The sequence below is a fragment of the Bacillus sp. CH140a_4T genome (genome assembly GCF_008923725.1).
Lineage (GTDB): Bacteria > Bacillota > Bacilli > Bacillales > Bacillaceae_G > Bacillus_A.
In genome coordinates this window covers 141,155-248,183 of record NZ_WBPF01000006.1, presented here as the reverse complement: position 1 = coordinate 248,183, position 107,029 = coordinate 141,155, and the positions used below count along the sequence as shown (strand labels likewise).

The window sequence follows — 107,029 nt, the reverse complement described above, 5'->3', positions numbered from 1 at the left end:
TAGTTTGTCTAGCATCTAAAAATAAAAATTGACGTTTCACGTTGTTTGTTTCGTTTAGTTTTCAAAGTTCAACATCGCGTTTCAGCGACTTTTATAATATATCATAGTATATTATTTTCGTCAACAAGTTTTTTAGGATAATTTGTATCTCTCATTTGCTGACTCTGCCTATTATATAGAGTTTCCCATTGCTATGCAAGTATTATTATAAAAAAATAAGAGGAGGAAAAATCCCCCCTCTTATTCTTCAGAAGAAGCCTCTTCATTAGATTCCTCTTCTTCATCTTTCTGTGCTTTTGCTACCGTTGCTACCTCTTGCTCATCCTCTAATCGAATTAGACGAACACCTTGTGTATTACGTCCCATTTGAGAGATTTGATCAACTGGCATACGAATAATAACACCTGCTGCCGTAATTAACATGATATCTTCTTCACCTGTTACAGACTTAACAGCTACTAATTTACCGTTTTTATCTGTAATATTACATGTCTTCAGACCTTTACCACCACGACTTTGTAGACGGTATTCATCAATAGGTGTACGTTTTCCATAACCATTTTTCGTTACGATTAGAACATTTACATCCTCTTCGACAATTTCCATGCCTACAACTTGATCTTCTTCACCTAATGTAATTGCTTTTACACCAGCCGCATTACGTCCCATAGAACGCACATCTTGCTCGTTAAAGCGAATTAACATACCATTGCTTGTTCCTACAATAATATCCTTATCACCAGATGTTAAACGTACAGATATTACTTCATCCTCTTCACGAAGAGAGATGGCAATTAAACCATTCGTACGTATATTTGCAAATGATGAAAGTGGCGTTCTCTTAGAAATACCTTGTTTTGTTGTGAAGAATAAGAATTCATCGTCACCAAATTCACGAATTGGAATAATGGCGTTAATCCATTCACCCTTATCTACACCTAATAAGTTAATAATAGGTATACCTTTTGCTGTACGACTATACTCTGGGATTTCATATCCTTTCGTACGGTATACTTTCCCTTTATTAGTAAAGAATAAAATGTGATCATGCGTAGAAGTAGTTAATAAATGCTCTACGAAATCATCATCATTTGTTCCCATTCCTTGCACACCACGTCCACCACGGTTCTGTGTTTTGTACGTAGAAGCTGGTAACCTCTTAATATAACCATTATGAGTTAACGTAATAGCGATGTTTTGCTCTGGAATCAAATCTTCATCTTCAATAAATTCCATGCCACCAATTGTGATTTCCGTTCGTCTCTTATCATTGAAGCGTTCTTTTACTTCCGTTAACTCTTCACGAATAATCTCAAGAACTTTCTCTTCATCTGCTAAGATTGCTTTTAATTCAGCGATTAACTTCATTAAGTCTTGATATTCTTGCTCAATTTTTTCACGTTCTAATCCTGTTAAACGTTGCAGACGCATATCTAAAATTGCTTGTGCTTGTTTCTCACTTAAACCGAAACGTTCCATTAAGCCTTGTTTTGCAATATCTGCTGTTTTCGAACTACGAATTAATGTAATAACTTCATCTAGATGATCTAGAGCAATTCGTAATCCTTCTAAAATATGAGCACGCGCCTCTGCTTTTTCTAATTCATAAGCAGTACGTCGACGAATTACTACCTTCTGATGCTCCAAGTAATGATATAAATTCTGTTTTAAATTTAGTACTTGTGGTTCTCCATTTACAAGAGACAACATATTAATACCGAAACTTGTTTGAAGTGCTGTATGTTTATATAGATTATTTAATAGTACATTGGCATTGGCATCACGGCGTACTTCCATAACAATACGCATACCGTTTCGATCTGACTCATCACGTAAATCCGTAATACCTTCAATTTTCTTATCACGAACTAATTCTGCAATTTTTTCAATTAATCGTGCCTTATTAACTTGATAAGGTAGTTCGGTTACGAGAATAGATTGTTTACCATTTGACTTCTCTTCAATTTCAACTTTAGCTCGAAGCATAATAGAGCCTCTACCTGTTTCATACGCTCTTCGAATCCCACTTCGTCCCAAAATTAAACCCGCTGTTGGAAAATCTGGTCCTGGAATAAACTCCATTAATTCCGCAATCGTAATGTCGGGATTATGGCTTAGTGCCAATACACCATCAATTACTTCACCGAGTTGATGTGGTGGAATATTCGTTGCCATACCAACTGCAATACCCGTCGTACCATTCACTAATAAATTAGGGAAACGCGCTGGCAATACAATTGGCTCTCTTTCAGAACCATCATAGTTATCTTGATAATCAATCGTATTTTTTGAAATATCACGTATTAATTCCATAGAAATCTTAGACATTCTTGCTTCTGTATAACGCATTGCTGCCGCTGAATCACCATCAACAGAACCAAAGTTACCATGCCCATCAACAAGCATATAACGTTGACTAAAATCTTGCGCCATACGTACCATCGTCTCGTAAACAGCTGAATCACCGTGAGGGTGATACTTACCGATTACTTCACCAACAATACGCGCTGATTTCTTATACGCTTTATCAGCTGTAATTCCTAAATCATTCATCGCATATAAAACCCTACGATGCACAGGTTTTAATCCATCACGAACATCTGGTAATGCACGAGATACGATAACACTCATTGCGTAATCTAAAAACGAGGTACGCATTTCATGACTAATATTAATTTCTCGAATTCGTGCTTGTTGTTGATTGTCTGACATCAACGAGCACCTCCTCTTACGTTTCCGTTACACATACATTGATTTATATGTAGAAGACAGGAATACTTAGATTCCTGTCATTACCCATTTAAATATCAAGGTTTTTCACGTATTTTGCATTTTCTTGGATAAAGTTACGACGTGGCTCTACTTTATCTCCCATTAAAATTTCAAATGTTTCATCCGCTTCAATTGCATCTTGAAGAGAAACTTGAAGTAATGAACGTACTTCTGGATCCATTGTCGTCTCCCATAATTGAGTTGGATTCATTTCCCCTAGACCTTTATAACGCTGAATCCCTGGCTTAGGTTGGGCTGGTAATTCCGCTAAGATTTTTTCAAGTTCCTTATCGTTATAAGCATATTGAATTTTCTTACCTTGTTGTACTTTAAACAAAGGTGGCTGTGCGATATATATATAACCACACTCAATTATTTGACGCATATAACGATAGAAGAACGTTAATAATAGGGTACGAATATGCGCACCATCAACATCGGCATCCGTCATAATAATGACTTTATGATAGCGTGCTTTTTCAATATCGAAGTCTCCGCCGATATTTGTACCAATCGCCGTAATAATTGTACGAACTTCATCATTTGATAAAATCTTATCTAAGCGTGCCTTTTCAACATTAATAATTTTACCCTTCAGCGGTAAAATTGCTTGGAAATGACGATCGCGCCCTTGTTTTGCAGAACCACCCGCAGAGTCACCCTCTACAATATAAATTTCACTAATTGCTGGATCTTTAGAAGAACAGTCTGCCAATTTTCCTGGTAAACTTGAAACTTCTAAAGCACTCTTTCGGCGAGTTAACTCACGAGCCTTTTTAGCTGCTACACGCGCACGCGCTGCCATCGTCCCTTTATCTATAATTTTACGTGCAACATTGGGATTTTCCAGTAAGAACTTTTCAAATGCCTCTGAGAATACTGACTCTGTAATTGTTCTTGCTTCACTATTTCCAAGTTTCGTCTTCGTTTGTCCTTCGAATTGTGGATTTGGATGTTTAATTGACACAATTGCTGTTAAACCTTCACGAACATCTTCACCAGTTAAATTACTATCCGCATCTTTTAAAATATTATTTTTACGACCATAATCGTTGATCACACGAGTTAAGGCTGTTTTAAATCCTACCTCATGTGTACCACCTTCATACGTATGAATATTATTTGTAAATGAGTAAATATGATTTGTGTATCCTTCGTTATATTGAAGCGCAACTTCAACCTGAATACCATCTTTTGAACCTTCTACATATACAGGTTCTTCATGAATTGGCTGTTTTGAACGATTTAAATGTTCAACATATGATTTAATTCCACCTTCATAATGGAATTCTTTCTTCTGTTTATGTTCACGTTTATCTTCAATTGTTAATTTAATATTACGATTTAAAAATGCTAATTCTCGCATACGAGTTGCTAACGTATCAAATTCGTATACTATTGTTTCCTGAAAAATTTCTGGATCTGGTTTAAATCGAGTTATCGTTCCTGTTTGATCTGTGTCACCAATGACTTTTAAATCCGCAACCGGAATACCTCTTTCGTATTTTTGATAATGGATTTTGCCTTCACGATGTACAAATACCTCTAGTTCTGTTGATAGAGCATTTACTACAGATGCCCCAACACCATGCAAACCACCAGAAACTTTATAACCGCCACCGCCAAACTTACCACCAGCATGAAGAACGGTCATTATAACTTCTACAGCAGGACGCCCCATTTTTTCTTGTATACCAACTGGAATACCACGTCCATTATCCGTTACAAGAATACTATTATCTTCTTCGATACTAACGTTAATTTCATCACAATACCCTGCAAGTGCTTCATCAATACTATTATCGACGATTTCCCACACAAGATGGTGAAGTCCTTTTCCACTTGTAGATCCAATATACATCCCAGGGCGTTTTCGAACCGCTTCTAATCCTTCAAGTACCTGTATCTGACTTTCGTCATATGAATTTTCTTCCATTTGCTTTTGTTCCATTGACACAAAGATCACCTACTTTTCCATTTAAATAGGGATTACGCCCTATCTATTTCACAATCTACCGTGCCGTTCGTTACATGAATTGTTTTCGCTTCTTTTAATGTTTCGTGTTCAATTCCGTCGACACTCGTCGTTGTCACAAATGTTTGCACTTTTCCTTGAATTGTATTTAACAGATGCGATTGACGATAATCATCTAATTCTGATAATACATCATCCAATAAAAGAATCGGATATTCCTTAACTTCTGAGTAAATCAATTCAATTTCAGCTAATTTTAGGGACAGTGCGGTTGTTCGTTGTTGTCCTTGCGAACCAAAGACTTGAACATTTTTACTATTAACGAAGAATTGTAAATCATCACGATGAGGACCAATTAAAGTCGTACCACGGAAAATCTCACGTTGTTTCACAGATTGAAAATTTTCATAGTATACTTCTTTTATTTTCGACAAATCCATTGATTCTGATACATCTACACTTGGTTTATAGACAATTTCTAATTCTTCTAATCCACGGCTTATACCGCGATGAATTGGAGCTGCCCATTCTTGTAGTAAATGCAAAAATTCAAACCGTTTTTGCAATATTTTTGCACCATGCTCAATAAGTTGAAGTGTAAATACATCCAACATCGTTTCCTCATTTTTACTATTCCCTTGCATCTTTTTCAGCAAGTGATTTCGTTGCGTGAGCACCTTTTGATATTGACTCAATTCATACAAATAGACTGGAGCTATTTGACCTAATTCCATATCTAAAAAGCGTCTTCTTACTTGAGGGCTTCCTTTTACAAGATTTAAATCTTCTGGGGCAAACATGACAACATTCATCATGCCAATATATTGACTCAATTTTTGTTGTTCAAGTTGATTTAATTTTGCCTTTTTACCTTTTTTCGAAATATTTAATTCCAAAGACAAAGAACTATTTCTCTTTTGTAATTTCCCTTTAATTTGACCGAAATCTTCATCCCAACGGATAAGCTCGCGATCATTAGAGGTTCTATGAGATTTCGCCATCGCTAAAACATAAATAGCTTCCATCAAATTCGTTTTCCCTTGCGCGTTTTCACCGATAATCACATTCACTTTATCTTCAAAGGAAAGCTCTAACTTTTCATAATTGCGATAGTTTTTTAATTGTATTTCCGAAATAAACAAAGGGCTCCCCCTTTATGCCTGAACTTGGAAACTTCCGCTTCCTGGAATTTCAATAATATCGTTCGCATATAATTTGCGACCTCTTCTATTTTCAAGTTCTTGATTCACGTACACTTCATATTCTTGTAAAAACCATTTTACAGCGCCACCTGTATCAATTACATCGGCTAACTTTAAAAATTGTCCTAGTGTAATATACTCTGTTGAAATTTTAATACGTTTCATAAAATCGCTCACTTTCTGAAAGTGTTCATTCTTTCATTGTACTAAATAAACTAACATTAGGAAAGTAATACCCAAAAATCAAATAAGGGCTACTAGTATCTGAAAACTAGCAACCCTTACTACTTACTTAGTAAGTACGAACCGGTAAAATTAATTGAATAATGGACTCATCATTTACTGTACGAATTAAGAATGGTCTCATTGCGCCAGTAAAGCTAATTTTAATTTCAGTACTATCTAAAGCTTTTAGTGCATCCATCATATATTTTGCACTAAAAGATATTTTTAACTCTTCCCCATCTACTTTTTCACATTGAACTTCTTCCACTACTTTCCCGATTTCTGGTGAATTCGAAGAAATTTCTAGCATTTCCTGTTCTAAAGTTGATAATTTCACAACATTATTACGACCATCTCTTGCTAATAGAGAGGCACGATCAATTGCTTGTAAAAATTCTTTTGTATTTACAAATATATCTGTTTTGCTTTCGGCTGGAATTAAACGAGTTGTATCAGGATAATTCCCTTCTAACAATCTTGAGAAGAATAATAAATGCTTTGTACGGAATAATACTTGATACTCCGTAATAACGATATCTACCATTTCTTCAGACTCATCTAGAATTTTGCTTAATTCATTTAAGCTTTTACCCGGAATAACAACATTCGCTTGAAATTCATCTGCGATTCCTTCGATTTTTGCTTTTCGAAGAGCTAACCTGTGGCTATCTGTAGCAATGCAAGTTAATTCGCTGTTATATACTTTCCAGTTTACACCTGTCAATATTGGTCTTGTTTCAGAAGTGGAAACTGCAAATACAGTTTGTCGGATCATATGTTTTAGTAAATCTGTTGGGATCTTAAAAACATGATGTTCTTCAATTTGTGGTAACAATGGATATTCAGCAGAATCTAAACCATTTAAATTAAACTCTGATTTTCCAGAAATTATTTTTGTCATAAAATGATTTTCTACAGAAATTTCGACAGTCTCTTTAGGTAATTTTTTTACAATCTCACTAAAATATTTTGCTTGTAAAATAATACTTCCTGATTGTGTTACTTCTACGATTTCTTTTCCATTGTCTTCAACTGGGATAAAAGATTCAATAGAAATATCGGCATCGCTTCCTGTTAACGTAACTCCTTCTTCCGTAGCGACAACTTTAATTCCTGTAAGGATGGGAATTGTTGTACGAGAAGAAACAGCCTTCATTACATCTTGTACACTTCTTACAAGATAGTCTTTTTGTATTGTAAAACGCATAAAGAAAAACCTCCGGTAAGTATAATATTTTATTTAATTAATAAAGATAAAAAATAGTAGTAATAGTAATAGGGCCTGTGGATATGTGGATAACCCCATTGAAGGATGTAAAAACAGTCTATCTACATGTGGATAGACTGTGCGTAAAACAAGGGAAGTTATTCACACTATTCAGCTACTACTTTAAAATATCGTTAATTTCTTCAACTTGCTTTTGTAATTGCGTATCCGTTTTAAGCAGCTTAGAAATTTTTTCATGAGCATGGATAACTGTTGTATGATCACGTCCACCAAATTCTTCACCTATTTTAGGTAAGGAGTAATCTGTAAGTTCGCGTGATAAATACATTGCAATTTGGCGAGGGAAGGCAACTGATTTTGTTCGCTTTTTCGCCTTGAAATCTTCCAGTTTTATTTGATAAACATCCCCGACAGCCTTTTGAATATCATAAATGGAGATAATTTTTGGTTTAGAATTTGGAATAATATTTTTAAGTGCTTCAGCTGCTAAATCAGCATTAATATCTTTGTTAATTAAAGATGAATAAGCTACAACTCGGATGAGTGCACCTTCTAGTTCACGAATGTTTGAATCAATTTGATTTGCAATATAAAGCATAACCTCATTTGGTATATCAAGTCCTTCAGCCTTTGCTTTTTTACGTAAAATTGCAATTCGTGTTTCTAAATCTGGTGGCGTAATATCCGTAATGAGTCCCCATTCAAAGCGAGAACGAAGACGATCTTCTAAAGTTGGAATTTCTTTTGGTGGCCGATCACTTGAAATTACAATTTGTTTACTTTCTTCGTGTAATGCATTGAATGTATGGAAAAACTCTTCTTGAGTTTGTTCTTTTCCTGCTAGAAATTGAATATCATCTATCAATAAAACATCTACATTACGGTATTTATTACGAAAATCGACCGCTTTATTATCACGAATAGAATTAATGAATTCATTTGTAAATTTTTCTGATGATAAATATACAACCTTCGCGTTTGGGTTATGTTCAATTACATAATGACCAATTGCATGCATTAAATGGGTTTTTCCAAGTCCAACGCCCCCGTAAATAAAGAGGGGATTATATGCTTTAGCTGGCGCTTCGGCTACGGCCAATGAAGCAGCGTGAGCAAAACGGTTACCAGAGCCAATAACAAATGTATCAAACGTATATTTTGGATTTAGCATACTCTGTGGTAAATGATTAGAATCATCTTGTGCTGAATTTGGTTTAGAAGGAGGAAGATCAATCTCCTCTTCAGCTTGACTTTGGGGAATAATAAAGCGAATAGCTAATTTTGCCCCCGTTAAATCATAAAGTGTTTCCGAAATTAGCTCTGAATAATGAGATTCTAACCAATCACGAGCGAATTCATTGGGAGCCGTAATTGTTAATACGTCCTTCTTTAAATTATGTGCGGTTGTTGATTTTAACCATGTTTCATAACTTGGTTTACTGACCTTTTTTTCTAGTTCTTTTAAGGCGCTGTTCCATAAATCAGAGATGTTTTCCAAAGGTGTCCCTCCTTTACTAAGATGGTAAAAGAATAAGGTTGCGCAACAAATGTACAACCTAAATAAGTATAAAATGTATATTTATACGAAACGTATTTTAAAACCTAAAAACGTCGTTTGTATATGAGATAGGGTTTTCGACAAAAAAGGCGAATGTGGATAATCATTTACCCACATGTGATTAAAACTGTCCACATGTTATACACAAATTGTGGATAAGATAAAGATGTGGAAAACTTATTCAAAGTGAAAACACAACTATAATATCAAAAAAAAGTAGCTATAGCAATGAATTTAAGAAAGTTATCCACAAAATCAATACCTTGTGGAATAAACTTGTCCACAACACGATATACTGTGTAAAAGTACGAAAAGGATTTGTGGATATAAAAAACCAGAAAAAACATTTATCCACAAGGAAATATAGGCTCTGTGAAAAAGTATGTGAATAGGTTCAAAATGAATATTTGATGAAAATTTCGAGAACCATTGACATTTTCCTAGTTGATTAACTATAATTTATAGGACTGTCTTTAACAGATATTCCTCAGGGAGGTGTCATATAATGAAAAGAACTTACCAACCAAATAAACGTAAGCGCAGCAAAGTACATGGTTTCCGCAGCCGTATGAGCACAGCGAACGGACGTAAAGTGCTAGCAGCTCGTCGTCGTAAAGGAAGAAAAGTATTATCTGCGTAGACCACTGATCGTTCAGTGGTCTTTTTTTCTAATAATAGTGAATTTCCACTGATGAACTACAGGAGTGTCAATTGATATGAAGAAAAAATATCGTATAAAAAAGAATGATGAATTCCAGACGGTTTTTCAAAAAGGAAAATCGAATGCTAACCGTCAGCTTGTTGTCTATCAACTAGATAAGGAAGAGCAGCAAAACTTTCGTATTGGCCTTTCTGTCAGCAAGAAAATAGGAAATGCAGTAGTGCGTAACCGAATTAAACGTATGATTCGCCAGTCGATCACAGAATTAAAAGATGAGATAGATTCTGGAAAAGATTTTGTTATAATAGCAAGGAAGCCTTGTGCAGAGATGACATATGAAGAATTAAAGAAAAGCTTAATTCATGTCTTTAAACGCTCTGGTATGAAAAGAATAAAAAAGTAGCGTAAGGAAATGAATTACACTATATACATACCGAAACAAGGAGGAGCAGGCTTTGAAAAAGAAAATAGGTTTACTAGCCATGGTTATTGCATTAATGGCAATTGCTACTGGCTGTAGTGAAGTGAATCAGCCGATTACACCGAAAAGTACTGGAATTTGGAATGAATATTTCGTATATCCGCTTTCTCAGTTAATTACGTATTTTGCCAACTTATTTGGTAGTAATTATGGTTTAGCAATCGTTGTTACCACTCTTATCATTCGTTTTGCATTATTACCATTAATGATTAAACAAACGAAGAGTACGAAAGCAATGCAGGCGTTACAACCAGAAATGGTGAAGTTAAAAGAGAAATATAGTTCTAAAGATCAAGCAACACAGCAAAAACTACAACAAGAAATGATGCAGTTATATCAAAAAAATGGTGTAAATCCATTAGCAGGATGTTTACCGATATTTATTCAGATGCCTATTTTATTCGCGTTTTACCATGCGATTATGAGAACATCAGAAATTAGTAAGCATACATTCTTATGGTTCGACTTAGGGCAGGCAGATCCATTCTATATCTTACCGGTTGTTGCGGCAATTACGACATTTATTCAGCAAAAGCTTGCAATGGCAGGAACAGCTAGTCAAAATCCGCAAATGGCAATGATGCTTTGGTTAATGCCAATCATGATCTTAGTCTTTGCAATTAACTTCCCAGCTGCATTATCACTTTACTGGGTTGTTGGTAATATCTTTGGTATCGCTCAAATGTACTTGATCAAGGGGCCAGAAATTAAGGCTAGTAAGGCAGAAGGATCAAGTAAGTGAGTGTAATTACTGCTAAAGGACAAACAGTCGAGCTGGCAGTACAACATGCTTTAACGCAACTAAATGTTCCAAAAGACCGAGTAGATATAAATATTATCGATGAGGGTAAAAGAGGGTTCCTAGGTTTATTTGGGAATCGACCTGCAGTAGTAGAAGTTGTATTGAAGAAGGATCCAATTCAAGAATGTGAAGAATATTTAAAAAGTGTTATTCACGATATGGGTGTGGAAGCTGAGATTAGTAAAATTGTAAAAGGACGCGAAGTTGAATTTACAATTTCTGGCGAAAATATAGGTGTTTTGATTGGAAAAAGAGGGAATACCTTGAATTCTTTACAGTATTTAACAAAACTTGTGGCGAATCGTAGTACGAAGCAATATATTGGCATCACACTAGATGCTGAAAATTATCGTAGTAAAAGAAAAGGTACATTAGAAGCACTTTCTTATCGATTAGCAAAACAAGTAGTAAGTACGAAAAAAAGAGTTGTGTTGGAGCCTATGCCATCTTTTGAACGAAAGATTATCCACCAAGCATTATCTAATCATCAAAATATCATTACAACTTCTGAAGGAAAAGAACCACATCGACATGTTGTAATATCTTCCAAGTGACCGGTTACTCAATTGAGTGCCGGTTTTTTTGAGGGGAAAATAGGTGTGGATAACTAAAAAACACTAAACTTATCCACTGTGAATAAGTTTAGTGTTTTTTACATGAGGACATAATAAAATGAGTTATTGTTCTTTTGTAGATAGGTTCGTTATGGTATTCTAATAATTTAGTGAAGAAAATAATCATGTTGAAATAGAGATAAATAAGCAAGTGAGGTGAAAGGACATGGAATTTGATACAATTGCCGCGATTTCCACAGCGCTTGGAGAGGGTGCAATTGCCATTGTTCGAGTAAGTGGAGATGATGCGGTTGAAAAAGTTAATCGTATTTTTAAAGGGAAGGATTTAACAGAGGTTTCTTCTCACACAATTCATTATGGTCATATTGTTGATTTAGATACAAATCAGGTTATTGAAGAAGTGATGGTATCTATTATGCGTGCACCAAGGACGTTTACACGTGAAAATATAGTAGAAATTAACTGCCACGGCGGACTTGTTTCGGTAAATAAAGTATTGCAGCTTATTTTAGCGCAAGGAGTACGATTAGCGGAGCCTGGTGAATTTACAAAACGTGCTTTTTTAAATGGCCGTATTGATTTATCACAAGCAGAAGCCGTTATGGATTTAATCCGTGCAAAAACAGATCGTGCAATGAACGTAGCGATTAATCAAATGGAAGGACGATTATCTAAATTAATTGGCCGTCTGCGTCAGGACATATTAGAAACGTTAGCTCATGTTGAGGTAAACATAGATTACCCGGAATATGATGACGTGGAAGAAATGACACATAATATTTTAATTGAGAAAGCTACACATGTTCGTGCGGAAATTGCAAAAATATTAGAAACATCGAAGCAAGGAAAGATTTTACGTGAAGGTATTGCTACTGCAATTATCGGTAGACCTAACGTTGGGAAGTCATCGCTATTAAATAGTCTCGTTCAGGAGAAAAAGGCGATTGTAACTGATATTGCAGGAACAACTCGTGATGTTATTGAAGAGTACGTTAATGTGCGTGGTGTACCACTTAAACTTATAGATACAGCCGGGATTCGTGAAACAGAAGATGTTGTTGAACGAATTGGTGTAGAACGTTCAAGAGAAATGATGAGCCAAGCTGATTTAGTGTTAGTTGTCGTTAATTATAGCGAGGCTTTAACGCATGAGGATGAAGATCTATTCCATGCCGTACAAGGAAAAGATTTCATTGTTATTGTAAATAAGACAGATTTATCACAAGCAATCGATATGGAACGTGTTACAGAATTGGCAGCGGGAAATCGTGTTATTACAACATCGTTAATTGAGGAACAAGGAATAGATGAGCTTGAAAAGGCAATAGCTGATTTATTCTTTGAAGGAACAATCGATTCTGCAGATGTGACATATGTTTCTAACGCGAGACATATTGGATTATTAACACAAGCAGGACAAACAATGGGAGATGCAATTGAGGCGATAGAAAATGGTGTTCCAATTGATATGGTGCAAATTGATTTAACAAGAACGTGGGAAATACTTGGTGAAATTACTGGTGATACCGTCCATGAAAGCCTAATTGACCAGTTGTTCTCTCAATTTTGTTTAGGAAAATAATATAGCGATGTTTTAGAAAGATAGAGATTATTAGGAGGAATAAACAATGGGATACAATGCCGGTTCATACGATGTCATAGTAATCGGTGCAGGTCATGCAGGATGTGAAGCTGGTCTTGCGGCAGCACGAATGGGCTCCAAAACATTAATGTTAACAATTAATTTAGATATGGTAGCGTTTATGCCATGTAACCCTTCTGTTGGTGGACCAGCAAAAGGGATTGTTGTTCGTGAAATTGATGCATTAGGCGGAGAAATGGGACGCAACATTGATAAAACGCATATTCAAATGCGTATGTTAAATACAGGAAAAGGACCAGCTGTACGCGCACTTCGAGCACAAGCAGATAAGTTCTCTTACCAGCATGAATTAAAGAAAACAATTGAAGAAACACCAAACTTAACGTTGTTCCAAGGAATGGTTGAGCGTTTAATCGTTGAAGATGGCGAATGTAAAGGGGTAGTTACGCAAGCTGGTGCTGAATATACAGCAAAAACAGTTGTAATTACGACTGGAACATTTTTACGCGGTGAGATTATTATGGGAGATTTAAAATATTCGAGCGGTCCGAATAATCAACAACCATCTATTACTTTATCCGAACATTTAGAGGAACTTGGATTTGATCTTGTTAGATTTAAAACAGGTACACCTCCGCGTGTAAATAGTAATACGATTGATTACAGTAAAACAGAAATCCAGCCAGGTGATGATAAACCACGAGCTTTCTCTTTTGAAACGACAAAATTTATTATGGATCAAATTCCATGTTGGTTGACGTATACAAGTACGGAAACACATCGTTTAATAGATGAAAACCTACATCGCTCAGCTATGTATTCTGGTATGATTAAGGGAACAGGACCTAGATATTGTCCTTCAATTGAAGACAAAGTAGTAAGGTTTAATGATAAACCACGTCATCAAATTTTCTTAGAGCCAGAAGGACGTAATACACAAGAAGTGTATGTACAAGGTTTATCCACAAGCTTACCAGAAGATGTGCAACGTGATATGCTTAGAACAATACCTGGCCTAGAAAACGTTGAAATGATGCGTACAGGTTATGCAATTGAATATGATGCTATTGTGCCAACACAACTATGGCCAACACTTGAAACGAAAAAAATTAAAAATTTATATACAGCAGGACAAATTAACGGAACTTCTGGTTACGAAGAGGCGGCAGGACAAGGGCTTATGGCTGGGATTAATGCAGCATGTCGTTCTTTAGGTAAAAAAGAAGTTATTTTAGGTCGTGCGGATGCTTATATTGGTGTCTTAATTGATGATCTTGTAACGAAAGGTACAAATGAACCATATCGTTTATTGACGTCTCGTGCAGAATATCGCCTATTATTACGCCACGATAATGCCGATCTTCGTTTAACAGAAGTTGGTCGTGAAATTGGATTAATTAAAGAAGAGCGCTATGAGCGATTTACAAATAAAAAATTAAAAATTGAACAGGAAAAGGAACGTTTAGCTAGCATTATTATTAAACCACGTCCTGAAGTTCAAGAACTAATTCGTAGTATTGGCGGAAGTGAATTGAAAGATGGAATACGTGCAAGTGATCTATTACGTCGTCCAGAGATGTCATATGAGCATATTCATCTTTTAGTACCAAGTGAAGTAGAATTAAGTGATGAAATTACAGAACAAGTTGAAATTCAGATTAAGTACGAAGGATATATCGAAAAATCTTTACAGCAAGTAGAGCGTATGAAGAAAATGGAAAATAAAAAAATCCCTGTGGATATTGATTATGATGCGATTTCTAGCCTTGCCTCAGAAGCGAGACAGAAATTGAAAGACGTTCGTCCACTTTCAATGGGGCAGGCTTCACGTATTTCTGGTGTGAATCCAGCGGATGTTTCCATTTTACTTGTGTATATTGAACAAGGAAAAATTGCGCGAGTATCGAACCAATAAATAGTAAGGAGATATTGTTAGATGAACATAGAACAATTTCAATCTATGCTAGAAGAGAAGGGTATCACCCTCTCTTCTAGACAGTTAGAGCAGTTCGAAATCTACTTCGAAACATTAGTAGAGTGGAATGAAAAAATGAACTTAACGGCTATTACGGAGAAAGAGGAAGTATATTTAAAACACTTTTTTGATTCCATTACGGCTGCTTTTTATTACGATTTTTCAAAACCATTCTCAATTTGTGATGTTGGCGCAGGAGCTGGATTCCCAAGTATTCCTTTGAAGATCTGTTTCCCGCACTTAAAAGTAACAATTGTAGACTCATTGCAAAAACGTATTAACTTCTTAAATCATTTGGCACAAAAATTGGAATTAGGTGACGTTGCGTTTTGTCATGATCGTGCTGAAACATTTGGAAAAAAAGAAGGTGTACGTGAATCGTACGATATTGTAATGGCACGTGCAGTTGCGCGTCTTTCGGTATTGAGTGAGCTATGTTTACCACTTGTAAAAGTTGGGGGAACATTCATTGCAATGAAAGGTGCCGCAGCAAACGAAGAAATTGAAAATGGCAAGTATGCTTTAGAGGTGCTAGGCGGGAATTTAAAAGAAATGTCTACGTTCCAATTACCGTTTGAAGAAAGCGAACGTAATATTTTATTAATCGAGAAAAAGCGCAAGACACCAAAGAAATATCCACGCAAACCGGGAACACCCAATAAATTACCTATTGAAAAATAAATCTTATTAGACGTAAGATTAAATTATATAAATGAAAACGTAAATGTTTCATAGGAAACATTTTATGGAGAATAGTCAATAGGCCTAAAAGGTGGTGGAATATGTATGAAAAATACGTTTTCTCGTTTATTTGGCTTTGGAGATAAAGAGAGCGAATTCGAATTACAAGACGAAAGCCATGAAGAAATAGATAAAAAGGTATATGAAGAAATACAAGAAATTCCGATAGTAAATATTACCCCTAACCGTTATCAACCACGAACAGTTTTTGATGATGCGCGTATAGAGGAGCTAGCATTAACGATTCGTACACACGGACTGATTCAGCCAATTGTTGTGAGGCAATATGAGGATGATAAGTACGAGATTATCGCTGGAGAAAGGCGTTTCCGTGCGGCGACAAAGTTAGGGTGGGAAAAGGTTCCTGCAATTATAAAGAACTTAAATGATACAGAGACAGCTTCTGTAGCTTTAATTGAAAACTTGCAACGTGAGGAACTAACAGCAATCGAGGAAGCTGTGGCATATCAAAAGTTAATTGAGTTACATAATTTAACGCAAGAAGCATTGGCACAACGACTTGGAAAAGGACAATCCACAATCGCAAATAAGTTGCGATTGTTAAAGTTGCCTGAAGAAATAAAACGTGCGTTATTAGAAAAAAGCATTACAGAACGTCATGCCCGCGCGCTCATTCCTTTAAAGAATGAGGAATTACAACTGAAGGTTTTACAGGAAATTGTGGAGAAACAGCTGAATGTAAAGCAAACAGAGGAACGAATTGCGAAATTACTAGAGGAAGCAAAACCGAAGCGTAAGGCAAAGCAAAAAGCAGTAAGTAGAGATACAAGAATTGCCATGAATACAATTAGGCAGTCATTACAAATGGTTGCTGATAGTGGTTTAAATGTTAATTCTGAGGAAGAAGAATTTGATGAGTACTATCAAATTACAATTAAAATTCCGAAGAAAAAATAATAATGGCGTGTTAGAGACCTTATCCTATTGGATAGGTCTCTTTTACTATATTTTCTTGTTAGAAGAAGGAGTTTAGAAATAAATTTTGAAGTTTAATAAGGACGTAAAAGAAAAACTTTTATTTCATGTTACAATAAACGTAATTGTTACTAGAATAAGATAGAAAGGTTGAAAGTAGGTGACATCATGGGAAAAATCATTGCTATTGCCAATCAAAAAGGTGGCGTTGGAAAAACAACAACATCTGTTAATTTAGGGGCTGGATTGGCACAAGTAGGTAAAAAGGTCCTTCTTGTAGATATTGACGCCCAAGGAAATGCAACGACTGGTGTGGGAATTGAAAAATCCGAATTAGATCAATGTATTTACAACGTTCTTGTGGAAGATGCAGATGTTCAAGGGGTTATACGTAAAACCGCAACTGAAAACTTAGATGTTCTACCCGCTACAATTCAATTGGCAGGTGCTGAAATTGAATTGGTACCGACTATTTCCCGGGAAGTACGTTTACAAAGGGCATTACAGCCAGTTCGTGATGAATATGACTATATTATTATCGACTGTCCCCCGTCCTTAGGGTTATTAACGATTAATGCATTAACCGCAGCAGATTCTGTTATTATTCCTGTTCAATGCGAATATTACGCACTAGAAGGATTAAGTCAGCTATTAAATACAGTTCGACTTGTGCAAAAGCACTTAAATAAAAATCTAGCAATTCAAGGTGTATTGCTAACGATGTTGGATGCCCGTACGAATTTAGGGATTCAGGTTATAGATGAAGTGAAAAAATACTTTAGAGATAAAGTATACCGTTCGATTATTCCTCGTAATGTTCGTTTAAGTGAAGCACCAAGTCATGGGAAACCAATTATGCAGTATGACGCTAAATCAAGAGGGGCAGAAGTATATATAGATTTAGCAGAGGAAGTGATTGCAGGTGGCTAAAGGATTAGGAAGAGGAATTAACGTATTTTTTCCTGATTTAGATGTGAAAGAAGAAGAGGCAATTCAGGAGATTGTGATAACTGAATTAAGGCCGAATCCATATCAACCACGTAAACACTTTAATAAAGAGGCAATTCAAGAATTGTCGGCTTCTATTAAAGAGCACGGCATATTGCAACCGTTAATTGCTAGGAAGAGTATTAAAGGATATGAAATTGTTGCAGGTGAAAGAAGATATCGTGCTGCCAAAGAGGCGGGGCTCGAAAAGGTACCCGCTGTTGTAAGACAATTAAATGAGCAGCAAATGATGGAGTTTGCATTGCTTGAAAACTTACAACGAGAAGATTTAAATCCAATGGAAGAAGCAATGGCATATCAAATGTTAATGAATGAGCTAAATGTAACGCAAGAACAATTAGCAAAACGTCTTGGTAAGAGCAGACCTTACATTGCAAACTATACGCGGTTATTAAGCCTCCCTTCTTTTGTGCAAGATATGATTGCAAACGGTCAACTTTCAATGGCCCATGGGAGAACCTTGCTTACGATAAAAGATGAAGAACAATTGAAATCTTTATTAAAACGAATCGAAAAAGAAGGATTAAATGTTCGTCAATTAGAGAAAATTGTTCAGGAGATTAATCAACGCGTTTCACGTGAAACAAAACAAGTAAAAAAAGAGAGAAACATATTTTTCGTAGAACGCGAAACGTTCTTAAGAGAAAAGTTTGGCACAGATGTGAAAATTAAAGAAACGAAAAAAGAAAAAGGTAAAATCGAAATTGAATTTTTTAATAAAGAAGATTTAAATCGTATTTTAGAATTATTAGCGCAGAAAAACTAAAAAGCAAACCATCTTATTATTTATAGATGGTTTGCTTTTTTTAATACGGATAATTTTTGGTCTGTTTCTTTTATGCTTTGTGCAATTACATCAGCCATTTTCATGACTAAACTTAACCTTGTATTTTGCAGGACGAAAAACTCCATAAAACCATTTAAATTTACGATGCCATGAATATGTAAATCACCAACTGCGGGTAATTTCTTGTTCATCGCAGCTCCAGGTTTACTAGGACCCATTCCGGTAGTGATGGAACCGATACTTTGAGACTTTCCTAAACAGGCATCAACCGCAATTATAAATGAAGTAGGATTATCTCTCTGTATATTCCGAATTCTTTCCTCTAAATTTAGCGCATGCACTGGCTCATCTAGTGTGCCGAACACTTGGAAGTTTTTAATTCCTACTTGTTCTAGTTTCGTGCCGACTAACGGGCCGAGTGCATCGCCTGTAGAACGATCTGTTCCGATACAAACGAGAATAATCGGTATATTTGTTTTAATAGGGATATGGGAAAGTAAGAAGTTACTAATTGTCTCGGAGGCTTCTACGTCTTGATGCATAACATTTTGAGTTTCTTTTTCGAAAAAGGGTAAGCGAAAACTTCCAATATTCATGAAGCATCCATCCTTTTAATAAATTTTCAAAATATGTTATATGTTGAGTAAAATGGAAAACTATAAGTGCGTACTTCCTGTAAAACTTGAGTGAAAACGGAAATAATAGTACTAGTATATATATATTCGTTCCATTTTATACCTGCAAGGAAGTTAACAAATGCAATTAAAGTCATAAAAATTTTTTCAGAAATCAGGGTGACTTCTGATACAATGAGAAGGATAATTAAAAAGAAATTTTAGTTGGAGAGGTAGAGGTACATGGATTTAGCGTTGAAATGGTTTGAGTCCATTGATTGGACGAATATAGGTGTGAAATCACTAAAAATAGTCGTTATTTTAATACTTGGTGCAATTATTGTGCGAGTTGCGCGTGCAATTGTACGAAATGCGTTTCGTATGGGAAGCCGTTCGCCAATTCAAATTTCAGAACGTCGTACAGTTACGGTAGCGAAGTTACTTGAAAATATTGTGGCATACGTTGTTATGTTCATTATGTTAATTGCGATTTTGGGTGTGTTTAATATTAATGCATCTGGTTTATTAGCGGGTGCCGGGGTAATTGGTTTAGCAGTCGGATTTGGTGCTCAAAGTTTAGTGAAAGATGTTATTACGGGATTATTTATTTTGCTAGAAGATCAATTTTCAGTAGGTGACTATGTAAAAATTGGTCAGTTTGAAGGTGTCGTTCTAGAAATTGGACTTCGTACAACAAAAGTAAAGAGTTGGACAGGCGAAATTCATACTTTACCAAATGGAAGTATCATTCAAGTTACGAACTATTCCGTTAGTAATAGTGTAGCATTTGTTGATGTATCCATTTCGTATGAGGCTGACATAGCAAAAGCAGAGCAAGTCATTGAAGATTTATTAGTAGAATTACCTGCACAGTATGCGCAAATGGTAACAACGCCTCAGTTATTAGGTGTGCAAACATTGGCTGCATCAGAAGTTATATTACGTGTGATTGCGGAAGTAGAGCCGATGCAACATGCGGTTGTTGCAAGAGCACTTCGTAAAGAGATTAAAAATCGTCTAGATTTACATGGAATTGAAATTCCATATCCACGTATGGTTTTATATAATCGTGAAGAATTGGTTAGTGGAAAAGCAATTTAGTATGGAGAGGGGTTTGGAGAATGGAGCAAAAGCAATATAACTTGTACGATGTTGTGGAAATGAAGAAAGCCCACCCATGTGGTGAGAATCGATGGAAGATTATTCGTATGGGAATGGATATCCGCATTAAGTGCGAGGGATGTGACCATTCAGTAATGATTCCTCGAAGAGAATTTGATCGTAAGGTGAAAAAAATACTTGTGAAGCACGAAGAATAGAGAGAAAGTAACAGTTGCAATGGGTAGCTGTTACTTTTTTCGTTTGGAGGAAACTTGTCATTTTTTTCGTTACTATCTATAATGATGAAAGATTGAGACATAGGAGTGAAAAATATGGGATTAACGGCTGGGATTGTTGGATTACCTAACGTAGGGAAGTCAACTTTATTTAATGCAATTACACAAGCAGGAGCAGAATCTGCAAACTATCCATTCTGTACAATTGATCCAAACGTAGGGATTGTAGAAGTACCAGATGAGCGTTTAAATAAATTAACGGAATTAGTAGAACCGAAAAAAACTGTTCCGACTGTATTTGAGTTTACTGATATTGCAGGTATCGTAAAAGGTGCTAGTAAAGGTGAAGGGTTAGGAAATAAATTCTTATCTCACATTCGCCAAGTAGATGCGATTTGCCAAGTTGTTCGTTGTTTTGAAGACGAAAACATTACACACGTTTCAGGGAAAGTAGATCCAATCGATGATATTGAAACAATCAACTTAGAGCTAATCTTAGCGGATTTAGAGTCTGTTGATAAACGTATCGAACGTGTTGCGAAATTAGCAAGACAAAAAGATAAAGAAGCGGTATATGAGCATGAAATTTTAGTTCGCTTAAAAGAAGCTTTTGAAGAGGGAAAACCAGCTCGTACTGTTGAATTTACAGAAGAGCAAATGAAGATTGTTAAAGGCCTTCATTTACTTACAACGAAAGAAATGTTATACGTAGCAAACGTAAGTGAGGACGATATTATCGATCCTTCTGAAAACAAATACGTACAAATGGTAAAAGAATTTGCTGCAAATGAAAATTCTCAAGTAATCGTTGTATGTGCAAAAATTGAAGAAGAAATCGCTGAGCTAGACGAGGAAGAGAAAAAAGTATTCCTTGAAGAGCTAGGTATTGAAGAATCTGGTTTAGATCAATTAATTCGTGCTGCATATGATTTATTAGGACTTGCTACTTACTTCACAGCAGGTGTGCAAGAAGTACGTGCATGGACGTTTAAACAAGGTATGAAAGCACCACAATGTGCTGGCGTAATTCATACAGACTTTGAGCGTGGATTTATTCGTGCGGAAACAGTTTCTTACGAAGACTTAATGACAAACGGTTCTATGACGGCTGCAAAAGAAGCTGGTAAAGTTCGTTTAGAAGGAAAAGAGTATATCGTAAAAGACGGAGACGTTATGCACTTCCGCTTCAACGTTTAATTTAATATTTCCTAGGAAAAATAAAGATATGAGCTTGGCGAATATATTATGTGTTTGCCAAGTTTTTTATGCATGGGTGAGTTGATTCATCTAACTTACTATGATATAATCTAAACTCGTGAGTAATTACTATAAATTAATTGCTCCTTGCCCATTATGGGCCGTTTAGACCAAAAGGAGGTGAAAGTGTAATGAGAAAGTACGAAATTATGTACATCATTCGTCCTGGCGTTGAAGAAGAAGCTCAAAAAGCTTTAGTTGAACGTTTTGCAGGTGTTTTAACAAACAATGGTGCAGAAATCATTAACACGAAAGAGTGGGGTAAGCGTCGTTTAGCTTACGAAATCAACGACTTACGTGAAGGTTTCTACATGATCTTAAACGTGAACTCTAACGCAGAAGCGATTAATGAATTCGACCGTTTAGCTAAGATCAACGAAGACATCCTTCGTCATATCGTTGTTAAAGAAGAAGAAAAATAATTGATATATAAGGGAGAGTGGTTCGATTGATGAATCGTGTTATCCTCGTTGGTCGTTTAACTAAGGACCCTGACTTACGTTACACGCCCAATGGTGTTGCAGTAGCTACTTTTACGTTAGCTGTGAATCGCGCATTTGCGAATCAACAAGGTGAGCGTGAAGCTGACTTTATTAATTGTGTAATATGGCGTAAACAAGCAGAAAACGTAGCAAATTATTTGAAAAAAGGTAGCTTAGCAGGCGTAGATGGACGTCTTCAAACTCGTAATTACGATGGACAAGATGGTAAACGTGTATATGTAACAGAAGTTCTTGCGGAAAGCGTACAATTTTTAGAGCCGCGTAATGGCGGTGGGGAGCAACGTGGTTCATTTAATCAGCAACCATCAGGAGCTGGTTTCGGTAACCAAAGCTCTAACCCATTTGGTCAATCTAGTAATCCAGGTAACCAAGGGAACTCTGGATTTACGAAGAATGACGATCCATTTTCGAATGTTGGTCAACCAATCGACATTTCGGATGACGATTTACCATTTTAATGGTATAAATCGGCTATTTTTAACAAAGAATGGAGGGAATAGACATGGCAGGACGCAAAGGTGGACGTGCGAAACGTCGTAAGGTGTGTTTCTTTACATCTAACGGCATCACTCGCATTGACTATAAAGATGTTGATTTATTAAAACGTTTCGTTTCTGAGCGTGGTAAAATTTTACCTCGTCGTGTAACAGGAACAAGCGCAAAATACCAACGCAAACTTACAGTTGCAATTAAACGTGCTCGTCAAATGGCACTTTTACCATATGTTGGTGAATAATAGCGTATGAAATGCACAGTAGAGTCGGACTCTACTGTGCATTTTGCTATGCTTTTCTTTTTTTGAAAGAGAGGTTAGATGATGAAAAATACGAAATTTATTACTGAAGGTGCAGCACTGTTAGCGATATATGCAATGTTATTGCTTATATCTATGTACGTTCCAATTTTAGGTGCAGTTGTAACGTTTGCATTGCCATTGCCGTTTATATTGCTAACGATAAGATATAGATTATCTAACGCCTTTGTAATTTTTACGGCGGCGCTTTTTATTACTGTTATTGTCAGTCAACCGATGAACCTAGTAAAGACAACTATGTTTGGATTGATAGGTATCATTTTAGGATATATGTATAAAAAACGAAAAAAGCCGGTAGAAATTTTGATGGCGGGGACGCTTGCGTACTTAATTGGTATTATGCTCATTTATGTTGCAAGTATAAAGTTTTTTAACATAGATTTAATGAAGCAAATGCAAAATATGTTTAATGAAAGTATGGCGCAAAGTGAAAAGATAGTCACTGCTGCTGGTATGCCGATTAGTAAAGAGCAAAAAGAATTATTTGCACAATTTAATGATGTGTTACAAACGTTATTCCCAAGTTTACTTGTAATGGTCTCGGTATGTTTTTCTTGGATTACAGTTATGATATCAGGTAGTGTTTTGAGAAAACTAAAGCATGACGTTATACCTTGGCCTAAATTTAAAGATATACAATTACCAAAGAGTATTGTTTGGTATTACGTTATATTTATTTTGCTATCAACTTTTATAAAAGTAGAACCGACATCATATTTACATATGGTATTTTCTAACCTATATGTCATATTTGCTTTACTACTAGTGCTGCAAGGTCTGACATTTATCGCTTTTATAGCGCATAGCAAAGGTTTTACGAAAGGGGTTCCTATTATTAGTTTTATTGTCTGCATGTTTATTCCGATGCTGTTTCCTCTTGTGACAATCTTAGGTATAATTGATTTAGGGATTTCATTGCGTTCTAAAATAGGAGGATAAAGTAATATTCCTTATACTATTTTAATCTGTTTAACTAACTGGAAGGTGAGTTAGTTTTACTTTATAGGAGTTGTATACATGCCTGAATTTTATAAGAAACAGTGGTTTTTATATCCTGTTTACGTATTGGCATTTTTCGTGTTTGTGCTCATTTCGATCCTCTGTTATTTTCATTTGATGATGGGGATAGCCGCCTTTTTTATCTTTTGTATTGTACTTTTTGTTGTTGTAAGATTTGAACTTACCTTTCAAAAGAACTTTGAAAAACATACGACAGAGATGATTACAAGGGTAAAGAAAGTGAGTAATGAGGCATTTAACCAAATGCCGATTGGTATTTTGTTATACAATAAGGATTATGGGATTGATTGGGCGAATCCTTATTTATCTTCATGCCTAGGACAGCATGCATTAGCTGGATGGCACCTTTATGATGTATCAGAAACGTTACTTCTTTTTATTAAGGGAGAAACTTCCGATGATATAGTCTCTTTAAATAATCGAAAGTTTCGTGTCTTTGTAAGGAAAGAAGAAAAGTTAATTTATTTCTTTGATGTAACGGAACAAACAGAGATTGAAAAGATGTACGAGGATCAACGTACTGTTTTGGCTGTCATTTATTTAGATAATTATGATGAAGTTACACAAGGATTAGATGATCAATTACGTACGAATATAACAAGTCTTGTAACATCAAGACTAAATGAATGGGCCGTTAAGTACGGGGCATATTTAAAACGTGCATCTTCAGAAAGATTCTTCGTTGTGCTAAATGAAAGTATTTTAGCACAGATGGAGAAAGGGAAATTTAGCATTTTAGATCAAGTGCGTGAAGAAACATCTAAAAGGAATATACCACTCACCTTAAGTGTAGGTGTTGGATCAGGTGATTTACCTTTATCAGAGCTTGGGGCGATGGCTCAGTCCGGCTTAGACCTTGCACTTGGACGTGGTGGAGATCAAGTAGCTATTAAGCAAGCAACAGGTAAAGTTAAGTTTTATGGTGGTAAGACAAATCCGGTGGAAAAACGTACTCGTGTACGTGCCAGAGTTATTTCGCACGCATTAAAGGATTTAGTATTAGAAAGTAGTAATGTCATTATAATGGGGCATAGGGCTCCTGATATGGATGCAATTGGTGCTGCGATTGGTATTTTAAAGGTAGCGCAATTAAATGAGCGTAAAGGATATATTGTGCTAGATGAAAATGACTCTGATAAGGGAATTAAGCGTTTAATGGATAAAGTGAAACAAAATGAGGAGTTATGGTCTCACTTTATTACACCAGAACAAGCGATGGAATTTGCCAATGATGATTCATTACTTGTTGTTGTTGATACGCATAAACCTTCAATGGTTATGGAAGAAAAGCTGTTACGTAAAATTGAAAATGTAGTTGTTATTGACCATCATCGCCGAGGAGAAGATTTTATTGAAGATCCATTGCTTGTTTACATGGAGCCATATGCTTCTTCCACGGCAGAACTTGTTACAGAATTACTTGAATACCAACCGAAAAATTTAAAAATGACAATGTTAGAAGCGACAGCGTTGTTAGCAGGTATTATTGTTGATACGAAAAGCTTTACATTCCGGACAGGTGCTCGTACGTTTGATGCCGCTTCTTATTTACGCTCACATGGTGCAGATACTGTACTTGTACAAGAGCTGTTAAAAGAAGATATGGCTCAGTATTTACGGGTTGCAAAAGCTATTAAAAATGCGTACATTTATACAAATGGAATTGCGATTGCGAAAGTTGATAGTGATGATTACTACGATCAAGTGCTTATTGCACAATCAGCGGACACATTATTAACAATGACAGGAATTATTGCGTCATTTGTTATCGCAAAACGTGGCGAGAATTTCATTGGAATTAGCGGCAGGTCTTTAGGTGAAGTGAATGTGCAGCTAATTATGGAAAATTTAGGCGGTGGCGGGCATTTAACGAATGCAGCCACACAAATGAAAAATGTTACAGTAGATGAAGCTGAGGAGAAGCTTCGATTTGTTATTGATGACTATTTACAGGGAGGCACACAATCATGAAAGTAATTTTTCTAAAAGACGTAAAAGGTAAAGGGAAAAAAGGAGAAGTAAAAAACGTACCAGATGGCTATGCAAATAACTTCTTATTAAAACAAGGATTAGCTGCTGAAGCGACAAATAGCAGTATGAAAACTTTAGAAGCTCAAAAGCGTAAAGAAGAAAAAGATGCAGCAGCAGAGGTTGAAAATGCAAAAGAGTTGAAAGAAACGTTAGAGAAACTAACTGTAGAAGTAAAGGCGAAATCTGGAGAAGGTGGCCGTCTATTCGGTTCAATCACAAGTAAACAAATCGTAGATGCAATGCAAAAATCACATAAAATTAAACTTGATAAACGTAAATTTGAAATGGATGATGCAATTCGTGCATTAGGCTATACAAACGTTACTGTGAAGTTGCATCCGCAAGTAACAGCAACAGTAAAAGTTCATGTTAGTGAACAATAAAAATAAGTTGAGCAAGGAGGATTGCGTATGAGTGATGTAATGGCTGATCGTACCCCTCCGCATAATATAGAAGCTGAGCAGGCGGTTTTAGGGGCCATATTAATTGATCAAGATGCATTAACATCAGCATCGGAACTATTGGTACCTGACTCATTTTATCGAACGAAACATCAAAAGATTTTTGAGGTCATGCTTGGGTTATCTGATAAAGGAGAACCGATTGACTTAGTAATAATGACATCAGCAATGGCTGATCAAGGATTATTAGAAGAAGTTGGTGGGGTTTCTTACTTAGCAGAATTAGCAGAAGTTGTTCCAACTGCTGCTAACGTAGAATATTATGCACGAATCATCGCTGAAAAGGCACTATTACGTCGTTTGATTCGAACGGCGACTCATATCGTGTCTGATGGATATGAGAGAGAAGATGATGTGGATGGCCTTTTAAATGAGGCTGAGAAAAAAATATTAGAAGTATCTCACCAAACGAATGCAAAAGCATTCCAAAACATTAAAGATGTTCTGGTAGATGCTTACGATAAAATTGAACTTTTGCATAATCAAAAAGGTGAAGTTACGGGGATACCAACTGGATTTACTGAATTAGATAAGATGACCGCAGGTTTCCAGCGAAATGATTTAATCATCGTAGCGGCACGTCCATCAGTAGGGAAAACCGCATTTTCATTAAATATCGCACAAAATGTAGCGACGAAAACGGATGAAAATGTAGCGATTTTTAGTCTGGAGATGGGCTCTGATCAGCTTGTTATGCGTATGCTTTGTGCAGAAGGAAATATTGATGCACAAAGACTTCGTACTGGTTCATTAACTTCTGATGATTGGGCGAAATTAACAATGGCGATGGGTAGCCTTTCTAATGCTGGTATTTATATTGATGATACACCAGGGATTAAAGTGAATGAGATTCGAGCGAAATGTCGTAGATTAAAGCAAGAACAAGGTCTTGGGATGGTTTTGATTGACTATTTACAGCTTATTCAAGGAAGCGGGAAATCAGGAGAAAACCGTCAACAAGAAGTATCTGAGATTTCTCGTACATTAAAAGGGATTGCGCGTGAATTGCAAGTGCCTGTTATTGCCTTGTCACAGTTATCTCGTGGTGTAGAATCTCGTCAAGATAAACGTCCGATGATGTCTGATATTCGTGAATCGGGAAGTATCGAGCAGGATGCTGATATTGTAGCCTTCTTATATCGTGAAGATTACTATGACCGAGAAACGGAAAATAAAAATACGATTGAAATTATTATTGCAAAGCAGCGTAACGGTCCAGTAGGCTCAGTAGAGCTGGCATTCGTTAAAGAGTTCAATAAGTTCGTTAACTTAGAACGTCGCTTCGAGGATGGACATGCGCCGCCTGCATAAAGATAGTATAAAAAAGAAATGCATTTCTTATAATAAGATGTGTTTCTTTTTTTTTATAGGGAAGATAAGGCTTTCATAATGTGAAAATATAATTCTTACGAACGAAAATGTTTTTTAATAAAAAAATGTTCGCTTTTTGGTTGACTTCTTTTTCGGTTTTGGTACAATTATATTGTTTGAATAGATCGTTTGAAAATCGCGGAGGTGCTTTAATAATGTCTTCAGTAGTAGTTGTAGGAACACAATGGGGCGACGAAGGAAAAGGTAAAATCACTGATTTTCTTTCTGAGCATGCGGAAGTAGTTGCAAGATATCAAGGTGGAAATAACGCGGGACATACAATTGTTTTCGGCGGAGTTAAATATAAATTACACTTAATTCCATCTGGTATTTTCTATAAAGAGAAAATTTGTGTAATCGGAAATGGCTTAGTAGTAGATCCGAAAGCATTACTTGAAGAGTTAAAATACTTACACGATCGTGGTGTAAGTACTGATAATTTACGTGTAAGTAACCGTGCGCACGTTATTTTACCTTATCACTTAAAACAAGATGAGTTAGAAGAAGCAAGTAAAGGTGATAACAAAATCGGTACAACGAAAAAGGGTATCGGTCCTGCATATATGGATAAAGCTGCTCGTATTGGTATTCGTATGGCTGATCTTTTAGATCGTGAAGCATTTAAAGAAAAGCTTGAGCGCAATTTAGTAGAAAAAAATCGTTTATTTGAAAAAATGTACGATACAGAAGGTTTCAGTGTAGAAGAAATCTTCGAAGAGTACTTCGAGTACGGACAACAAATCGCACAATATGTATGTGATACGTCTGTTGTATTAAATGATGCACTAGATAACAATCACCGTGTATTATTTGAAGGTGCACAAGGTGTTATGCTTGATATCGACCACGGTACGTACCCGTTCGTTACATCTTCTAACCCGATTGCTGGTGGTGTAACAGTTGGAACTGGAGTTGGTCCTGCAAAAGTTACTCGCGTTGTAGGTGTGTGTAAAGCATATACAAGCCGCGTAGGTGATGGTCCATTCCCTACTGAGCTTAATGACGAAATTGGTCATCAAATTCGTGAAGTTGGTCGTGAGTATGGAACGACAACTGGTCGTCCACGCCGCGTAGGTTGGTTCGATAGCGTTGTTGTAAGACATGCACGTCGTGTTAGTGGTTTAACAGATTTATCATTAAATTCTATTGACGTTCTAACAGGTATTCCGACTCTTAAAATTTGTGTTGCTTACAAATACAATGGCGAAGTTATCGATGAAGTTCCAGCAAACTTAAACATTTTAGCGAAATGTGAGCCTGTATACGAAGAACTTTCAGGTTGGACAGAAGATATTACTGGTGTAAAATCATTAGACGAGCTTCCTGAAAATGCACGAAAATACGTAGAACGTGTTTCTGAGTTAACAGGAATTCAATTATCTATGTTCTCAGTTGGACCAGATCGTAACCAAACAAATATTGTTCGTAACGTATACGAAGCTTAATTGATATTTTTGAGAAAAACTCATGTCCGCATGAGTTTTTTTTATCTTTTATAAAAAAATAAAAAAAGGTATTGCAAAAAATAAAGAAAACATGTTATGATACATCTTGTCGTCACGAAAATATGACGTTGGTGAGAATGAGCCATTAGCTCAGTTGGTAGAGCATCTGACTTTTAATCAGAGGGTCGAAGGTTCGAATCCTTCATGGCTCACCATTTTATTTTTCGTGGCCCGTTGGTCAAGTGGTTAAGACACCGCCCTTTCACGGCGGTAACACGGGTTCGAATCCCGTACGGGTCATGTTTTTTTTATGTTCATTTTTGGTCCCGTGGTGTAGTGGTTAACATGCCTGCCTGTCACGCAGGAGATCGCCGGTTCGACCCCGGTCGGGACCGCCACTTTTGTTTATACCACCATTAGTGGTTTTATATATAGTTTTGGCTCGGTAGCTCAGTCGGTAGAGCAGAGGACTGAAAATCCTCGTGTCGGCGGTTCGATTCCGTCCCGAGCCACTCTCAGGATATTAAGTGGGCCCACTTAATATCCTTTTTATTTGTGTAATTTTACAAAATTGAGTAGTTATTTTAAAATAGAATGAGGAGCCTCTAGCAGTTGAAGCTAGAGGTTTTTCTATAGATCGTATAGGATTCCGTGTAAAAGTGGATCATACATGAGTCTGTGAGAATAGAGGAGAAAGTACTTAAGCAAAAGATGCGGTCATATAGGGACATACTATGTAGACATCAATGTGTTTAGGGATATTGACCATATTTTTACCCCGCTATTTACCGGGCAGTAAGACCACGCACAAAAATTCAGCAAAGGTAAAGAAGTTAGGTGCGGGAGCGAGCTGCCCGTAAATGCCCAATTGGTGAGGGCTAATAATCGGTGGGTGATGAAGAAAACCCCCACTGATTAAAGTTTCACTTTATAAGGAGGAAATAGACGATGATGGGAAAGAAAATTTTAGTAGTTGATGATGAAAAGCCGATTGCGGATATTTTGAAGTTTAACCTAGAAAAAGAAGGTTTTGAAATTGTAATGGCGCATGATGGTGATGAAGCGATTGAAAAAGCGAATGAAGAGCAGCCGGATATGGTTTTATTAGATATTATGCTACCAGGTAAGGATGGCTTAGAGGTTTGTCGTGAAATACGTAAAAGCTCAGAAATGCCGATTATTATGCTTACAGCAAAGGACTCTGAAATTGATAAAGTATTAGGGCTTGAGCTTGGAGCAGATGATTATGTAACGAAGCCATTTAGTACGAGGGAATTACTTGCTCGTGTGAAGGCGAATTTACGTCGTCATCAACAAGGTGGTGCTTCAGAAAAAGAAGAAAATACGGAAATGGTTATTGGACCAATTGTTATTAATCCAAATGCGTATAGTGTAACGAAACGTGAGGAAAATATTGAACTTACACATCGTGAATTTGAGCTACTACATTATTTAGCGAAGCATTTAGGACAAGTTATGACACGCGAACATTTATTGCAAACAGTTTGGGGTTATGACTATTTTGGAGATGTACGTACAGTGGATGTAACAGTGCGTCGTTTACGTGAAAAAATTGAAGATAATCCAAGTCATCCTACATTAATTGTCACTAGACGTGGAGTAGGGTATTACTTGCGTGACCCAGAGCAGGAATAGTATATGAAGAAAGTTGGTTTTTTTCAATCTATTCATTTAAAATTTGTACTCATATATATGCTATTAATATTAATAGCAATGCAAGTTATTGGAGTATATTTCGTAAGGGAGTTAGAAAAGAGTCTTGTACAAGGCTTTAGAGATTCTTTAACGCAGCAAACGAACTTATTAGCATATAACTTGAAACAAGAGTTTAAAAAAAGTCATACAAAAGCAGAAACAGAATCAACAGATGAAACGATTAAAACTTCAATTCGAAAATTTGCCTCTGATCGTAAGAAAGATATCCAAGAGGTAAGTGTATTTGATTCGAATAGAAAGTTACTTGCTATTTCAGATGAGTCAAAGCAAAACAAGGTAAATAGAACATCAACTGATATAGCTGTTCAGCGGGTATTGGTACAAAAAAAACCAGAAGTAAAAATTGAGAAGGATGGTCGCACAGGCCATCGTGTACAAGTTATGCTTACTCCTATTATAGATGATAACGGCAAGGATCCACTTGGTGTTATTTACATTGTTGCATCTATGGAAGATGTCTATAAACAGATGAAGGATATTAATCAAATTTTTGCGACTGGAACCGTTATTGCATTACTCGTAACAGCTGTACTTGGAATTTTGTTAGCTCAAACGATTACGAGACCAATATCAGATATGCGAAGACAAGCGATTGAAATGGCAAAAGGAAACTATTCAAGAAAAGTAAAAGTGCATAGCCATGATGAAATTGGACAATTAGCATTATCTTTCAATAATTTATCAAAAAAATTACAACAAGCTCGTTCTTCAACGGAAAGTGAAAGACGTAAATTATCATCCGTTTTATCACATATGACAGATGGAGTAATTGCTACCGACCGAAAAGGGGACATTATTTTATTAAATGATCCTGCGGAAAAGATGCTAAATGTTTCGCGTGAAACGGCACTCGATCAATCTGTTTTAGAAGTATTAGGGATACAGGAAGAATTTACGCTCGATCATTTATACGAAGAGCCTGATTCTGTTTTATTAGATTTTAGTACGAGAAATGAGCCATATATTTTACGAGCTAGTTTCTCTGTTATTCAAAAAGAGACAGGGAAAGCAAATGGTTTAATAGCCGTATTATATGACGTAACTGAGCAGGAGCGTATAGAGAGGGAACGCCGCGAGTTCGTGGCAAACGTTTCCCATGAATTAAGAACGCCATTAACAACGATGCGCAGTTACTTAGAGGCACTTACGGACGGCGCGTGGCAAGATCCGAATATTGCACCGCAATTTTTAACAGTTACACAAGAAGAAACAGAAAGAATGATTAGACTTGTAAATGCGTTATTGCAACTTTCTAAGCTCGATAGTACAGAACATCGTTTAATGAAAGAATGGATCGACTTTACTGACTTCTTTAATAACATTATTGATCGTTTTGAAATGTCTAAAGAGCAAAACGTAAGTTTCAAACGATCTTTCTCTAAAAAATCCCGATTTATTGATATGGATACGGATAAAATTACGCAAGTTTTGTATAACATTATTTCGAATGCATTAAAGTATTCACCAGAAGGTGGAACAGTAACATATCGCTTACGTGATCGCGGGGAATTATTAGAGATTAGTGTAAGTGACCAAGGAATGGGTATTCCAAAAGAAAACGTCGATAAAATCTTTGAACGTTTTTATCGCGTAGATAAAGCACGTTCAAGACAAATGGGTGGTACAGGACTTGGATTAGCAATTGCGAAAGAAATGATTGAGGCACATGGTGGCTCGATTTGGGCGAAGAGTGAGGAAGGAAAAGGGACAACTATTTACTTCACATTGCCAATGGCAGCGGATGAAGAGGACGATTGGGAATGAGTATGGAAAATGTTAAAACGATAGTTTTAATTAATTTAGTTGTAATTAGCCTATTTCTTACTTTTAACTTATGGACGTATGTGCCAGATTCTACGTCTATGCAAAACGCAAAATTTGTGCAGGGGAATGAAGGAACTACTCAAACTAAAATCGCTGATGTTGTCCGCCCTACTTCTATCATCGTGCATAAAGATAAAAATCATTACGGGAGCAAAAGAGAGGGAGATGTAGAATCAATCTATAAACCTTTGGAAGCAGGGGAATTATATGATTTCAAAGAGATATCGATTGCTAAAGCTGATTTCCTTTCTTATGTGCATGGTGAAGGGAAAATTGAACTTGTTTTTCCTACTAACATCCCATTTGATGCAGTTAAATCTATGTTTAATATGAAAGAAAAAAGTATAAATAAGCCTAAATATTTTAATCGAATTATTCTTGACCCTTCTAGAAGTAGGGATCAAGAAATTAAAATTAATTTTGTTTCTGATGGCGATAACTCTAGAATATATGAAGCGAAATTAAGTGGTGTGTATTTAAAAGATATTGTAAATGCACAAAATCAATTTATAGTATCGGCAAAGCCTTATTTTGACTATCAAATTAATGATATGAAAAAGCTATTTTTACCAGATGGAACGACAGAATTAAGTAATATAACATATATTTCATCTAATTTAGCGGTTGATACATTTAAGAATGCTCTTTTTAGTGACCCACGTTATTTAAGCCCTATTACTGAGAAATCGAAAGAAACATTTACAGATGGTATTAGATCCATGGAGATTGAAAACGATCAGCATATGCTAAAGTATAAAAATTCTTCTGTTTCAAGTGAGAAAACGACAGATAATTTAATGCTTTTACAAAAAAGCTTTGATTTTGTAAATGGTCACAGTGGGAGTTTGGATTCATATCGTTTGGACTATATGAATAAAGGACAGACAGTATTCCGTTTACACGAAGATGGATATTCCGTATTCAATACAGATGGATTAGCTGAATTGAGACAAGTATGGGGATCAGAAGAAGTAATGGAATATGAAAGACCGCTGTTGTCTTTAAATACGAAAGGTATAGAACAAAAGGTTACTCTTCCATCAGGTCATGTTGTAATAGCATCCTTAGAAAATAATACCGCGGTAGATAAACGATTCATTAAAGACATTGGTATTGGATACAAATTATCACTAGATGGGCAAGTAGCTCGACTACAGCCAATTTGGTATGTAAAGTTTGTTGAAGATGAAGCTGGCAAACAAAAAATATATGAGTGGAGTGAGGGAGGACTAAATGGATTGGGATCGGATTAAAACCATATTTATTGTGACCTTTTTTGTTTTGGACCTCTTTCTCATTTTTCAATTCATTCAAAAGCAAGATAGTAATCAATTGGAGCTTATTGCAGAAACAAAGATAGATCAAGAATTAAAAGCAAACAAAATTACTATGGGTAATTTCCCTAAAGAACCGAAAAAAGAGTCATTTATTAGGGCGGAAAACAAGGCATTTAAAGAAGAAGATGTACAGTCTTTAAAGGGTCAAACGGCGCATATACAAAATATGTACAAGATAGAAAGTAAGCTAAAAGAGCCCTTTTTAAATACAAAATCATTATCCAAAGATAAGTATAGTGATTTTTTGAAGAACTATGTATTGGATGGACAAAAGTATGAATTTGGGGCGATGAAAGACTCTAAAATTTACTTCTTCCAAAAATATAAAGATAAGCCTATTTTCTATAACGATCAGGCAATGATTGTTGTGGAATTAAATGAAAAAAATGAACTTGTGTCGTACACGCAGACGATGCTAACTGATTTAAAAGAAATGGGCGAAAGTGAAAAAACGAAACAGCAAGAAATTATTACTGCTCAAACGGCTTTAGAAAATCTATATTTAAAAAATAAAGTTCATGGGAATACACATGTAAAAGAAGCGCAAATTGGTTATGCCACCCTTACCGCATCTACTTCTAATAACCAAGTACTCGCTCCAACATGGAATTTAAAAACGGAGCAGAAGCAGGACTTCTTTGTAAATGCAATTGAAGGACAAGTTATGGAATTAGGGGAAAGGGAAAATCAAGTGGTTGATGAACATACTGGAGTGAGAAAGAATGGGTTTGCATTTTAGCGTACTTGCAAGTGGAAGTACAGGGAATATGCTATATGTAGGAACAGATGAAAAAAAATTACTCGTCGATGCAGGTTTAAGTGGTAAAGCAACAGAGGCTTTATTTAAACAGGCAGAACTAAATATAAATGATGTATCGGGTATTCTTGTAACACATGAACATAGTGACCATATTAAAGGGTTAGGTGTATTGGCACGTAAATATGATTTGCCTGTTTATGCAAATGAGAAAACATGGAATGCAATGGAACATTTAATAGGAAATATCCCAACTGAGCAAAAGTTTATTTTCTCAGTTGGGGATGTGAAAACATTCGGTGATATTGAGGTCGAGTCATTTGGGGTTTCTCATGATGCGGCAGAGCCGATGTTCTATGCTTTTCATAACGATAATAGAAAGTTAGCCCTTATTACAGATACGGGATACGTGAGTGACCGTATGAAAGGTGTTATTAAGGGAGCTAATGCTTTCGTGTTTGAAAGTAATCATGACGTGGAAATGCTTCGTATGGGACGTTATCCATGGAGCATTAAGCGACGTATTTTAAGTGATGTAGGGCACGTTTGTAATGAAGACGCTGCATTAGCGATGGCGGATGTAATTACAGATGAGACAAAACATATTTATTTGGCCCATCTAAGTTTAGATAATAACATGAAAGAACTAGCACGTATGTCAGTATCGCAAGTATTAGAGGAAAAAGGATTTGGCGTGGGAGAAGCCTTTGAAATTCATGATACAGATCCGAAAATGCCTACAAAAATTCAATACGTATAATTCTTCATTTTAGTAAACAATAAAGGTGAATATAGTTGTTTTCAGGAAGATGGGTGAACAAATATGTCCTTTATTGATGAAGAAAATTATCGTATGAAACGTGCAAGAAAAAAGAAGCATAAAGGTATTGTTATTTCTAGCATAGCAGGAACAATTGTAGGAGCTTCGTTATTTGCATTTGGAGCTCCTTTATTTGCGAATGATGGGGGGGCACTTCCGCAAGCTGAAGCAAGTGGAAGTAATATGGCTGAAGCTCAAGGAATTAAACAGATTAGCTTCGTTGATGCTGTTGATCGTGCGTCTGAAGCTGTTGTGGGCGTTATTAATATTCAACGAGATAATTTTTCAGAGGCAGATTCAGAAGCTGGTACAGGATCGGGTGTAATTTATAAAAAGACAGATGGCCAAGCTTATATTGTAACGAATAATCATGTTGTTGCTGGAGCAAATCGTATTGAAGTAAGTTTAAGTGACGGTAAGAAGGTTCCTGGGAAAGTATTAGGAACCGATGTAGTCACAGATTTAGCTGTACTAGAAATAGATGCAAAGCATGTGAAAAAAATAATTGAAATTGGCGATTCTAATACGGTTCGTAGAGGGGAACCGGTCATTGCGATTGGAAACCCACTTGGGCTGCAATTTTCTGGAACTGTCACACAAGGCATTATTTCGGCTAATGAACGTATTGTCCCTGTAGATTTAGATCAAGATGGACATTATGATTGGCAAGTAGAAGTATTGCAAACAGACGCAGCAATTAATCCAGGTAATAGTGGTGGTGCGCTTGTAAATGCGGCAGGTCAATTAATTGGCATTAACTCAATGAAAATTGCAGCAAAAGAAGTAGAAGGAATTGGACTAGCTATTCCTGTTACTAGAGCTGTTCCTATTATGAATGAATTAGAGAAGTACGGAAAAGTAAGAAGACCGTATGTTGGAATTGAACTTAGATCGTTAAATGAGATTCCAAATTACCATTGGTCAAAAACATTACATTTACCAGCTAATGTAACAGAAGGAGTTTGCATTTTAGATGTGAAAAGTCCTTCGCCAGGTGTAGATGCTGGTTTACGAGAACACGATGTGATTGTAGCAGTAGATGGAAAACCGGTTCGCGATATTATCGGATTCCGTACGTCCTTATATGATAAAAAAATTAATGATAAAATGACCCTTACGTTTTATCGTGGTACAAAACGAGCAACAACAACGGTTAAACTAGGCATTCAAAAGTATTAAAAACAGGAGGGCCTACCTCCTGTTTTCTATTGTAGAAAAGTGAGGTGAAGAATATGAATTTACCTTGTTGTTTAGAGCATGTTGAATTAGCTTTAGATATTATTGTGGATGAGTGTGAAGTTGCGCCAGTTATTAACAATGTGGATAACTCAGAAAAAGAGAAAAAAACATGTGAATTTTGTCAAAACGAGGCGACATATGTTGTATCGAACACAGATTCTCACACAATATGTGGGTAACATTTGTGGATATGTGGATAAGTTATGTGGATAACATGTTTGTAAGGTGGGGAATACGTGTGAATATCTCGATTATTTCAATTGGGAAATTAAAAGAAAAATATTTAAAACAAGGTATAGCAGAATACTTAAAACGATTATCTGCATACGCAAAAGTAGAAGTAATTGAATTGCCAGATGAAAAGGCACCAGAAAATTTAAGTGAAGCAGAAATGTTAATTGTAAAAGAAAAAGAAGGTATACGTATACTGGATAAAATTTCTGACGATACGCATGTCATTGCGTTAGCGATAGAAGGAAAGCAAAAATCATCAGAAGAATTTGCAGTAAGCTTAGATCGTCTTGCTACATATGGAAAGAGTAAAGTTGCATTTGTAATTGGTGGATCACTTGGACTGAGTTCAGAAGTAATGAAGCGTTCAAACGAATCTCTTTCTTTTTCAAAGATGACATTACCACACCAATTAATGCGATTAGTATTGCTTGAGCAAGTGTATAGAGCGTTTCGTATTAATCGTGGAGAACCGTATCATAAATAACGGTAAACTGTCCATAAATGTTTGAAGCTTGGTTTGAAGGTTAAATAAAAAGTATGGGGATAAGGACTAAAGAAGAGATCTTAGTCCTTATTTTTTTATGATAGAGATGTTTTGTAGTAGAGGGAGAGATATATTAATCCTTCATTGTGTCTTTTAAAGCTGTAAGGAATTTTAAAAAACTTATTGATGAAAAAAATAAATTAATACTTTAAAAATATAAGATATTAATAGTATTATATGCAATCAGTAATAATCATTTTAGTGTTATAGATAGTGTAATAAAATAAGTAATATAAGTGAAAAACGTGGAGAACCATATCAGAAGTAAATGAGGTTAACTGCTAAAAATAAAAACCTATGCAAGATTGCTAATTTCTTGCATAGGCCATTTATTTCATTAATAAATTTTTGATGATAAAAAATTTATTGTTAATTAAATTTCTTCAACTTTACAACCTAATAACTTTTAGATGGAAACTCCTTTTAATAAAAGTAATTTCTGAGCTGAACTCAAAATTGAATTATTTACTATTTCAGGGAATTCCTTTAAATACTGATTTGCAGTTACTCGAATTGTATCTTTTCTATCTAGCTCCAAAAATTTTAGTGAATCAAAATCAACTTCTCCTTGGGAGTAATTTAATGCAAAAAAACGTCTGTTATTGATACCTGTTCGAAAGATATTATCTACTAACAACATACCATCTGAATTAGATAATGTTCCTTCATTTACTAAATCTCTAATTGAACCCAAAGGATTTTCTGAAAATAAAGGGATTACCAAATCTGTATATACATTTGAATCTGATAATGTGTAAATACGTATATTGTTCACCCTTTTCCCTCCTAAAAAATTAAATAATATTCATTGAATTTATTTAAATGTTCTTTAATAGTTTTTCTAGCGTCTTCAATAGTATCTATAGTCTCAGTAAACCCAGTTTTATCCCAATGGCTATAGATATTTCTGTAGTTATGATATAAATTATAGAGTTTATTTAAATATGTCAACTGTTCTGGATTAGAATTAAATTTAGGTTCATGGCCTGTTTGTAAAAAATATACACTCTTATCCGCTGTGTCAAAGCAGTTAAAACCATGTTTTCCATCATATTTGTCTATTATACCTTTATTAATTAAAATTTCATAAAGGTAAAATTCTAAAGCTCTAAATACGGGTGTTATAAGGTCCGTATAATCAGGTCTTTCACCATCTACTAAAGAATTGTAAATTGCCTGCTTTAAGGTATTAACCAATGTTTGATTATTTGTTTTTGCTAAATCAAAATCTGGTAATAATTCGACAAAGGCTGTATCCAAATCCCCTTTATGAATCGAAACTAAATGATAATTATAAGTATTTAAAAGTTCTATTACTTCTTTATCATTTGGGAGCAATTCAACTATTAAAGTTGTAAACATCTCCAGTAATGAGCTTTGTTTACCTTGAATTAAGCTACTACCATTTTCGTATAAAGTAACTACAATCCTATCTTTGTTTAAGCAAATAACATATACGTTACGATTCTCTATTTCTGTTTTCTCGGTAACTTCAACTTTTGGATTTAAATCTTTTAAAATCTCAAAAATACCACTGAATTCGTCTTTATCTATACCTGAAACTGATAATGTTCCTTCAGCTTTAGTTTTAATACCCCTCTGGACTAGTGATTTCTTTGCTAATTGATCAGCTGCTTCATTATATTCTATACCTGTATGAGCTGATACCTTTTTAAACTCAATGTTCAAGCTATATTTCATTTCTTCAATGAATTTTACATAATCTTTGGAAATTGCCTTGTTTGCTTGCCAGTGATTAGTGGCCCATTTCTCAATTCCTTCGTAATCATAATATATAATTATCTTTTTATAGCCTTGAACCAATGCGTGAGTTATAGCTACTTTCACACCTTCAATTTCTCCAGCAACGTTACCTGATTCTATATAGGACTCATTATCATCACTTCCATATAGAGTTTCTTTTTCACCGATACTGTTAATAAAAACAATGCCATATCCATATAATGAACTTTCTTTAGAATATGTACCATCAACAAATGCAATTAATGTTTCCTCATCAAGTGCTTCTATTGCCTTATCTATTGTTTCATTTGTCTCAGTGTTTTGTACCTGAGTCTCTTTTTCCTGTATGTAATCTAAAGCGTCTGCCTCTGTTACAAATTTTTTATATACAGCACCTGAAAAGCCATTAATTTGCTTTTGACATTCCGCCCAAGTTTTATAAATACCTGGTTTAAGACCTATTCTTACAGCATAAAAATTGTTTTTTGCCATGATAAATCTCCTTTCTATATAAACAAGTGGGAAAACTTAACGTTTGCTTCAACCCTATTACTTATATATTAAGCCAATTATTTAAGCATTGAAATAGTAAATCACTTACGAGTAAAATAGAATGCAGAAATATTTTTTCTACTTTATGGAATCTAATGATTTACAAGAAGCGATTTATGTAGATAGGGAAGATGAAAAAAATTTAAGATATGGATAAAAAGTGAAAAATGAATGAAAAAGATTAAGATAAAATGCAGGGGACCGTGGGTCTATTAGTTAATTTGAAACAAAATTAAATAAAATTGCCCACCTGTCCACATATTTATTATCTTACATAATGAATTTGATAATGAGGAAAAATAATGAGACAGGCAGATTTAGTAAAAATAATTAATAGAGAATATGGATCGAAAATCAGTCAAAAAGTAGTCAAGGAGAGAATTGATAAGTTATATAATTTCATTAAAAGTCAGATTATTTCTAATGAAATAGAGTTTAGTACCAACGAAAAAGTTCTTTTTAATACATGTATTAAAAGCATAGAAGAAAAAAATTTTCATGAATATACAGGTGCTATATTTTTATCGCTGCTAATACTTTATGAAAATAATTTAGTAGTTCGTAAAGTTATAAGGGGGAAAATAGTAAATGATGATTATTTGGAAGGGTTTATTGGATGCTTTGAAACATATGTAGAAGAATATAAAGGTAAAGTTTTTGCCAATAATGGGAACGAGGAAAAAAGGGTTTACTTAACAGAAAGTGAAAAGAAGATTTGGAGAATATACGAAGAAGATTTCCCCTATTTTATGTTTATTCTCAAAGGAATGGTAACTAATATATTCAGCAATACAAATATTCTTAATAAAAAGAAGAGCGTTGAAATTAGATACACCGCAAGCCTAGTAGAACACGCTGATCAACTTCCTCCATATAGACATTACTTATTCGCGAAGAGATTAAATAGAAAATTGGAGTTGCTTTTAAAAAGTGAAAAATCTATTTTAAAGAAAGAATTGCGAACTGCAATTATTAAGCGAGATTTTGATGCTATGGATTGTATTATAGCGGATTTAAATTTTGAACCCGATTATATAGGAGATAATAAAAAAGAGATAGAAATCCTTAATGCATTAAAAGAGGTTTTACAGTCTAGGTATAAATTGAATCTAAAAACAATGTCACACTTTGAGTTTTTCCAAAAGAATGTTTTAAGATATAGAGCTGAAGAAAGAATGAAGATTATTCAAGAATTACAGGAAATAGTAAATTCAAAAGAGAAAAGGGAAGTGCTCTCATTTTTAGAGAGGATAAATCAGGAAGGTGATAAGAAAGTAGAGAGAGAGAAGAAAAAAATACAAGAAGAGTATAAGATGACTAAAAAACTATTTTTACGTGCTGGACGACTAAAAAGTAAAACTGAGATGCATAGAATTTTGAATGAAAGGACAGAGTATAGGTATTTAGAACGTAATGATAAACAGCTGTACAATGCAATAGAGAAATTAATGGTACATGCTTTAAAAGAAGAGAATCTAGAGGTACTTTTGAAAATAGATAGCATTTTAAAATATTATAAAAAATTCTTTATGTAAAGAGCAATGAGGGATAAAAATAAGTCCCTTATTGTTCTTTTTTATATAATATTATAAAAAATTTACCTATTTTTCGCATATAAAAACATTAAAATAGAAAATTTTTTAGGCGGAATTATAGGGTAAGATCAACTTGTAAAACAATTAGGAGGTTAAAGAATATGAAGGGTGACGGTATTAGAACAGTTAGAGTTAAACGTATAGGTCAAGAGAAAAAGGAAAGTACAAATTTTTTACAAGATGTTAATCTAAAAAAAATTAGTAAGGAGTTATTTGGAAAAAATAATAATAAACAAATGGGGATAGAACAGATTAGGCAGTGGTATGAATCTAATGAATATTTTGTCACTGAGGAAGGGATGCTTTGTTATAAGAAAGATAAGAAAATAATCAAATTATGTAATATGATAATAATCCCTGTTATGCAACTTAGTATTACTGATGGGATTAATGAAGAGAAATATATAGAATTAACGGGGATTTTAAATGGTGATAAGAAATTGCCTAGTATTAGGGTTAAATTGAATGATTTGAAGAATTCAAATTGGATAGAAAATCGATGGGGAATACAATGCATACTATTCCCTACAAGTAGATGTTATGAAAAAATCCTATGTGCAATAAAGCTTGCATGTAAAGATATAGAAACTAAAAAGATATATCAAAGTATTGGATGGTATAAGATTGGGGGAAACTACCACTACTTGAACGGTAAAGGTGCTGTAGGGAAAGAAAAATCTGTATTAGTACATAATAGTTTAGAGAAATTTAACATTGTTATAGATGAGGGACTTGGAAAAAATAAAGCATATAAAAAGTCATTGGAGCTATTAGAGATAGCACCTATAGATGTAACATTACCTTTGTTTTTCAATTCTTTCAACTATTAATACATTATTGAAATTTAGTAATGTGGAACCTAAATTTACTTTATGGATATATGGAGAAACAGGAAGTAGAAAAACAACTTTAGCTAATCTGTTTTTTAATGTATTTAATCAACAATTACCTCCAGAAATCCCAGCCAATTTTAAGGATACTAAGACAGCTTTAGAAATAAAGATGTTTGAATACAAAGATTGTGTGCTGTTAGTAGATGATTATCATCCTACAGATAAATTATCTGAGAAAAAAGATATGGAAGATAAGGCTGAGTTTATTTTAAGGATGTACGGGGATAGGATAAAAAAGTCACGTAGTAATATTAATTTAACCAAACAGAGAGAATTTATGACAAGAGGACTATGTGCAATAACGGCTGAGGACGCAATTAGTATTCAATCTAATATGGCACGATGTATTAGCTTACCCATAGATAAGGATTGTGTAGATTTAGGTAAATTAACTAAATTTCAAAAGATGCCTCTTATGCTCCCGACAGCAATTCACAATTTTATAAGTTGGTTAACGGATTATATAAATAAGGAAAAATGTTTACCTAATTTAGATTTAGATGCATTTCGAGAGAAATATAGAAACGCAGATATCCATTTTAGATTAATTGATAGTGTATGGTCTTTAAAATATGCATATTATTTATATTTAAAATATGGAGTAGCTATTGGGAAAATTGAGATAGAGGAGGCAGAGGAAAGATTAGAAATAGCTGAAAATATATTTATTAGTATTATTAAGAGCCAGTATTTAGAAATGAAAACAGAAAATCCTTTGAATATGTATCTAAATACAATTCAAGAATTAATAATATCGAATAAAATGCCTTTAAGGAAATTAGGTAAGGAAAGTGGATCACAACAATATGGTTGGTATGATGACGACTATTACTACCTAATACCTGGAATGACATACAATAATGTACTTACGTTTTGGGAAAAGAGAAATAAGGTTTTCCCTTTAACAATAAAAAAGCTACATGATCGGTTATATCAAATGGGACTTATTGAAATTGATGAAAGCTCCAACAGGAAGTGTCCAAAAGTTACTGTAGTAAAAGGGGAAAGAATTAGGGTGTTAAAAATAAATAGAAGAAAACTAGAGTTATATATAAATCAAAGTGGACAAGTGGGCTTATAAGTAACAATGATATTTTCAAATAAATATTATATATGTGAAAGGTGATAACTTATGCAGGATTCTTCATATGATCTGTTAATTGATTTATTAAGTAACTTGTTAATAGATTCTTTAAAAGAATTAGGAGGGAAGTAAAATGATAAAGGTGGTAATTTATGCAAGGGTATCCACAGCTGAACAGGCTGAAGAAGGATATTCAATTGACGCACAATTAGATGTAGTAAAAAAGCGATGTGAGCAGGAAGGACGGATAGTAGTAGATAATTATGTTGATAGGGGAATTAGTGGTAAAGCCATGGAGAATCGTGCTGAATTACAAAGATTGTTAAGAGATGCAAAAGAAGATAAGTTTCAGGAAATATGGGTGTGGAAGACGAATAGACTAGCTAGAAATCACTTAGATCTCTTAAAAATTGTAGATGAGTTAAATAAAAAAAATGTGGGATTTAAGAGTTGTAGTGAGGCATTTGATACTGCGACGCCTACTGGAAAATTACTTATGAATGTATTAGCGTCTATAGGGGAATTTGAACGAGAAAGCATTGTAGAGAATGTAAAAATGGGAATGAAGCAGAGAGCTAGAGAAGGAAAGTGGAATGGAGGCATTGTATTAGGATATAGTACTGTAAAAATAGATGGGACTGAAAACAAAACGAAATTAGAAATAGAAAAAAAGGAAGCATTTATTGTAAAAGAAATATTTAAATTATATGCAGAAGGACGTGGATTAAAAGCTATTACAAACTTAGTAAATAAGCTGGGGTATAGGACTAAGAAAGGTAATTTTTTCACACCTATTGCTATCCGTACTATTTTATTAAATCCTATTTATATAGGAAAGATAAGATATAATGTTAGGGAAAATTGGAGTGAGAAAAGGCGTAAAGGAATAAATAAAAATCCTATTTATACCACTGGAAATCATGATCCTATAATTTCATTAAATTTATGGAATAGGGTACAAGAGCTATATAAGAAAAAATCTCAAAAACCTAAAAGGCTATTTGATGGTACTTTTCCTTTAACCGGTTTAATCAAATGTCCGATGTGTGGGGCCTCTATGGTAGCTGGTAGAGTAAAAAGAAAGTTAAAAGATGGGAACATAAACATTACTAGATATTATCAATGTGGAGCTTGGAGAAATAAAGGAACGGCAGTATGTCGTTCGAATGGAGTGAGAGCAGATAAAATTGAGAAACAGGTTTTTAAAAGAATAAATCAAATAGTGTTAAACGATAAAATCTTAAAAGATACCGTAAGCAAGCTAAACGATAATACACATAATAAGATTAAACCATTAGAGGAAGAATTAAATATAACTAACAAAAATATACAGAATTTTGAGAAAAAGAAAAATAGGGTTTTTGATTTATATGAGGAAGGAATGATTGCAAAAGAGGTATTAACAAGTAGACTTGAACATATTTCAAATGAAATAGAAACGAATTTTGCTCAGAAAGTTCGTATTGAAAAGGAATTACAGCAAAATACATCTAATCCTGTCTCTGCAGATACAATAAAAAAGTTATTGATAAGATTTCATGATTTAATAGAGAAAGTAGAACCAACGAAAAAAAATTAATATTACAGCTTATAATAACTAAAATAAATATTAATAGTAACAGGGAATTAGATTCTATAGTTATACATATTAATGAACAAATCGAAAAATATATTTTGAGTGTAGAAGATGGAGCCTGTTGTGAGGCTCCATCTTCTTTTGGTTTTACAATAGTAATTTAAATTACTTATCAGTTATAATTAGGATGGATTTTCTATTAATAGGAAATATTCCATACTATATTTCCTTTATATCTAATATGATGAAAAAGTAATTTTAAAAATAGGAGGAAATACTATGTCAGTAGAAACACCAATTACTAAAACTTTAAAATTTACCTGTCCTGCATGTGGCCATAGTTTTGAGGAATCTATAGAAATTATTAATTTGGAGGAATCGGGATCAGACGATCGTGGAATGGGTACAGAATATCAGTATGACTTTAGAGTTGATGTTACCTGTCCGGTAGAAGAATGTAAACATTCTTGGGAACAAGAAGGAGAGGTTTGGGAATATCCAGTGGGGAGTGTTAATTTAATTCAATTAAGCAATATTTAGTTTGGATGGATAATTAATATTAATAAATAGATGTGTGAATTATTTTGTAATTTGATTAAACATATGTTTAAGGAACCTTAAATAGCCTATGGTCATTATTTGACTGTAGGCTATTTTTATTAGTAAAGGAGGAAAAAATATTGATAAATAAAGGTGCGATTATTAGGGTTTCAATTTTAAGAGGGACTAACTTACTTCCAGAGCATTATGGTATATATGATGGTAATGGATGGGTATATCATTTTACAGGAGATAATATTAGTAATGCTAAAATTCATTTTACTACCTTAAGGGAGTTTGAAAAAGGTAGGATAGCGTATATAGAAAATGTATATGAAGAAAAATATAATGCAGAAGAGATTATCAGAAGAGCATCAAGTCAAGTTGGTAGTACATTTGGTGGATATAATTTATTGAAAAATAATTGCGAGCATTTTGCATATTGGTGTGTGACAGGTGTTAGAAGGTCTAAACAGGCATTAAATGTAAATACAGAGGATGATAAAAGGGATATTGTAGAAAAAGCGATAGATATAGTATTTGAACCTATAATACTTTTTGGAAAAGTAATTGATAAAAAAATGGGGTTAGAGGATAAGGTTCGTGGAGAGAAAAAGGATATAGTTGAGAAGGCAATAGATAGGGTTTTTGATCCATTAATTAAAATGGGGGGCATAATAGATAAGCTATTTAAGTTTTGAATGAAATTTGGATTTAATTAAAAAGCATGGTTTTAATCATGCTTTTTAATTATTTTATGGATAGTAACATAAAGTAAGAATTTAATACAAAATAGATATTTGTAAATACAAACGTTCGGTATTTATTTTTTTTGTAAAAAACAATTTAGGTTGACTTTTTTTACACAATATGCGATATTGTATATAAAAATACGGTATATTTCAAAGGGTGGAGGAGAAAAATGGTTTCTATTAGCAGTAATGCAGAATTACAAAAAAAGATGACGCAAGCTTTTTCAAAAAGTTGCGTAGAGGAATTAACAGATATCAAAGCTGTTACTGGTGGGTCAACTAATAATGGAAGGAATCAAAACATTTGGGATGTAAAGTATTCTCGATTGCACCAATTAGCTATAGAAACTGGAAATACGCCTGTACATATTAAAAGAAACGCTTTATGGGAGTGCGTTACTATTTTAGAAAATAACACAGGGGAGTTATTTATATTTTTTAGGGATAATAACTATAAAAAAATCGTAAGGGATTTAGGAAAAAAACCATATCATTATTTAGATTGTGTGCTTGTCAAAAACAAATGTATAGATAATGAAGCACCGTTTTTTCAACCTAGTCTTTTTGATGATACGTCTTATGATGATGAAAGAGAAGCACAGTCTAAAGAAATATTAGGCGATAAATATGACCAAGTTAATAAAATTGTTGTGTTTACATTAGAAGAAGAAAAGGGAATTGCAACAGCTGTTAAAGCGATTTTGCTAACAAGCAATGGAGAATTAATTGATGAAGTGAATTTATCTCAATATATACCGAATAATTATTCTACTAGTGCTGCAATTAATGATGACACGCCAGAAAAAACTATTGTAAAATTAAAAGCTAAAGTGAAAAATAGTAATGAAAAAATTGGTGAAATTAAGCTATCTAAAAAAGCAAAAGAGGAATCTGAATGAAGCTGATTCTTCTTTAGGCAAATGTGGAGGAATTAGTAATGTTGGATGTTAAATTTAATGGTAATCGATTAAGGGAGGCAAGACGTTTTAGGGCAAAATCTATTACTGATTTATCCAATGATATAGGTGTAACTAAACAAATGGTATCGAAATATGAAAATAATAAGGCTGTTCCAAGCCTAGAGATATTATTTCGTATAATAAGTAATCTTAACTTTCCAAGGGAGTTTTTCTTTGGAGAAGATACATTTGATATGGAAACAGAAGGTACCTTTTTTAGGTCACGTTTAACATCAACTCAAAAGGAAAAGAAGCCAAGTGAGTTTACTAAAAATATGACGGTGTTAATACGAGACTTTTTAGAGGATTATATAGATTTTCCGAAAGTGCCGAAAAAACCAATAATTAATAATGACCATTCCATTGAAGAGTTAGCTTATCTAGTACGTAAAGAGCTAGGATTATCAGATAAACCTGTCAATAACATTTTAAGGCTTTTAGAAGAACAGGGTTTTGTTGTTTCTTTAATCTCAAACAAAATGGATAAGGTAGATGCTTTTAGTAGTCAAACAAAAATTAATGGGAATATTTACTATACCGTAGTCCTTGAAGGAGAAGAATATTCTTACTATAGACAACAATTTAGCATAGCACATGAATTAGGACATTGGGTCTTACATTCTGAAGTGCTCGATCCGCAGAGTTTAGAAAAAGAAGAATATAAGGAAATGGAAGATGAAGCTAATGAATTTGCTGCATGTTTTATGTTGCCTAAGGAAGCCTTTTCGAGGGATGTAAGTTTAGAACCATTAAACTTAGATTATTATGTTCATTTAAAGAAGAAGTGGCAAGTTTCAATTGGTGCTATGGTAATGAGAGCATTTAATTTAGGGATAATTTCAAGTGAAGATTATCAGAAGCTACAAAGACAGATAAGTTATCGGAAATGGAGAATAACTGAGCCTTTAGATACAGTGAAGACGATATCAAAACCTATAGCATTAAAACAAGCTGTTGAGTTATTGGTAGAGAATAATGTATTTAAAGGATATGAGATACCTAAGGAAATTTTTAAAAAATACAATGTATTATTGCCGACGGAGTTTATTGAAGAAATCACTAATGTTGATAAGGGGTATCTTGAGTATCAAGAACCGCAAATTGTTAAATTGATACATGAGGGAAAAGAATGAGTGTATTTGTAATAGATATATGGTAATAAAAAATCCCCCCTATTTGAAAGTAGAGGATAGAGGGGGATTTTATAGATGAAAAATGCTTTTTGTATAAGGGTTTTAAAGTTTGTTAAAGAGAGAGAGGAATGAGTAGTGGATAATGATAATAAAATAATTCAAGATAGAATCCCTAGGCTAGTACTAATGCTTACAGTTTTTGGAGGTAGCATATATATTGTTAAGGGCATCTTACTAGCTTGGTGGAAAACCTTTTCAAATAGTGCATATACAAAAACAATATATAGTGTGGAACATATAATGATTGTATTACCGGCATGTGTAGTATCATTTATTGCATTGCATGCACTGTATTATGTGTATATGGAGATGAAGACATTAGGGTGTTATAAAAATCATGATGAACAAAAATCTGCTATTAATAAAGCAGATGAGAGTTATAGAAATATTTTTCTAACAATTAAGATGGGTAGCGGATTAATACTTATATCCTTGTTTATAATGGTATTGATAGAAGGTTCAAAGAAAGAGTTGCCCATAACAATTATTACAACTACGATAATAATTGCTTGTGTTGCTTTGCTTATAGGGTATCTTTTATATAAAAAGGCAAAGTTATTTGAGCATAAAATATTTAATAGAGTAAAAAAGAAATCTTCATTCATTTTCATTTTTGTTTATTTCATCTTTTTGTGGATGATTTTTAGTTTCACCCTTACTTCATTAGCAATAGGTGGGAAAAAAGGTGTGGAGATAAACATAGATGAGACTAAAAAAATTCCTATTACATTGACTACACAAAACATCGAGGAGCTCGATATACAGATGAGGATCAATGGTGCAACAAACATAGATTCTGGGGATTTTGAGATGTCAAAAGGTTTAACAGAAGTTTTTGAGGATAAAGGGAATTCATCAAAAAAATCTGTAGATATAAGTAAATTTTCTGAGGAGACAAATAACCATAATTATGGGATAAGCTTGGATAAAACTAAATATAAAAATGAGTATCAATTGGATTTGAGAAAGTATATGTTAGATGGGAAAAATAAAATTGAAATATTATTAATGTTTAAAGCAGGTGAGGATAAAAAATACGTACATTTCGCTACTAATGTCTATGTAGAAAATGATAAAATTAAAATTACCGAAAAAAAGGTGAAAGTTGCTTGGTAAAAATATAATGAGGGGAAATTCAACAAAAAATAAAATTGAGAAATTACTTAATGTTCCTCTTGGTTTACCGTTAGATATACTACGGTGAACCGTATCATAAATAGTAATAGTACATTCAAACGGCTACAGATGTGGCCGTTTTCTATATTTCCTAAAATAAGTATGTTTCTATTTCTAAAAAAATATGATGTAATATGAAGAGGAAAAAAGTACAAGTAGTCATAGAAGTGAGGAATTAAAGGTGAAGAAGTTTAAAAAGTTTTACTTGGAGATTACGAGTGTATGTAATCTTGCGTGCAGCTTTTGTCCGCCGACGGAAAGGCAGAAGCAGTTCATTTCTGTGGAGGATTTTGCGAAAAGATTAGACCAAATTAAACCTCACACAGACTACATTTATTTGCACGTGAAGGGTGAGCCGTTGCTTCATCCAAAAATAGATCAACTGCTAGATTTAAGCCATGAAAAAGGGTTTAAAGTTAATATTACAACGAACGGAACGTTAATTAATAAGAGAAGGCATAGACTGTTAAATAAGCCTGCTCTAAGACAAATGAATTTTTCACTGCACAGTTTTGATGGGCATCCAGGTTCGCAAGATAAAGAAGGTTATGTAAGGAGTATACTTTCCTTCATTAGAGAGGCGACAAGTCAATCGGATTTAATTGTTTCACTACGTTTATGGAATTTAACTCAGGATAATAAAACAAATGCTGAAATCCAGAAAAATAGAGATTTATTATCCATCATTGAAAATGAGTTTGGTCTATCTTATCAAATCGAAGAGAAGCTTACACCAGGAAAAGGTATAAAAATTGCGGAACGTGTCTTTATTAATCAAGACTATGAATTCCAGTGGCCGGCATTACATGAAGAAGAGGATGATGGAAAAGGATTCTGTCATGGTCTTCGAAATCAGGCTGGAATTTTAGCGAATGGAACAGTTATTCCTTGCTGTTTAGATGGTGAAGGGATTATTAACCTTGGGAATATTAATAATGACTCATTTTCTAACATTATAGAAGGTGAAAGAGCGACAAACATTGTCGATGGATTTTCGAAAAGGGTTGCAGTCGAAGAGCTATGCAGAAAATGTGGATACCGTAAAAGATTTGGAAAATAAATATGAAACAAGCCCTCATAAAGCGAGGGCTTATTTTTTATTCTTGATAAGAGCGTTCTAATTCATCAATTAAGGAACCGACGTAAGAAACAGCTTTACGTATTGCATCTGGTTTTGACATATCTACTCCGGCATGTTTCATTAATTCAAGTGGTTTCATCGTACCACCAGCGCGAAGTACATCTAACCAGCGGTCAACAGCAGGTTGTCCTTCCTCTTTAATCATTTGAGCTACCGCAGTAGATGCAGTGAGTCCTGCAGAATAGGTGTAAGAATATAAGCCCATATAATAATGAGGTTGACGCATCCAAGTTAAGGCAGCGCCTTCGTCAATTTCTACAGAATTTCCCCAGAATGTAGAAAGTACATTTGTTTTTATTTCAGTTAAAGTTGTAGCTGTAAGTGCTCCGCCTTCTTCTGCTAGCGTGTATACTCTTCTTTGATATTCTCCCTCAAGTAAGTGAGTAACAAAGTTGTGATAATATGTGCCGAGTAGTTGCAGAATCACCCATCTGCGCATTCTCTTATCGTCATTCGTTGCTAATAAATGCTGGGCTAATAGTAGTTCATTCATTGTAGATGGTGCCTCAACAAAATACATAGATGGACGTACATTCATAATACGCTGGTTTTTATTTGCTAAATAAAAATGACCAGCATGTCCGAATTCATGTGCTAATGTGAAGCATCCACGCATCGTATTTTGCCATGTAATTAAAATGTATGGATGAGAACCATATGGGCTTGAACAAAATGCTCCGGTTGATTTGCCTACGTTATCTGCAAGATCAACCCATCTTTCTTTGAATCCTTTTTCAATAATGGAACTATACTCATCGCCTAATACCTTTAAAGAATCTTGAATTAATTTACCAGCCTCCTTGTATGTGATGGTTGGATTAAATTCGGGATCTAAAGGTGCATGTAAGTCGCAGAACAGCATTTGATCGAGTCCTAATACTTTCTTTTTTAAATCTGCAAAACGGCGCATATGAGGCGCTAATTCTTTATAAATAATATCAAGTTGATTGTTATACATTTCAAGTGGAACTTTTTGAGGTTCTAAAAGCATATGAGTAACAGATTCGAATTTGCGTAAACGAGAGAGTGTTACTTGTTTTTTCACTTCAGTCGCATATGTTGTTGCCACTGTATTCGTATATCGTTTCAAGGTGGAAACAAATGATGAGTATGCTTTCCTACGTATGTCTACGCTTGGAGAGAACTCATATTTGCTTTCAAATAATGCAAATGATATAGGTAGTTCGTTTCCTTGCTCGTCTTGTATGGAGGTAAAATCCATATCGGCTAATTTAGTCATACTGTAAATTTTGTATGGAGAATTATGTACTTCGCCAAGTGCAGCAAGAGCTTCTTCTGTTTCAGGAGAGAGCGTGTGCTGCCTTTTTTGCAGTATGTCTAGTAATGATTTACGGAAAGGTTCGAGTTTTGTTTCTTCAGCTAAATATTTTTCAATTGTTCCTTCGTCGAATGAGAGGATTTCATTATGGATAAAGGATAGTGCAGTATGTACTTTTGTCCATAAGGCAGCAATTTTGGCAGAGTTGACTTGAATAACTGGGTTTGTACGATCAGTGGATTCTTTTAAATTTGCATAGGAGTATAGTTTTGTTAACTCGATTAAAAGCTCTTCTTCTAAAAGTAGGCAATGTAATAAGGTAGTGGCGCTAGTGTGTAATTGTCCTTTAAACGCATCAAGTTTTTTTATATTGTCTGTTAATACAAGTAATGCAGTTTCCCACTCTTTATCACATTCGTATAAATCAGAAAGGTCCCACGTTAGTTCAGTAGGGACTTCTGCGCGAATATGGCGTTTCTCAATTACATGTTTCATTTGTTATATCCCCCTTATTATAAGTATCTAAAAATATGATACTAGAAAATTCAGTAAAATAAAAATATTTTACATTTCTATACATGAAAAAAGGACAAGCATGAAAATGCTTGTCCTTCGAATTAAATTTAAAAATTAATATACTTTATCACCGTTGAAAATAGAGTTTTTCACGACTACATAATCTACAGTACGAATTGAATCTAATTTTGTTCCACCAGCGTAAGAGATAGAAGATTGAAGATCTTGTTCCATTTCAATTAAAGTGTCTTCTAAAGAACCTTTATGCTCAACGAACATTTTCTTACCTTCAACGTTTTTCTTCTCACCTTTTTGGAATTCAGAAGCTGAACCGAAGTACTCTTTATAAAGTTTGCCGTCTTTTTCGATTGTTTCCCCTGGAGACTCTTCATGACCAGCGAATAGAGAACCGATCATAACCATAGTCGCCCCAAATCGAATAGATTTAGCTACGTCGCCGTGTGTACGAATACCACCGTCAGCGATAATTGGCTTACTTGCAGCTTTTGCACACCAGCGAAGTGCAGCTAGCTGCCAACCGCCAGTTCCAAAGCCTGTTTTAATTTTAGTAATACAAACCTTACCAGGTCCAATACCAACTTTTGTTGCGTCAGCACCAGCATTTTCTAATTCTCTTACCGCTTCTGGAGTTCCAACGTTTCCAGCGATAACGAAGCTTTCTGGTAAATGCTTTTTAATATGTTGAATCATGTTGATTACAGCATTAGAATGTCCATGCGCGATATCAATCGTGATATATTCAGGCGTAAGGTGCTCAGCAGCTAATTGCTGTACGAATTCATATTCGTCCTCTTTTACACCAACGCTAATAGAAGCGATTAATCCACGTGATTGCATATCTCTAATGAATGAGATTCGTTTCTCTGGTTGGAAACGATGCATGATATAGAAGTAATTATTTTCAGCTAAATAAGTTGCAATTCTTTCATCAATAATCGTTTGCATATTTGCAGGTACGACAGGTAATTTAAATTTATGTTTTCCTAAAGTGACAGTTGTATCACATTCAGAGCGGCTATTTACAATACATTTTGCAGGAATTAATTGAATATCTTCATAGTCGAATACGTTTTCCATCATTTACACCCCTAAAATACGAATATTTTATTCAGTTTACTTAAAAATGTTCGTCCAAAGGATAATTTACATTATTTTCACTCATAAGTCAAAGGTTTTCATGTTTATATTTGAAAATTAAATTTTAGCTATGTATTTTGTAAGTTCATGTAATGAAAATGTGTTTAAACATAGTATTATTTGATGTAAAATTATGTTTGGAAAATAAAAGTTTAATAGGTAAATTTAGGAGGGGTGCTAATGAAGCGTCTAGTATATATGGATTGGTTGCGAGTATTAGCAACAATCGCAGTAGTTACAATTCACGTTGCTGCTGGTTATGTTTCAGTGTTAGATGCAAATAACGCTTCACGCTGGATGGCTGGTAATCTATTTGAATCGATTTCACGTGCGAGTGTGCCGATTTTTGTAATGATTAGTGGAGCTTTATTGTTAAAAGGAACGAAAGATATTTCAGTCGGGGAGTTTTTACAGAAGCGCGCGAGTAAAGTAATTATTCCTTTTATAGCTTGGAGCGCTATATTTTATGCATATGGGGCATATGCAGGCTATTTCCCGGCCTCTTTAAAGCAAGGGATTAAGCACTTTTTAACGGATACTATTGGGGGACATTTATGGTTCTTATACATGATTGTAGGGATATATTTAATTACACCTCTACTGAAAATCTTTGTGAAGAACGCTAAAAAAAGAGAAATAGAATACTTTTTAATTTTATGGTTATATGCGTCTGTTATAGTCAATTTAGTGAAATATTATTATCCTATCAACTTTAATATTGAATTATTTTATGTTACGAATTATGTAGGGTACTTCCTACTTGGTTATTACTTATCCAATTACGATATTTCGAAAAAATGGAGAAATATTTCTTACATTGGAGGATTCGTAGGATTTATTAGTACATTCTTTATTACTTATTACTATACAGTAAAAGCAAATGGACAATTAGAGCATTTTTGGTATGGATATTTTGCGCCAGGCGTTGTACTGATGGCGATTGGATTATTTGTATTTTTCAAATATGCCTTCCAAAAATCAGAAAGAGAATTACCATTGTTATTCCGTTTTATAAATCAAGCAAGCCTTGGAATCTATATTCTTCACTTCTTCTTATTAAATAACTTGTTGTACATGGTTTTCCCTAAAGTAAATGAGCGTGTACACGCAATATTGGCAATACCTATTAATGTAACGATTACAATTGTTCTTAGTATGGTAATTACGTTAGTATTGCAAAGAATACCAGTTGTGAAAAAACTAGTTCCGTAAAAATGAATATGGTATAGATAGGGCAGACTTATAATTAAGGCTGCCCTTTACTATTTTAAAATTATACGTAGATAAATTTAGGCTGAAACGAATTAAAAACAGTGGATTAATATAGTATCTTACTATAGTCTAAAGTGAGGTATGAAGAACAGAATAGGTTAAATATAAAATCAAATGAGGTTAATATATGAGTAAAAAAAGCTTTAATAATTATGCATTAAGTAAAGAAGTAAGACGAGCACTTACTGGTTTAGGATATGAGCATCCAACAGAAGTGCAAGGAGAGGTTATTCCAGTTGCATTGCAAAAGAAGGATCTTGTTGTAAAATCACAAACGGGTAGTGGGAAAACGGCTTCGTTCGGTATACCACTTTGTGAAATGGTAGAGTGGGAAGAAAATAAACCACAAGCGTTAGTTTTAACACCAACGAGAGAACTTGCTGTTCAAGTGAAAGAAGATATTACGAATATAGGGCGATTCAAAAGAATTAAAGCTGCTGCAATTTATGGTAAATCTCCATTTGCACGTCAAAAATTAGAGCTAAAACAAAAGACGCATATTGTAGTAGGGACTCCAGGACGTGTGTTGGATCATATTGAAAAGGGAACTCTTTCTTTAGAGCGATTAAAATATTTAGTGATTGATGAAGCAGATGAAATGTTAAATATGGGCTTTATCGATCAAGTAGAGGCAATTATTGATGAATTACCTACAAAAAGAATGACAATGCTATTTTCAGCAACATTACCGGAAGATGTTGAAAAGTTATCACGTACATATATGAATGCACCAACTCATATTGAAATTAAAGCGGCTGGGATTACAACGGATAAAATTGAACATACTCTGTTTGAAGTAAGGGAAGAAGAGAAGCTTTCACTCCTTAAAGACGTAACGATGATTGAAAATCCCGACAGTTGCATTGTTTTTTGTCGTACACAAGAAAATGTAGACCATGTATATAGACAGCTAAAACGAGTGAATTATCCTTGTGACAAAATACACGGTGGTATGGTACAGGAAGATCGTTTTGAAGTTATGGATGATTTTAGAAAAGGAAAGTTCCGTTATTTAGTAGCAACAGATGTAGCTGCAAGAGGAATTGATATTGATAATATCACACATGTTATTAATTACGATATTCCATTAGAAAAAGAAAGCTATGTACACCGTACTGGAAGAACAGGAAGAGCTGGTAATAATGGAAAAGCTATTACATTTATAACGCCTTATGAAAATAGATTTTTAGAAGAGATTGAGGAATATATCGGATTTGAAATTCCAAAGGAACTGGCACCTTCAAAAGAAGAAGTTATAAAAGGGAAAGCAGTATTTGAAGAAAAGATATATGCTAAACCAATTATAAAGAAAGATAAAAATGCAGACCTAAACAAAGGAATTATGAAATTGTACTTTAATGGCGGAAAGAAAAAGAAAATTAGGGCGGTAGATTTTGTTGGTACAATTGCTAAAATCCAAGGTGTTTCTGCTGATGATATAGGTATTATTACAATACAAGATAATGTTTCTTATGTTGAAATATTAAACGGAAAAGGACCACTTGTTTTAAAGGTTATGAGAAATACAACGATAAAAGGTAAACAATTAAAAGTTCATGAGGCAATTAAGTAAACAAAAAAACTATCCACTATAACAGGTGGATAGTTTTTTTGTTTATGACTCTTCTAAATCATCGATCAACTTCTCAGCTAAGCGTCTATACATATTACTCATCGACACAAATGATGTTAGTAATAAAAATTTCTCTAGGTTCGGATCTTCTAAGGAAGACATCCCACTTACTTCTGAAACACGGTTATTTACGTCTTGTGTAAAGCTTTCGACGTTGCTTTCGGTAAGAGAAAGATAATCTTTATATAGCGTATTTAATTCAAATGAATCATCGCTTAATAAGGATTCATTTATATTTTCTAAGGAGCTTTTTATGTCATTAATAGAAAGGGCCCCTTTTAATTGGTAAATTAAGCTAATTAAAATCATATGCTCTTTTGAGTATTTTTTATTTTTGATTGGAATAAACAGTTTACCTTTTGCATAATTGTTAATCATTGTTTTTGTTAATACTTTTTCATCATCGGTTCTTGTTGTATCCGCATAAGTATTTTCAAATAGTTGGACAACCTGGTCTACATACAAGTCGACATTTGGAATATCCTCAAGCGTAATATTTTTTTCTAAATGTAATGTTTCAAGCAATTTATTTATATTTTCCACGTAGAACCCCTCACTTTTATAACTTAGTGGAGCATAATGTTTAGTTTATCTCTAAATATGGTATTACGAAACAAATGAATTGTAAATGTTGACCTCTAATGATAATACGTATATAATTACATGTAGTTATTGAAACTACATGTAATTATATGAGGGGTGTTTATATGAATGCTTATATAAGGGAACCGGTTAATGCTTTTACCCATTTGGGAGGAGCTGTATTATCATTTATTGCATTATTAGCTATGCTTGTAAAAGTTTCTATTAAGATGCCGTCTTTTGCGGCAATTACAGCTGTTATTTTGTTTGGTATCGGAATGATGGTTTTGTATACAGCATCAGCTGTATATCATAGTGTTGTAGCCAGTGAACGTGTTATTTATTTCTTTCGGAAGCTTGATCATTCTATGATTTTTATATTGATTGCAGGTACATATGCACCATTTTGTTTAATTACATTACATTCCACAAACGGTTTATTATTATTTTGTTTAGTTTATGCAACTGCCATTTGTGGTATTGTTTTTAAAATGTTTTGGTTTAGTTGCCCGAGATGGTTATCAACAGCAATTTATATTACAATGGGCTGGTTAATTGTTCTGTTCTTTGCACCGTTAGCTGCTAACTTAAGTACAGGAGGTATCGTACTTCTAGTGCTTGGAGGCATTCTTTATACAATTGGTGGATTTATTTATGGAACAAAGCCAAAATGGTTAGAGTTTAAACATATGGGGCATCATGAAATTTTTCACGTGTTCGTGTTATTGGGAAGCCTTGCCCACTTTTTAAGTGTATATTGCTACGTAATTTAACGATATGAAATTTCCGAGTGATTTTTATTTTTCTTGATTAATAAAAAAAGATATAGACACATATGTATGTTGAAGAGTTGCATAACGTAAAGGTTATGTGGCTCTTTTTTGTATAAATAATAATTAAAAAAATATTAAAAATTATCAGTCTTTTTATGGTAGGATAGATGTGTATTAAGGTTATAAAATTTTATAATTAATAATAAGTGGGGGACTCTATATATGGCGATACTTATAACGGGTGGAGCAGGATATATTGGTAGTCATACGTGTATAGAATTATTAAATAATAATTATAAAATTATAGTCGTAGATAATCTTTCAAATAGTTCAATCGAGTCTTTAAACCGAGTAAAAGAAATAACAGGAAAACAATTTGAATTTTATAAAGAAAGTGTTTTAAATCGTGAAAAAATGAATGAGATTTTTTTGGAAAATAACATTGAAGCGGTTATACATTTTGCTGGATTTAAAGCAGTAGGGGAATCGACTACAATTCCTCTTACATATTATTATAATAATATAATAAGTACAATCATACTATGTGATGTGATGCAGAAACATCATGTTAAAAAATTTATTTTTAGTTCATCTGCAACTGTATATGGAATTCCAAAAACATCACCAATTACAGAAGAATTTCCGCTAAGTGTGACAAATCCATATGGGCAAACAAAATTAATGATTGAGCAAATGATGCGTGATGTAGCAAAAGCTGATGATGAATGGAGTATTGCATTACTTCGTTATTTCAATCCATTTGGAGCGCATAAAAGTGGCCGTATTGGAGAAGATCCAAATGGGATTCCGAATAATTTAATGCCATATGTAACGCAGGTAGCAGTAGGTAAGTTAAAGGAGCTAAATATATTCGGAAACGATTATCCAACAAAAGATGGGACCGGTGTCCGTGACTATATTCACGTTGTTGACCTTGCAAAAGGACATGTAAAAGCACTTGAGAAAATACTTGAGACGAAAGGAATCGAGGCATATAATCTTGGCACAGGTAAAGGGTATAGTGTGTTGGAGATGGTAAAGGCTTTTGAAAAGGTTTCGGGTAAAAAGATTCCTTATAAAGTGATTGGGCGTCGTCCTGGTGATGTAGCAATATGTTTTGCTGATGTATCTAAAGCGAAACGGGAATTAGAATGGGAAGCGGAATATGGATTAGAAGAGATGTGTGTAGATTCTTGGAGATGGCAGGTAAATAATAAAAATGGCTATCAAATGATTTAAGGTAGCTAGTAAAGCATTCTCTTATTATTTTGTAGGATATGTTATGTATATAATAAATTGTATTCTTTATTATGTTGCTTGAGGTCAGTAATATGTTCAATTTAGGAAAGAGAATGTAATAAAATATTACTGACCATAGCATTTGAATAGCAATCGGTTCTATTGAAAAGTATTCCAATACTTGTATCATTGTTAAAGTGCGTTTATAATCAAATAATCTTATTAGCTTTTTGATTGAATTACGTATTATTGAAAGCGTTTTTATCGTGTGATACATTCTGATTGAAATTATTACTGTATGACATGCATGAAAGGGATTTTTTTATTGTTTTTTAAGGTAGGAAGTCTGACTTATTTCAAAAAAAACTTTGTATGTAGTTGCAAGTAAGAAGGAGAATAAGGAATAATATAATTTTTACAAGACGGGGAGGGTACAGTGTGAAAATGTAAGGTTTTCACATGAGGATATATGGGGTACGTAGGATTATTACTTTCGGGTGCAGCTTTATTTTTAAATAGTCTTGTTATATTAGGAAAAGCAGAAATGAAAAGTGCGGGTGTTTTTAATTTATTTGTGGGTGCACTACAAATTATTATTCCGTTCTATCTAATCATGATTTCTGACCAAAGCAATTGGACGGTATATTCATATGCAGCTACTTTCTTATTTGGATTAACCTATTTATATGTAGGTGTTACTTTTATAAAAGGAATGGATAGCAGCGGTCTAGGGTGGTTCTGTATTTGGGTAGCAATTATTGCTTTATTCTATATGGTTGTTTCATTTGTTCAATTCCATGATGTTGTTAATGCGTTAACGTGGTTTATGTGGGCATTGCTTTGGTATTTATTCTTTGTATTAAATACACAAAAAAAGAATATCAATCAATATCTTGGAAGAATTGCTTTCGTACAATCATGGGTAACATTAACGTTGCCTTCACTCTTTTATTTTATGGGAGTATGGGGCGAGGGATTCGTATATGATCTATGGGTTTATGTATCCGTAATTTCTATTTTATACTTCTGTTATTGTATTTATAAATATCGCGTACGTTAATATATGTTCTGTAGAAAAGCATGGAATCGTTAAACGAATTCCGTGCTTTTTATATATGAGCATTTATAATAGAGAGGTAGTATTTTACATTTTATCAAAATGGGGATGATGAAGTTGAAAAAAGTATTGGTGCTAGGGGGAACAAGATTTTTTGGTAAACATTTAGTAGAAGCACTTGTGCAAAATGGACACGATGTAACGATTGCGACGAGAGGAATTACGGAAGATTCTTTTGGAAGTAGAGTAAAAAGACTGATTGTAGATAGAGAAGATGAAAAACAACTAGCAGAGCGTCTAGAAGATAAAAGTTATGATATCGTATACGATAATTTATGCTATAGCTCGAATGCAGCGAAGGTAATATGTGAAGTGTTAAGAGAGAAAACGAAGAAATACGTTATGACGTCTTCAATGGCTGTTTATGAGCCAGCGATAGGCTTGTTAGAAGAGGACTTTAATCCGTATGAGTATGTTATTACGTATGGGGATAGGAAGGATTTTAATTATGGTGAAGGCAAACGATTAGCTGAAGCTGTTGTATTTCAACAAGCAACATTCCCAGTTGTTGCAGTACGTTTTCCAGTTGTTATTGGAGAAAATGATTATACGAAAAGGTTACAATTTTATGCTGAGCATATTGTAAGGCAAGAACCTATCGCTGTGAATCATCTAGATGGAGAGTTGTCGTTTATACATGAAGAAGAAGCTGGAGAATTTTTAGCTTGGTGCGGGATAGAAAGTATAGAAGGGCCAATGAATGCTTGTAGCAACGGAGTAGTTTCTACTAGAGAAATCATTCATTTCATAGAAGAAAATACGGGAATAAAAGCACTCGTTCAACAGGTAGGAGATCATGTAGCACCTTATAATGAAGTGATTAATTGTACATTACATAATGGAAAAGCTAATGAATTAGGATTCACGTTCCGAGAGTTGAAAATAGAAATAGAAAAGGTATTACGTTATTACTTACATGCAATGGAATAATCATAAATCCCCCGGTGGCAATCCGGGGGATTCTGGAGGATTTCGACAATACTAATTTTACATTACCAAATTTACCTTATACGCACGACTAATGTGTTTGTGATTGAATTGCTCGTAAATACTTTTCATTTACCCGGTCCCAGTTCACCGTATGCCACCAGTTGGTAACAAATTCTGGACGCCGATTTTGATACTTTAAATAATAGGCATGTTCCCATACATCGATGACGAGTAATGGAATTTTACCTTCTTGCAAAGGTGTATCTTGATTGGGTGTACTCATAACGGAAAGTTCCTCACCGTCCAAAACAAGCCATCCATAGCCACTTCCAAAACGACTAATAGCTGCTTTGGAAAGTTGATCTTTTAAGTTGTCAAAGGTATTGAAATAATAATCAATTACTTTTGCAACGTCTCCATTAGGCTCACCGCCACCTCGCGGGCTCATTACTTCCCAAAAAAGACTATGACAATAATGACCACCACCGTTATTTCTTACAGCTGTAATAATTTCCTTTGGTAAAACGTCTAAATTACATAGTAACTCTTCTAAAGACTTATTATGTAATTCCGTATAGTTTTCTAAAGCGGCATTCAAGTTATTTACGTATGTCGCATGATGTTTTCCATGATGAATGGAAAGCGTGTTGCTATCGATATATGGCTCTAGTTCATCGTAGTCATATGAAAGCTTTGGCAATTGAAATGAAGACATAACATTACCTCCTTTCTTTTTAAAAGTTGGTCTAGGTAAAAATAATTTACCTGAGTCAAAAATACACCTATTTTTTATGTAAGTCAATAGTAATGTCTTTAATTTTCTGAAAAATATTACAATAAAAGTAACACTTCGACTTTCATTTGTGACTCGTATTCTTTTTGCTTATACTGTAAAGTAGAACGTTTTGTTGAAATAGAAGGAGATCGTTTATGAGTAAAACGAAACAATTAATAGAGGAAGCGAGTCAGTTTATTACGATTTGCTATAAAGAGCTTAATAAAGAGCAATTCATAGAAGAGCGTGTGAAAGAAATTCAAGTTGAGATAGAGAAGACGGGGACGTATGAGCATACATTTGAAGAACTTGTTCATGGATCGCGAATGGCATGGCGTAATAGTAATCGATGTATCGGAAGACTATTTTGGAGTAAGATGCACATATTAGATGCACGTGAAGTAAATGATGAGGAAGGCGTATATAATGCATTAATTCATCATATTAAATATGCAACGAACGATGGGAAAGTGAAACCGACAATTACAATTTTTAAGCAAAATCAAGGTGAAGAAAATAATATACGAATTTATAATCACCAATTGATTCGATATGCAGGATATAGAACAGAAATGGGAGTGATTGGTGACGCTCATTCCATTGCGTTTACGGATTTTTGTCAGGAGCTTGGCTGGCAAGGAGAAGGTACGAATTATGATGTATTGCCACTTGTATTTTCTGTCGATGGAAAAGAACCTGTATATAAAAAAATTCCTAAAAAGGAAGTGAAAGAGGTACCCATTGAACATCCAGAGTATCCAATCTCATCTTTAGGAGTAAAATGGTATGGAGTACCGATGATTTCAGATATGCGCCTAGAGATTGGCGGTATTTCTTATACTGCTGCTCCGTTCAATGGATGGTATATGGGTACGGAAATTGGTGCCCGTAATTTAGCGGATCATGATCGTTATAATTTACTGCCAGCCGTTGCAGAGATGATGAATCTCGATACATCTAGAAACGGTACGTTATGGAAAGATAAGGCGTTAATTGAGTTGAATATTGCCGTACTACACTCTTTTAAAAAACAAGGAGTTAGTATTGTGGACCATCATACTGCTGCACAACAATTTCAGCAATTTGAGAGGCAAGAAGCTGCTTGTGGTCGTGTTGTAACAGGGAATTGGGTGTGGCTTATTCCGCCGCTATCACCAGCTACCACTCATATTTATCATAAACCGTATCCGAAAGAAATTTTGAAGCCAAATTTCTTTCATAAATAGTTTGTAGTACAGGGCATTTTCTATAAAAATATAAATTTTTTTAATTACTGTTATGTAGCAAATGGAAGCCTTTACGCTCGGTTATTTTTGGAAGGGGCTTTTTGAACCAAGGAGTTCCTTATGTTATAATCAAATTTCTGTTTCGAAGACCTTATAGAAATATAAGGTCTTTTGTTTTGCTTTTTTATGTAATAGGAATAGAAATTTTCTTTTAAATAAGGGATTTAGCATATTTTTAGGGACAACATAAGTGTGTGGAAAATCGATGAATTATTATGCTTATATAATCATTATGTTTTGGGTGTAAACAATAAAACATAGTAAAGTTGTTTTTTTAGATTGCTGAGGAAGGAGGAAGTGTAAATGAGAATGAAGAGTCGAAAAACGGATTGGCCTGTATTTCTTATTAGTGGTGGCTCACTTTTATTATTTGTAATTGCAGTTATTTTAAATAAAAGTTGCGTAGAGGGAGTCATTAATAGCAGTTTTGCAGCTTCAATTAAATATTTTGGTGCCTTTTGGCAGGTTTTATTAATTGGTACATTTGTTGTTGCAATGTGTATGGCGTTTTCGAAGTATGGGAGAGTTAAACTTGGGGGATTAGACAAACCTGAAATTAGTACGACAAAATGGCTCGCTATTATTATGTCTACATTACTTGCCGGAGGTGGCGTTTTTTGGGCAGCCGCAGAGCCGATGTACCACTTGATGACGGTGCCACCAATACATGAAGGTATAGCTGCTGGAACGAAAGAAGCAGTCATGCCTGCTTTAGCACAAAGTTATATGCACTGGGGTTTCCTGGCTTGGACGATTTTAGGTACAATTAGTGCGGTAGTTATGATGTACGGACATTATCATAAAGGTATGCCGTTAAAACCTCGAACGCTTTTATATCCTATTTTTGGGGAGAAATTGCGAAAGAGTTGGCTTGGAACAATGATCGACGTATTTGCCATTATTGCGGTAGCTGCAGGGACGATTGGTCCGATCGGATTTTTAGGACTACAAGCAAGTTATGGATTACAAGCATTGTTTGACATTCCTGATGTGTTTACAACTCAATTAGCCATTATTGTTTGTGTAGTAGCTGTTTCTACTATATCTGCGGTAACGGGAATTGATAAAGGGATTCAAATTATAAGTAATTTAAATGTTAGGTTAGCAGTTTTATTAATGGCATTCGTATTACTGTTTGGACCAGGTGGATTTATTATTGATTCATTTGTTTCTTCATTTGGATTTTATATAAATGAATTTATTCCAATGAGCACATATCGTGGTGATACAACTTGGTTAGGATCATGGACAATCTTTTTCTGGGGATGGTTTATTGGATACGGACCGATGATGGCAATTTTAGTGAGCCGTATTTCAAGAGGAAGAACAATCCGAGAAATCATCGTTGCAATTGGAATTATTGCACCTATTATTACAACGTTTTGGTTTACAATACTAGGGGGATCAGGTGTGTTTTATGAGTTAATGAAGCCTGGTTCTATATCGACAGCATTAAGTGAATCTGGTATGCCAGCAGCTATGATTGCAATTACAGAGCAACTGCCACTCTCAAATATTATTGGACCCGCGTTTCTTTTATTAACAATTTTATTTGTAGTAACAACAGGAGATTCAATGGCGTATTCAATTTCAATGGCAGTGACTGGAGATGGAGATCCTAGAATTAGCTTGCGGGTGTTTTGGTCGCTTATTATGGGAACAGTTGCAGCAATTCTTTTATACATGGGTGAGGGAAGTATTAATGCGCTGCAATCATTCATCGTAGTAACAGCTGTCCCGGTATCTATTCTGTTATTCCCAATGCTATGGCTAGCGCCAAAAGTTGCAGGGGAATTAGCTTTAAAGCAAGGTATTGTAAAAGAAGAAGAGAAAACCTCCTTCTTGTTCCAAAAAGCTAGCAAATCAAAATAAATAATTATATTTATATAAGAAGAGGAAGCATCTCATTTGAGATACTTCCTCTTTCCTATTTATCCAACTACTTTTCTTGAAGGATACAGTTTCAATCTATTCTAATACTTTATCTTGCGTCTCTGGGACACATAATAGATTTCAAAAGTTATTTCATTCTTCTTGACGTCCACTTCATTATTTTTCCATAATAAAACTAAATCATATAAAAAGGAATGAATCACAGATGCTAAATTTAGTACTTATGATGATTGAACGTGTCGGACTTATTGTTATTTTAGGATTTTTACTTTCTCATATTAAAACGTTCAGGCGCCTTCTTCATAGACAAGATGGGTATGTAGATAAACTTAAGCTTATTTGTATTTTTTCAGTGTTTACAATTGTTAGCAATTACACGGGAATTGAAATTGCAGGGAATACAATTATGAATGAAAATTGGCTGCAAGGTGTTTCGTCATCTAGTACAATTGCGAATACACGTATTATGGGTGTTGGAATTAGTGGATTGCTTGGTGGTCCTATCGTCGGAATTGGAGTAGGATCGATTGCTGGTATTCACCGTTATATGCTTGGCGGGACGACAGCGCTAAGTTGTGCAATCTCGTCAATTTTAGCAGGTGTTATAACGGGGTATATTGGATACATTTTCAAAAAATATAATCGTGCAATTACGCCTAAATTTTCAGCGGTTTTAAGTGTGTTTATCGTTTCTTTAGAAATGATTATGATCCTATTAATTGTAGAGGATGGAATTAACATCGTGAAAACAATTGCGATACCAATGATCCTTGTAAATAGTTTTGGAAGTTTTATTTTACTTTCTATGATACAAGCTATTTTACGCCAGGAAGAAAATGCGAAAGCTTTGCAAACGCATAAAGTATTACGAATTGCTGACAAAACATTGCCATATTTCCGCAAAGGATTAACAGAAGAGTCTTGTAAACATGTGGCACAAATTATTCACCGTTTTACGGGAACGGATGCGGTATCCTTAACAGATACAGAGAAAATATTAGCTCACGTTGGATTAGCATCAGATCATCATATTCCTTCACACAGTTTAATAACAGGTTTATCGAAAGAGGTTTTACATACAGGGAAAATAATGAAAGCGAAATCACGTGAGGTTATTAATTGCCAACATGAAGGCTGTCCTCTGCAAGCAGCTATTGTTATTCCATTAACTTCACATGAAAATACGATAGGGACATTAAAACTGTATTTCAAGAACCCTAACCAGTTAAGTCGTGTTGAAGAGGAACTAGCAGAAGGGTTAGCAAAAATATTTTCCACGCAGCTTGAATTAGGTGAAGCTGAGTTGCAAAGCAAATTATTACAAGATGCAGAGATAAAGGCATTACAAGCACAAATTAACCCGCACTTTTTATTTAATGCAATTAATACTGTATCAGCTTTATGCCGAACAGATGTAGAAAAAGCGAGAAAATTATTATTGCAGCTTAGCGTTTATTTTCGTTGTAATTTACAAGGGGCGCGCCAATTGCTTATTCCATTAGAACAAGAGTTAAATCATGTACATGCATATTTATCGTTAGAACAAGCGAGGTTTCCGAATAAGTATGAAGTGAAGATGTACATTGAGGAAGAGTTAAAGACGACCTTAGTTCCACCATTTGTACTTCAGCTATTAGTTGAAAATGCATTGCGCCATGCTTTTCCGAAAAAGCAACCAGTGTGCGAAGTTGAGGTACATGTGTTTGAAAAGGAGGGGATGGTGCATTTTGAAGTGCAAGATAATGGACAAGGAATTGAGAGTGAACGTCTAGGACAATTAGGAAAAATGGTAGTTTCATCAAAGAAAGGGACTGGAACAGCTTTATATAATATTAATGAACGACTTATCGGGTTATTTGGGAAAGAGACAATGCTTCAAATTGAAAGTGAATTAGAGCAAGGGACGAAGATCCTCTTTGTAATCCCGAAAAAAGTAGGGGAGGAAAAACGGAGTGTTAAAAATATTAGTAGTTGATGATGAAATGTTAGCGCGTGATGAATTAAAATATTTATTAGAGCAAACGAAAGAAGTAGAGATAATTGGTGAGGCTGATTGTGTAGAGGATGCATTAGAAGAGCTAATGAAAAACAAACCAGATATTGTTTTCCTAGACATTCAGTTATCTGATGATAACGGATTTGAAATCGCAAATATATTAAAGAAGATGAAAAATCCGCCTGCAATTGTGTTTGCGACTGCCTACGATCAATATGCACTCCAAGCATTTGAAGTAGATGCGTTAGACTATATTTTAAAGCCATTTGATGAAGAACGTATCGTACAGACATTAAAGAAATATAAAAAGCAAAAACAAATTAAATTAGAAACAAAACAGGAAGTAAAGAGTGTAGACGTAACGACTGAGATGCATAAATTAGCATTACCAATTGAAGAATCGATTGTACTTGTGAATATTGAAGATATTATATATGTAGGACTTGTGGACGGAAAAGTGACAGTAAAAACGATGAGAGAAACATATATAACACATGATACACTTGTCATTTTGGAAAAGAAGTTGCCGCAAGCCAGCTTTATGCGTGTCCATCGTAGTTTTATTGCAAATATTAATCATATTACGGAAATACAACCATGGTTCAATTCTACATATAATTTAATTATGAAAGAAGGATCAAAAGTACCTGTTAGCCGTACATATGCAAAAGAACTCAAAAAGCTACTTCGTATTTAAGAAGTAGCTTTTTGTATTTCATCTGCCTATTTTTGTAACTAATTTTGTATATTTGACGTTCTGTTTTGTAAACGCTTACAGTTTTGTTTGTATCTTATACAATAAAGGTACCAAATCGAAAGAGGTGGCCAAAATGAGTACGAAAAAAGTATATAGTTTCTTATCACAAGCATTCATATTTTCAGCTATTATGTTAGTTTCTAATATTATTGCAACGCATTTACCAATTCCGATGCCTTCATCGGTGATCGGATTAGTCATTTTATTTAGCTTATTATGTTTGAAAATTATTAAATTGGAACAAGTTGAATCACTCGGAACGGCTTTAACAGGTATTATCGGATTCCTTTTCGTTCCATCAGGTATTTCAGTTATTAATTCTCTCGGTGTAATGGGACAATATTTTGTACAAATTCTAACTGTAATTGTTGTCGCAACAATTATTTTACTCGCTGTAACAGGGCTATTTGCACAATTCATTTTAGGAAAAGAAGACAAACAAACAGAAGATACAAAAGAATTGAAAGTAGTAAATAAAGGACGCAAGCACGGAAAAGTTGCGTAACCAATTTAGCGTATATATTGTTAGGAGGGAATGAACATGGCAAGCACAATGACTCCATATTTCGGAATTGTCGTTTCATTAATCGCATACGGAATTGGAACATTATTATTTAAGCATTCAAAAGGATTCTTCTTATTCACACCATTATTCGTAGCGATGGTATTAGGAATTGTCTTTCTAAAGGTAGGTAATTTTACTTTCGAAGAGTATAATACTGGTGGGAAAATGATTAGTTTCTTCCTAGAACCAGCAACAATCGCGTTTGCAATTCCATTATATAAACAAGTTGATAAGTTAAAAAAATATTGGTGGCAAATTTTATCGGCTATCGTAGTTGGATCTATTTGCTCAGTCATTGTCGTGTTCATTGTTGCAAAAGCAATTGGTCTAGATACAGCAGTAATGAATTCAATGTTACCACAAGCAGCAACAACAGCAATTGCGTTACCAATCTCTGAAAGTATTGGCGGTATACCAGCAATTACATCATTTGCAGTTATTTTTAATGCAGTTATTGTATACGCATTAGGAGCATTATTCTTAAAAACATTTAGAGTAAAACATCCAATTGCAAAAGGTTTAGCACTTGGAACAGCAGGTCACGCATTAGGAGTGGCAGTAGGAATTGAAATGGGTGAAGTAGAGGCTGCTATGGCAAGTATTGCTGTAACAGTAGTGGGAGTTGTAACTGTAGTTGTCATACCGATGTTTATGCCATTCATTGGCTAGTAAAACTTGCTTAAAAAAATGAGAAAAGCAAGCTATTTGTAGGACGGATTTCTACTGATAGCTTGCTTTTTATGTTACAGTAGTGGTAAGACCTATCTTAACAAAATGTAAGTTTCCTTAAATCTTCATTAATACTGTGTAGAATACGTTTTGAATTAGGTCATTGTATTGTAAAATAAGAAGTAAGCTACTATAGGATCTGCTAAGGGAGATCTATAATAAGCTTATAAAAATCTTTATATGAATGAATAATTAAAGGTAGAGAAGAGAGAAAAAATCTACTTATTAACGTTTTACTTTATAGGACAGGAGAGAGTACTCGTCGATTATGCAAATAAAAAACCTGTTTCAAAGCAAAGGATTTCAGAGGTTTCTCGTATTAGTAATACTTGCTCTCGTGTTATACGGGCTGCAAAGTATGTTGAATTTAATTTTAATTACGTTTATTCTCACGTATTTAATGGATCGATTCCAAAAGTTTATTTCCCGCAAATTAGATCATTTCATGCCCATTAATCGAAAGCTCATTATAGCGTTTCTATATGTAATGTTAATTGGTGGAATTGCTATTACGCTATTTAAATATTTACCAGTATTAACGATACAAATTTCACAATTGATTTATCAATTTAACGTATTTTTAAGAAACCCACCAGATAGTGAATTAATTAAGTATGCAGTGAATGCTGTCAATCATATGGAACTTTCGAAATATGTAGGACAAGGCGTTGACATTTTGTATAAATCGATTACGAATGTTGGGAAATTTGGCCTTCAAGTGTTACTTTCTTTAATTTTAAGTTTATTCTTTTTACTCGAGAAAGCACGTATCGTTGCTTTTACTGCAAAATTTAAAGAAAGCCGACTTGCCATTTTTTATACTGAAATTGAGTACTTTGGTAAGAAATTCGCACGTTCATTCGGAAAAGTAATCGAAGCACAATTTTTAATTGCAGTTGTTAACTGTGTTTTATCCGTTATTGCACTATGGATATTAGGATTCCCGCAATTATTAGGTTTAGCGTTAATGATTTTCTTACTCGGTTTAATTCCAGTAGCTGGGGTTATCATTTCGTTATTCCCGCTTTGTATGATTGCTTACAATATCGGCGGTATTATGTACGTTGTTTATATTTTAGTTATCGTAACAGTGATTCACGCACTTGAAAGTTACGTGTTAAATCCGAAGTTTATGTCGCAAAAAACAAACTTACCGATCTTCTATACATTTATGGTATTAATCTTCTCAGAACACTTCTTAGGTGTATGGGGATTAATTATCGGTATTCCAATCTTCATTTTCTTATTAGATGTCTTAGATGTGACAAGTGATGAAATGGAGAATGACGCCAAAAAAAATAAAGTGAAGTAAAGAAAAAGCATCGATGTTCGATGCTTTTTCTTTTATAACATGACGTTCCTTATGCCATACTGTAAGAAGAACATAGAATAGGGGTGAAAGAATGGCTGTAAATGAAAAGGTAGAGTTAGCTACATTTGCTGGAGGGTGCTTCTGGTGTATGGTTTCACCATTTGAAGAGATGGAAGGAATTATAGAGGTTGTTTCTGGCTATACAGGTGGTCATAAAGAGAGTCCAACATATAAAGAAGTATGTTCAGAAACGACGGGACATTATGAGGCAGTACAAATTACATTTGATGCAAATAAAATGCCGTATGAGGAATTATTAAATATATATTGGAGACAAATTGATCCGACTGATGTAGGTGGGCAATTCCACGACCGCGGACAGTCTTACGAAACAGTAATTTTTTATCATAATGAAGAACAACATAAAAAAGCAGATGCTTCAAAAGAAGAACTTGCAAAGAGTGGACGCTTTTCAAAGCCAATTGCGACAAAAATATTGCCAGCAGCTACGTTTTATCCGGCTGAAGACTATCACCAAGGATATCATAAGAAAAATACATTCCGCTACGAGCTATACCGTAAAGGCTCGGGACGAGATGCTTTTATTAAGCAACATTGGCCAAAAGATAATACTCATTTAAAAGAAAAACTAAATGAGATGCAGTTTTATGTAACGCAGGAAAATGGTACAGAACCACCATTTCGAAATGAGTATTGGAATCATAAAGAAGAAGGACTTTATGTAGACATCGTTTCAGGAGAACCGTTATTTACTTCTTTAGATAAGTTTGATAGCGGGTGTGGATGGCCTAGTTTTACGAAGCCAGTTATGTCAGTTAGTGTGAAAGAAAAAATGGATGTGAGTCATAATATGACGCGTACAGAGGTGAGAAGTAAGGAAGGAGATTCACACCTGGGGCACGTATTCCCAGACGGTCCAGGACCAGAGGGTCTTCGTTACTGTATTAACTCTGCAGCCCTTCGATTTATTCCAAAAGAGGAATTAGAGAAAGAAGGCTATGGTGATTTCCTAATCTTATTCGGAAATAAAAAATAACCTCGCAGTTAGCGAGGTTATTTTTTTGTTATTTTGCTTGTTTCTTTTTAAATTTGCTTAATACTTCATAAACGATTGGAACAATAAGAAGTGTTAATAACGTTGAACTTGTTAATCCACCAATTACTGTTACACCAAGCCCTTTAGAAATTAAGCCGCTACCTTCAAATCCTAATGCAAGCGGGATAAGAGCCCCGATTGTTGCAATTGCAGTCATTAAAATCGGGCGAAGGCGTGTTACACCAGCTTCTAATAAAGCTTCACGTGTTGATAGACCTTCATTTTCTTTATGAATAACGCGGTCGATAAGCACGATTGCGTTTGTTACAACGATACCGATTAACATAAGCGCACCAATCATTGCAGATACACTTAATGTCTCACCAGAGATTAATAAGGCAACAAGAGCCCCAATAATTGTGAATGGTAGCGAGAATAAAATTGCGAATGGTGCAAGGGCACCGCCAAATGTAACGACAAGAACGAAGTATACAATGGCAATCGCAGCTAACATCGCTAAGCCAAGTTGCTTGAATGATTCTTCAATATCTTTTGTAACGCCGCCCATAGAAACATCTACGCCAGAAGGAAGATCCATTTTATCTACTTCTTTTTGAACCGCGGCAGATGCTTTTGAAACATCATCAGATGTTAGTTTTGCACTTACTTCTGCATAAACACGGCCATCGCGGTGTTTCACTGTATTTGAAGTTTCTCCTTCTTTTACAGTCATCACATCTTTCACAGCCACTTCGTTACCAAGTGGTGTTGTAAGTTTTCGATTGGTTAAGTCATCTATAGTTTCATAATTTTGTTTTTCAGCTTCTACATATACATTGACATCTTTACCATCTTTTTTAATTGTTGTGAGAACAGGGCGATCGTGTGGATTAGAAAGTCCCATCCCAATTTGTGCAGCCGTTAGACCCATCTTACTTAGTTTTTCCTGATCTGCGACTAAAGTGTACTCTGCATATGTTTTTGCGATACTAGAGTCTATATCTTTTAAGTCTTTATTTTTCTTCATGATATTTTGAATATCTTTTACGACAGGTTTAATGTCTTCTGAGCTATCTCCGTAAACGTATAGTTTAATTTCATTACTACCGCCACTCGCTCCGAAATCTTGGTTTTTCCATTCGCCTTTTCCAGACATCTTCTGTAAATCTTTTACGACTTGTTCTTTCTCTTTTTCGAAGTTTTTCGTATCGTTATCATATTGCACGAAGAACATTGCCTGATTTGATTGACCAGGACTCATTGGATTTTCTCCGCCTAATGAGAACTGAATTGTTTTCACGTCTTTATTATCTTGGAAGTGCTTCTCGGCTTTCGTTGCAATTTTTTCAACGTCTTCTAACGTTTGACCTGGTTCAGGATTGTACGTTGTAATGATCATTTTTTCTTCTTCAGATGGTAAGAAGCTTACACCGATAACTGGCACAAGTGCAAGACTACCAACTAATAGAAGGACAGCGATACTTGATGTAATGATTTTATGATTTAAAGCCCATGCAAGTATACGTTTATACCCATTTGCTAATTTACTTGGTTTTTCTTCATGATGTACTTCTTTTTCCCTCATGCTCTCTTTCTTAAATAAAGAGTGAGCTAGCATTGGTACGATTGTAACTGCTACTAGTAACGATGCTAATAAAGCGAAGACAATAGTTAAGGCGAATGGCAAGAACATTTCACCAATCATACCTTTTACTAGTCCAAGCGGTAAAAATACAGCAATTGTTACAATGGTAGAAGACATAATTGGGATGAACATTTCCTTCGTAGCTTCACGAATTAAATCTTTCCCGCGCAGTTTCTCTTCTGATAACGACATTCGTCGGTAAATATTTTCAATAACAACAATGGAGTCATCCACAACGCGCCCGATAGCGACTGTCATTGCTCCGAGTGTCATAATGTTAAGTGTAATATCCATTTGTTTTATGACTAATACAGCAATTAATAAAGAAAGTGGTATGGAAACGACAGAGATTAATGTTGTTCGGATATTTCGTAGGAACAGCATAATAATAACAATCGCAAAGATAGCACCGAAAATAGCTTTGCTCAGCATTGTTTCTACTGATTTCTCAATAGGTGCACCTTGGTCGAATGTTGAAATAATCTCTAAGTCTTTATATTTTTTCTCAAGTTCTTTTACTTTATCCTTAACTGCATTTACAACGTCAACTGTATTCGCGTCAGCAGCTTTTACAATTTGAATTCCAATTGCTTCTTTTCCATTTGTACGGGAAATAGATTCCGCTTTTCCGACTTCTTTAATGTCAGCAATTTCGTCTAATGTAACTGTCGGAATCCCGTTCATAGCGGCTGGATTCATTTGCGGCATTTGTGCCCCAGCTCCAGCATTTTGATTACCTTGACCGCTCGGTGATGAAGGTATAGCCGGTATCTTTAATTCTTTTAATGCTTTTATTGTCGTAATATTTCCATCTACAACAACTGATTTTTCCGTGTCTTTAAATGTATATAAGCCAAGTGGTAAAGATACGTCCGATCCTTTAATTACATTTTTTACAGTATCTTCACTTAAACCTAATTCTTTCATCTTATCTTTCTTGAAGACAAGTTGTACTTCATCTACTTGTTGGCCTGAAATTTGAACAGATGCGACTCCATCAAGTCCTTTTAATCCTGGAACAACATTTTTTTCTACATTTTCAGTTAAGGTAGCTAAAGATTCATTTTTACTTGCTACGCTTAACGAAATAACAGGAAAGGCATTGAAGTTTACACGTGAAACTTTCGGATCCTTTACGCCTTCTGGCATTTTCACATTTGCGAGAGCTTCTTTAATTTCGGTTTCGGCCTTTTCCATATTTTTATCAAAATCATATTCTACCTGAATAGAAGATGCGTTTTGAAAAGATGATGAACTAACAACATTTACACCACTTAAATTTTGTAGTTGCTCTTCCATCGGTTTTGAAACTTTATCAGCTACTTCTTCCGGTGTAGCACCAGGATAAACCGTAGTTACTGTTACAATTGGTGTTGTAATATCAGGAATTGTTTCCAGCTTCATGTTCAGCCCAGAATAAATACCTGCAATGGTAACGATAATGGTTAGTAGCCAAACCGCGAACTTATTTTTTAACGAGAAATTAATGATTTTGTTCATGTTTGCGCTCCCTTTGTATTGTATTGACCAACTGGTCAGTCTAATACATAATATAACTGACTGATTGGTCAGTAGTCAATGAAAAGAGATGGTATAATAAAAGTGAAACTTTAATCAGTGAATAATTTATTATCTGTAAATAGCGAGATATATTTATGGTAAGATGCGAGATTAAATTTAGGAGAGACAATATGAAAGAAAAAGAGCGCTTAATTATAGAGTTGGCTATGAAGTTATTTGCGAATAAGGGTGTAAATGCGACATCAGTGCAGGAAATTGTGACAGCTTGCGGTATATCTAAGGGAGCTTTCTATTTATATTTTAAATCGAAAGACGAGCTTTTATTAGCGACACTTCGATATTATTATGACAAGATTCAAAATAAAATGATGGATATTGAAAAAGAATCGTTATTGCCGCGTGAAAAATTCACAAAGCAATTGCATTGTCAGTTTAACGATATACAAAAGCATAAAGAATTTATTATTATGCATGCACGGGAAAATGCTATTCCTTTTAATAAAGATGTGGAAGAATTTATGATGCGGATGAAATTGGAGTCCCACGCATTTTATCGGAATAGTTTATTGTCCATTTATGGTGAAAAGGTTATACCATATTTATTAGATTTAGTAATTATGGTAGAAGGGATCTACCGCGGATATTTAGAATTAATTATTCTACAGGCTCCAGAAATTGATTTATCTTATGTCTCTGCTTTTATTTTGAAAAGGGTGGATGATTTAGTAGATGGATTGGTAGAATCCTCAGAAGAACCCGTGTTACATGAAGAAAAGCTTGGGGAATTCCTTTGTAAATCAGAGCTTATTAAAGAGCAGGTGAAGGAACACTTTTTAAAGGAAATTATTGTTTTTAAACGCACATTAGCTGATCAACTTGAAGATGAGGAATTGCTTGTTACATTAGATGTCTTGGAGGCAGAAATGAGAATGCAAAATCCAAGAATTCCAGTTATCCAAGGGATGTTGTTTAATTTAGAAGCATATCCAACTTTAAAAGAATTTCGTTTGAGGCTCATGGGCTATTACAATATAAAAAGGTAACAATGATAGTTCTCATTGTTACCTTTTTTATTATGCATTCACTGTTTCTTTTGTTTGTGTAGTCTCTTCTTGCTCAATATTGATTGTCTCTTTTACGATATAAATCGGACGGTTCTTACTTTCGTCATAAATACGAGCAATATATTGGCCGACGATTCCAAGACCAAGTAACTGAATGCCGCTAAAGAATGTAATAGCGACCATAATAGACGCCCAACCTGTTTGCGTACCAGTGCCAATAATTTTTACAGTAATTGTATATAGTAAGACAATTATTGAAATGAGAACTGATAATAAACCTATAGACATAACGATACGTAATGGCTTTGTTGAAAATGCAATAATGCCATCAGATGCAAATTTAATCATTTTCTTTAATGGATATTTTGTTTCACCAGCAAAGCGCTCATCGCGTTCATATTCAACATAAGTTTGGCGGAAGCCAACCCAAGACATCATACCGCGGATGAAGCGATTGCGCTCAGTCATTTGATTAAAAACATCAGCTACTTTACGGTCGATGATTCGGAAATCACCAGTATCTTTTGGGATATCGATATCAGACATGTAGTTTAAGAATTTATAGAAATATTTAGCTGTTAAAAGTTTAAACCAAGTTTCACCTTTACGTTGTTTACGTTTTGCATAAACAACTTCATATCCTTCTTCCCATTTTGCAATAAGTTCAGGAATAACTTCAGGTGGATCTTGTAAGTCTGCATCGATAATTACAATAGCATCACCTTTTGCAGCAGCAATACCAGCTGTAACGGCTACTTGATGTCCAAAGTTACGTGCAAAATTAACGATTTTTGTACGGTAATCATTTGCTGCAATCTCAGATAAGATTTCCATTGTACGGTCTGTGCTACCGTCGTTTACAAAGACAAACTCGTAATTAATATCATTTTGAAGCATAACGGACTTTAAACGGTTATAACATTCCTGCGCTACTTCTTCCTCGAAGTACATAGGAACTACAACCGAAATTAATTTTTGCATGTTGTATCCTCCGTAGTTTTAATAAGTTGTTCAAGTTTAATTAGTAGCCTTTTCAGTTTGGTTGAATGTCCAAATTTTATTAAGAACAAAATTTATAACCATTCCGACACCAATTGCAAAGATTTGTGCAATTAATGCATTAAAGGTAAGTTTATCTACTAATATAAATAAACATAATGTATTAAAAGCCAATACAATTAAATTTACAGTTAGAAATTTAAAGAACATTGACGTGCTTTTATTATTAGGTTTAAACACCCAATTCTTGTTCCAATAGTAGCTATTGGCAACACCAATTAAATAGGCAATGGTATTCGCAATAAGGTAGTTCATTCCAAATTTTAATAATATCCAAAAGCTAATAATTGTAATGAGCGTATTAAAGATTCCTACTAAACCAAACTTTAAGAGTTTCTCCATAATAGTATCCTCATCTTTATAAAATATATAAATAAAACAGGAAATGTAGAAAGGTTATCTACATAACAACTATCAATTATAGCATAGTTTATATTGAAACGTTAATGCAATTGAGTAAATCTAATGTTTTTGTAATTTAAACGTATAATCAAATATATATACTTATTTGTATAAATGTTTATTCAATTGATTAAATATAAAGAATTGAATATGGAAATATCAACCTGATTCATGTATAGTGATGTGTGATGTGGTTTGTACGCTATTATCGGGGATACTTGAACATTTATTAAGATGATAAAGTTCTTCAGTTTTATACAGTATATAACGGTATTTTTGTACCAATGTTTAAAGGAGTAGATTGTATTGAAATTATTTTTAAAAGGGTTATCGACTCTTTCTACACGTGCAGTATACATAATATATGTCTTTTTTGCCTCAATATTAGTGGTGGATTATTTTTCGGATACGCAAAAATATAATTACACAATGATAGTAACTGGGGTCGTATTTTTATGTACAATTGGGTTTTATGTACTTAGAAAAAGTTCTTTATATCTAGAAAAATTAAATGAGAAAAAATGCTTTTTTGTGTTAGTAATTATTTGCTTAGCAGTTAAATTAACGTGGGTTCTTACATATAAAATTCAGCCATTAGTTGATTATGCTACATTTTATTATACTGCAGAAGCATTGAGTAAAGAATTTGTTATTGATAATAATTATATTGCATTATTTCCACATATTTTTGGTTACGCCTCATTTTTAAGTATTTTCTTAAAAATATTTGGAGCTAGTCATATGGTAGCGCCTATCGTAAATGTTGTTTTAACTACAATATCAATGGGATTAATATATGTTATATCTAGAAAAATTGGTGGAGTTAGAACAGCCATAACAGCTAGTATTTTATGGATAGTATTGCCTTCACAAACGATTTATAACATGTTTGTATTGTCAGAGCCGTTGTATTGTACAATACTATTATTAATTTGGGCAGTTATGATAAGCGTTCATGAGAAGATTCACAATATAAGTATAAAAAAATTACTTGTGTACTCGATTTTATTAGCGGCACTACTTGCATTAATGAATATGGTACGACCAATTGCAGCTGTTCCAATTATAGCCCTAGTCATATGGTTATTTATTATTAACACGAAGCACATAGGAAATAAAAAAATATTATTAAACAAGGTAGTATATGTAGGAGTTATCGTTATTGGGTATGTTATTTTTTCTTCGGTGATCAATCAGTATATAACATTACGTTTAGGTGAAGAAATAGCATCAGCACCAGGATATAATGTTTATGTAGGGTTCAATCAGGCTGAATCCGGAAAATGGAATATGCCAGATGCAGAATTGTTGTTTGAATATAATAATAAACCAGGGTGGACTGCTGAGGATTCTCAACAAAAAATGCTAGAAGAGGCGAAGAACAGAATACTAAACGACAATATCGATTTTATGAAATTATTTTCGGATAAATTCTTTGTCTTTTTAAGTGAAGATAGTGCGGCAGTTTCTTACGCCGAGCCTGCATTAGATAATGTAGTAAGATATACCGTGGCATCTAATATTTTTTATTACTTCTTAATTGTGACTTCAATATTAGGTGTATTAATAATGATAAAAAATAAAACTAAATCTATCCTATTTATGATTTGCTTATATACAATAGGGTTAACAATGGCGCAGTTATTAGTAGAAGTGGCATCACGATATCATTATTCAGCTACAATACCGATGATAATTTTGTCTGCCTTTGGTATAAATTACGCTTACAGTAAAAAAGAAAATATAGATATAAATAAAAAGGCATGAGTTCGGTATTGCACCGGGCTCATGCCTTTTCTATTTCATTTTCATTTATTTTAATAATAAAATACTTATTAATTAAAGTTACACTTTTGAAGACTTTCTGTTCGATATAAATCGATAGCATAAATATAGCCCGTAACTTTGAATAATCGTAAAGCTAGGAATGATGAAGTATCGGTATCTTGTTTGGTATTCAATTAAGAAATGAACAGTTATGTAACCGATTATCAACAATAAAAATAGTGTATAATGCGTGTTATTTTGCTTAGTCAACACGAGATAAACAAGCGCCAATGTGCTAAAGAGCATAGCTGTAATGTACATATACTTTTCATATTTCGTAAGGTCATCTTTTAAAGTAATCATATCATTATCTGTGTCCCCAAGTGTCAGTAAACTCCATAATGGAGCGGAGTCGTAATCTGCCCACATGAGTGTGAACTTATCACCAAATAAAGATAAAACTTTTTGTGGATCAGCCAGTCGTTCTTGAATCAGCTTCTTTTCAGCAGCTTTGCGTTCTTCACCGATTTCAAGGGACATAATATATTCTGCATCTGCTGCAGAATAGCCACCCTTTGTTTCATGGTTAAATCCTACTGTGAATTTCCAGAGAGGGTCACGGTTAGATAGTGGATATTGTGTAATTCCAGCAGATATAAATGAATAACTTATAATGTAATGTACAAGGTAAAATACGACGAAAATTCCACAAAGTTTTTTAATGGAAGTGAAGATATCTTGTTTTGATTTCCCTAACATACCTTGTAAAAAGACATAAATAGTTACTGCAATTAGGATGATAGCACCAAGTGGGCGCATGATATCACCTAAAGAAAGCGAAATCCCTATAAAAATCCACATATATTTATGGCTTAAGCCTTTTGTAATTAATAAATAAAACCCAAGATAAAATAAGAATGTAGCCAAATGTTGATTTGTTAGGACTGAGCTTAATACGATGCTTGGGATATATATTGCATATAGTAAACCAGCCAGACGTCCAGACCACTCATTAAAGATGTGAGAAGTTATTTTGTAAATGAGTAATGTTGTTCCTGTGCAATATAATACGTTTAAGAACTTTAGAAGGAAGGTTCCTTCGCCAAATAAATTAATAATAAAAGCTTGGTACATTGTGAATCCAAGTTGATAAACCCATGAAGTATAATATGTACTTTGGGCGAAACTAAAATCTCCTTTAGTTGCTTGCACGGCACCATTGTACATCATAGCAAAATCCGATTCGACAGGAGTTTGGATATTAAGAACCCAGATGAATCGAATAGAGAAAGCTAAGATGATAAGTGAAATAGTGAATATTAGTTTTGACATATATTTGTTAGAAATATAGCCAATTAATAAAAATAGAAGCCCTATCATAATAATAATTGGGACTATAATAAGTAAACGAGTGTGGGCTTGTTCTCTAACTACGTATACTGATTGCCATGTAATAGCTGCAGAAATAATGAGACATAGCACTAACAAGGATTTCACACAAAATGTATTAAGTTTTAGAAAAAATGGACTTTGCATTATAAGTAAAAACTCCTTATTGAATTTAATTGCTATTTTAAGGGGAAATCCCTTTACACACTAGGTGTGTAAAAGGATGATTTCAGGTGGTTAAGAATTTTCTTGGGCCCATTTTTCTACATCCCAAGTTTTTGTTACCCAATCTTCATAAAAGTCTGGTTCGTGGCATACAAGAAGAATTGTTCCTTTGTATGCTTTCATCGCTTTTTTCAGCTCTTCTTTTGCTGTAACATCAAGGTGGTTTGTTGGCTCATCAAAGAGTAGCCAGTTACTTTCTTCACCCATTAGTTTACATAAACGAACTTTTGCCTGTTCGCCACCGCTTAATTGATTCAACGGACGAGAGATATGTTCGTTTTTCAAACCACATTTTGCTAACATTGCACGTACTTGATGTTGGTCTAAGCTAGGGAATGTATTCCAAACATCATCAATTGGTGTTATATTATCAGCTTTCACTTCTTGCTCGAAGTATGATGAGTTTAAGAAGTCGCCAAGACTAGTTTTCCCGCTTAATGGTTTAATCTTACCTAAAATCGTTTTTAATAGTGTTGACTTACCGACACCATTACATCCAACAATTGCAATTTTTTCACCACGTTCAATTGTCATCGTTAATTTCGGTAATAACGGATGTGTATATCCAATTTCTACATTTTCCCCTTCGAAGACAAACCGGCTACTTGCACGACTTTCTTTAAAGGAGAATTCAGGTTTAATAGCTGTTTCAGGACGATCGATACGTTCCATACGATCAAGTTGTTTTTGACGACTCTTTGCACGGCCAGTCGTTGAGTAACGAGCTTTATTTTTCGCAATAAAATCTTCCTGCTTTTTAATAAACTCTCGTTGCTTTTCATAAGCGTTTATATGTTGGTTCTTATTCATCTCCGCTAGTTCTAAGAATTTTTCATATGTCGCTGTATAACGCGTCATTTTTGTAAATTCGAGATGGAAAATAATATCAACACATTTATTCATAAACTCCGTATCATGGGAAATTAATAGGAATGCGTGTGGATATTCTTTTAAATAAGTTGTTAACCAATGAATATGTTCAACGTCTAAATAGTTGGTCGGCTCATCTAATAGTAATACTTCTGGTTGCTCAAGTAATAACTTTGCAAGTAATACTTTTGTACGTTGTCCACCACTTAATGCAGCAACATCACGATCTAGACCGATTGCGTCAATTCCAAGTCCACGCGCTGCTTCTTCAATTTTAATATCTAATAAATAGAAACCGCCTGCTTCAAGAGCATCTTGAATTTCTGCCATTTCCTCAAGAAGTTCTTCTAATTCTTCTGGTGTAGCAGTTCCCATTTTTTCTGCAACTTCATTTAATGCTTTTTCTTTTTCAAATAAAGGTAAAAATGCATCTGCTAATACATCACGAATTGTGCGACCGGGTGTTAAAATTGTATGTTGGTCTAAGTAACCGTAATTTGTGCCAGGTGTCCATTCAACACGACCTTCATCATGGATAAGCTGACCAGTAATTATATTCATAAATGTTGATTTCCCAACACCGTTTGCCCCAACTAATCCAACGTGCTCTCCTGCGAGTAAGCGCATGGATACATCTTTAAATAATGTGCGATCACCAAATGTATGACCTAATTTTTCAACAGTTAATAAGCTCATAATGTCCTCCGTTCATTTCTAAATAGTGTCTTGAATCATGATACTAAATTCTTGGATAGAATGCTATCATTTCAAAAATGTATATTTTTGAAAATAGATTTTTTTATTATTTCGGAAAAATATATAGGCGTTCTGTCTAAAACTCCATATTATGAAGGATTAAAAGAAACAATTATATATATGAGTAATAACAGTAAATAAAAAGTCGCCTTCTCTCTCGAATTTATGAGAAAGAAAGCGACTTTTACCCCGCATTAACGGACAGTAAAACTGCCACTGATTAAAGTTTCGCTTTATGCTATGTTCTTGCCGAGCTTTTTATTTACGAACCCTAAAAGCAACCCACGTATTTGTGGATCAATGGCAAGGCCGATAATGCCGTACAATATACCGGTAAGCGTTAAAGCTACTAGTGGTGGCAAACTAATTAATATTGTACGGTATAGAACGTAACTAATTATAAATGCGAGACTATTAAATATAATTCCTTTAAATAATAGCCCGAAACCTTTACGGACAAATAAAGTAAATCCAATTAATAAAGTAACTTCAGTAAGGACAGCTGCTACAGAAGCTCCCATCACTCCAAATTTGCTACCTAAGATGATGTAACTTATGATGGCAACAAACAATCCAATTCCCATTATTGTCGCACGCTTCCACTGTTGTCCGATTGTTGTTAAGTTATCGGCAAGTGGATAGTTGATAGATTGTAAAATGACCATAAAGGCTAAAATTGCAAGTGCATCACCAGCTGGTGCATATTCTTCACCTAATAAAGTTACAATCCAAAAACTAGGATTGGCAATAAATGGGATAGAAATTCCCATACCTAAGAAGGACATAAGTTTTAATTCAAACTGAGATAGCCTTCTATGTTCTTCAATATTTTTTTCATTTCCGAAAGCGAATAATTTTGGATAAAAGGCTGCTGCAATTACACCAGGTATTTGGTAAAGTACAGCAGGTATTTTATAGGCAGCCCCAAAGAATCCAACTTGTTCATGTATTGAAACTTTTTCTAATATAATAGGACCTAACTGCGGTAAAAGCATAATAATAATGCCATTAATTGTGAAAATAAGCAGTTGATCTAAAATTCCTTTGTCCCAGCCTTTATGAACTTTTGTATGGCGGAGTACCATTAAGAAAGCGATAAGCCCTGTTACAAGGCTAGATATTCCGTACATGGCAGCGATCATCATAAGTGACCATTGAAATGACATCCCTAGCATAAGAGCGGCTGCGGCTGTTACACCTTGTAGTACAGAAATAATCGCTGTAAATTGCATACGCTCTGTTACTTGGAAATAAGCCATCCCAACACCTTGTAAAGTGGCTCCAAACATGGTTGGTAGTACGACCCAATATACCATGGTACGTAAGTAAGCATCAGTGTAGAAGAACTGAGCGAAAATAGCGAAGAGTACAGAAATTACGATAGCTAACACTAAACGAATCCGTAAATAACTACTTATTAATACGCTAATGTTAGCGTCGCTTCTCGTTCCTTCACGCATAAACGTATGTGTCAAACCTGCATCTGTAAAATAACAAATGACAGCGGAAACTGCTAATGCAACTGTAAACTTCCCATACTCATCTGGTGAAACATATCTTGCAAAGAGAATGGTTGCAATAGCAAGTACAAATCGAACAGTAATATTTCCTACAAAGAGGTAGGAGGCGTTTTTAATGATTTTGTTTGTTTTCATGGAAAAAGACCTTTCTATTCGTTGGGACATGCTCGTCCTATTTGTAAATTTAATTTGTTTACGGAAAGACTGTTTAAAAGCATATTCAATTATTTAAGAAAATAAAAATTTGATACGTACAAACCAAAGCATCGCATATAACTTTTTGCTTCGTTTCCCATTTTTTGAATAGATTTTGCGACAATATTTCTTTATATCACTTTTAATTAACTGAACCTTTGATTTATCTAATTTAGGGTGTCCTTTAATATATATACAAGCATTGTTAATGACTGTATATGGGAATAGATAAGTTTCAAGGATTTCAATTAATTCCGTAGAATCATCAGTGATTAAGTCTTTTGATTTATTATGAATCCAATCTTTCATTCGATTAAATACTTCTAATTCTTTTGTCGTTTTTAACTCATAATCTTTATAATTTGAAGAAAGATTTCCTCCTGATAGGATTCGATAATATGTTAAATATTCATCCACATAACATACATTTGTTACACTCATTAATTTAAAAAGGAATTCTAAGTCTTCTCCCCAGCTACAACCGGGTGTGAAACGAATGTTATGATCCATTACGATAGATTTTTTGAAAATCCATGTACTTGTTTGGGCAAAAACTTGATGTGTTAAGAAAGCCTTTGTCATATCCCCTTTTACAAAGTTTGTCGTGTTCTCAACTTTTTCACCAGTCTTTTCGTAAAAGTTCATATATCCACAATAGCAGGCGTTCATATTGTTCTTATGCATGCTTTCGATTTGTTTTTCGAGCTTTGTTGGATGCCATAAATCGTCACTATCAAGAAACGAAATATATTCTCCACTTGCATTTTCAATTCCTGTATTACGAGCAACGGAAACGCCTTGGTTTTCTTGTAAGATATATTTTATTTGTTCAGGGTATTTTTTCTTGAGACTTCTAACGATAGAAGATGATTGATCTTTACTTCCGTCATCAACAATTACAATTTCAATATTTTTATATGTTTGATTCAGTATTGATTCCATCGTTTCTTCAATGTATTTTTCCGCATTATACAGCGGGACAATAACGGAAACGAGTTGAGTTTGTTCCATCATATAATTATTATCTCCTCATATTTTTTATGTTGTACATTATATAGGCCTTTTGCAAGGAAGAAGATTACAAGAACATCTGTATAAGTTTACCGCATATAAACTTTGTAAATCAACACTATGTATTTTATCCCGCTTTAATGAGCAGTAAGACCCCCACCTCAAAATTCAGCGAAAGCAAAGAAGTTAGGTGGGGGATCAACTGCCCATAAAAGTCCGATTGGTTCAACTAATAATCAGTGGGGGATGAAGAAAACCCCCACTGATTAAAGTTTCACTTTATATAAAAAAACCTTCCTTTTGGATTTGTAAAAAGGAAGGTAAATCAGTTATTACATACTCCAAGGTTTACTCAATGTTAATACTTCAGCCATTTCTTTGCTTTTTAAACGTCCTTTTTTTCTATTTTCTGCACGTTCGGAACCAGTTGTGTGTAGCCAATGTTCTTCTTCCGTTTCAGGTAGTACTTGTGGAACAGATGAAGGTTTTCCATCTTTTAATGCAACGAATGTAATGAAACATGTTGCAGCTATTCTACGCTCGCCTGCTAATAAATTCTCAGCAATTACTTTTACAAACACTTCCATTGAAGATTTTCCTGTATAACATACGAATGCTTCGTAACAAACAGAATCTGCTTGGTGAATTGGAGTTAAAAAATCAACAGAATCGATAGATGCCGTTACGCAATGCTTACGGCTATGTCTTGCAGCTGCAATTGAAGCGATACTATCAATTTCTGCTAATAGTTTTCCTCCGAAAAGTGTTTGATGATTATTTAAATCATTTGGAAAAACACGTGTTGTTTTAATTGCTTTGGATTCTCGCATGAATTTCTTTTCCATATGGTCAGCCCCTATTTTCTGTTTTCAATCAGAATGACATGTATTGTAAGTGGAGTACAAAAATATTAAAAATCAATAGATATTTAATGAAGTAAAGAATTCCAGAAGAGAGTTAGCAAAACTTCTGTATTTGTATTCATGTAACTGAAAGAAAATTTATCATTATATAAAGTGTAGTGTAAAAGAGGATTCGCTTACATTGCAAGTGAAAAAATTAGGACTCTATATTTGTCATAGAAATTCCCTATCAGCGTTGTGCCTATTCATGATAGAATCGTTTTGTTATGAATGGAAATAGAGGTGCAATGGACATATGAATCATATACAAACAAATTTTTCGTCTTTTTTTAGTAAAATAATGATTGGTGCGATGCTCGCATTTTTTGTTTATAGTTGTTGGTCAGCGTTTGAAACAAGCAAACAATTTTTTGGAGACAGTACAACAAGTGTAACAATCGTATTGATCATTTTTGTTATTCTCATGCTGTTAGTGGCATCGATTTTACAGTATCGTTTTACAGATAAACAATTCCTTGTTTTTCTTATTAGTGCATCTATAGTTGTGAGACTTAGTATGGTTTTATTTGTAGATGTCCCGATAATCGGTGATATGAAAAAGATGTTTGAGTCTGCAAAGCAGATTGCAATTGGTAATAGCGTAGAGAATGTAGCGCAATTACCTTTTATTATTTATGAATCAATTATTATTCGTGTATTTGGCGATACAGTATTTGCATTGCAGTTATTTAATATTTTATTTTGCACAGGGACTGCATTTTTCATTTATCGTATTGCAGCAATGATTTTTGGAGAAGAATGCGGCCGTATTGCGTCTGTGTTTTACGCTTTATATATACCAAATATATTTATGAGCTCCTTATTAACAGCAGAATCGCTTGCAATATTTTTATTTTATTTGGCTTGTTACATACTTTTATATAAAGGTTTAGATCATCCCTATATGTGGGTGCTTTCAGCAATTTTATTTGCATGTAGTAATATGATTTTCCCTATGGGGTTATTTCTTCCTATTTTTATTGCTGTATATGTGTTGTTAATTGAACTCTTTCAATCAGCAATGAAGCAAAAAGTACTATTAAAGATGATAGGAATACTTATTCTATTTTATAGTGCTCATTTTGGTGTGAGTTATGGAATTCAGACAATGGGAATGGCACAATATACAATTTCAAATGAGACGTATGTTCAATCTGTTTTAATTGGAAAAGGTAAAAATGAGGAAAAAATAGATAAGAATCAAAGCGTAACAGAGCATATTGATCAAAAGCTAAAAGGAATTGAAGAAGAAAGATTTAAACTATTAAAGCCAGTAATTAATCAATTCTCAGGTGAGGGAATACATTCTATTCTATTTAAATGTGAAAAACTTATATATATAGCGGTAACGTTATTCATGTCTATAGCTTTATTACACTTTCTTATTAAGAAACAACAAAACGAAGGATATATGTTGTTCTTGTTGTTAATTAGCGGATATGTATTGTTAAGACTCTTCCAAGTAAATATGGCATACTACAACCTTATCGTGCCAGCCTTGTTTATTTTGCAAAGCTTTGGTGTTTATATGAGTTATGTGTACTGTCAAAAAATATTCTTCAGAAAATAAAAAGAATCCAGTTTGGATTCTTTTTTTCATGGAAGATGAGGACTGAGAGTCAGCAGAGATGAAGAATCTCTGCTGGCATAAGCATCACTCTATCGGTTTAGTTCTAGTTGTAAACTATCAGCTGTTAGAGCCATTTGTGAGGAATCTTCTTGAATTCCTTTCATTACTTGTGAAATGGTTTCTAACTCATGTTCAATTTTTTTATTCTGTTCTTTCGAGTTAGACATATCCTTTACAATTTCTTGGAAGTATTGATCTGTTGCAGACATGCTATCCGTTCCTTCAGAGACGAGGGAGCTAATTTGTTTCACTGAAGAAGAGACACGAATAATTTGTTCATTTGTTTTTTCAACGAGCTTTGTAACGTTGAATATAGATTCTTTCGTTTGCTCTGATAACTTTCGAATTTCTCCAGCTACAACAGAAAAGCCTTTGCCAAATTCCCCAGCACGTGCAGATTCAATGGCAGCATTTAGTGCGAGTAAATTTGTTTGCTCTGCAATTGATTTTACAATATCTATAATTTCGTTAATTTTGTTAGAAATATCGAGAAGCTCATGAGTGTCTGTAATAATCGTTTCCATGTTCGTTTGAATGTATTCCATTCGCTTATTTTGCTGATTTAATTGTTCTTTACCTTTATTCGCTTTTTCTTCTGATGTTGTAGCTAATGATGTACCTGTTTTAGCAATTTTTACAATAGTTTCAGATTTAGCGGTTAACTGTTGAATAGAAGCACTCGTTTTCTCAGATACAGATGCTAATTCTGTTGCAATATGTGTAATTGTCATAGCTGTTATTTCTTTTTCTTTTTCATGTTCTTTTTGCATTCTTTCATATTCAGATTCATAGGACGCAATAACGAGTTCTTGTTCAAGGGTGAATAATTTATTTATTACGTTTATAGAATGAGAAAAATCATCAATTGTTTTAATTTTCGTTTGTAAAATCTTCAGGATAGAGCGGAATAATTCTTGATAAGCAGCTGTATACCATTTTCTATGTAAGCCAATTTGTACATGTCTTTTGGCAATTTTAACACGTTGTTCAATAAAATCTTCGTGCATATCTCCGCTGAATAATTCTTTTATATGTGTTTTTAAAGTTTGCTTTAGTTTCGGAATAGAGCTATAACGTTCAATAATCGTAATTAAATTAGGCTGTTTTGTAATATTGGCATAGAATTTTTCCGTAATCCAATCAATTTCTTCATAAATAAAGGGCTGTAGTACCTTTACGATTTGTAAATCTTCTTTTGAAATATGTAACATATCCATTTGAATGTTCAGTTCAGAATTAGTAGGCACGTTAAAAGTGATTTGTTGATCCTTACTTAATTCAATTATACTGGTGTTTGTTTTATTATTATGTTTTTTAAAAACCCCAAGCATTGTTCTTCCCCCTGTTTGTGAAGCGTTTTCATTTTTGGTTCTAATATAATTATATATTTTTATATACAATTACTCTATATTAGTGTGTAGAATAGTATATAAATTAAGAGAATTCTAAGTAGAATTCTCTTAATGACCTTTATTAATTTTAGCATGTGTTTTAAAGAAAACTGGGAAATGTACATTATATATTACAGTGACAACACGAATAATGAATGTTACTAATAAACAAACATAGAAAGCTAATACGTGTGCCCCCATTGCATATGTGATTAGGAAACTGATTGCCCCTAAGATAGAAGCGATTGCGTAAATCTCTTTTCGGAATACGTAGGGGATATCTTGAGCGCAAATGTCACGCAAAATACCGCCTCCAATACCTGTAATGACTCCCATTGAAACAACTAAAAATGAGGCGTCAACATGATGTGACATTGCCGCATTTGCACCAATAGCTGTAAAAACACCTAAGCCAACAGCATCAGAAAGCATAATAACGACTTGCAGTTTATTGATACGCTCAAAAAACATACAAGTAAATAATGCTGATAATACACTTACGAAAAAGTAAATGGGTTTAACAAATGCGACAGGAGGCAGGTTACCGATCATAATATCACGAATAATACCGCCGCCGAGCGCAGTAGCTACAGCTAAACAAAGGACACCGAATAAATCTAAATCTTTTTTTAAACCAACTAATGTACCGGAAATAGCAGCGGCGATAATGCCAAGAAACGTAAATATGTCGATTAATAACATTGCTGTAATCCCTTCCTCCTAAAGATGTTCCAGAGAAAAAATATACACTAAAGTTATGTAAATAACAATGCATTTTCGTTACATGTAGAAAAAAAGAAAAAACGAGGAAAGAAAGCGCTTGAAAATGCAAATATGCTTTTTTCTATAAGGTAAGGTTTGGGAGAAATGTGAGACGTTTAATTAAAAAATATATGTTATAATAAATATTTGAGATAAGAAAAAAATATTAACTGTATAGATTGAAATTAGGTAATAGTTATGGAGGTTCTAGATGTTAAGCGAAAATAGTAAAAGTAATAAATTTGAAAATTTTCTACTAATCTTTATTTTGTTGCAACCGATTTTAGATTTACTTACAGCGTTCTGTATCATGGTTTTAAAAATTGATACGACCATTGGAGTTATTACACGCTTATTCGTTATGTTCCTAGGCGGGATATATATTTTAATTCAAACGAAGAAACAAGGAAATATAAAATATATATTGTATATAATCTTAGTAGGGATAGTCTTCACTATCGGATTGGTAAATAACAAGCTTACAAAAAACCCTATGGTACTTACAGAAGAAATTAAGTTTATAGCAAAAGCTTTATATCCGTTTGTTATGCTTACTTGTTATGTGTTTGTATTTAAGTCTTTAAAAGAAAAAGGCCATTCAAAAATGCGTGACTATATTACGTATGCATCGCTAATTATAGGGGTAGTCATGGTAGCTTCTATTACTACTGGAACAGATTACAATAACTATGAATGGTTAAAATTAGGATCACGCGGTTGGTTTTATGCAGGTAACGAGTTAGGATCTATTTTAGCCATCATGTGTCCGATTGTTATTTTATATTCAATTGAAAAAACAAAAACTATGAGCAAAATATACTATTGGATTCCTTCTATTTTAGTTGTTTTTTCATTATTTGCAGTTGGTACGAAGGTTGGTATAGGAGCAATCTATGCAACAATGGCGATTGCGGTTGTTATGTGCTTTATCCAAGCGTTTATACAAGGTAAAAAAGGAAAGAAAAATATATATTTATTAAACGGCTTTATTGCCATGACTGTTTTTGTAGGAATCATGGCATATACACCTTTTTCACCATTTCTAAAAAATATGGGAATTCATGTTCAATTAATTGAAGAACAACAGACAGCGAAAAAGGAAGAGAAAAAGAAAGAGGAAGCTAAAGAGCATAAACCTCCTGTTACAGAAAAAGAGAAAGTGAAAGAAAAAGAAAAAGAAAAAGTTGCAGAGAAAAAAGAAGAAACGCAATCTATTATTTTCAGTGGGCGCCAACTATTTGAGCAAATGTATAAAGATTTCTATAAAGAAGCCCCAATGTCTCAAAAATTATTAGGGATGGGTTATGCTGGTAACTATAAAGCAGAGCCGAAATTAATTGAACGTGACTTCCACGATTGGTTCTATTCTTTCGGAATCATAGGGTTCATTTTACTTGTAATTCCATTCTTATACTTTGGTATTAAATTTATTGCATGTATATTTACTAAATTTAAAGAAATATTCACCGTAAAATATGCAATGGTAATTGCATCGATACTTCTAGGATTAGGTATCTCATTTATAGCTGGTCATATTTTAATGTCACCTGGAGTGAGTTTCTTCTTAGTATTAATCATGGCATATTTAATAGTTGACTTGGAAATTGAATGATAGAAAAATAAAAGCTAGCATATGTTAGCTTTTATTTTGTTATAGTAAATAAAAAGAAAAAAATGGGGGATGTAAGAAATGAAAGTGTTGCATATGAATGCTGGTGCAGAAGAAGGTGGGGGGAAAACACATATTATTTCACTTTTATCTCAGTTTTCAAAGGAAGAAGTGGAATTAATGGTATTTGAAGAAGGTGCGATTGCTAGAGAGGCGAGAAACCTTGGTATTCAAGTGCATGTTTTTACCCAATCATCTCGGTACGACCTATCAATTCTTTCAAAAATAAAAGCATTTATTAATGAAAATCAATTTGACATTGTGCATACACATGGCGCACGAGCAAATTTCTATCTCTCCCTCTTGAAAAAAGGTATAAAAGCGAAATGGATAATGACTGTCCACAGTGATCCAACTTTGGATTTTATGAAGAGGGGATTAAAAGGATGGGTATTTACGAAGTTAAATTTACGTTCTTTCAGGAAGGTAGATTTGTTCTTTGCAATTACGGAGAACTTTAAGAGAAATATAATAAAACTAGGTGTACCAGAAGAGAAGATTTGTACGGTTTATAATGGGATTGAGTATGATAGTACGCCAGTAAAACCTTATGATAAGAGTGAATTTGGCATCGATGAAGGAGTATTTACAGCCATTCAAGTAGCGCGTCTTCATCCTGTTAAAGGTCATGATATTTTATTTGAAGCGTTGCAAAAAATTAAAATTCCAAATATAAAAGTGCTCTTGCTTGGTGATGGGCCTATAGAAGCAGAATTAAAAGAGATGGCGAAACAAAAGGGCGTAGAGGATAAGGTGATGTTTCTAGGCTTTCGTACAGATTCAAAAGAATTATATGCATCTGCACACATTAATTTGCTAACCTCTTATAGCGAAAGTTTCCCTCTCGTTTTATTAGAAGCAGCTAATCAACGTTTAACATCTATTGCAACAAATGTAGGTGATATGAAAAAGTTAATAGTTGATGATACGTATGGATGGATTGTACCGATTGGTGATGCAGATTCGTTAGCAAAAGCGTTAGAAAATGCTTACGAAAAATGGTTGAATGGTGAATTAGAAGCGATGGGAAATCGTTTATATACTCACGCATCTACTCATTTCTCGCTAAAGAATTTGTATGAAGATACTTATAATGCATATAAAAAACTTTTACTGAAATAGAGAGGATAGTTAATCATGGAAGTAAAAACAGTTGATATTCTAGGTGTTCCTTTTTCTACAATGACAATGGGTGAAACAATCCAATATTTAAAGGGTCAACTAGAATTGGAGCGAACGCATACTTTTCAGGTAGTAACAGCAAATCCTGAAATTGTTATGTGTGCAAAAAAGGATGAAGCATTCCATCAAACATTATTAAATGCAGATTTAATTACACCTGATGGTATTGGAGTTGTAAAAGCAAGTGGTATGTTAGGTACACCTGTAAAGGAACGTGTAGCAGGTTTTGATTTAATGTGTAATTTATTTGCGAAGCTATCAGAAGAGAATAAACCAGTATCTGTTTTCTTACTTGGTGCAAAACCGCATGTTGTACAAGCTGCAGCAGATCATTTAACGAAGACGTATTCAGCCGTATCTATTGTTGGTATACAAGATGGATATTTTAAACAAGAAGAAGAAGAGAATATTGTTTCTCGTATTCAAGAGGCAAAGCCAGACTTATTACTTGTCGCACTTGGTTTCCCAAGACAAGAGAACTTTATCCAAACTAATAGGCATCGTTTAGAAACAAAAATGGCTGTTGGAGTGGGCGGAAGTTTAGACGTATGGGCTGGAGAAGTAAAACGCGCACCAAAATGGATTCAAGCGATCCATTTAGAGTGGTTTTATAGATTGTGTAGTAATCCAACGCGCTGGCGTCGTCAGTTAGTATTAGCGGAGTTTTTAAAAGAAGTCATGCGTTCGAAAAAGTAGCGTCCTATCGCTACTTTTTTATTTAGCCATTTTTAATAAAGTGAGGCTTTGTTCATCCACCACTGATTGTTACCTCTCATTAATTGGGATTGATCTTCAATCTAATCTCTTTGCTCCAGCTGAATTTTGAGGTAAGAGTTTTACTGCCCTAAGGTAGTGGGATAAGTATTTTACTTTTCGGGCATGATGAAGGAGAATTTTTTACACGAAAGTATTTTACTTATACAATTCACACATGTAAAATGATGTGTAAAGACATCTGTGTAAGGAGGACTTCATGTGGGCAAGGTGAAAGAAATTTCGAAGCGAAAGCTACTTGGTATAGCCGGGCTTGGATGGCTATTTGACGCAATGGATGTTGGAATGCTTTCATTCGTCATGGTAGCACTGCAAAAAGATTGGGGATTAAGTACGCAAGAAATGGGCTGGATAGGCAGCATTAATTCAATTGGTATGGCAGTCGGAGCGCTCGTTTTTGGAATACTATCAGATAAAATAGGACGGAAATCAGTCTTTATTATTACATTATTACTATTTTCTATCGGTAGTGGTTTAACTGCTTTAACGACAACACTTGCGATGTTCCTTGTGTTACGATTTTTAATTGGTATGGGGCTTGGCGGTGAGCTTCCGGTTGCTTCTACATTAGTATCAGAGAGCGTTGAAGCGCATGAACGCGGCAAAATAGTTGTGCTATTAGAAAGTTTCTGGGCAGGTGGATGGCTAATTGCAGCTCTTATCTCGTATTTTGTTATTCCGAAATATGGTTGGGAAGTTGCAATGATATTGAGTGCGGTTCCGGCACTATATGCTTTATATTTAAGATGGAATTTACCGGATTCTCCGAGATTCCAAAAGGTTGAAAAAAGACCGTCCGTTATCGAAAATATAAAATCAGTTTGGTCTGGGGAATATCGCAAGGCAACCATTATGTTATGGATTCTATGGTTTTGTGTTGTCTTTTCCTATTATGGGATGTTCCTTTGGTTACCTAGTGTAATGGTATTAAAAGGATTTAGTTTAATAAAAAGTTTCCAATACGTACTTATTATGACGTTAGCTCAATTGCCAGGGTATTTCACAGCTGCTTGGTTTATTGAACGTCTTGGTCGTAAGTTTGTTTTAGTTACGTATTTAATCGGTACAGCGTGCAGTGCTTACTTATTTGGAGTGGCGGAGTCATTAACAGTATTAATCGTAGCAGGTATGTTACTATCCTTCTTTAATTTAGGTGCTTGGGGTGCATTATATGCCTATACACCTGAACAGTATCCAACAGTTATTCGTGGTACAGGTGCAGGGATGGCTGCAGCATTTGGTCGTATTGGCGGTATTCTTGGGCCATTATTAGTAGGATATTTAGTTGCTTCGCAGGCTTCACTATCACTAATATTTACGATTTTCTGTGGATCAATTTTAATTGGTGTAGTTGCTGTAATTGTACTTGGGCAAGAAACGAAGCAACGAGAATTAGTATAAGGTGAGACTTTAATCAGTGAGGGATTTATTCTCGCACTGATTATGGGCTCTTACCAATAGCGGAATAAAAGGGCAGGGGGAACCGTGAAGGTTTCCTTTTTTCTGTTTTTTTAGATAAATGATGGTATAGTAAGAAAAAGGGAATGTTCCTTATAAAAGCGAATGTATACAACAGGACATACGGACAAAAGAATTAGGTGGTTGAAGAAATGAAAATTTTACTGATCATGGAAGAAGCAGAAGAGCGAAGAAGTTTAGCTGGAAAATTTACTGAAAATATAAGGAATGTAGAATGTTTTGAAGCAAACACAGGAACAGAATCATTATTTATCATGAAAAAGCATACACCGGATTTTGTTTTTTTAAATTCGAAATTACTAGATGGAACAGGTTTTGAATATGCAAGTTTATTACGTGAAGTAAATTGTTATACGAAATTTATTTTTATGGGAGAAGATATTGAAGAGTCCCTTACGGCATTTCGTTTTCAAGCATTTTATTATTTACTACGCCCGTTTCGCGAAGAAGATTTGCAATTCCTTTTATATAGAATGAGTAAAGAGCAAGGCGAGAAAGCAAAGAGTTATTTACGAAAACTACCGATAGAAGGTCAAGAGGGGATTCGGTATATTTTCCCTGAAGATATTGTATATGTAAGCAAAAATAAGGAAAACAAAACGGTTTCCATTTATACAACAAATAATCAGTATATTTCAACATATACACTTCAGGAGCTGGAAAATAAGCTGAATGCATATGATTTTTTACGCGTGCATAAAAGCTATTTAATTAATATGTCATATGTACAAGAACTAAAACCTTATTATAATGGCACATATAATCTGTATTTAGATAAATATGATGAGCAACCGATTCCAGTTAGTCGTAATTATGTGAAACGACTTCGAAATAAAATTGAATTATAGTAGATAATGCGAAATTTTTAACATGATAAACTAAAAATCCTTCATGATAGGGAGGATTCAAATTAAATATTCAGAAAATTTAGTACAATCCCACTAAGAAATAGTATTGGGGGATTGTATGTGAAAACATTGAAGTCGATTTTACTTTGGGGAGTTATTGCAGCAGTAGGAGCAGGTGCTTTTGGTGTAATAGCTTTATCTCAAGGTGAAACTATTAATGCCGTGTGGCTCTTAGTAGCTGCCGTATGTGTGTATGCAGTTGCTTATCGCTTTTATAGTAGATTTATAGCGAGAAAGGTATTTGGTTTAGATAATAATCGGCAAACACCAGCCCATACATTAAACGATGGAAAAGATTATGTTCCGACAAATAAGTGGGTATTATTTGGCCACCATTTTGCAGCAATTGCTGGGGCAGGACCTTTAGTAGGGCCGATTTTGGCGGCACAAATGGGATATTTACCAGGGACAATATGGATTATTGTTGGGGTAGTTGTCGCTGGAGCTGTGCAAGATTTTGTAATTTTATTTGCTTCGATGAGACGGAATGGTAAATCTTTAGGGGAAATGATTAAAGATGAGATCGGTCCTGTTACAGGATTTATTGCAATGATAGGTATTTTAGGCATTATGATTATTTTATTAGCGGTGTTAGCATTAGTAGTAGTAAAGGCGCTTGTTGGAAGTCCTTGGGGAATGTTTACAATAGCAGCGACGATTCCTATTGCTATTTTAATGGGAGTGTACATGCGCTACATTAGGCCTGGACGGATTGGGGAAGGGTCGGCAATCGGAATTATTCTACTTATACTGTCTCTTATTGGAGGACAGTATGTGGCGGAACATCCAACGCTTGCAAGCATGTTCACGTTTAGCGGTGAGACGATTGCTATTATGCTTATTGTATATGGATTTATCGCATCGGCATTACCAGTTTGGATGCTTTTAGCACCGCGTGATTACTTAAGCACATTTTTAAAAGTCGGAACAATTGTTGGATTAGCAATCGGTATTTTAATTGTAGCACCAGATTTACAAATGCCAGCAGTTTCGAAATTTATCGATGGAACTGGTCCAGTATTCTCCGGAAACTTATTCCCGTTCTTATTTATTACAATTGCTTGTGGTGCGGTGTCTGGATTCCATGCTCTCGTTTCATCAGGTACGACGCCGAAAATGATTGAACAAGAGGGACACGCACAGCCAATCGGTTATGGAGCAATGTTAATGGAGTCATTTGTAGCGGCGATGGCGATGATTGCAGCTTGTGTATTAACACCAGGAACTTATTTTGCCATTAATAGTCCCGCAGCACTTATCGGTACGGATGTCTCGCAAGCAGCTCAAGTTATTTCTTCATGGGGATTTGCTATTACACCAAATGAACTAAAAGATCTCGCTGTAAACGTTGGAGAGCAAACGATTTTATCACGTACAGGGGGTGCCCCAACGTTAGCGATAGGTATGGCATATATTTTCTCACAAGTAATAGGTGGAACGGCCATGATGGCCTTTTGGTATCATTTTGCAATCCTCTTTGAAGCCCTATTCATTTTAACAACAATTGATGCTGGAACGCGTGTAGGCCGATTTATGATTCAAGATATTTTAGGGCATGTATATAAGCCATTTGGGAAAACGGATTCTACAGTAGCGAATGTGATAGCTACAACGTTATGTGTATTAGGATGGGGCTATTTCTTATACCAAGGGGTAGTTGATCCGCTTGGTGGAATTAATACATTATGGCCACTTTTCGGCATCGCAAACCAAATGTTAGCAGGTATTGCATTATTACTTGGAACGACAATTTTGTTCAAAATGGGGAAAAAGGCATATGTTTGGGTGACACTTGTTCCAACTGTCGGATTGCTTATTGTAACGATGACGGCTGGTTATCAAAAGCTATTTCATGAAAATCCTAAAATCGGATTTTTATCGCATGCAAAGGTATTTCAGGGGGCATTAGATGAGGGGAAAGTGTTAGCACCAGCTAAAAATGTCGCTCAAATGAAACAAATTATTTTTAATGATTATATTGATGCAGCGCTTTGCGGAGTTTTTATGATCGTTGTAATTGCTGTATTAATTTCTGCAATTCGAATTTGGATTCAAGTATTAAGAAATAAGCCGATGCCGCTAAAAGAGGCACCATATATACCTAGAGATGAAAGTGAGTCGAGGAACTATGCTTAAAAGACTACGACAATTATGGGGGCAAAGAAAACACTTTATTAGTTTACTCGTTGGAGTACCAAGCTATGAAACATATGTAGAGCATATGAAAAAGCATCATCCAGAAGAAGAGGTTGTATGTCAAAAACAATTTTTTGCAGAAGCGCAAGAAGCTAGATTTAATGCAAAGGGTGGAAAGATATCACGTTGTTGTTAATGAAAAGGGCGAATTTTCGTCCTTTTTTATTTTTGCTGTTTCACGTGGAACAGCAAAAGATAAATAAAAATCTTTGGGAATTATAGGTATCTCGTATACAATGAAATAAGGAAAGGGATAGATAGAAAAGTAGGGAGATTATTTTATGTTAAGGGACTTATTTGTAAATACAACAATTATTCTTTCCTTTATTTTTGTTGGAGGTCAGCTTTTAAGAGATAGGCCGTTAAAAGAAGGGTTTTCTCTTTGGCAGAAATGTGTAGTAGGTATTCTTACTGGAATATTAAGTGTACTGTTGATGCATTTTGGTGTACATATTGAAGATATTATGTTGGATCTACGTTATTTAGCTGTTATTTTGGCAATTATAATTGGAGGTCCGATAGCTAGTAGTATAACAGTTACTATTATATTAATTACCCGATTATTTCTTACTGAGTACTCTTTAGCCTCTGAATTGGCTTGTTATACAATTGTATTGATAGGTTTTGGAATTATTTTCATTTGGCGGATGAAATCTTCTATATTTAAAAGGTGGATCTGGTTTAATGTATATAGTTTATCTATTTTAACGGTGCCACTTTCTATTTTATTTAAGGATATGTCTATAGTAGCATTATATTTGGTTTGTAGTGGTGTTGCAGCATATATCACATTTGTAAGCGCAAATTATGTATTACAATCCAATGAGTTATTTCAAACGATGAAGCAATACGCAACGATAGATGCACTGACAGGTTTAGGAAACGTAAGACAGTTTGATTTAGAGATGAATCGTCATATTGGTAATAAGCGCATAAAAAATGATTCACTTTGTTTACTACTTATAGATATTGATCATTTTAAATGTGTAAACGATACATATGGGCATCCTGCAGGAGATGAAGTATTAAAAGAAATAGGATGTATTTTAAGAGAAGTTTCAACGTTTCCAGATTTGGCCTTTCGAAAAGGTGGAGAGGAGTTTGCGCTTTTAATACCGAAGAAGGGATTAGCTTATGGAATACGTATGGGGGAACAAGTTCGCACAGTTGTTGAAAATCATTCATTCCGATTGTTAAATGGAACAAAAATAAAAATTACAGTTTCAGTAGGCATTTCAGTATATGAAGAATCACCAGAACAATTTATTCAAGCAGCTGATGACGCGTTATATTACTCCAAAAGAAATGGTAGAAATCAGGTCAGTTCTGCATCTTAAAGATAAGATGACCAGAAGAGCTTATAAAAAACACCCACAGGAATTATAAATTCTGTGGGTGTTTTCATTTATATGTTAGACAAGTTCTTTCGATGCAACGAATTTACGATATGCACCGTGATGTGTTGGTCCTACGTATTCGTTGATTTTGAATGAATAACGGATAGCAGCTGTGATAAATTCTTTCGCAGTTTTTACTGCTTCTTTCACAGGTTTTCCTTTTGCAAGTTCTGCTGTAATTGCAGCAGAATATGTACAACCTGCGCCGTGCGTATTTGTTGTATCGATTTTTTCTGATTCTAGAAGATCGAATGTTTCTCCATCATATAGGACGTCGATTGCAGTTTCTGTACCAAGCTTGCTACCGCCTTTAATTAGGACGTATTTCGCACCTAAAGCGTGTATTTTTTTCGCTGCTTCTTTCATGTCTTCAAGAGAATTAATTTTTACGCCACTTAATTGGTAAGCCTCAAATAAGTTTGGTGTTACAACTAATGCTTTTGGAACAAGAACGTCACGTAAGCAATCATTCGTTTCAGGATGTAATGCTTCATCAGCACCTTTACATACCATAACAGGATCAACTACTACATTTTTGAAATTATGTTTTTCGATTGTTTCTGCAACCATTTCAATAATTTCTACTGATCCAAGCATACCTGTTTTTAAAGCATCTACGCCAACACCTTCAATTGTTGTTTCTAATTGTGGTTTTAATGTAGAAGCCGGGATTGGGAATACGTTATGTGCCCAACCGTTATGTGGATCCATCGTTACGATTGTCGTAAGAGATGTCATTCCGTATACACCAAGTTCTTGGAATGTTTTTAAATCTGCTTGTATTCCAGCACCGCCACTTGTGTCTGAACCAGCGATAGTAAGTGCCTTATTTAATGTCATTATGAAAGCCCCCTCAGGTGATATAATGAAAACTATGTTTTCACCATTATATCAATGTTACGAATAAGTACAAAGTGAAAAGTAGATGATTTACTTTAGAGGCACTTTAAAATCTTGTGTGTAGGAGATTGAGTATGTTTCGAGATAATCGTACAAATGAATTAGTTATATTAAAAGAAATTGCAGAAACATTAAATACATCAAATGATACGTACCATGTACTGCAAGCGGTACTAGAAAAATTGCTCAGTGTAACAGGTCTAACGACGGGCTGGATTTTTCTTGCGGATGAAAATGGAAAATATACGAAGTTGATTGATTACCAGTTACCAGAGGCACTTACATATGAAAACAAACGCCCGATGTGTGAAGGTGAGTGTTGGTGTTTACGTGGTTTTGTGGATGGAAAATTAGAGCGAGCGGTTAATATTATTGAATGTAAAAGAATTAATAATGCAATTGAATATAATTGGGGAGATACAGAGGGGATTCTTCATCATGCTACGGTTCCTTTAAAGGCTGGAGGAGAAAAGTTTGGTGTGTTAAATATAGCAAGCCCAGGTAAAACACATTTTTCGGAAGAAGAATTAGTATTGCTCCAATCAGTTGCTTTCCAAATTGGGACGGCCTTAAAGCGAACAAAATTATATGAAAATGAAAAGCGACGAGCATATTATTACGTGAAATTGGAGCGGTTTATTCAAGCTTTAAAAACGATTCATAAGTTTAATGTATTACCTGAAAAAGTGGTAAATCACGTAGGTGAAGTATTTCAGTGGAATCAAGTGGCATTTTTTATTAGGGAAGAAATAGAGTTATCCTTGCGAGCTTCTTATGGTCAGAAAGGGTTACAAGAGGGTGTAAAAGAAGCGGCAAAGAAGGCGTTAGAACAAGATGAACCGGCTCTATTAAAACATGTAAATGGAGCTGTTATCGCTACGCCGATACATATTCAAAATCATATATTTGGTGTTTTATGTGTCAGTTTAAATAATGGGGAATTTGATGTTAATACAATAGATGTCATTCAAGCATTATCGAACCACGTTTCATTAATAATAGAAAATTTAAGATTAAACGAACAGCGCCGTGAACTCGTACGAATGGAAGAAAGAAATCGGTTAGCGAGGGATTTACATGATTCTGTTTCACAAAAATTATTTTCATTAACCTTTATGACAAAAGGTGCTGAAGCAGTTTTAAAAGGTCAAAATGAAAAGGTAGACCAATCTTTGCATGAGATACGTGAGTTATCGCAAGGTGCTTTAAAAGAAATGAGGACGTTAATTTGGCAACTACGTCCAGCAGGATTAGAGAAAGGACTATTACCAGCTTTAAAACAATATGGTGAAAGTTTGGGATTGAAAATTCGGGAACAAGTTACAGGTGTTCGTGATTTGCCGCGCGTAGTAGAGGAAGCGCTATGGAGAATTGGACAAGAAGCTTTAAATAACGTAAGTAAACATGCAAATGTGAGAGAAGCGACGATTTATTTCAAAGTGACGGAGAAGAATGTATCATTAGAAATAGTCGATCAAGGAAACGGCTTTGTAGAAAAGGATATAAAAGAGAAGAAATCACTTGGCATGACTACGATGCGCGAAAGAGTAGAATTAGTTGGTGGAACAATTAAAATTGTAAGTGATAAGAAAAGAACAAGTGTAAAAATAAACGTACCATTATGATGTGAAAATGAGGGAAGTTCGTGAAAATAAAAGTATTGTTAGTTGATGATCATACAGTTGTTTTAAAAGGATTAGCATTTTTCTTAAGTACACAAGAAGATTTAGCGTTAGTTGGAGAAGCAAGTAATGGGAAAGAGGCATTAGTGAAAGTAGGGGAGACAAATCCTGATGTTGTACTAATGGATTTATATATGCCCGAAATGGATGGTGTTGAGGCGACAGCATGTATCAAAAAAGAATATCCGGATGTGAAAGTAATTGTATTAACTAGCTTTTCTGATCAGGCGCATGTTTTACCAGCGTTAAGGGCGGGGGCAAGTGGGTATATTTTAAAAGATGTAGAACCGGATCAGCTTGTTGAAGCTATTCGAAGCGCATATAAAGGTAATATTCAATTACATCCGGATATAGCAAATACTCTTCTCTCTCAAACATTACCTGTGGAAGATAAGGAAGAAGAACCTTCTATTCAAGTGGATGTGCTAACGGCGAGAGAAAATGAAGTGTTACAGCTATTAGCGAAAGGGATGAGTAATAAAGAGATCGCTTCTGTTTTAGTTATTACAGAAAAAACGGTAAAAGCTCATGTAAGTAATATTTTGAGTAAGTTGAATTTATCTGATCGCACGCAAGCAGCATTATATGCAGTGAAAAATGGAATTGTATAAGACAAAAGTCGTAAGACCTAGTTCGCCTTTAGAAGGTGGACTTTTTTTATGGAAAAATACGTCTATGTGAGGACGAAATTGTCTTGATATAAAGATAAAATATGTTTGTAAGCAACAAAACAACAATTACAAGGGATACCTTTTTTGAAAGCATATAACAACAGAAGAGTGAGTACTAGGAGGAAAAACAGTGGCAACAGTTTTATTTGTAAAAGCAAACAACCGCCCAGCGGAACAAGCAGTTAGTGTGAAATTATACGAGGCATTTTTAGCAAACTATAAAGAAGCACATCCAAATGATACAGTAGTAGAACTTGATTTATATAAAGAAGAATTACCATATGTAGGCGTAGATATGATTAATGGTACATTCAAAGCGGGTAAAGGATTTGATTTAACTGAAGAGGAAGCAAAAGCAGTAGCAGTTGCAGATAAGTATTTAAATCAATTTTTAGAAGCTGATAAAGTCGTTTTCGGTTTCCCATTATGGAACTTAACAATTCCAGCAGTATTGCACACATATATTGATTATTTAAACCGAGCTGGTAAAACGTTTAAATATACGCCAGAAGGTCCAGTTGGTTTAATTGGAGATAAGAAGATTGCATTATTAAACGCGCGCGGCGGCGTATATTCTGAAGGTCCAGCAGCTGAAGTAGAAATGGCTGTTAAATATGTAGCAAGCATGATGGGCTTCTTCGGTGCAACAAACATGGAAACAGTAGTTATTGAAGGGCATAACCAATTCCCAGATAAAGCAGAAGAAATCATTACATCGGGTCTTGAAGAAGCAGCTAAAGTAGCAAGTAAATTTTAATTAAAAATAGAATCGTCACTCGAAAAAATCAGCATTAACAGATAAACGTTAATGCTGATTTTTTTATATTTTAAGTTCGTCAGCCAGTTTTTCTAGCTGAATCCGATCTTGTATGTAATAGGTTCTTCCGTCTTTTTTTAAGTAATTTTGTTGGCAAAATTGGTTTAATACATATAAAAGATGACGGTAGCTGACATTTAAGTATTCTGAAGCCTCGGTATGTTTTTCTATATAACTGTTATTTTGTTCTGTTAATAGAATAAACGCCGCTAATCGATTTTCGAACGGATAACTATTGTTTTTGGCGTAACTTTCTGTTCGGGTAATTGTTTTTTCGCCGATAAATTTGCATAGTTTCTGTAGAAAGGTAGCATCTTGCAATAAAAGATGCTGACAATCCTTAAGAGGAAGCGCTAAGCATATACAATCTTCAATTACTTCTACCGTTTTTGTAACAGATTCCACCCCAATTAACCCTAATTCTCCAATGAACGAAGGTGCTTGAATAAAGTTAATTAAGGAGACCTTCCCGTTCTTGTGACTCATATATATTTTCGCCTTCCCGGAAATTAAGTAATAAAGATAAGGAACGTCAACTCCTTCACTACATATCCTTTCTTTCTTTTGAAAGGAATGTAGTTCAGCATACGGTAAGACATTAAAAGAAAAAAGAGTATGGAAGTTGGAGGTTTGCATGTAATGAGAGATTTCTTCGCTATTTTTGCTAACTTTCATGTTTTCACCTCATGTTTAGTATGAGATATCTCCTATTATGTTTACAAGAAGGAATGATACGATTTACGTAAATTTGTTTTTGTAGAAAAGAGAGTGTGAGGGGTCTATGAAAAAATATAAAACACTGTTATTTGATGTAGATGATACATTGTTAGATTTTCAGAAGGCGGAGAAAGTGGCGTTACGTATGCTGTTTGAAGAGAAAGGGATTCCTCTAACTAGCGAGGTTGAAGGGCGGTATAAAAAAATTAATAAAAGCCTTTGGGATGCTTTTGAGGAAGGTGAAATAAACCGTGATGAGGTTGTAAATACACGGTTTTCGATTTTGTTTAAAGAGTATGGGGAAGAAGTAGATGGGATATTATTCGAAAATAATTATCGTAGCTACTTAGAAGAAGGAGACCAACTTATCCAAGGTGCGTTTGAATTTATAAATCAAATTCAAAGTGAGTACGATTTATATATAGTGACAAACGGTATTTCTAAGACGCAAGATAAACGTTTACGTAATGCAGGATTACATGCCTTGTTTAAAGATATTTTCGTTTCTGAAGATACGGGATTCCAAAAGCCGATGAAAGAGTATTTTGATTACGTTTTTGAACGAATTCCTAATTTTTCCCCTGAAGAAGGGCTCATTATTGGGGATTCGTTAAGTGCTGATATGAAAGGTGGATATGTAGCGGGAATTGATACTTGTTGGTTTAATCCAGAAAAGAAATCAAATAATAGAGAGATTGTGCCAACATATGAAGTACAAAATTTTGAAGAGTTATACGCGTTATTGAAGCAACGTGTGTAATAAAAAATAGGCAGTGGAACTTTAGTCCCTACTGCCTATTTTTATTCGTTTGTAGCTTCGTTGTTTTTAGGAAGTGGAAATGCATTACCAATCGCTGCCGCTCCAAGCATCGGTAATAGTAAATTGAGCGGGAAAAACATGAGTAATAGTAATGTTATAGCAATTGGTTTTCTTAATGCATAGCTTGAAATTGCTGTCGTGACGATGGCTACCGAAGCGATTGGATCTATCGGGATAATGGACGCTATAGCATATCCGATACTAGATCCAGCAAATATAATTGGGAAAATGTGTCCACCGCGCCAACCTGTATTTAAACAAACGGCAGTAATACATAATTTTAAAACCCCTGAAAGAAGTAGTACCCAGAAGGATAAATGGCTCCATTCAACGACTAAATCTTTTAATTGATGTTCTCCTGAGAATAACGTGTACGGGAGAAAAGTTCCTGTAATTCCTAATAAAATACCACCGATAATTCCAAGTGATAGTTTGTATTCCCTGAAGGGATGGATTAATTTCTCTAATGTGAATTCTAATTTGAAATAAAAGAAGCCAACTATAGCACCAATACTAGCAAGTGGTAGAAAGGCAATCCATTCATTAAGAGAAAGGGAACCTTCCCCAAAATCAACGATAAAGGACCCACGATTATCGAATTTACTAAGTAATAAATAAACGGAAAAACCAGCGAAAGTGGTAGCTAAATATACAATTGCTTTTTTTCCTTTAGGAAATTCGTTAATTTGTTCACCCTCATTTTCATTTGGAGCTAAATAACCGAATAATGGCGCGTTAAAAATTACACTTAAAGTAGCACCAATTCCAACCTCTGTTAGTTCATTCATTCCTTTTAAGGCGAATGTAAAGCGATCCCCTATCCATGTACAAAGTCCACCGATAATGCCAACAAGTGCTGCTTCGGGACCTAAGCTAGCTCCAAAGATTAAAACGATAATTGCAGTTAAAGTAGCTTTATGTACAAAACGGTATTCAATTCTACCTGTTTTTTTATATTCACCCATTACTTCCGGCATAAGACGTGGATATGTGCCGAAGTATTTTTGAGTTAAACCGACGAGAATACCACCGATAGTTGTTACACAAATAGTGTAATACGGGGGAGAAGAGAAGATTGTAGGTAAGTATCCCCAAATAAAGTGAATGCCGATATTTATTGTAACTAAAAATAGCCAGACTGTTGCTCCTACTATAGAGCCTAAAAGAATGCCGTATAGGACGAGTATATAGTGCATGTCCTTTGCGTTTGTCATGTTATACCTCCGTTATGTAAGTTCTAATGTCGAAAGGATTAAATATGCTACTGTGAAATGAAATGAATATGTATAGTATCTTTTTGAGAGGTTGGCTTATTCAATATATTGAGGTCTCGTGAGAATTTGAAATGTATACAGTTACACTACTTATTTAATTCTATATAGTAATCAGGAGTTTTAAAAGGTCTTTTTCAAATGAATATGGAATATATTTCTTTTGTTATGCATGTCAAATTCTTTGTATTTAATTTAGAACATTCAGAAAAACGGATTGACATTAGGAAATTATTGCTATAAAATCAACGGTAATTGCATAGTCTTATCAAGAAAAGGTGGAGGGACAGGCCCGACGAAACCTTGGCAACAGCCGTATAACGGAATTGTGCCAAATCCTGCAGGTAATAAAACCCTGAGAGATAAGAAAGAGCCTTTAGAGCGTGTTTTCAAACTGCTCCTTTCTTGTTTTCAGGAAAGGAGCAGTTTTTTTATCCCGCTTTAATGGGCAGTAAGACCCCCACCTCAAAATTCAGCGAAAGCAAAGAAA

94 protein-coding genes, 4 tRNA genes, 1 pseudogene and 1 riboswitch are annotated in these 107,029 nt (G+C 34.5%); of the genes and pseudogenes, 72 read left to right on the top strand and 27 right to left on the bottom strand.

Going from position 1 to position 107,029, the window contains the following annotated elements; genetic code table 11:
• Positions 1-240: 240 nt before the first annotated feature.
• The 6 genes from gyrA to dnaA all read right to left on the bottom strand — a co-directional run bounded on the left by gyrA (position 241) and on the right by dnaA (position 8,900).
• Positions 241-2,712, bottom strand: coding sequence for a DNA gyrase subunit A (gene gyrA, locus F8162_RS07660; RefSeq protein WP_151630069.1), 2,472 nt, complete (start codon positions 2,710-2,712; stop codon positions 241-243).
• An 88-nt stretch (positions 2,713-2,800) separates the two neighbouring features.
• On the bottom strand, positions 2,801-4,723 hold the full coding sequence (gyrB, locus tag F8162_RS07655; protein ID WP_061679590.1) for a DNA topoisomerase (ATP-hydrolyzing) subunit B: 1,923 nt from the start codon (positions 4,721-4,723) through the stop codon (positions 2,801-2,803).
• 38 nt (positions 4,724-4,761) lie between these two features.
• Positions 4,762-5,889, bottom strand: coding sequence for a DNA replication/repair protein RecF (gene recF / locus F8162_RS07650; protein ID WP_000470743.1), 1,128 nt, complete (start codon positions 5,887-5,889; stop codon positions 4,762-4,764).
• A gap of 12 nt (positions 5,890-5,901) precedes the next feature.
• Positions 5,902-6,114 carry a S4 domain-containing protein YaaA gene (gene yaaA / locus F8162_RS07645; protein WP_000821366.1) on the bottom strand — a complete coding sequence of 71 codons (213 nt, stop codon included), beginning with the start codon at positions 6,112-6,114 and terminating at the stop codon, positions 5,902-5,904.
• Between the two features lie 127 nt (positions 6,115-6,241).
• Complete coding sequence (dnaN, locus tag F8162_RS07640; RefSeq protein WP_151630070.1) at positions 6,242-7,381, bottom strand: DNA polymerase III subunit beta; 1,140 nt, start codon at positions 7,379-7,381, stop codon at positions 6,242-6,244.
• A 178-nt stretch (positions 7,382-7,559) separates the two neighbouring features.
• The gene (dnaA, locus tag F8162_RS07635) at positions 7,560-8,900 is read right to left on the bottom strand and encodes a chromosomal replication initiator protein DnaA (RefSeq protein ID WP_000428027.1); all 1,341 of its coding nucleotides are present in this window, start codon (positions 8,898-8,900) and stop codon (positions 7,560-7,562) included.
• Positions 8,901-9,465: 565 nt separating this feature from the next.
• Here dnaA and rpmH point away from each other — a divergent pair.
• The 10 genes from rpmH (at position 9,466) to spo0J (ending at position 18,508) form a co-directional block, all read left to right on the top strand.
• Positions 9,466-9,600, top strand: coding sequence for a 50S ribosomal protein L34 (gene rpmH, locus F8162_RS07630; protein WP_000831901.1), 135 nt, complete (start codon positions 9,466-9,468; stop codon positions 9,598-9,600).
• Positions 9,601-9,676: 76 nt separating this feature from the next.
• Complete coding sequence (rnpA, locus tag F8162_RS07625) at positions 9,677-10,024, top strand: ribonuclease P protein component (protein ID WP_151869327.1); 348 nt, start codon at positions 9,677-9,679, stop codon at positions 10,022-10,024.
• A gap of 52 nt (positions 10,025-10,076) precedes the next feature.
• Positions 10,077-10,844 carry a YidC family membrane integrase SpoIIIJ gene (spoIIIJ, locus tag F8162_RS07620; protein WP_151630071.1) on the top strand — a complete coding sequence of 256 codons (768 nt, stop codon included), beginning with the start codon at positions 10,077-10,079 and terminating at the stop codon, positions 10,842-10,844.
• Positions 10,841-11,458, top strand: a complete 618-nt coding sequence (jag, locus tag F8162_RS07615) for an RNA-binding cell elongation regulator Jag/EloR (protein WP_151630072.1) — start codon at positions 10,841-10,843, stop codon at positions 11,456-11,458. The genes spoIIIJ and jag overlap by 4 nt, the downstream gene beginning before the upstream one ends.
• A gap of 226 nt (positions 11,459-11,684) precedes the next feature.
• A complete protein-coding gene (mnmE, locus tag F8162_RS07610; protein ID WP_151630073.1) occupies positions 11,685-13,061 on the top strand; it encodes a tRNA uridine-5-carboxymethylaminomethyl(34) synthesis GTPase MnmE in 1,377 nt (458 codons plus the stop codon).
• 46 nt (positions 13,062-13,107) lie between these two features.
• Positions 13,108-14,997: a tRNA uridine-5-carboxymethylaminomethyl(34) synthesis enzyme MnmG gene (gene mnmG / locus F8162_RS07605; RefSeq protein WP_151630074.1), complete on the top strand. Its 1,890-nt coding sequence runs from the start codon at positions 13,108-13,110 to the stop codon at positions 14,995-14,997.
• 21 nt (positions 14,998-15,018) lie between these two features.
• A complete protein-coding gene (gene rsmG / locus F8162_RS07600; RefSeq protein WP_076541192.1) occupies positions 15,019-15,738 on the top strand; it encodes a 16S rRNA (guanine(527)-N(7))-methyltransferase RsmG in 720 nt (239 codons plus the stop codon).
• A gap of 105 nt (positions 15,739-15,843) precedes the next feature.
• Positions 15,844-16,716 carry a nucleoid occlusion protein gene (gene noc / locus F8162_RS07595; RefSeq protein WP_076541195.1) on the top strand — a complete coding sequence of 291 codons (873 nt, stop codon included), beginning with the start codon at positions 15,844-15,846 and terminating at the stop codon, positions 16,714-16,716.
• A gap of 186 nt (positions 16,717-16,902) precedes the next feature.
• A complete protein-coding gene (soj, locus tag F8162_RS07590; protein ID WP_000516117.1) occupies positions 16,903-17,664 on the top strand; it encodes a sporulation initiation inhibitor protein Soj in 762 nt (253 codons plus the stop codon).
• Positions 17,657-18,508 carry a stage 0 sporulation protein Spo0J gene (gene spo0J / locus F8162_RS07585; protein WP_001051814.1) on the top strand — a complete coding sequence of 284 codons (852 nt, stop codon included), beginning with the start codon at positions 17,657-17,659 and terminating at the stop codon, positions 18,506-18,508. The genes soj and spo0J overlap by 8 nt, the downstream gene beginning before the upstream one ends.
• A gap of 20 nt (positions 18,509-18,528) precedes the next feature.
• Here the strand turns inward: spo0J and yyaC are convergent, their stop codons facing one another.
• On the bottom strand, positions 18,529-19,125 hold the full coding sequence (yyaC, locus tag F8162_RS07580; protein WP_151630075.1) for a spore protease YyaC: 597 nt from the start codon (positions 19,123-19,125) through the stop codon (positions 18,529-18,531).
• Between the two features lie 261 nt (positions 19,126-19,386).
• On the opposite strand from yyaC, the gene F8162_RS07575 reads away from it, so the two are divergent.
• The 23 genes from F8162_RS07575 (at position 19,387) to rlmH (ending at position 37,814) form a co-directional block, all read left to right on the top strand.
• Positions 19,387-20,244 carry a mechanosensitive ion channel family protein gene (locus F8162_RS07575; protein ID WP_097863888.1) on the top strand — a complete coding sequence of 286 codons (858 nt, stop codon included), beginning with the start codon at positions 19,387-19,389 and terminating at the stop codon, positions 20,242-20,244.
• A gap of 20 nt (positions 20,245-20,264) precedes the next feature.
• Positions 20,265-20,462 (top strand): DUF951 domain-containing protein, encoded by a 198-nt coding sequence (locus F8162_RS07570; protein WP_000436051.1) that lies wholly within the window; start codon positions 20,265-20,267, stop codon positions 20,460-20,462.
• A 114-nt stretch (positions 20,463-20,576) separates the two neighbouring features.
• Entirely contained in the window at positions 20,577-21,677 is a 1,101-nt protein-coding gene (gene ychF, locus F8162_RS07565) for a redox-regulated ATPase YchF (protein ID WP_000524656.1), read from the top strand.
• Positions 21,678-21,868: 191 nt separating this feature from the next.
• Positions 21,869-22,159 (top strand): 30S ribosomal protein S6, encoded by a 291-nt coding sequence (rpsF, locus tag F8162_RS07560; RefSeq protein WP_001233781.1) that lies wholly within the window; start codon positions 21,869-21,871, stop codon positions 22,157-22,159.
• A gap of 26 nt (positions 22,160-22,185) precedes the next feature.
• Positions 22,186-22,698, top strand: coding sequence for a single-stranded DNA-binding protein (ssb, locus tag F8162_RS07555; protein ID WP_225990150.1), 513 nt, complete (start codon positions 22,186-22,188; stop codon positions 22,696-22,698).
• Positions 22,699-22,742: 44 nt separating this feature from the next.
• Positions 22,743-22,976 (top strand): 30S ribosomal protein S18, encoded by a 234-nt coding sequence (gene rpsR / locus F8162_RS07550; protein WP_000918874.1) that lies wholly within the window; start codon positions 22,743-22,745, stop codon positions 22,974-22,976.
• Between the two features lie 81 nt (positions 22,977-23,057).
• Complete coding sequence (locus F8162_RS07545; RefSeq protein WP_151630077.1) at positions 23,058-23,993, top strand: YybS family protein; 936 nt, start codon at positions 23,058-23,060, stop codon at positions 23,991-23,993.
• 78 nt (positions 23,994-24,071) lie between these two features.
• Positions 24,072-26,045, top strand: coding sequence for a DHH family phosphoesterase (locus F8162_RS07540; protein ID WP_151630078.1), 1,974 nt, complete (start codon positions 24,072-24,074; stop codon positions 26,043-26,045).
• Complete coding sequence (gene rplI, locus F8162_RS07535; protein WP_000864237.1) at positions 26,042-26,488, top strand: 50S ribosomal protein L9; 447 nt, start codon at positions 26,042-26,044, stop codon at positions 26,486-26,488. The genes F8162_RS07540 and rplI overlap by 4 nt, the downstream gene beginning before the upstream one ends.
• 27 nt (positions 26,489-26,515) lie before the next feature.
• On the top strand, positions 26,516-27,877 hold the full coding sequence (gene dnaB, locus F8162_RS07530; protein ID WP_001286242.1) for a replicative DNA helicase: 1,362 nt from the start codon (positions 26,516-26,518) through the stop codon (positions 27,875-27,877).
• 215 nt (positions 27,878-28,092) lie between these two features.
• Entirely contained in the window at positions 28,093-29,382 is a 1,290-nt protein-coding gene (locus F8162_RS07525; RefSeq protein ID WP_000100234.1) for an adenylosuccinate synthase, read from the top strand.
• Between the two features lie 139 nt (positions 29,383-29,521).
• A tRNA-Lys gene (locus F8162_RS07520) sits at positions 29,522-29,597 on the top strand.
• A 13-nt stretch (positions 29,598-29,610) separates the two neighbouring features.
• A tRNA-Glu gene (locus F8162_RS07515) sits at positions 29,611-29,682 on the top strand.
• 22 nt (positions 29,683-29,704) lie between these two features.
• Positions 29,705-29,780: transfer RNA gene (locus tag F8162_RS07510), tRNA-Asp, on the top strand.
• A 41-nt stretch (positions 29,781-29,821) separates the two neighbouring features.
• Positions 29,822-29,894, top strand: a tRNA-Phe gene (locus F8162_RS07505).
• Positions 29,895-30,330: 436 nt separating this feature from the next.
• Entirely contained in the window at positions 30,331-31,038 is a 708-nt protein-coding gene (walR, locus tag F8162_RS07500) for a cell wall metabolism DNA-binding response regulator WalR (RefSeq protein WP_151630079.1), read from the top strand.
• Positions 31,039-31,041: 3 nt separating this feature from the next.
• Positions 31,042-32,883 (top strand): cell wall metabolism sensor histidine kinase WalK, encoded by a 1,842-nt coding sequence (gene walK / locus F8162_RS07495; protein ID WP_098273042.1) that lies wholly within the window; start codon positions 31,042-31,044, stop codon positions 32,881-32,883.
• Complete coding sequence (locus tag F8162_RS07490; RefSeq protein WP_151630080.1) at positions 32,880-34,196, top strand: YycH family regulatory protein; 1,317 nt, start codon at positions 32,880-32,882, stop codon at positions 34,194-34,196. The genes walK and F8162_RS07490 overlap by 4 nt, the downstream gene beginning before the upstream one ends.
• Positions 34,177-35,019, top strand: a complete 843-nt coding sequence (locus F8162_RS07485; RefSeq protein WP_151630081.1) for a two-component system regulatory protein YycI — start codon at positions 34,177-34,179, stop codon at positions 35,017-35,019. The genes F8162_RS07490 and F8162_RS07485 overlap by 20 nt, the downstream gene beginning before the upstream one ends.
• On the top strand, positions 35,003-35,797 hold the full coding sequence (locus tag F8162_RS07480) for an MBL fold metallo-hydrolase (protein WP_151630082.1): 795 nt from the start codon (positions 35,003-35,005) through the stop codon (positions 35,795-35,797). The genes F8162_RS07485 and F8162_RS07480 overlap by 17 nt, the downstream gene beginning before the upstream one ends.
• A gap of 63 nt (positions 35,798-35,860) precedes the next feature.
• Positions 35,861-37,036, top strand: a complete 1,176-nt coding sequence (locus F8162_RS07475) for a S1C family serine protease (RefSeq protein WP_151630083.1) — start codon at positions 35,861-35,863, stop codon at positions 37,034-37,036.
• A 53-nt stretch (positions 37,037-37,089) separates the two neighbouring features.
• Positions 37,090-37,275 (top strand): CxxH/CxxC protein, encoded by a 186-nt coding sequence (locus F8162_RS07470; RefSeq protein ID WP_001052827.1) that lies wholly within the window; start codon positions 37,090-37,092, stop codon positions 37,273-37,275.
• A 59-nt stretch (positions 37,276-37,334) separates the two neighbouring features.
• Positions 37,335-37,814, top strand: a complete 480-nt coding sequence (gene rlmH, locus F8162_RS07465; RefSeq protein ID WP_001027003.1) for a 23S rRNA (pseudouridine(1915)-N(3))-methyltransferase RlmH — start codon at positions 37,335-37,337, stop codon at positions 37,812-37,814.
• 466 nt (positions 37,815-38,280) lie between these two features.
• On the opposite strand, the gene F8162_RS07460 is transcribed toward rlmH, so the two are convergent.
• The gene (locus tag F8162_RS07460; RefSeq protein WP_180228580.1) at positions 38,281-38,649 is read right to left on the bottom strand and encodes a type II toxin-antitoxin system RnlB family antitoxin; all 369 of its coding nucleotides are present in this window, start codon (positions 38,647-38,649) and stop codon (positions 38,281-38,283) included.
• A gap of 11 nt (positions 38,650-38,660) precedes the next feature.
• Positions 38,661-40,109: a viroplasmin family protein gene (locus tag F8162_RS07455; RefSeq protein ID WP_098647491.1), complete on the bottom strand. Its 1,449-nt coding sequence runs from the start codon at positions 40,107-40,109 to the stop codon at positions 38,661-38,663.
• Between the two features lie 362 nt (positions 40,110-40,471).
• Here F8162_RS07455 and F8162_RS07450 point away from each other — a divergent pair, with 362 nt between their 5' ends.
• From F8162_RS07450 to F8162_RS07405, 10 genes are all read left to right on the top strand, one after another.
• Positions 40,472-41,704 (top strand): hypothetical protein, encoded by a 1,233-nt coding sequence (locus F8162_RS07450; protein ID WP_151630084.1) that lies wholly within the window; start codon positions 40,472-40,474, stop codon positions 41,702-41,704.
• Positions 41,705-41,865: 161 nt separating this feature from the next.
• The gene (locus F8162_RS07445) at positions 41,866-42,594 is read left to right on the top strand and encodes a hypothetical protein (protein ID WP_151630085.1); all 729 of its coding nucleotides are present in this window, start codon (positions 41,866-41,868) and stop codon (positions 42,592-42,594) included.
• A 22-nt stretch (positions 42,595-42,616) separates the two neighbouring features.
• Complete coding sequence (locus tag F8162_RS07440) at positions 42,617-43,738, top strand: hypothetical protein (RefSeq protein ID WP_151630086.1); 1,122 nt, start codon at positions 42,617-42,619, stop codon at positions 43,736-43,738.
• Positions 43,739-43,874: 136 nt separating this feature from the next.
• Complete coding sequence (locus F8162_RS07435) at positions 43,875-45,320, top strand: recombinase family protein (RefSeq protein ID WP_225990149.1); 1,446 nt, start codon at positions 43,875-43,877, stop codon at positions 45,318-45,320.
• Positions 45,321-45,596: 276 nt separating this feature from the next.
• Positions 45,597-45,857, top strand: coding sequence for a hypothetical protein (locus F8162_RS07430; RefSeq protein ID WP_151630087.1), 261 nt, complete (start codon positions 45,597-45,599; stop codon positions 45,855-45,857).
• 140 nt (positions 45,858-45,997) lie between these two features.
• A complete protein-coding gene (locus F8162_RS07425) occupies positions 45,998-46,558 on the top strand; it encodes a lecithin retinol acyltransferase family protein (RefSeq protein WP_180228579.1) in 561 nt (186 codons plus the stop codon).
• Positions 46,559-46,779: 221 nt separating this feature from the next.
• The gene (locus tag F8162_RS07420) at positions 46,780-47,508 is read left to right on the top strand and encodes a DUF5986 family protein (RefSeq protein WP_098647485.1); all 729 of its coding nucleotides are present in this window, start codon (positions 46,780-46,782) and stop codon (positions 47,506-47,508) included.
• Between the two features lie 38 nt (positions 47,509-47,546).
• Complete coding sequence (locus F8162_RS07415; RefSeq protein WP_151630088.1) at positions 47,547-48,701, top strand: helix-turn-helix domain-containing protein; 1,155 nt, start codon at positions 47,547-47,549, stop codon at positions 48,699-48,701.
• A gap of 135 nt (positions 48,702-48,836) precedes the next feature.
• Positions 48,837-49,877: a hypothetical protein gene (locus F8162_RS07410; protein WP_151630089.1), complete on the top strand. Its 1,041-nt coding sequence runs from the start codon at positions 48,837-48,839 to the stop codon at positions 49,875-49,877.
• Positions 49,878-50,118: 241 nt separating this feature from the next.
• Complete coding sequence (locus F8162_RS07405; protein ID WP_000713629.1) at positions 50,119-50,997, top strand: radical SAM/SPASM domain-containing protein; 879 nt, start codon at positions 50,119-50,121, stop codon at positions 50,995-50,997.
• Between the two features lie 37 nt (positions 50,998-51,034).
• On the opposite strand, the gene pepF is transcribed toward F8162_RS07405, so the two are convergent.
• Both pepF and guaC read right to left on the bottom strand, forming a co-directional pair.
• Positions 51,035-52,852 carry an oligoendopeptidase F gene (pepF, locus tag F8162_RS07400; RefSeq protein ID WP_151630090.1) on the bottom strand — a complete coding sequence of 606 codons (1,818 nt, stop codon included), beginning with the start codon at positions 52,850-52,852 and terminating at the stop codon, positions 51,035-51,037.
• A gap of 135 nt (positions 52,853-52,987) precedes the next feature.
• The gene (gene guaC / locus F8162_RS07395) at positions 52,988-53,971 is read right to left on the bottom strand and encodes a GMP reductase (protein WP_000432434.1); all 984 of its coding nucleotides are present in this window, start codon (positions 53,969-53,971) and stop codon (positions 52,988-52,990) included.
• A gap of 240 nt (positions 53,972-54,211) precedes the next feature.
• Between guaC and F8162_RS07390 the strand changes: the two genes are divergently transcribed.
• Positions 54,212-55,243: an acyltransferase gene (locus tag F8162_RS07390; RefSeq protein WP_151630091.1), complete on the top strand. Its 1,032-nt coding sequence runs from the start codon at positions 54,212-54,214 to the stop codon at positions 55,241-55,243.
• Between the two features lie 187 nt (positions 55,244-55,430).
• Positions 55,431-56,876 (top strand): ATP-dependent RNA helicase DbpA, encoded by a 1,446-nt coding sequence (gene dbpA / locus F8162_RS07385; RefSeq protein ID WP_151630092.1) that lies wholly within the window; start codon positions 55,431-55,433, stop codon positions 56,874-56,876.
• Between the two features lie 42 nt (positions 56,877-56,918).
• On the opposite strand, the gene F8162_RS07380 is transcribed toward dbpA, so the two are convergent.
• Complete coding sequence (locus F8162_RS07380; RefSeq protein WP_151630093.1) at positions 56,919-57,479, bottom strand: DUF1836 domain-containing protein; 561 nt, start codon at positions 57,477-57,479, stop codon at positions 56,919-56,921.
• A gap of 164 nt (positions 57,480-57,643) precedes the next feature.
• Here F8162_RS07380 and trhA point away from each other — a divergent pair, with 164 nt between their 5' ends.
• From trhA to F8162_RS07360, 4 genes are all read left to right on the top strand, one after another.
• Positions 57,644-58,291 (top strand): PAQR family membrane homeostasis protein TrhA, encoded by a 648-nt coding sequence (gene trhA / locus F8162_RS07375; RefSeq protein ID WP_151630094.1) that lies wholly within the window; start codon positions 57,644-57,646, stop codon positions 58,289-58,291.
• 222 nt (positions 58,292-58,513) lie between these two features.
• Positions 58,514-59,530: a UDP-glucose 4-epimerase GalE gene (galE, locus tag F8162_RS07370; protein ID WP_151630095.1), complete on the top strand. Its 1,017-nt coding sequence runs from the start codon at positions 58,514-58,516 to the stop codon at positions 59,528-59,530.
• 469 nt (positions 59,531-59,999) lie between these two features.
• Entirely contained in the window at positions 60,000-60,590 is a 591-nt protein-coding gene (locus tag F8162_RS07365) for an AmiS/UreI family transporter (RefSeq protein WP_048560490.1), read from the top strand.
• Positions 60,591-60,695: 105 nt separating this feature from the next.
• Positions 60,696-61,577, top strand: a complete 882-nt coding sequence (locus F8162_RS07360; RefSeq protein WP_151630096.1) for an NAD-dependent epimerase/dehydratase family protein — start codon at positions 60,696-60,698, stop codon at positions 61,575-61,577.
• Between the two features lie 88 nt (positions 61,578-61,665).
• Here the strand turns inward: F8162_RS07360 and sodA are convergent, their stop codons facing one another.
• Positions 61,666-62,292, bottom strand: a complete 627-nt coding sequence (gene sodA / locus F8162_RS07355) for a superoxide dismutase [Mn] (protein ID WP_151630097.1) — start codon at positions 62,290-62,292, stop codon at positions 61,666-61,668.
• Positions 62,293-62,507: 215 nt separating this feature from the next.
• Here sodA and F8162_RS07345 point away from each other — a divergent pair, with 215 nt between their 5' ends.
• The 8 genes from F8162_RS07345 to msrB all read left to right on the top strand — a co-directional run bounded on the left by F8162_RS07345 (position 62,508) and on the right by msrB (position 71,947).
• The gene (locus tag F8162_RS07345; protein WP_151630098.1) at positions 62,508-63,578 is read left to right on the top strand and encodes a nitric oxide synthase oxygenase; all 1,071 of its coding nucleotides are present in this window, start codon (positions 62,508-62,510) and stop codon (positions 63,576-63,578) included.
• A 363-nt stretch (positions 63,579-63,941) separates the two neighbouring features.
• Positions 63,942-65,510 (top strand): BCCT family transporter, encoded by a 1,569-nt coding sequence (locus F8162_RS07340; protein WP_151630099.1) that lies wholly within the window; start codon positions 63,942-63,944, stop codon positions 65,508-65,510.
• A gap of 226 nt (positions 65,511-65,736) precedes the next feature.
• Positions 65,737-67,506 (top strand): two-component system sensor histidine kinase LytS, encoded by a 1,770-nt coding sequence (gene lytS, locus F8162_RS07335; protein WP_151630100.1) that lies wholly within the window; start codon positions 65,737-65,739, stop codon positions 67,504-67,506.
• Positions 67,484-68,224 (top strand): LytR/AlgR family response regulator transcription factor, encoded by a 741-nt coding sequence (locus F8162_RS07330; RefSeq protein WP_151630101.1) that lies wholly within the window; start codon positions 67,484-67,486, stop codon positions 68,222-68,224. Before lytS ends, F8162_RS07330 begins: the two co-directional genes overlap by 23 nt.
• Positions 68,225-68,357: 133 nt before the next feature.
• A complete protein-coding gene (lrgA, locus tag F8162_RS07325; protein WP_151630102.1) occupies positions 68,358-68,789 on the top strand; it encodes an antiholin-like murein hydrolase modulator LrgA in 432 nt (143 codons plus the stop codon).
• A 36-nt stretch (positions 68,790-68,825) separates the two neighbouring features.
• Positions 68,826-69,518 (top strand): antiholin-like protein LrgB, encoded by a 693-nt coding sequence (gene lrgB / locus F8162_RS07320; protein ID WP_000168869.1) that lies wholly within the window; start codon positions 68,826-68,828, stop codon positions 69,516-69,518.
• A gap of 328 nt (positions 69,519-69,846) precedes the next feature.
• Positions 69,847-70,890 carry an AI-2E family transporter gene (locus F8162_RS07315; protein WP_151630103.1) on the top strand — a complete coding sequence of 348 codons (1,044 nt, stop codon included), beginning with the start codon at positions 69,847-69,849 and terminating at the stop codon, positions 70,888-70,890.
• 91 nt (positions 70,891-70,981) lie between these two features.
• Entirely contained in the window at positions 70,982-71,947 is a 966-nt protein-coding gene (gene msrB, locus F8162_RS07310; RefSeq protein ID WP_151630104.1) for a peptide-methionine (R)-S-oxide reductase MsrB, read from the top strand.
• A gap of 28 nt (positions 71,948-71,975) precedes the next feature.
• Here msrB and F8162_RS07305 read toward each other — a convergent pair whose 3' ends face one another.
• Positions 71,976-75,092: an efflux RND transporter permease subunit gene (locus F8162_RS07305; protein WP_151630105.1), complete on the bottom strand. Its 3,117-nt coding sequence runs from the start codon at positions 75,090-75,092 to the stop codon at positions 71,976-71,978.
• Positions 75,093-75,283: 191 nt separating this feature from the next.
• On the opposite strand from F8162_RS07305, the gene F8162_RS07300 reads away from it, so the two are divergent.
• Positions 75,284-76,156, top strand: coding sequence for a TetR/AcrR family transcriptional regulator (locus tag F8162_RS07300; protein WP_151630106.1), 873 nt, complete (start codon positions 75,284-75,286; stop codon positions 76,154-76,156).
• 30 nt (positions 76,157-76,186) lie between these two features.
• Here F8162_RS07300 and F8162_RS07295 read toward each other — a convergent pair whose 3' ends face one another.
• Both F8162_RS07295 and F8162_RS07290 read right to left on the bottom strand, forming a co-directional pair.
• Positions 76,187-77,158: a glycosyltransferase family 2 protein gene (locus F8162_RS07295; protein WP_151630107.1), complete on the bottom strand. Its 972-nt coding sequence runs from the start codon at positions 77,156-77,158 to the stop codon at positions 76,187-76,189.
• A 36-nt stretch (positions 77,159-77,194) separates the two neighbouring features.
• Positions 77,195-77,578 carry a GtrA family protein gene (locus tag F8162_RS07290; protein ID WP_000413281.1) on the bottom strand — a complete coding sequence of 128 codons (384 nt, stop codon included), beginning with the start codon at positions 77,576-77,578 and terminating at the stop codon, positions 77,195-77,197.
• Positions 77,579-77,944: 366 nt separating this feature from the next.
• On the opposite strand from F8162_RS07290, the gene F8162_RS07285 reads away from it, so the two are divergent.
• Positions 77,945-79,405, top strand: coding sequence for a glycosyltransferase family 39 protein (locus tag F8162_RS07285; RefSeq protein ID WP_151630108.1), 1,461 nt, complete (start codon positions 77,945-77,947; stop codon positions 79,403-79,405).
• Positions 79,406-79,483: 78 nt separating this feature from the next.
• Here F8162_RS07285 and F8162_RS07280 read toward each other — a convergent pair whose 3' ends face one another.
• The 5 genes from F8162_RS07280 to F8162_RS07255 all read right to left on the bottom strand — a co-directional run bounded on the left by F8162_RS07280 (position 79,484) and on the right by F8162_RS07255 (position 86,216).
• Entirely contained in the window at positions 79,484-80,941 is a 1,458-nt protein-coding gene (locus tag F8162_RS07280; RefSeq protein ID WP_151630109.1) for a glycosyltransferase family 39 protein, read from the bottom strand.
• 90 nt (positions 80,942-81,031) lie between these two features.
• Positions 81,032-82,585: an ABC-F family ATP-binding cassette domain-containing protein gene (locus F8162_RS07275; RefSeq protein WP_151630110.1), complete on the bottom strand. Its 1,554-nt coding sequence runs from the start codon at positions 82,583-82,585 to the stop codon at positions 81,032-81,034.
• A gap of 293 nt (positions 82,586-82,878) precedes the next feature.
• Positions 82,879-84,300 (bottom strand): oligosaccharide flippase family protein, encoded by a 1,422-nt coding sequence (locus F8162_RS07265; protein ID WP_151630111.1) that lies wholly within the window; start codon positions 84,298-84,300, stop codon positions 82,879-82,881.
• 93 nt (positions 84,301-84,393) lie between these two features.
• The gene (locus tag F8162_RS07260) at positions 84,394-85,374 is read right to left on the bottom strand and encodes a glycosyltransferase family 2 protein (RefSeq protein WP_151630112.1); all 981 of its coding nucleotides are present in this window, start codon (positions 85,372-85,374) and stop codon (positions 84,394-84,396) included.
• 329 nt (positions 85,375-85,703) lie between these two features.
• Positions 85,704-86,216, bottom strand: coding sequence for an acyl-CoA thioesterase (locus F8162_RS07255; RefSeq protein ID WP_048527968.1), 513 nt, complete (start codon positions 86,214-86,216; stop codon positions 85,704-85,706).
• A 313-nt stretch (positions 86,217-86,529) separates the two neighbouring features.
• Between F8162_RS07255 and F8162_RS07250 the strand changes: the two genes are divergently transcribed.
• Entirely contained in the window at positions 86,530-87,843 is a 1,314-nt protein-coding gene (locus F8162_RS07250) for an ArnT family glycosyltransferase (RefSeq protein WP_151630113.1), read from the top strand.
• Positions 87,844-87,932: 89 nt separating this feature from the next.
• On the opposite strand, the gene F8162_RS29430 is transcribed toward F8162_RS07250, so the two are convergent.
• The 3 genes and pseudogenes from F8162_RS29430 to F8162_RS07240 form a co-directional block, all read right to left on the bottom strand.
• Complete coding sequence (locus F8162_RS29430; RefSeq protein ID WP_413226574.1) at positions 87,933-88,739, bottom strand: methyl-accepting chemotaxis protein; 807 nt, start codon at positions 88,737-88,739, stop codon at positions 87,933-87,935.
• A pseudogene (locus tag F8162_RS29425) lies at positions 88,737-89,114 on the bottom strand (protoglobin family protein); the annotation flags it as partial. The pseudogene F8162_RS29425 and the gene F8162_RS29430, both read right to left, overlap by 3 nt.
• Positions 89,115-89,363: 249 nt before the next feature.
• Complete coding sequence (locus tag F8162_RS07240; RefSeq protein WP_000924376.1) at positions 89,364-89,996, bottom strand: trimeric intracellular cation channel family protein; 633 nt, start codon at positions 89,994-89,996, stop codon at positions 89,364-89,366.
• Between the two features lie 271 nt (positions 89,997-90,267).
• Between F8162_RS07240 and F8162_RS07235 the strand changes: the two genes are divergently transcribed.
• From F8162_RS07235 to F8162_RS07195, 8 genes are all read left to right on the top strand, one after another.
• Complete coding sequence (locus tag F8162_RS07235) at positions 90,268-91,668, top strand: O-antigen ligase family protein (RefSeq protein ID WP_151630115.1); 1,401 nt, start codon at positions 90,268-90,270, stop codon at positions 91,666-91,668.
• A 78-nt stretch (positions 91,669-91,746) separates the two neighbouring features.
• Positions 91,747-92,847, top strand: coding sequence for a glycosyltransferase family 4 protein (locus tag F8162_RS07230; RefSeq protein ID WP_151630116.1), 1,101 nt, complete (start codon positions 91,747-91,749; stop codon positions 92,845-92,847).
• A gap of 15 nt (positions 92,848-92,862) precedes the next feature.
• Positions 92,863-93,603, top strand: a complete 741-nt coding sequence (locus F8162_RS07225) for a WecB/TagA/CpsF family glycosyltransferase (RefSeq protein ID WP_151630117.1) — start codon at positions 92,863-92,865, stop codon at positions 93,601-93,603.
• Positions 93,604-93,882: 279 nt separating this feature from the next.
• A complete protein-coding gene (locus F8162_RS07215; RefSeq protein WP_151630118.1) occupies positions 93,883-95,082 on the top strand; it encodes an MFS transporter in 1,200 nt (399 codons plus the stop codon).
• A gap of 209 nt (positions 95,083-95,291) precedes the next feature.
• The gene (locus F8162_RS07210; protein WP_151630119.1) at positions 95,292-96,008 is read left to right on the top strand and encodes a LytR/AlgR family response regulator transcription factor; all 717 of its coding nucleotides are present in this window, start codon (positions 95,292-95,294) and stop codon (positions 96,006-96,008) included.
• Positions 96,009-96,128: 120 nt separating this feature from the next.
• The gene (cstA, locus tag F8162_RS07205) at positions 96,129-98,204 is read left to right on the top strand and encodes a carbon starvation protein CstA (protein WP_151630120.1); all 2,076 of its coding nucleotides are present in this window, start codon (positions 96,129-96,131) and stop codon (positions 98,202-98,204) included.
• Positions 98,197-98,400 (top strand): YbdD/YjiX family protein, encoded by a 204-nt coding sequence (locus tag F8162_RS07200; RefSeq protein ID WP_151630121.1) that lies wholly within the window; start codon positions 98,197-98,199, stop codon positions 98,398-98,400. Before cstA ends, F8162_RS07200 begins: the two co-directional genes overlap by 8 nt.
• Before the next feature lie 145 nt (positions 98,401-98,545).
• Complete coding sequence (locus F8162_RS07195; protein WP_151630122.1) at positions 98,546-99,601, top strand: GGDEF domain-containing protein; 1,056 nt, start codon at positions 98,546-98,548, stop codon at positions 99,599-99,601.
• A gap of 75 nt (positions 99,602-99,676) precedes the next feature.
• Here the strand turns inward: F8162_RS07195 and pdxK are convergent, their stop codons facing one another.
• Positions 99,677-100,501, bottom strand: coding sequence for a pyridoxine/pyridoxal/pyridoxamine kinase (gene pdxK / locus F8162_RS07190; RefSeq protein ID WP_000174251.1), 825 nt, complete (start codon positions 100,499-100,501; stop codon positions 99,677-99,679).
• Positions 100,502-100,635: 134 nt separating this feature from the next.
• On the opposite strand from pdxK, the gene F8162_RS07185 reads away from it, so the two are divergent.
• The 3 genes from F8162_RS07185 to F8162_RS07170 all read left to right on the top strand — a co-directional run bounded on the left by F8162_RS07185 (position 100,636) and on the right by F8162_RS07170 (position 103,671).
• Complete coding sequence (locus F8162_RS07185; protein ID WP_151630123.1) at positions 100,636-102,186, top strand: GAF domain-containing sensor histidine kinase; 1,551 nt, start codon at positions 100,636-100,638, stop codon at positions 102,184-102,186.
• A 20-nt stretch (positions 102,187-102,206) separates the two neighbouring features.
• Positions 102,207-102,854 (top strand): response regulator, encoded by a 648-nt coding sequence (locus tag F8162_RS07180; protein WP_151630124.1) that lies wholly within the window; start codon positions 102,207-102,209, stop codon positions 102,852-102,854.
• A 190-nt stretch (positions 102,855-103,044) separates the two neighbouring features.
• Positions 103,045-103,671 carry an FMN-dependent NADH-azoreductase gene (locus tag F8162_RS07170; protein ID WP_151630125.1) on the top strand — a complete coding sequence of 209 codons (627 nt, stop codon included), beginning with the start codon at positions 103,045-103,047 and terminating at the stop codon, positions 103,669-103,671.
• 63 nt (positions 103,672-103,734) lie between these two features.
• Here the strand turns inward: F8162_RS07170 and F8162_RS07165 are convergent, their stop codons facing one another.
• Positions 103,735-104,406, bottom strand: a complete 672-nt coding sequence (locus F8162_RS07165; RefSeq protein WP_151630126.1) for a transcriptional regulator YeiL — start codon at positions 104,404-104,406, stop codon at positions 103,735-103,737.
• A 106-nt stretch (positions 104,407-104,512) separates the two neighbouring features.
• Here F8162_RS07165 and F8162_RS07160 point away from each other — a divergent pair, with 106 nt between their 5' ends.
• Complete coding sequence (locus F8162_RS07160; RefSeq protein ID WP_151630127.1) at positions 104,513-105,208, top strand: YjjG family noncanonical pyrimidine nucleotidase; 696 nt, start codon at positions 104,513-104,515, stop codon at positions 105,206-105,208.
• A 41-nt stretch (positions 105,209-105,249) separates the two neighbouring features.
• On the opposite strand, the gene F8162_RS07155 is transcribed toward F8162_RS07160, so the two are convergent.
• Positions 105,250-106,482, bottom strand: coding sequence for a chloride channel protein (locus F8162_RS07155; RefSeq protein ID WP_151630128.1), 1,233 nt, complete (start codon positions 106,480-106,482; stop codon positions 105,250-105,252).
• Between the two features lie 319 nt (positions 106,483-106,801).
• Positions 106,802-106,908, top strand: a riboswitch (SAM riboswitch).
• The last annotated feature ends 121 nt before the right edge of the window (positions 106,909-107,029 follow it).

Excerpts from the sequence above, each read along its gene's own strand:
- gyrA (WP_151630069.1), bottom strand. The coding sequence starts at position 2,712 with ATGTCAGACAATCAACAACAAGCACGAATTCGAGAAATTAATATTAGT.
- gyrB (WP_061679590.1), bottom strand. The coding sequence starts at position 4,723 with ATGGAACAAAAGCAAATGGAAGAAAATTCATATGACGAAAGTCAGATA.
- yaaA (WP_000821366.1), bottom strand. The coding sequence starts at position 6,114 with ATGAAACGTATTAAAATTTCAACAGAGTATATTACACTAGGACAATTT.
- dnaN (WP_151630070.1), bottom strand. The coding sequence starts at position 7,381 with ATGCGTTTTACAATACAAAAAGACTATCTTGTAAGAAGTGTACAAGAT.
- rpmH (WP_000831901.1), top strand. The coding sequence starts at position 9,466 with ATGAAAAGAACTTACCAACCAAATAAACGTAAGCGCAGCAAAGTACAT.
- rnpA (WP_151869327.1), top strand. The coding sequence starts at position 9,677 with ATGAAGAAAAAATATCGTATAAAAAAGAATGATGAATTCCAGACGGTT.
- mnmE (WP_151630073.1), top strand. The coding sequence starts at position 11,685 with ATGGAATTTGATACAATTGCCGCGATTTCCACAGCGCTTGGAGAGGGT.
- mnmG (WP_151630074.1), top strand. The coding sequence starts at position 13,108 with ATGGGATACAATGCCGGTTCATACGATGTCATAGTAATCGGTGCAGGT.
- rsmG (WP_076541192.1), top strand. The coding sequence starts at position 15,019 with ATGAACATAGAACAATTTCAATCTATGCTAGAAGAGAAGGGTATCACC.
- noc (WP_076541195.1), top strand. The coding sequence starts at position 15,844 with ATGAAAAATACGTTTTCTCGTTTATTTGGCTTTGGAGATAAAGAGAGC.
- soj (WP_000516117.1), top strand. The coding sequence starts at position 16,903 with ATGGGAAAAATCATTGCTATTGCCAATCAAAAAGGTGGCGTTGGAAAA.
- yyaC (WP_151630075.1), bottom strand. The coding sequence starts at position 19,125 with ATGAATATTGGAAGTTTTCGCTTACCCTTTTTCGAAAAAGAAACTCAA.
- F8162_RS07575 (WP_097863888.1), top strand. The coding sequence starts at position 19,387 with ATGGATTTAGCGTTGAAATGGTTTGAGTCCATTGATTGGACGAATATA.
- F8162_RS07570 (WP_000436051.1), top strand. The coding sequence starts at position 20,265 with ATGGAGCAAAAGCAATATAACTTGTACGATGTTGTGGAAATGAAGAAA.
- ychF (WP_000524656.1), top strand. The coding sequence starts at position 20,577 with ATGGGATTAACGGCTGGGATTGTTGGATTACCTAACGTAGGGAAGTCA.
- rpsF (WP_001233781.1), top strand. The coding sequence starts at position 21,869 with ATGAGAAAGTACGAAATTATGTACATCATTCGTCCTGGCGTTGAAGAA.
- rpsR (WP_000918874.1), top strand. The coding sequence starts at position 22,743 with ATGGCAGGACGCAAAGGTGGACGTGCGAAACGTCGTAAGGTGTGTTTC.
- F8162_RS07545 (WP_151630077.1), top strand. The coding sequence starts at position 23,058 with ATGAAAAATACGAAATTTATTACTGAAGGTGCAGCACTGTTAGCGATA.
- F8162_RS07540 (WP_151630078.1), top strand. The coding sequence starts at position 24,072 with ATGCCTGAATTTTATAAGAAACAGTGGTTTTTATATCCTGTTTACGTA.
- rplI (WP_000864237.1), top strand. The coding sequence starts at position 26,042 with ATGAAAGTAATTTTTCTAAAAGACGTAAAAGGTAAAGGGAAAAAAGGA.
- dnaB (WP_001286242.1), top strand. The coding sequence starts at position 26,516 with ATGAGTGATGTAATGGCTGATCGTACCCCTCCGCATAATATAGAAGCT.
- F8162_RS07525 (WP_000100234.1), top strand. The coding sequence starts at position 28,093 with ATGTCTTCAGTAGTAGTTGTAGGAACACAATGGGGCGACGAAGGAAAA.
- walR (WP_151630079.1), top strand. The coding sequence starts at position 30,331 with ATGATGGGAAAGAAAATTTTAGTAGTTGATGATGAAAAGCCGATTGCG.
- walK (WP_098273042.1), top strand. The coding sequence starts at position 31,042 with ATGAAGAAAGTTGGTTTTTTTCAATCTATTCATTTAAAATTTGTACTC.
- F8162_RS07490 (WP_151630080.1), top strand. The coding sequence starts at position 32,880 with ATGAGTATGGAAAATGTTAAAACGATAGTTTTAATTAATTTAGTTGTA.
- F8162_RS07485 (WP_151630081.1), top strand. The coding sequence starts at position 34,177 with ATGGATTGGGATCGGATTAAAACCATATTTATTGTGACCTTTTTTGTT.
- F8162_RS07480 (WP_151630082.1), top strand. The coding sequence starts at position 35,003 with ATGGGTTTGCATTTTAGCGTACTTGCAAGTGGAAGTACAGGGAATATG.
- F8162_RS07475 (WP_151630083.1), top strand. The coding sequence starts at position 35,861 with ATGTCCTTTATTGATGAAGAAAATTATCGTATGAAACGTGCAAGAAAA.
- F8162_RS07470 (WP_001052827.1), top strand. The coding sequence starts at position 37,090 with ATGAATTTACCTTGTTGTTTAGAGCATGTTGAATTAGCTTTAGATATT.
- F8162_RS07455 (WP_098647491.1), bottom strand. The coding sequence starts at position 40,109 with ATGGCAAAAAACAATTTTTATGCTGTAAGAATAGGTCTTAAACCAGGT.
- F8162_RS07450 (WP_151630084.1), top strand. The coding sequence starts at position 40,472 with ATGAGACAGGCAGATTTAGTAAAAATAATTAATAGAGAATATGGATCG.
- F8162_RS07445 (WP_151630085.1), top strand. The coding sequence starts at position 41,866 with ATGAAGGGTGACGGTATTAGAACAGTTAGAGTTAAACGTATAGGTCAA.
- F8162_RS07435 (WP_225990149.1), top strand. The coding sequence starts at position 43,875 with ATGATAAAGGTGGTAATTTATGCAAGGGTATCCACAGCTGAACAGGCT.
- F8162_RS07430 (WP_151630087.1), top strand. The coding sequence starts at position 45,597 with ATGTCAGTAGAAACACCAATTACTAAAACTTTAAAATTTACCTGTCCT.
- F8162_RS07420 (WP_098647485.1), top strand. The coding sequence starts at position 46,780 with ATGGTTTCTATTAGCAGTAATGCAGAATTACAAAAAAAGATGACGCAA.
- F8162_RS07415 (WP_151630088.1), top strand. The coding sequence starts at position 47,547 with ATGTTGGATGTTAAATTTAATGGTAATCGATTAAGGGAGGCAAGACGT.
- pepF (WP_151630090.1), bottom strand. The coding sequence starts at position 52,852 with ATGAAACATGTAATTGAGAAACGCCATATTCGCGCAGAAGTCCCTACT.
- guaC (WP_000432434.1), bottom strand. The coding sequence starts at position 53,971 with ATGGAAAACGTATTCGACTATGAAGATATTCAATTAATTCCTGCAAAA.
- F8162_RS07390 (WP_151630091.1), top strand. The coding sequence starts at position 54,212 with ATGAAGCGTCTAGTATATATGGATTGGTTGCGAGTATTAGCAACAATC.
- dbpA (WP_151630092.1), top strand. The coding sequence starts at position 55,431 with ATGAGTAAAAAAAGCTTTAATAATTATGCATTAAGTAAAGAAGTAAGA.
- trhA (WP_151630094.1), top strand. The coding sequence starts at position 57,644 with ATGAATGCTTATATAAGGGAACCGGTTAATGCTTTTACCCATTTGGGA.
- galE (WP_151630095.1), top strand. The coding sequence starts at position 58,514 with ATGGCGATACTTATAACGGGTGGAGCAGGATATATTGGTAGTCATACG.
- F8162_RS07365 (WP_048560490.1), top strand. The coding sequence starts at position 60,000 with ATGGGGTACGTAGGATTATTACTTTCGGGTGCAGCTTTATTTTTAAAT.
- F8162_RS07360 (WP_151630096.1), top strand. The coding sequence starts at position 60,696 with ATGATGAAGTTGAAAAAAGTATTGGTGCTAGGGGGAACAAGATTTTTT.
- sodA (WP_151630097.1), bottom strand. The coding sequence starts at position 62,292 with ATGTCTTCATTTCAATTGCCAAAGCTTTCATATGACTACGATGAACTA.
- F8162_RS07345 (WP_151630098.1), top strand. The coding sequence starts at position 62,508 with ATGAGTAAAACGAAACAATTAATAGAGGAAGCGAGTCAGTTTATTACG.
- F8162_RS07340 (WP_151630099.1), top strand. The coding sequence starts at position 63,942 with ATGAGAATGAAGAGTCGAAAAACGGATTGGCCTGTATTTCTTATTAGT.
- lytS (WP_151630100.1), top strand. The coding sequence starts at position 65,737 with ATGCTAAATTTAGTACTTATGATGATTGAACGTGTCGGACTTATTGTT.
- lrgA (WP_151630102.1), top strand. The coding sequence starts at position 68,358 with ATGAGTACGAAAAAAGTATATAGTTTCTTATCACAAGCATTCATATTT.
- lrgB (WP_000168869.1), top strand. The coding sequence starts at position 68,826 with ATGGCAAGCACAATGACTCCATATTTCGGAATTGTCGTTTCATTAATC.
- F8162_RS07315 (WP_151630103.1), top strand. The coding sequence starts at position 69,847 with ATGCAAATAAAAAACCTGTTTCAAAGCAAAGGATTTCAGAGGTTTCTC.
- msrB (WP_151630104.1), top strand. The coding sequence starts at position 70,982 with ATGGCTGTAAATGAAAAGGTAGAGTTAGCTACATTTGCTGGAGGGTGC.
- F8162_RS07305 (WP_151630105.1), bottom strand. The coding sequence starts at position 75,092 with ATGAACAAAATCATTAATTTCTCGTTAAAAAATAAGTTCGCGGTTTGG.
- F8162_RS07300 (WP_151630106.1), top strand. The coding sequence starts at position 75,284 with ATGAAAGAAAAAGAGCGCTTAATTATAGAGTTGGCTATGAAGTTATTT.
- F8162_RS07295 (WP_151630107.1), bottom strand. The coding sequence starts at position 77,158 with ATGCAAAAATTAATTTCGGTTGTAGTTCCTATGTACTTCGAGGAAGAA.
- F8162_RS07290 (WP_000413281.1), bottom strand. The coding sequence starts at position 77,578 with ATGGAGAAACTCTTAAAGTTTGGTTTAGTAGGAATCTTTAATACGCTC.
- F8162_RS07280 (WP_151630109.1), bottom strand. The coding sequence starts at position 80,941 with ATGCAAAGTCCATTTTTTCTAAAACTTAATACATTTTGTGTGAAATCC.
- F8162_RS07275 (WP_151630110.1), bottom strand. The coding sequence starts at position 82,585 with ATGAGCTTATTAACTGTTGAAAAATTAGGTCATACATTTGGTGATCGC.
- F8162_RS07265 (WP_151630111.1), bottom strand. The coding sequence starts at position 84,300 with ATGAAAACAAACAAAATCATTAAAAACGCCTCCTACCTCTTTGTAGGA.
- F8162_RS07260 (WP_151630112.1), bottom strand. The coding sequence starts at position 85,374 with ATGATGGAACAAACTCAACTCGTTTCCGTTATTGTCCCGCTGTATAAT.
- F8162_RS07255 (WP_048527968.1), bottom strand. The coding sequence starts at position 86,216 with ATGGAAAAGAAATTCATGCGAGAATCCAAAGCAATTAAAACAACACGT.
- F8162_RS07250 (WP_151630113.1), top strand. The coding sequence starts at position 86,530 with ATGAATCATATACAAACAAATTTTTCGTCTTTTTTTAGTAAAATAATG.
- F8162_RS07240 (WP_000924376.1), bottom strand. The coding sequence starts at position 89,996 with ATGTTATTAATCGACATATTTACGTTTCTTGGCATTATCGCCGCTGCT.
- F8162_RS07235 (WP_151630115.1), top strand. The coding sequence starts at position 90,268 with ATGTTAAGCGAAAATAGTAAAAGTAATAAATTTGAAAATTTTCTACTA.
- F8162_RS07230 (WP_151630116.1), top strand. The coding sequence starts at position 91,747 with ATGAAAGTGTTGCATATGAATGCTGGTGCAGAAGAAGGTGGGGGGAAA.
- F8162_RS07225 (WP_151630117.1), top strand. The coding sequence starts at position 92,863 with ATGGAAGTAAAAACAGTTGATATTCTAGGTGTTCCTTTTTCTACAATG.
- F8162_RS07210 (WP_151630119.1), top strand. The coding sequence starts at position 95,292 with ATGAAAATTTTACTGATCATGGAAGAAGCAGAAGAGCGAAGAAGTTTA.
- F8162_RS07200 (WP_151630121.1), top strand. The coding sequence starts at position 98,197 with ATGCTTAAAAGACTACGACAATTATGGGGGCAAAGAAAACACTTTATT.
- F8162_RS07195 (WP_151630122.1), top strand. The coding sequence starts at position 98,546 with ATGTTAAGGGACTTATTTGTAAATACAACAATTATTCTTTCCTTTATT.
- pdxK (WP_000174251.1), bottom strand. The coding sequence starts at position 100,501 with ATGACATTAAATAAGGCACTTACTATCGCTGGTTCAGACACAAGTGGC.
- F8162_RS07185 (WP_151630123.1), top strand. The coding sequence starts at position 100,636 with ATGTTTCGAGATAATCGTACAAATGAATTAGTTATATTAAAAGAAATT.
- F8162_RS07165 (WP_151630126.1), bottom strand. The coding sequence starts at position 104,406 with ATGAAAGTTAGCAAAAATAGCGAAGAAATCTCTCATTACATGCAAACC.
- F8162_RS07160 (WP_151630127.1), top strand. The coding sequence starts at position 104,513 with ATGAAAAAATATAAAACACTGTTATTTGATGTAGATGATACATTGTTA.
- F8162_RS07155 (WP_151630128.1), bottom strand. The coding sequence starts at position 106,482 with ATGACAAACGCAAAGGACATGCACTATATACTCGTCCTATACGGCATT.